102 protein-coding genes (2 of these 102 only partly in view) are annotated in these 115,343 nt (G+C 61.1%); 43 read left to right on the top strand and 59 right to left on the bottom strand.

Annotated elements, in window-relative coordinates; translation table 11 throughout:
• Window positions 1-115: the start of a dihydropteroate synthase gene (gene folP, locus ASG19_RS11310; RefSeq protein ID WP_082471952.1), read on the bottom strand. Its footprint begins 677 nt before the window's first position; 115 of the gene's 792 nt are visible here — the first part of the coding sequence; its start codon is at window positions 113-115; its stop codon lies beyond the left edge, outside the window.
• A 181-nt stretch (window positions 116-296) separates the two neighbouring features.
• Between folP and ASG19_RS11305 the strand changes: the two genes are divergently transcribed.
• The gene (locus tag ASG19_RS11305; protein ID WP_082471927.1) at window positions 297-911 is read left to right on the top strand and encodes a DUF922 domain-containing protein; all 615 of its coding nucleotides are present in this window, start codon (window positions 297-299) and stop codon (window positions 909-911) included.
• Window positions 912-1,359: 448 nt separating this feature from the next.
• Here the strand turns inward: ASG19_RS11305 and ASG19_RS11300 are convergent, their stop codons facing one another.
• Both ASG19_RS11300 and ASG19_RS11295 read right to left on the bottom strand, forming a co-directional pair.
• Entirely contained in the window at window positions 1,360-1,680 is a 321-nt protein-coding gene (locus tag ASG19_RS11300) for a 2Fe-2S iron-sulfur cluster-binding protein (protein ID WP_062456606.1), read from the bottom strand.
• Window positions 1,681-1,799: 119 nt separating this feature from the next.
• Window positions 1,800-2,168, bottom strand: coding sequence for an Hpt domain-containing protein (locus ASG19_RS11295; protein ID WP_062456603.1), 369 nt, complete (start codon window positions 2,166-2,168; stop codon window positions 1,800-1,802).
• Between the two features lie 466 nt (window positions 2,169-2,634).
• Here ASG19_RS11295 and ASG19_RS11290 point away from each other — a divergent pair, with 466 nt between their 5' ends.
• Window positions 2,635-9,990, top strand: a complete 7,356-nt coding sequence (locus ASG19_RS11290) for a hypothetical protein (RefSeq protein ID WP_062456600.1) — start codon at window positions 2,635-2,637, stop codon at window positions 9,988-9,990.
• Window positions 9,991-10,361: 371 nt separating this feature from the next.
• On the opposite strand, the gene ASG19_RS11285 is transcribed toward ASG19_RS11290, so the two are convergent.
• The 5 genes from ASG19_RS11285 to ASG19_RS11265 form a co-directional block, all read right to left on the bottom strand.
• Window positions 10,362-10,700 (bottom strand): hypothetical protein, encoded by a 339-nt coding sequence (locus ASG19_RS11285; RefSeq protein ID WP_062456597.1) that lies wholly within the window; start codon window positions 10,698-10,700, stop codon window positions 10,362-10,364.
• Window positions 10,701-11,066: 366 nt separating this feature from the next.
• Window positions 11,067-11,660, bottom strand: a complete 594-nt coding sequence (locus tag ASG19_RS11280; protein ID WP_113110840.1) for an ABC-type transport auxiliary lipoprotein family protein — start codon at window positions 11,658-11,660, stop codon at window positions 11,067-11,069.
• Between the two features lie 37 nt (window positions 11,661-11,697).
• The gene (locus ASG19_RS11275) at window positions 11,698-13,068 is read right to left on the bottom strand and encodes an MlaD family protein (protein WP_062456594.1); all 1,371 of its coding nucleotides are present in this window, start codon (window positions 13,066-13,068) and stop codon (window positions 11,698-11,700) included.
• An 8-nt stretch (window positions 13,069-13,076) separates the two neighbouring features.
• Window positions 13,077-13,922 (bottom strand): ABC transporter ATP-binding protein, encoded by an 846-nt coding sequence (locus ASG19_RS11270; RefSeq protein ID WP_244476144.1) that lies wholly within the window; start codon window positions 13,920-13,922, stop codon window positions 13,077-13,079.
• An 11-nt stretch (window positions 13,923-13,933) separates the two neighbouring features.
• Window positions 13,934-15,079 carry an ABC transporter permease gene (locus ASG19_RS11265; RefSeq protein ID WP_062456586.1) on the bottom strand — a complete coding sequence of 382 codons (1,146 nt, stop codon included), beginning with the start codon at window positions 15,077-15,079 and terminating at the stop codon, window positions 13,934-13,936.
• Between the two features lie 118 nt (window positions 15,080-15,197).
• Here ASG19_RS11265 and dgcA point away from each other — a divergent pair, with 118 nt between their 5' ends.
• Window positions 15,198-16,178, top strand: coding sequence for an N-acetyl-D-Glu racemase DgcA (gene dgcA, locus ASG19_RS11260; RefSeq protein ID WP_062456583.1), 981 nt, complete (start codon window positions 15,198-15,200; stop codon window positions 16,176-16,178).
• A gap of 24 nt (window positions 16,179-16,202) precedes the next feature.
• Here the strand turns inward: dgcA and ASG19_RS11255 are convergent, their stop codons facing one another.
• Window positions 16,203-17,018: a UDP-2,3-diacylglucosamine diphosphatase gene (locus tag ASG19_RS11255; RefSeq protein WP_062456580.1), complete on the bottom strand. Its 816-nt coding sequence runs from the start codon at window positions 17,016-17,018 to the stop codon at window positions 16,203-16,205.
• A 218-nt stretch (window positions 17,019-17,236) separates the two neighbouring features.
• On the opposite strand from ASG19_RS11255, the gene ASG19_RS11250 reads away from it, so the two are divergent.
• A complete protein-coding gene (locus ASG19_RS11250) occupies window positions 17,237-19,555 on the top strand; it encodes an NADP-dependent malic enzyme (protein ID WP_062456577.1) in 2,319 nt (772 codons plus the stop codon).
• Window positions 19,556-19,640: 85 nt separating this feature from the next.
• Window positions 19,641-20,330, top strand: coding sequence for a hypothetical protein (locus ASG19_RS11245; RefSeq protein ID WP_062456574.1), 690 nt, complete (start codon window positions 19,641-19,643; stop codon window positions 20,328-20,330).
• Here the strand turns inward: ASG19_RS11245 and bluB are convergent, their stop codons facing one another.
• Window positions 20,331-21,032 carry a 5,6-dimethylbenzimidazole synthase gene (gene bluB / locus ASG19_RS11240; protein WP_062456571.1) on the bottom strand — a complete coding sequence of 234 codons (702 nt, stop codon included), beginning with the start codon at window positions 21,030-21,032 and terminating at the stop codon, window positions 20,331-20,333. It abuts the gene before it with no gap.
• 81 nt (window positions 21,033-21,113) lie between these two features.
• Complete coding sequence (locus ASG19_RS11235) at window positions 21,114-21,944, bottom strand: TolB family protein (RefSeq protein ID WP_062456570.1); 831 nt, start codon at window positions 21,942-21,944, stop codon at window positions 21,114-21,116.
• Between the two features lie 187 nt (window positions 21,945-22,131).
• Between ASG19_RS11235 and ASG19_RS11230 the strand changes: the two genes are divergently transcribed.
• On the top strand, window positions 22,132-22,551 hold the full coding sequence (locus ASG19_RS11230; RefSeq protein WP_062456567.1) for a TadE/TadG family type IV pilus assembly protein: 420 nt from the start codon (window positions 22,132-22,134) through the stop codon (window positions 22,549-22,551).
• Window position 22,552: 1 nt separating this feature from the next.
• Window positions 22,553-24,289 carry a pilus assembly protein TadG-related protein gene (locus ASG19_RS11225; protein ID WP_062456563.1) on the top strand — a complete coding sequence of 579 codons (1,737 nt, stop codon included), beginning with the start codon at window positions 22,553-22,555 and terminating at the stop codon, window positions 24,287-24,289.
• Window positions 24,290-24,355: 66 nt separating this feature from the next.
• Here ASG19_RS11225 and ASG19_RS11220 read toward each other — a convergent pair whose 3' ends face one another.
• From ASG19_RS11220 to rpiA, 4 genes are all read right to left on the bottom strand, one after another.
• A complete protein-coding gene (locus tag ASG19_RS11220) occupies window positions 24,356-25,729 on the bottom strand; it encodes a 3-deoxy-7-phosphoheptulonate synthase class II (protein WP_062456559.1) in 1,374 nt (457 codons plus the stop codon).
• 187 nt (window positions 25,730-25,916) lie between these two features.
• Complete coding sequence (gene gor / locus ASG19_RS11215) at window positions 25,917-27,305, bottom strand: glutathione-disulfide reductase (RefSeq protein ID WP_062458019.1); 1,389 nt, start codon at window positions 27,303-27,305, stop codon at window positions 25,917-25,919.
• Between the two features lie 135 nt (window positions 27,306-27,440).
• Window positions 27,441-28,028, bottom strand: coding sequence for a DUF2059 domain-containing protein (locus ASG19_RS11210; protein WP_062456556.1), 588 nt, complete (start codon window positions 28,026-28,028; stop codon window positions 27,441-27,443).
• A 19-nt stretch (window positions 28,029-28,047) separates the two neighbouring features.
• Complete coding sequence (gene rpiA / locus ASG19_RS11205; RefSeq protein WP_062456553.1) at window positions 28,048-28,743, bottom strand: ribose-5-phosphate isomerase RpiA; 696 nt, start codon at window positions 28,741-28,743, stop codon at window positions 28,048-28,050.
• 187 nt (window positions 28,744-28,930) lie between these two features.
• Between rpiA and ASG19_RS11200 the strand changes: the two genes are divergently transcribed.
• Window positions 28,931-29,599 carry an HAD family hydrolase gene (locus ASG19_RS11200; protein WP_062456550.1) on the top strand — a complete coding sequence of 223 codons (669 nt, stop codon included), beginning with the start codon at window positions 28,931-28,933 and terminating at the stop codon, window positions 29,597-29,599.
• Window positions 29,600-29,666: 67 nt separating this feature from the next.
• Here the strand turns inward: ASG19_RS11200 and ASG19_RS11195 are convergent, their stop codons facing one another.
• Entirely contained in the window at window positions 29,667-31,670 is a 2,004-nt protein-coding gene (locus tag ASG19_RS11195; protein ID WP_244476143.1) for a L,D-transpeptidase family protein, read from the bottom strand.
• A 390-nt stretch (window positions 31,671-32,060) separates the two neighbouring features.
• Here ASG19_RS11195 and fumC point away from each other — a divergent pair, with 390 nt between their 5' ends.
• Both fumC and ASG19_RS11185 read left to right on the top strand, forming a co-directional pair.
• Complete coding sequence (gene fumC / locus ASG19_RS11190; protein ID WP_062456547.1) at window positions 32,061-33,452, top strand: class II fumarate hydratase; 1,392 nt, start codon at window positions 32,061-32,063, stop codon at window positions 33,450-33,452.
• Between the two features lie 264 nt (window positions 33,453-33,716).
• Window positions 33,717-34,787 carry a GGDEF domain-containing protein gene (locus tag ASG19_RS11185; protein WP_062456544.1) on the top strand — a complete coding sequence of 357 codons (1,071 nt, stop codon included), beginning with the start codon at window positions 33,717-33,719 and terminating at the stop codon, window positions 34,785-34,787.
• 10 nt (window positions 34,788-34,797) lie between these two features.
• Here ASG19_RS11185 and ASG19_RS11180 read toward each other — a convergent pair whose 3' ends face one another.
• Genes ASG19_RS11180 through ASG19_RS11170 form a run of 3 tightly spaced genes read right to left on the bottom strand, consistent with a single transcriptional unit; the run spans window position 34,798 to window position 37,644 of the window.
• The gene (locus ASG19_RS11180; protein ID WP_062456541.1) at window positions 34,798-35,406 is read right to left on the bottom strand and encodes a pyridoxamine 5'-phosphate oxidase family protein; all 609 of its coding nucleotides are present in this window, start codon (window positions 35,404-35,406) and stop codon (window positions 34,798-34,800) included.
• Complete coding sequence (locus tag ASG19_RS11175; protein WP_062456538.1) at window positions 35,403-37,226, bottom strand: monovalent cation:proton antiporter-2 (CPA2) family protein; 1,824 nt, start codon at window positions 37,224-37,226, stop codon at window positions 35,403-35,405. Before ASG19_RS11175 ends, ASG19_RS11180 begins: the two co-directional genes overlap by 4 nt.
• Window positions 37,227-37,257: 31 nt before the next feature.
• Window positions 37,258-37,644, bottom strand: coding sequence for a DUF971 domain-containing protein (locus tag ASG19_RS11170; protein WP_062456535.1), 387 nt, complete (start codon window positions 37,642-37,644; stop codon window positions 37,258-37,260).
• Between the two features lie 210 nt (window positions 37,645-37,854).
• On the opposite strand from ASG19_RS11170, the gene moaA reads away from it, so the two are divergent.
• The gene (gene moaA / locus ASG19_RS11165; RefSeq protein WP_092661124.1) at window positions 37,855-38,841 is read left to right on the top strand and encodes a GTP 3',8-cyclase MoaA; all 987 of its coding nucleotides are present in this window, start codon (window positions 37,855-37,857) and stop codon (window positions 38,839-38,841) included.
• A gap of 77 nt (window positions 38,842-38,918) precedes the next feature.
• On the opposite strand, the gene ASG19_RS11160 is transcribed toward moaA, so the two are convergent.
• A complete protein-coding gene (locus ASG19_RS11160) occupies window positions 38,919-41,480 on the bottom strand; it encodes a methyl-accepting chemotaxis protein (protein ID WP_062456529.1) in 2,562 nt (853 codons plus the stop codon).
• Between the two features lie 228 nt (window positions 41,481-41,708).
• Between ASG19_RS11160 and ASG19_RS11155 the strand changes: the two genes are divergently transcribed.
• Genes ASG19_RS11155 through mobB form a run of 3 tightly spaced genes read left to right on the top strand, consistent with a single transcriptional unit; the run spans window position 41,709 to window position 43,779 of the window.
• Window positions 41,709-42,641, top strand: coding sequence for a DMT family transporter (locus ASG19_RS11155; RefSeq protein WP_062456526.1), 933 nt, complete (start codon window positions 41,709-41,711; stop codon window positions 42,639-42,641).
• Window positions 42,638-43,264 carry a molybdenum cofactor guanylyltransferase MobA gene (gene mobA / locus ASG19_RS11150; protein ID WP_082476288.1) on the top strand — a complete coding sequence of 209 codons (627 nt, stop codon included), beginning with the start codon at window positions 42,638-42,640 and terminating at the stop codon, window positions 43,262-43,264. The genes ASG19_RS11155 and mobA overlap by 4 nt, the downstream gene beginning before the upstream one ends.
• On the top strand, window positions 43,261-43,779 hold the full coding sequence (mobB, locus tag ASG19_RS11145) for a molybdopterin-guanine dinucleotide biosynthesis protein B (protein WP_062456524.1): 519 nt from the start codon (window positions 43,261-43,263) through the stop codon (window positions 43,777-43,779). Before mobA ends, mobB begins: the two co-directional genes overlap by 4 nt.
• Before the next feature lie 49 nt (window positions 43,780-43,828).
• Here mobB and ASG19_RS11140 read toward each other — a convergent pair whose 3' ends face one another.
• On the bottom strand, window positions 43,829-46,153 hold the full coding sequence (locus ASG19_RS11140; RefSeq protein ID WP_062456522.1) for an OmpA family protein: 2,325 nt from the start codon (window positions 46,151-46,153) through the stop codon (window positions 43,829-43,831).
• Window positions 46,154-46,474: 321 nt separating this feature from the next.
• Here ASG19_RS11140 and ASG19_RS11135 point away from each other — a divergent pair, with 321 nt between their 5' ends.
• From ASG19_RS11135 to ASG19_RS11095, 9 genes are all read left to right on the top strand, one after another.
• Window positions 46,475-47,254 (top strand): ABC transporter substrate-binding protein, encoded by a 780-nt coding sequence (locus ASG19_RS11135; RefSeq protein WP_062456519.1) that lies wholly within the window; start codon window positions 46,475-46,477, stop codon window positions 47,252-47,254.
• A 122-nt stretch (window positions 47,255-47,376) separates the two neighbouring features.
• A complete protein-coding gene (locus ASG19_RS11130) occupies window positions 47,377-48,159 on the top strand; it encodes an ABC transporter permease (protein WP_062456516.1) in 783 nt (260 codons plus the stop codon).
• Window positions 48,156-48,986 carry an ABC transporter permease gene (locus tag ASG19_RS11125; protein WP_062456514.1) on the top strand — a complete coding sequence of 277 codons (831 nt, stop codon included), beginning with the start codon at window positions 48,156-48,158 and terminating at the stop codon, window positions 48,984-48,986. The genes ASG19_RS11130 and ASG19_RS11125 overlap by 4 nt, the downstream gene beginning before the upstream one ends.
• A 55-nt stretch (window positions 48,987-49,041) precedes the next feature.
• Window positions 49,042-49,857 (top strand): class I SAM-dependent methyltransferase, encoded by an 816-nt coding sequence (locus tag ASG19_RS11120; RefSeq protein WP_156466482.1) that lies wholly within the window; start codon window positions 49,042-49,044, stop codon window positions 49,855-49,857.
• Between the two features lie 173 nt (window positions 49,858-50,030).
• Entirely contained in the window at window positions 50,031-51,479 is a 1,449-nt protein-coding gene (locus ASG19_RS11115) for a hypothetical protein (RefSeq protein WP_156466481.1), read from the top strand.
• A 124-nt stretch (window positions 51,480-51,603) separates the two neighbouring features.
• On the top strand, window positions 51,604-52,167 hold the full coding sequence (locus tag ASG19_RS11110) for a DinB family protein (RefSeq protein WP_062456505.1): 564 nt from the start codon (window positions 51,604-51,606) through the stop codon (window positions 52,165-52,167).
• A gap of 3 nt (window positions 52,168-52,170) precedes the next feature.
• Complete coding sequence (locus ASG19_RS11105) at window positions 52,171-52,581, top strand: CopD family protein (RefSeq protein WP_062456502.1); 411 nt, start codon at window positions 52,171-52,173, stop codon at window positions 52,579-52,581.
• A gap of 176 nt (window positions 52,582-52,757) precedes the next feature.
• Entirely contained in the window at window positions 52,758-53,630 is an 873-nt protein-coding gene (locus tag ASG19_RS11100; protein ID WP_062456498.1) for an NAD(P)-dependent oxidoreductase, read from the top strand.
• Window positions 53,631-53,798: 168 nt separating this feature from the next.
• Window positions 53,799-54,986, top strand: a complete 1,188-nt coding sequence (locus ASG19_RS11095) for a GAF domain-containing sensor histidine kinase (protein ID WP_062456495.1) — start codon at window positions 53,799-53,801, stop codon at window positions 54,984-54,986.
• 40 nt (window positions 54,987-55,026) lie between these two features.
• On the opposite strand, the gene ASG19_RS11090 is transcribed toward ASG19_RS11095, so the two are convergent.
• From ASG19_RS11090 to ASG19_RS11075, 4 genes are all read right to left on the bottom strand, one after another.
• Window positions 55,027-56,082 carry an alpha/beta hydrolase gene (locus ASG19_RS11090; RefSeq protein WP_062456492.1) on the bottom strand — a complete coding sequence of 352 codons (1,056 nt, stop codon included), beginning with the start codon at window positions 56,080-56,082 and terminating at the stop codon, window positions 55,027-55,029.
• 116 nt (window positions 56,083-56,198) lie between these two features.
• Window positions 56,199-56,690 carry an Lrp/AsnC family transcriptional regulator gene (locus ASG19_RS11085; protein WP_062456489.1) on the bottom strand — a complete coding sequence of 164 codons (492 nt, stop codon included), beginning with the start codon at window positions 56,688-56,690 and terminating at the stop codon, window positions 56,199-56,201.
• A 50-nt stretch (window positions 56,691-56,740) separates the two neighbouring features.
• Window positions 56,741-57,394: a uracil-DNA glycosylase family protein gene (locus ASG19_RS11080; protein WP_244476142.1), complete on the bottom strand. Its 654-nt coding sequence runs from the start codon at window positions 57,392-57,394 to the stop codon at window positions 56,741-56,743.
• The gene (locus tag ASG19_RS11075; protein ID WP_082476287.1) at window positions 57,388-57,972 is read right to left on the bottom strand and encodes a thermonuclease family protein; all 585 of its coding nucleotides are present in this window, start codon (window positions 57,970-57,972) and stop codon (window positions 57,388-57,390) included. The genes ASG19_RS11080 and ASG19_RS11075 overlap by 7 nt, the downstream gene beginning before the upstream one ends.
• Before the next feature lie 136 nt (window positions 57,973-58,108).
• Here ASG19_RS11075 and ASG19_RS11070 point away from each other — a divergent pair, with 136 nt between their 5' ends.
• Both ASG19_RS11070 and ASG19_RS24620 read left to right on the top strand, forming a co-directional pair.
• The gene (locus tag ASG19_RS11070) at window positions 58,109-59,644 is read left to right on the top strand and encodes a HAMP domain-containing sensor histidine kinase (RefSeq protein ID WP_062456483.1); all 1,536 of its coding nucleotides are present in this window, start codon (window positions 58,109-58,111) and stop codon (window positions 59,642-59,644) included.
• 38 nt (window positions 59,645-59,682) lie between these two features.
• Window positions 59,683-61,203, top strand: coding sequence for an endo alpha-1,4 polygalactosaminidase (locus tag ASG19_RS24620; RefSeq protein ID WP_062456478.1), 1,521 nt, complete (start codon window positions 59,683-59,685; stop codon window positions 61,201-61,203).
• Between the two features lie 18 nt (window positions 61,204-61,221).
• On the opposite strand, the gene ASG19_RS11060 is transcribed toward ASG19_RS24620, so the two are convergent.
• Both ASG19_RS11060 and cobT read right to left on the bottom strand, forming a co-directional pair.
• Window positions 61,222-61,614 (bottom strand): diacylglycerol kinase, encoded by a 393-nt coding sequence (locus ASG19_RS11060; RefSeq protein WP_062456476.1) that lies wholly within the window; start codon window positions 61,612-61,614, stop codon window positions 61,222-61,224.
• A gap of 6 nt (window positions 61,615-61,620) precedes the next feature.
• Window positions 61,621-62,637, bottom strand: a complete 1,017-nt coding sequence (gene cobT, locus ASG19_RS11055; RefSeq protein WP_062456473.1) for a nicotinate-nucleotide--dimethylbenzimidazole phosphoribosyltransferase — start codon at window positions 62,635-62,637, stop codon at window positions 61,621-61,623.
• A gap of 209 nt (window positions 62,638-62,846) precedes the next feature.
• Between cobT and cobS the strand changes: the two genes are divergently transcribed.
• From cobS to ASG19_RS11040, 3 genes are read left to right on the top strand one after another with little or no spacing between them, the layout of a single operon-like run.
• Window positions 62,847-63,638, top strand: coding sequence for an adenosylcobinamide-GDP ribazoletransferase (gene cobS, locus ASG19_RS11050; protein WP_062456471.1), 792 nt, complete (start codon window positions 62,847-62,849; stop codon window positions 63,636-63,638).
• A gap of 18 nt (window positions 63,639-63,656) precedes the next feature.
• Window positions 63,657-63,893 (top strand): DUF1289 domain-containing protein, encoded by a 237-nt coding sequence (locus tag ASG19_RS11045; protein ID WP_062458007.1) that lies wholly within the window; start codon window positions 63,657-63,659, stop codon window positions 63,891-63,893.
• A complete protein-coding gene (locus ASG19_RS11040) occupies window positions 63,890-64,594 on the top strand; it encodes a TIGR02281 family clan AA aspartic protease (protein WP_062456468.1) in 705 nt (234 codons plus the stop codon). The genes ASG19_RS11045 and ASG19_RS11040 overlap by 4 nt, the downstream gene beginning before the upstream one ends.
• Before the next feature lie 18 nt (window positions 64,595-64,612).
• Here the strand turns inward: ASG19_RS11040 and ASG19_RS11035 are convergent, their stop codons facing one another.
• Window positions 64,613-65,623 carry an AraC family transcriptional regulator gene (locus tag ASG19_RS11035; protein ID WP_062456466.1) on the bottom strand — a complete coding sequence of 337 codons (1,011 nt, stop codon included), beginning with the start codon at window positions 65,621-65,623 and terminating at the stop codon, window positions 64,613-64,615.
• 82 nt (window positions 65,624-65,705) lie between these two features.
• Between ASG19_RS11035 and ASG19_RS11030 the strand changes: the two genes are divergently transcribed.
• The gene (locus tag ASG19_RS11030) at window positions 65,706-66,902 is read left to right on the top strand and encodes an MFS transporter (RefSeq protein ID WP_244474071.1); all 1,197 of its coding nucleotides are present in this window, start codon (window positions 65,706-65,708) and stop codon (window positions 66,900-66,902) included.
• Between the two features lie 108 nt (window positions 66,903-67,010).
• On the opposite strand, the gene ASG19_RS11025 is transcribed toward ASG19_RS11030, so the two are convergent.
• From ASG19_RS11025 to ASG19_RS11005, 5 genes are all read right to left on the bottom strand, one after another.
• Window positions 67,011-67,772, bottom strand: coding sequence for an ABC transporter permease (locus ASG19_RS11025; protein WP_062456458.1), 762 nt, complete (start codon window positions 67,770-67,772; stop codon window positions 67,011-67,013).
• Window positions 67,769-68,707, bottom strand: coding sequence for an ABC transporter ATP-binding protein (locus ASG19_RS11020; RefSeq protein WP_062456454.1), 939 nt, complete (start codon window positions 68,705-68,707; stop codon window positions 67,769-67,771). The genes ASG19_RS11025 and ASG19_RS11020 overlap by 4 nt, the downstream gene beginning before the upstream one ends.
• A 125-nt stretch (window positions 68,708-68,832) precedes the next feature.
• Entirely contained in the window at window positions 68,833-69,660 is an 828-nt protein-coding gene (locus ASG19_RS11015; RefSeq protein ID WP_062458004.1) for a sulfite exporter TauE/SafE family protein, read from the bottom strand.
• 348 nt (window positions 69,661-70,008) lie between these two features.
• A complete protein-coding gene (locus ASG19_RS11010; protein WP_062458001.1) occupies window positions 70,009-71,358 on the bottom strand; it encodes an extensin family protein in 1,350 nt (449 codons plus the stop codon).
• 255 nt (window positions 71,359-71,613) lie between these two features.
• Complete coding sequence (locus ASG19_RS11005) at window positions 71,614-73,443, bottom strand: methyl-accepting chemotaxis protein (RefSeq protein ID WP_062456451.1); 1,830 nt, start codon at window positions 73,441-73,443, stop codon at window positions 71,614-71,616.
• 231 nt (window positions 73,444-73,674) lie between these two features.
• Here ASG19_RS11005 and ASG19_RS11000 point away from each other — a divergent pair, with 231 nt between their 5' ends.
• Window positions 73,675-74,070 carry an acyl-CoA thioesterase gene (locus ASG19_RS11000; protein WP_062456448.1) on the top strand — a complete coding sequence of 132 codons (396 nt, stop codon included), beginning with the start codon at window positions 73,675-73,677 and terminating at the stop codon, window positions 74,068-74,070.
• A 65-nt stretch (window positions 74,071-74,135) separates the two neighbouring features.
• Here ASG19_RS11000 and ASG19_RS10995 read toward each other — a convergent pair whose 3' ends face one another.
• Both ASG19_RS10995 and ASG19_RS10990 read right to left on the bottom strand, forming a co-directional pair.
• Entirely contained in the window at window positions 74,136-75,308 is a 1,173-nt protein-coding gene (locus ASG19_RS10995; protein WP_062456445.1) for a DUF1501 domain-containing protein, read from the bottom strand.
• Window positions 75,309-75,310: 2 nt separating this feature from the next.
• Complete coding sequence (locus ASG19_RS10990) at window positions 75,311-76,789, bottom strand: DUF1800 domain-containing protein (RefSeq protein WP_062456441.1); 1,479 nt, start codon at window positions 76,787-76,789, stop codon at window positions 75,311-75,313.
• A 423-nt stretch (window positions 76,790-77,212) separates the two neighbouring features.
• Between ASG19_RS10990 and ASG19_RS10985 the strand changes: the two genes are divergently transcribed.
• Complete coding sequence (locus tag ASG19_RS10985) at window positions 77,213-78,115, top strand: HNH endonuclease (RefSeq protein ID WP_062456438.1); 903 nt, start codon at window positions 77,213-77,215, stop codon at window positions 78,113-78,115.
• Window positions 78,116-78,210: 95 nt separating this feature from the next.
• On the top strand, window positions 78,211-81,189 hold the full coding sequence (gene uvrB / locus ASG19_RS10980; protein ID WP_062456435.1) for an excinuclease ABC subunit UvrB: 2,979 nt from the start codon (window positions 78,211-78,213) through the stop codon (window positions 81,187-81,189).
• 437 nt (window positions 81,190-81,626) lie between these two features.
• Here the strand turns inward: uvrB and ASG19_RS10975 are convergent, their stop codons facing one another.
• On the bottom strand, window positions 81,627-83,108 hold the full coding sequence (locus ASG19_RS10975; RefSeq protein WP_156466480.1) for a hypothetical protein: 1,482 nt from the start codon (window positions 83,106-83,108) through the stop codon (window positions 81,627-81,629).
• Window positions 83,109-83,208: 100 nt separating this feature from the next.
• On the opposite strand from ASG19_RS10975, the gene ASG19_RS10970 reads away from it, so the two are divergent.
• The 3 genes from ASG19_RS10970 (at window position 83,209) to ASG19_RS10960 (ending at window position 85,032) form a co-directional block, all read left to right on the top strand.
• Window positions 83,209-83,667 (top strand): DUF3828 domain-containing protein, encoded by a 459-nt coding sequence (locus tag ASG19_RS10970; protein WP_062456431.1) that lies wholly within the window; start codon window positions 83,209-83,211, stop codon window positions 83,665-83,667.
• A gap of 142 nt (window positions 83,668-83,809) precedes the next feature.
• Window positions 83,810-84,007: a hypothetical protein gene (locus ASG19_RS10965; protein ID WP_062456430.1), complete on the top strand. Its 198-nt coding sequence runs from the start codon at window positions 83,810-83,812 to the stop codon at window positions 84,005-84,007.
• Between the two features lie 638 nt (window positions 84,008-84,645).
• Complete coding sequence (locus tag ASG19_RS10960; protein WP_062456429.1) at window positions 84,646-85,032, top strand: hypothetical protein; 387 nt, start codon at window positions 84,646-84,648, stop codon at window positions 85,030-85,032.
• Between the two features lie 60 nt (window positions 85,033-85,092).
• Here the strand turns inward: ASG19_RS10960 and mazG are convergent, their stop codons facing one another.
• Complete coding sequence (gene mazG, locus ASG19_RS10955; protein WP_062457998.1) at window positions 85,093-85,923, bottom strand: nucleoside triphosphate pyrophosphohydrolase; 831 nt, start codon at window positions 85,921-85,923, stop codon at window positions 85,093-85,095.
• Window positions 85,924-85,940: 17 nt separating this feature from the next.
• Window positions 85,941-86,522, bottom strand: coding sequence for a nucleoside deaminase (locus tag ASG19_RS10950; RefSeq protein WP_062456427.1), 582 nt, complete (start codon window positions 86,520-86,522; stop codon window positions 85,941-85,943).
• Window positions 86,523-86,746: 224 nt separating this feature from the next.
• On the opposite strand from ASG19_RS10950, the gene cysG reads away from it, so the two are divergent.
• The 5 genes from cysG to ASG19_RS10925 all read left to right on the top strand — a co-directional run bounded on the left by cysG (window position 86,747) and on the right by ASG19_RS10925 (window position 91,651).
• On the top strand, window positions 86,747-88,189 hold the full coding sequence (cysG, locus tag ASG19_RS10945) for a siroheme synthase CysG (RefSeq protein WP_062457995.1): 1,443 nt from the start codon (window positions 86,747-86,749) through the stop codon (window positions 88,187-88,189).
• On the top strand, window positions 88,189-88,503 hold the full coding sequence (locus ASG19_RS10940) for a DUF2849 domain-containing protein (protein WP_062456424.1): 315 nt from the start codon (window positions 88,189-88,191) through the stop codon (window positions 88,501-88,503). Before cysG ends, ASG19_RS10940 begins: the two co-directional genes overlap by 1 nt.
• Before the next feature lie 21 nt (window positions 88,504-88,524).
• Window positions 88,525-90,198, top strand: coding sequence for a nitrite/sulfite reductase (locus tag ASG19_RS10935; RefSeq protein ID WP_062456418.1), 1,674 nt, complete (start codon window positions 88,525-88,527; stop codon window positions 90,196-90,198).
• Entirely contained in the window at window positions 90,198-90,707 is a 510-nt protein-coding gene (locus tag ASG19_RS10930; protein WP_062456415.1) for a DUF934 domain-containing protein, read from the top strand. The genes ASG19_RS10935 and ASG19_RS10930 overlap by 1 nt, the downstream gene beginning before the upstream one ends.
• A 128-nt stretch (window positions 90,708-90,835) precedes the next feature.
• Window positions 90,836-91,651: a ferredoxin--NADP reductase gene (locus tag ASG19_RS10925; protein ID WP_062456411.1), complete on the top strand. Its 816-nt coding sequence runs from the start codon at window positions 90,836-90,838 to the stop codon at window positions 91,649-91,651.
• A gap of 93 nt (window positions 91,652-91,744) precedes the next feature.
• Here the strand turns inward: ASG19_RS10925 and ASG19_RS10920 are convergent, their stop codons facing one another.
• The 9 genes from ASG19_RS10920 to dusB form a co-directional block, all read right to left on the bottom strand.
• The gene (locus tag ASG19_RS10920) at window positions 91,745-93,016 is read right to left on the bottom strand and encodes an MFS transporter (RefSeq protein WP_062456408.1); all 1,272 of its coding nucleotides are present in this window, start codon (window positions 93,014-93,016) and stop codon (window positions 91,745-91,747) included.
• A gap of 273 nt (window positions 93,017-93,289) precedes the next feature.
• A complete protein-coding gene (gene hflX / locus ASG19_RS10915) occupies window positions 93,290-94,720 on the bottom strand; it encodes a GTPase HflX (protein WP_156466479.1) in 1,431 nt (476 codons plus the stop codon).
• 2 nt (window positions 94,721-94,722) lie between these two features.
• Window positions 94,723-94,965, bottom strand: a complete 243-nt coding sequence (gene hfq, locus ASG19_RS10910; RefSeq protein ID WP_007757453.1) for an RNA chaperone Hfq — start codon at window positions 94,963-94,965, stop codon at window positions 94,723-94,725.
• A 106-nt stretch (window positions 94,966-95,071) separates the two neighbouring features.
• Entirely contained in the window at window positions 95,072-95,935 is an 864-nt protein-coding gene (locus tag ASG19_RS10905; RefSeq protein WP_062456402.1) for a D-amino-acid transaminase, read from the bottom strand.
• A 6-nt stretch (window positions 95,936-95,941) separates the two neighbouring features.
• Window positions 95,942-97,306, bottom strand: coding sequence for a sigma-54 dependent transcriptional regulator (locus tag ASG19_RS10900; RefSeq protein WP_062456399.1), 1,365 nt, complete (start codon window positions 97,304-97,306; stop codon window positions 95,942-95,944).
• Complete coding sequence (locus ASG19_RS10895; RefSeq protein WP_062457992.1) at window positions 97,296-99,572, bottom strand: PAS domain-containing sensor histidine kinase; 2,277 nt, start codon at window positions 99,570-99,572, stop codon at window positions 97,296-97,298. Before ASG19_RS10895 ends, ASG19_RS10900 begins: the two co-directional genes overlap by 11 nt.
• Before the next feature lie 217 nt (window positions 99,573-99,789).
• The gene (gene ntrC, locus ASG19_RS10890; RefSeq protein ID WP_062456396.1) at window positions 99,790-101,241 is read right to left on the bottom strand and encodes a nitrogen regulation protein NR(I); all 1,452 of its coding nucleotides are present in this window, start codon (window positions 101,239-101,241) and stop codon (window positions 99,790-99,792) included.
• Complete coding sequence (locus tag ASG19_RS10885) at window positions 101,241-102,386, bottom strand: nitrogen regulation protein NR(II) (protein WP_062456393.1); 1,146 nt, start codon at window positions 102,384-102,386, stop codon at window positions 101,241-101,243. Before ASG19_RS10885 ends, ntrC begins: the two co-directional genes overlap by 1 nt.
• Entirely contained in the window at window positions 102,383-103,405 is a 1,023-nt protein-coding gene (gene dusB, locus ASG19_RS10880; RefSeq protein ID WP_200933897.1) for a tRNA dihydrouridine synthase DusB, read from the bottom strand. The genes ASG19_RS10885 and dusB overlap by 4 nt, the downstream gene beginning before the upstream one ends.
• 147 nt (window positions 103,406-103,552) lie before the next feature.
• Between dusB and ASG19_RS10875 the strand changes: the two genes are divergently transcribed.
• Together ASG19_RS10875 and ASG19_RS10870 are read left to right on the top strand one after the other, a co-directional pair.
• The gene (locus ASG19_RS10875; protein ID WP_062456386.1) at window positions 103,553-104,776 is read left to right on the top strand and encodes a bifunctional 2-C-methyl-D-erythritol 4-phosphate cytidylyltransferase/2-C-methyl-D-erythritol 2,4-cyclodiphosphate synthase; all 1,224 of its coding nucleotides are present in this window, start codon (window positions 103,553-103,555) and stop codon (window positions 104,774-104,776) included.
• Window positions 104,773-105,270 (top strand): CinA family protein, encoded by a 498-nt coding sequence (locus ASG19_RS10870; RefSeq protein WP_062456384.1) that lies wholly within the window; start codon window positions 104,773-104,775, stop codon window positions 105,268-105,270. Before ASG19_RS10875 ends, ASG19_RS10870 begins: the two co-directional genes overlap by 4 nt.
• A gap of 12 nt (window positions 105,271-105,282) precedes the next feature.
• On the opposite strand, the gene ASG19_RS10865 is transcribed toward ASG19_RS10870, so the two are convergent.
• Complete coding sequence (locus ASG19_RS10865; protein ID WP_062456381.1) at window positions 105,283-105,735, bottom strand: type II toxin-antitoxin system RatA family toxin; 453 nt, start codon at window positions 105,733-105,735, stop codon at window positions 105,283-105,285.
• Between the two features lie 305 nt (window positions 105,736-106,040).
• On the opposite strand from ASG19_RS10865, the gene ASG19_RS10860 reads away from it, so the two are divergent.
• The gene (locus tag ASG19_RS10860) at window positions 106,041-106,238 is read left to right on the top strand and encodes a hypothetical protein (RefSeq protein WP_062456378.1); all 198 of its coding nucleotides are present in this window, start codon (window positions 106,041-106,043) and stop codon (window positions 106,236-106,238) included.
• A gap of 27 nt (window positions 106,239-106,265) precedes the next feature.
• Here ASG19_RS10860 and lipA read toward each other — a convergent pair whose 3' ends face one another.
• The 11 genes from lipA to ilvC form a co-directional block, all read right to left on the bottom strand.
• Window positions 106,266-107,255, bottom strand: a complete 990-nt coding sequence (gene lipA, locus ASG19_RS10855; protein WP_062456375.1) for a lipoyl synthase — start codon at window positions 107,253-107,255, stop codon at window positions 106,266-106,268.
• 37 nt (window positions 107,256-107,292) lie between these two features.
• Window positions 107,293-107,538, bottom strand: coding sequence for a GlsB/YeaQ/YmgE family stress response membrane protein (locus ASG19_RS10850; protein WP_062456372.1), 246 nt, complete (start codon window positions 107,536-107,538; stop codon window positions 107,293-107,295).
• A 70-nt stretch (window positions 107,539-107,608) separates the two neighbouring features.
• A complete protein-coding gene (gene lpdA / locus ASG19_RS10845) occupies window positions 107,609-109,072 on the bottom strand; it encodes a dihydrolipoyl dehydrogenase (protein WP_062456369.1) in 1,464 nt (487 codons plus the stop codon).
• Between the two features lie 77 nt (window positions 109,073-109,149).
• Complete coding sequence (locus ASG19_RS10840; protein WP_062456366.1) at window positions 109,150-109,788, bottom strand: SGNH/GDSL hydrolase family protein; 639 nt, start codon at window positions 109,786-109,788, stop codon at window positions 109,150-109,152.
• 47 nt (window positions 109,789-109,835) lie between these two features.
• Complete coding sequence (locus ASG19_RS10835; protein WP_062456364.1) at window positions 109,836-110,078, bottom strand: hypothetical protein; 243 nt, start codon at window positions 110,076-110,078, stop codon at window positions 109,836-109,838.
• A gap of 123 nt (window positions 110,079-110,201) precedes the next feature.
• A complete protein-coding gene (locus ASG19_RS10830) occupies window positions 110,202-111,599 on the bottom strand; it encodes a pyruvate dehydrogenase complex dihydrolipoamide acetyltransferase (protein ID WP_062456361.1) in 1,398 nt (465 codons plus the stop codon).
• A 1-nt stretch (window position 111,600) separates the two neighbouring features.
• A complete protein-coding gene (locus tag ASG19_RS10825; RefSeq protein WP_162238146.1) occupies window positions 111,601-111,879 on the bottom strand; it encodes a hypothetical protein in 279 nt (92 codons plus the stop codon).
• Between the two features lie 25 nt (window positions 111,880-111,904).
• Window positions 111,905-113,359 (bottom strand): pyruvate dehydrogenase complex E1 component subunit beta, encoded by a 1,455-nt coding sequence (locus ASG19_RS10820; protein ID WP_062456355.1) that lies wholly within the window; start codon window positions 113,357-113,359, stop codon window positions 111,905-111,907.
• Window positions 113,360-113,378: 19 nt separating this feature from the next.
• A complete protein-coding gene (gene pdhA, locus ASG19_RS10815; protein ID WP_062456352.1) occupies window positions 113,379-114,437 on the bottom strand; it encodes a pyruvate dehydrogenase (acetyl-transferring) E1 component subunit alpha in 1,059 nt (352 codons plus the stop codon).
• Window positions 114,438-114,620: 183 nt separating this feature from the next.
• Window positions 114,621-114,938, bottom strand: coding sequence for a septum formation initiator family protein (locus ASG19_RS10810; protein WP_062456350.1), 318 nt, complete (start codon window positions 114,936-114,938; stop codon window positions 114,621-114,623).
• A 194-nt stretch (window positions 114,939-115,132) separates the two neighbouring features.
• Window positions 115,133-115,343, bottom strand: the 3' end of a protein-coding gene (ilvC, locus tag ASG19_RS10805; RefSeq protein ID WP_062456348.1) for a ketol-acid reductoisomerase. Its footprint extends 809 nt past the window's final position; 211 of the gene's 1,020 nt are visible here — the last part of the coding sequence; the start codon falls outside the window, past its right edge; the stop codon is at window positions 115,133-115,135.

Here is a 115,343-nt window from a genome sequence, read left to right as displayed (position 1 = left end):
CGAGGATGGCAGCACCTTCGGCGACGCAGCTCAGCGCATGCCGCACGGCGCCATCCGTTTGCGCATGCCGACCGCCGTCGGAAAACGAGTCTGGGGTCACGTTGACGATCGCCATGATATGGCCTTGCGCGCCGAGTTCCAGCACGCGTCCGCGCGCCAATTGCCAGTGCGTGTTGCGCCGCGATATCACCGGCCAATCATCTTCGGAGAGTTGACGCAAAATTCAGGGACCTCGTGTTGCGCTTGGTCTCGCTATGCCCCAAGCTCTTTTAAAGTTCAACGTTGCAGGCCACAGAATGTTTTCAATGCGCGCGGTTCGCCGTCTCATCGGTACCGTACTTCTTGCAGGCGTCTTCGCCTCTCCCGCATCGGCCGCACCGATCATCACCAAGACTTACTCGTATTTTCAGATCGGCGGCAAAACTGCCGAAGACCTCGACAAGGAGCTGGAAAAACGCGGTCCGCTGACCCGCACGACCGGCCACCGTCATCCCGGTGCAACCGAAATCAAATTCGGCGGGGAAGTGACCTATGTCGAGCGCGCCAATCGATGCACGGTCGGCGCCGCAAGGGTCACACTGCGTACCCATATCGTTCTGCCACGCTGGATCAATCGACGTCGTGCAGACGCGGATCTTGGCATGATATGGGACACGCTTTCGGCAGACATCAAGCGCCACGAAGAACGCCATGCCGAGATTGCCCGCACCCATGCCCGCATTCTCGAGAGACAGCTTCTGGACCTATCGACGCCCAGCAGTTGTGATAGCCTCGAAAAGAAGGTCGCCGATGCGACTCGCGATCTTCTGGAAGCACACGACCGGGAACAGATGCGGTTCGACCAGGTCGAGTCGAAGAACTTCGACGAGCGGATGACCCGTCTTCTGAAATACCGGATGAAGCGCGACTGATCGGGCAACGAAAGACGACATCGATCGGCACAGCCAATCAACCGACCCGTAGCCCGACCTTTCCCAAGACTTGCGCGGAGCTTTCGCACCACCCTGTCATTCATCGGTGACTTATAACAATATACTAATGTGTGTGTCTGGGCTAAAACCGTAGCAACAGAACGGCGCTGCCAACGACCCATATCAAGGGTCATCCAGCCGCCCGCGATCCCGGCCACGGTGCCCGGATCCACCCGTTCAGGCGCCGCAGATGTTCGCGGCCGCGATCAGGCACTTGGACCGAGAGAGGTCCCGCGTTGTTGCCTTGTACAAGCTTCACAGGTCTCCCCGGCGCAATTGCGGCCGCAGGCGTTTTCCTCCCTCGCCTTGCGGCTATGCGCCTGCCTTGCCTCGCTTGCGCTAACTGCGCAGCGAGGCATTTTTTTGGAAGAGGGTCGTCTGGTTTGGTTCAGGCCTGACGTTCTGGAACGTGCACGATCAGACCGTCGAGATCGGCCTTGATCTTGATCTGACAGGACAGCCGCGAGGTCGGCTTCACCTCAAAGGCGAAGTCGAGCATGTCTTCTTCCATCGCTGCCGGAGGACCGACCTTTTCGGTCCAGCCATCGTCGACATAGACATGACAGGTGGCACAGGCACAGGCGCCGCCGCATTCGGCCTCTATGCCTGGCACGGAATTGCGCACGGCGTTCTCCATCACTGTGGAGCCGTTGTCAGCTTCGATATCGAAGCGCGTACCGTCGAAGGCAACGAGGGTCAGTTTCGTCATAATCAGGAAATCCGCATTGAGTGGCAGTCTTGGCCGGTTGTCTTCCGATAAATCACCGGTCCAGTCAACACGAACGGACGACGCGCCGTTGTCTTGCGGCGCCCTCCAACTGTCACGGATCAGCGGCAGAGTTTCAGGATGAAGTTCTCGGCTTCCACGACACACGCGGCAAGCGCGGCCAAATGCGCGGCGTCGGCACCGTCTGCTTCCAGTTTCTCTGCCGCTTTGGAAACGCCGAACGCGCCGACCGCAGATGCAGCCCCCCTCAGGCGATGCGCCGTCATCGCAACCCCGGCAGCGTCTGCGCCCGTCATGTCCTGCAGCGCCCGGCGGGCGTTGCGGGCAAACATCATCAGCACTTCGTTTTCCAGTGTCTTGTCGCCCATCGTCTGGCGGGCAAGATGCACGAGATCGATCGGGCGCGACTGCGAAGGACATGCCCCGCGCGGGCTAGTGGGCGTTGAAAAAGCAGTATTCGCCGCTGACATGAAACTCTGTTCCTCTTTGGGGCTCAATCATGCGTCCCAGTGATGCGGGACAGCGGCTGCCTATCCCGTTAAATTCCGGCACAATCACGGCGCAAATTTCGGGACATGGTTAATTTCCATCAACCTCACGAAATGTCAGGGGTTTCGACATTTTTCGTGGTTTAAATTCTGTTAACAACAAATCTGCTTTCCGGGCCGATCCCGGCCGAGCAATTGTGTGAAAGACACGAATGTGTCACTACAGGACGGTTGAGATGGGTGTGTAAACCATCCTGCGTCTGGCGGCGGAACGGTGGTAAGCTTTCATTATCATCCGTTTGCAACAACGGCCGTTCGAATTGTGAGTAAAGTGGAATTGCGGCCAGCATGACGCACGGGCCGGGTTCCGGTCGGCGACCCGACTTCCAGCCTGCAGGCGGCAGAGCTGGAACGAAAGCGCCGGGTGAGTGTAACGAGGCGTAACCGCATGGCGAAGAAAACGAGCAGCGAGTCGGTCGATGAGACGGCTTTCCAGGCACTGGAAGAAGCGCTGAAGATCGACTTCAACGGCGAGCAGCCTCGCGCCCGACCAACTCAGACCGCTTCGGAGACCAGAGTGTCGGATACGCCAAGGCAGCGCTCCCCATCGTCCTCACAAAATCCGCAATCCGCTCCGCCTCGTCAGGCCGGTCCCGAAACGACAGCCCGACAGCCCGCTTTCGAGCCGGCCAATGATGCCGGTCGCCGCACCCCGAATGCGATTCTTCGTTCGCTCGAAGGCGGCTCGATCAAGAGCGCCGTCCGCAATGCCGCCATTATCTCGTTCTTCTGGGTTGTTGCGGGTATCGGTCTCGGCCAGCTGATCTACGGCAGCCAGCTGTGGGAATTCACCTCGGTCGCCGGCGTCCTCGCTGCACCGGGAATCGTCGCCCTCGTCGTCGGCATCCTGCTGCCGATCATGCTTTTCTTCGCCTTCGCGATCATGATGGCGAGAGCTGCTGATCTGCGCAATGCGGCCCGCTCGATGGCGGAAGTGGCCCTGCGTCTCTCCGAACCGGAAACCATTGCCTCCGAGCGCATCATGTCGGTCGGCCAGGCTGTCCGCCGCGAAGTGTCTGCGATGAACGAAGGCATCGAGCGCACCATTGCGCGTGCCTCCGAGCTGGAAACGCTGGTTCATTCCGAAGTCAACGCGCTGGAACGCAGCTATACAGACAACGAGCTGCGCGTCCGCGGCCTGGTTCACGAACTCGGCGCCGAGCGCGACGCGATCGTCAACCACGCAGAACGTATCCGCTCGTCGATCGTCGGCGTGCACGAGCAGCTGAAGGAAGACCTGTCGCTGTCGACAGAGGAGATCTCCGTTCGCCTTGCCACGTCAGGCGAGGCCTTTGCCTCGATGATCGACACCCGCGCCGCGTCTCTCATCGCAAAATCCGAGGCTGCCGGTGAAGCGCTCAGCTCCCTGATGGCCGCCCGTGCCGAAAACCTTGTCTCGAGCCTGGCATCGTCCGGTATCGCTCTGGCCACCGAGTTCGATATCCGCCTCGACACGCTCACATCGACCATGTCCGAACGCGGTCAGGAATTGCTCGGCCAGTTCGAAACCCGTGCGTCGACCATCGATGCCAACACCGAAAAGCTGAACGCCGCCCTCGCCGACCGTACCCGTCAGCTCAACGAGACGCTGCTCGCCCGCACCCGCGAAATCACCGAGGGCCTAAACGACAGCGAGAAGACGCTCGGCGGCACGCTGGACACGGCAATCGCCGCGCTCAACCGCTCGCTCGACCAGAAGAGCGCCACATTCCGCCAGAGCCTCCAGACCGCGTCCGACGACGCAATCATGGATCTCGACCTCCGCTCCGGCCTGTTCGAAGACCGTCTCCAGGCAACCGTTGGCCAGCTTTCGGCAACCTTCGACGACGGCCTGTCGCATTTTACCACGGCATTCGACCAGCGCGCCGGCACGCTTGATAGCAAGCTGATGGACAGCCTCGCCCGCATCAACGAAACCGTCGCAGGCGGTTCGGATGCGATCGAAGGCATCCTGTCGTCCAGCATCGACCGGATCGGCAATGCACTGACCGACCAGTCGCTGGCGCTCGCAACGACGCTTGGAACCGGCCAGGAAGTGCTGGACTCCATGCTCGAAAACCGCGCCCGCGAATTTTCCGATGCGCTTGCTGCTCGCAGCAACGAAATCAGCCACAGCTTCGGCGACGCCCACAACAAGGTCGACGCCGTCATGGTCGAACGCGGCACGGCACTCGCCGCCGCACTCTCCGATAGCCAGGCCCGTTTCGAGGGCGCCGTCGGTTCGCGCGCGGACGCCCTCATCGATGCGGTCACCGGCAGCCACGATCGTCTTGCAGAAGTCCTCGACAGCCGCACCTCGGCAATCAGCGAGCTGATGTCGGGAACACCCGAGCGCCTCTCTTCAATGTTCGACGACAAGACTGAAGTCCTGTCGAAGGCGCTGTCCGACAGCGAGATCCGGCTCGGCAGCGAACTGGAGCGCAAGGTGACGAGCCTCGACACGACGCTTGCCGCCAACCGCGACCGCCTCGCTGAGATCTTCGATGACCGATCGATGGACATCGCGACTTCGCTTGCCCTGCACGAAGATCGCCTCACAGGCGCACTCGAAGAAAAGACGGCAGCTCTGATCGGCGCCGTATCGGATGCAGACAGCCGTATCGAACACACGTTCGCCGCTCGCGCCGAAGCAATCCGCACGGCCTATACGGACGGCCAGCTCGGTCTCGATCTCTCGCTCGAAAGCCACGTCTCCGAGCTTTCCCGCATCATCGACAGCGGCAGCGAACGGCTCGATAAGTCTGTCGGCGGTGCAGCCGAACGGATCGAAGCCACGTTGGCCGAACGCACCGAAGCGATCCGCAGCGTCTATCAGGACGGCCAGATTGGTCTCGACATCACGCTTGCGACCCAGACCTCGGAACTGGCGCGCATTCTCGACGGCGGCAGCGAACGCCTCGAGAATTCCGTAGAAGGGGTTGCCGGCCGCATTGAAGCTGCCTTTGCCGATCGCACCGACGCGATCCGCAACGCCTATCAGGAAGGTCAGCTCGGTCTCGACATTACACTCGAAACGCATGCCTCGGAACTCACCCGCATCATCGAAGGCGGCAGCGAGAAGCTTGAGACATCCGTCGGCGGCGCAGCCCAGCGCATCGAGAGCGCCTTCGCCGATCGTACCGAAGCGATCCGCAACGCCTATCAGGAAGGTCAGCTCGGTCTCGACATCTCGCTCGAAACGCATGCCTCGGAACTCACCCGCATCATCGAAGGCGGCAGCGAGAAGCTTGAGACATCCGTCGGCGGCGCAGCCCAGCGTATCGAAACGGCGTTCGCAGATCGTACCGACGCAATCCGCACTGCCTATCAGGAAGGTCAGCTCGGCCTCGACATCACACTCGAAACGCACGCTTCGGAACTTACCCGCATCATCGAAGGCGGCAGCGAGAAGCTTGAGACATCCGTCGGCGGCGCAGCCCAGCGTATCGAAAGCGCCTTTGCCGATCGTACCGATGCGATCCGCACCGCCTATCAGGAAGGCCAGCTCGGCCTCGACATCACACTCGAAACGCACGCTTCGGAACTCACCCGCATCATCCAGGGCGGTAGCGAGAAGCTTGAGACGTCCGTCGGCGGTGCAGCCCAGCGCATCGAAAGCGCCTTTGCCGATCGTACCGATGCCATCCGCAGCGCCTATCAGGAAGGCCAGCTCGGCCTCGACATCACGCTCGAGACCCACGCCTCGGAACTGTCGCGCATCATCCAGTCCGGCAGCGCGCAGCTTGAGACATCCGTCGGCGGTGCAGCGGAACGCATCGAAAGCGCGTTTGCAGATCGCACGGATGCAATCCGCAGTGCCTACCAGGACGGCCAGCTCGGCCTCGACATCACGCTCGAAACCCAGGCTGCGGAACTGTCCCGCATCCTCGACGGTGGCAGCGCTCGTCTCGAAAACTCGGTCGGTGGCGCAGCCACACGTATTGAATCCGCCCTCACCGATGGCACCAGCCGCTTCGAAACCGGCATGGCCGATGGCCTGCAGCGGATGGACGAAACCTTCGACGCCACCCAGCAGCGGATTGCTGCAACGATCGGCCTCGGTCACCAGCAGCTCGCCGATACGCTTGCCACAGCCGGACAGGACATCGCGCAGACGCTCGGCGCCGCCAACTACGAGATTTCCTCGACGGTCGGTTCGGGCGCCCAGAACATCTCCCAGTCCGTCGGCGACGCAACGCGCAACATCGCCTCGACCTTGGATGGAGCAACCCGCACCATCAGCGACACGGTCGGCACCGCTGCCGTACAGATCTCAGGCGTCGTCGATACCGCAAGCCGCGACATATCCGAAAAGGTCACGACGGCACACGGTCAGATGGCCGAGACGCTCGACACCGCAAACCGCCAGCTCTCGTCTACACTCGATGGCGGCTACGAGCGCATTCGCTCGACACTCGACGATCGCGGCGGCCTGATTGCCAGCACGCTCACCAATGCGCAAAACCATCTGGCCGACCTGATGCTGGATCAGGCAACATCGATCGGCGCCACCATCGCAACCAGCGCCGGCATGCTGGAAATGTCCCTCGAAGCCCAGCAGGAATCGCTGCGCGCCACGATCGACGGCGCCGGTGAAAACCTGGAAACGCGTCTGCGCGAAAACGTCGGCGCGATTGCAGGCCAGCTCAACGAAGCCGCCCGCGAAATCACAGCCTCCGCAGAGGGATTCTCGAGCCGCGTCGAAGAAACTGTCGGCGGCGTTTCTACCGCCCTCGATGGCGCCGGCACCCGGATCGAGACGACCTTCGGTGGTCTGGAAGAACGCATCCGCTCGGAACTGGGCAATGCGACCAGCCTGGTCGACACGGCCGGCAACAGTATCGCCGATGCACTCGGCGCCCGCACCGCGGAACTGGAGCGCGTTACCAGCCTTGCGACCGATCGCGTTTCTACCGTGATGAGTGATCGCACGGCCGAACTGGAGCGCTTGTCGGGAGAAACTGCAGACCGCATCAATCAGGCGCTCGCATCCCGCACGCAGGAATTTGAGCGCATCGGATCCGAAACCTCGGATCGGATCGCCGAAACGCTGGATACACGCACCGCCCGCATCGAGGAACGCCTCGGTACCATGGACCGGGCGCTCACCGTCGGCCTAGACGCCGTGTCGCGCACCATCGAAGGCAAGGCTGTCGGCCTCGCCTCCAGCCTGCGCGACGCCGTCAGCGCCGCAGCGCAGGGCATGGATAGCGAAGCCAGCCGTTCGGCAGAGCTTCTTGCCCGCGCCGGCGCAGACTTCACGGAAGAACTCAGCACCCGCAACGATGAGTTTGCCCGCTCGATCGAACAGCGCTCCAACGATATCGTCGACCGCATTTCGGAAACCCAGAACCGGCTTGCCGGTCAGGCGGCAACCGTGGCGCAGGCCTTCTCGGAAGCCGGCAACGCGATCGTCCACAAGGTCGCAGAAGCAGACAGCCTGGTGAAGAAGCAGGTCAATGCGATTTCGGAAGCGCTTGGCGATGCCGAAAAGGCGCTCGATGCCCGCGGCACGTCTCTGCGCGACACCCTTGCCGAAACCGCAGGCGAACTCGACAGCGCTCTTTCGGCCGTCGACAAGGCACTCGCTGCCCGTGGCGAATCGATCCGCTCGTCACTCGACAGCCGTACCCGCGACCTGAACTCGATGCTCTCAAGCCGTTCGGCCGAACTCTCCAAGCTGATCGACGAAAAGGCACGGCCGCTGGTCGAGGAATATGCCGAGACCGGCCGGTCTGCCGCCGAGCGCATCAGCCAGGCTGCACAGGATAGCGCCGAGCGCCTTTCCACGGCCGCCCGCGATACGACCGACCGCATCCGCAACGAGAACGACGCACTGGTGGAGGCGATTTCCGCCCGCACCAACGAGACGCTCGCTGCCATCAGCCAGCGGACAGAGAATGCCACCGGTGCCATGCGCGCCGTCGAGCAGAGCCTGTCGGCTAACGTCAACAGCCTGATCGAGCGTCTTGCCGAAAGCAATTCCGGCATCGCGTCGCTCGTCGAGCAGGCCGCCCGCAATCTCGGCCAGGCAGCGGACCGTGTCAGCGAACAGTTGTCCGACGCCGATCAGAAGCTCGATGCGACCGCCAACCGCTTTGCCGAATCGGCCAACAGCGCGGCCGACCTCGTGCACGGTTCGAGCCGCCTGCTCGAAAACAACATCGATCGCCTGGTCAGCATTTCCGGCCAGACGCTCAGCCAGGTCGGCGGCATTGTCGGTCGCTTCGACGATCACTCCAAGGTTCTCGCTCAGGCATCCGAGCTGCTCGGCGCTGCCCAGTCGAACCTTGCAAGCACGCTCGACGAACGCCAGACCGCGCTCCGCACCCTCTCTGCCGGTCTCGTCAAGCGTTCGGAGGAAATCGAAGGCACGCTCAATGGTCTGACCTCGCTCGTCGATGGCGCCTTTACCCGCGCCGAAGATCGCACCTCGCAGATCGGCGCATCGCTGCGCGAAAGCCTGCACGCTTCCTTCGCCGATATCGGCCGCGGCCTGGGCGAAACCCAGCAGCGTGCCAACCTCACGGCCCAGGCTATGCGCGAGACGCTGAGCGAGGCTGGCAACGAGGCAAGCCGCGCCATCGAGACGACACTGTCGGATGCCGAAACACGCGCCCGTGATCTCTCCGAGCGCCTGCGCGGCAGCATCACCGGTTCGATGGGCGACATTGAGCGCCTGCTGGCCGACGCCGCAAACCGCACCGATGGCGCAGCCCAGCAGTTGCGCGATACGCTGCGGGTTTCGGTTGAAGAGGCGATCGGCCGCTTTACCGGCGCAACCGACGAGATCCGCCGCTCGGCCCAGGACATTCGCCAGGAACTCGATGCGACTCGCACCGAACTGAAGCGCGGCGCGTTCGATCTGCCCGAAGAAGCCAAGGAAAGCGCAGCCGCCATGCGCCGTGCCGTGGCTGAACAGATCAAGGCCCTGCAGGACATCTCGCAGCTAGTCGGCCGGTCCGCCCAGAGCCTCGACGTGTCCGAGCCGGTTGCAGTGTCACGCCCTGCTCCGGTCGCCCAGCCGGCTCCGCAGCCGGCGGCCCCGCGCCCTGCAGCCCCGACGGCACCGGCCGCCGCGACGAGCGCACCGTTTGGCTCGTCTGTCCTTCGTGACAGTCTGCCACTCGATCGTCCGACGCCGAGCATCGCACAGGGCGTCACCAAGCCGGTTGCCCAGGCGCCGTCACAGACGCCACCTGTAACGCAGGTTCTCGCACAGCCTCAGGCCCCGGTCTCCCGCGCGCCTGACGCAACGCAGCGTCCAGGTGAAGGCGGCTGGATCAGCGATCTCCTTCGCGGTGCATCGCGTGACGATACATCAGGCACAGTTGCCCGCCAGCCGCAGCAGCCTGCACGCCCGGCAGCAGCCGAACCGGCCCAGCCGGTTCGCACCAACGGCGACAACCGCAACCCGCGTCACATGGTGGAATCACTCAACTCTCTGTCGGTCGACATCGCCCGCGCGATCGATCACGACGCCTCGGTCGACCTCTGGCGCCGTTACCAGCGCGGCGAGCGCGACGTGTTCACACGCCGCCTCTACACGCTGAAGGGCCAGCAGACGTTCGACGACATCAAGCGCAAATACGAGCGCGAGCCGGAATTCCGCACCGCCGTCGATCGCTACATCGCCGATTTCGAAAAGCTCCTCGCCGACGTCGCCCGCACCGACCGCGACAAGACGGTCACCCAGAGCTACCTGACCTCGGATACGGGCAAGGTCTACACCATGCTCGCCCACGCGGCTGGTCGCTTCAGCTGAGCGAGCCACTCCGCAGGGAATGCCAAAAACAAGAAAAGCCGCCTTTCAGGGCGGCTTTTTCGTTGGCGGATAAACCCTGAAGAAGCTGTTGGCGAGAGGGGTACCCCGACGTCTCTCATCCCAGCCCTTGTGCCGAAATTCCAGCGGCACGAGGTCTGTCGGGTCACAGACCCCTTCACTTCATGGACACGTACGGACTGGATCCCGGCCACAAGGGCGAGGATTAGAGGAGTTTGGTGACAGGCTCAGTTTCCAAAGCGACCTGCGGAGTTTTTCGCCAGTACTTCACAGAACGCTCAGTCGCCCATCAAGCCGGCTTTCGATGGGCTGCACTGCATCGGAGCGAACCTGACGTCTGGTCCTATTCCTCTTCAGTTCCTCAACGGCCGCTCTTTTGCCGCGCCCCAGAAACTGAGCCGCGCATCGGGCGCGTGCCTGAGGAGAATGATCTCCATCCGTGCACGAAGGTCGCTGCGAAAGCGTGACGCGTTCCGGGCGCCCCAGACGCCGATATAGCACGCGCCGGAGACATCGTTGCGAAACACCACGGCGCCGCCAAAGGCAGAAGCCAGGCCGCCTTCGCCCACCACGCCGCCTGCGCCATAAACCGCCACGACACTTTCCAACGGTGCAACGCTGACCACGGTGTCACCGGAGGGAGAAAAACCGGACTGCGTGAAAAGATAGACGGGAATTGGAAGTTCGGCCATTCGCTTGGCTCTCATGAGAGGCAACCGAGATCGGAGCGCTGTTTCTAGCGCAGGTCAACTCCATAACGGCCAGGCTATTAGTTCGGATTGCAAAGCCAGCTGTCACAGACGCATGTCAGATCTCGTGAGGATCGCAGTGCTGGAACCAGTATCGTATCGCTCAGCTGGCAGAGCGGGTCCGGGAGCCGGGTGGGCATCCTAACGCGATGCTTGGGACCATCGCCAAGCTTCACCGCCAGCGCCCTTGGGTAGCGTTCGCTCGGGTAAGATTACGTACTGCAGGAAAGTGCTTCTCTGCCGCGAATTGTTCGGCAGAGAAGTCTCCGCCAGGCCGATATCGCGCGGGTCGTCCCCGCGCGAAAAGGATCACATGGCCTTGAGAGCCCAGTCGACAATATTCGCGCCGACCTGTGCAAATGCCTTGTCCAGCGCTTCGATGAAGCGGCGGTTCTCGGTTCCGGCGACCGGCACCGTTGCCTTGAAGACGGTCTGGGCACGAACGCTGCCGTTGCGGTCGTTCAAGAGCTTTGCCGAGATCTCCACCGTGGCAAGCCTGTTGCCCTCAGTCACCACCTCGAAGCTGCGGATATCGGTTACGACCTGATAGTCGATCGCCAGACCCTGCCCCGGCTTGCCGACGCCGCCAACCCGTCCTGAGTTTTCGAACGCTTCGACCAGCTTCGACTGGACCAGTGCCGGAAGCCTGTCGCCCCAGCGGGAATTGGCCAGATACTGAACCTCTGAGGGCGAAATACGCACAACGACCTGGTCGCTGTTGAGCATCTTGACCGCAGTCGGTTCAGGCACCAGGATCTGCCGGCTCTTTGCGGTTGCTCCACTCGCCATCGGCGTGATCGACAGGTCGAACGTGTCGTTGTTCGCCTTGCTGCCACAACCGGCCAGAAGTGCTGCCATCAAAGGGGCTGCGATGATGATCGGATGGCGCATGACGCGAAGCATCGCAGATCCTTGCATGAAACCCTGAACTCCCCGCATGTTAGCGCCGTGTCCTGCCATCGTACTCTTTCACCGTTTCGCCGCCGAAGATCAGGCGCTGGGGGTTCTGGTCAAAATTGCTGATTGCCTGATTGAGCGACTGCACGGTTCCGCGCGTGTCGTTGATCAGCGTTTGGATGTCTCTCAAGCCACCGGACGAAAAGCGCGACAGGTTGTCGGCAATCGGTCCAACGCGCGAATTGATATTGTCGGCGACGGTGCGGAAGGATTCGAGCGTCTTGCGCGCCTCGGCAAACAGACCCTGCGAGTCGTCGCTGGAAACCAGCCCGTCCACCTTGGCCAGAATGCCGTCGACGCGGTTCGATGCGTTGTTCAGCTTGGTCGACATGTCCGTGAAGTTGGAGATCGCGCCGTTGATGTCGTCGCGGCGGCGCGACACGTCGTCGATCACGTCGCGCGCCGAGCTGAGCGTCTGGCGTGCGTCTTCGGATGCCGATGAGATGTTGCGGATCGTAGCGCCGACCTGATTGACGTCGACGGCCGCCATGAGCGTATCGGCGCGTTTCAGGGCGCTCTGCGCATCGACGCCTGCCTGCTGGAAGCTCGCAGCCGCCTGGGTCACGTTCTGCACCAGAGGGCCGAAGTTGTCCGAGGCATTGGCAATGTTGCGAGTCACCCGTTCGGCGTTCGTGACAACCTGATTGACGCGCTCCGCATCGATTGCCCGTACCAGCTGGTCAGCTGCTTCGAGCGTCGAGTTCAAAGTGCCGGAGACGCGATCGACCGTCGCCGACAGCGTCGAGAGGCTGTTCAGGAATTTGTCGATGCTGTCCGAATTGTTGCTGAGCGCAGCCGTAAACGTCTCGACGTTGCGGATAGTCTGCGTCAGCGGACCGCGTGCGTCTCCGACAAATCCCTGGATGTCGCCAATTGCCTGGTCTGCCCGGTCGAGGATCTTGTCGGCCGTCGCAAGAAGGTTGGTCACGCTCGACTGGTCGGCGATCAGCACCGCAGGACGGCCACTCTCGATCGCCTTCTGCAGGATGTTTTCTTCACCCTTGGCACCACCCGACATTTCCACATAGGCAGCGCCCGTCAGGCCCTGAACTTCCAGAACGGCCTTGGTCGACTGGTAGACAGGTGCGTCGGCGCGCACTTCGGTGAACGCGATCGAGTAGCGCGGATCATCCGGGTCGATGCTGAGGCTGCGCACGGAGCCGACCGGGATGCCGTTGAAGCGCACCGCCGAACCAACGGAAAGACCGTTTGCGGAGCCCGGAATGCGAATCGCCAGCTCAGCCGTGGGGCCTCCCCGGCCGGACGAAGCCATCCAGTAGACGAACCCGAAAGCGGCAGCCATTACCAGCAAGGTAAAAAAGCCAACGAGGGCGTAATTTGCTTTAGTTTCCATAGGTTACATCACTTCTCAGATTCGCCGTCGGGCCTGGTCTCATCGGTCACGACGGAACGCGCGCGCTTGCCCTTGAAATAGGACTGAACCCACGGATCGTCGAAGGCGAACATATCCTCAAGCGTGCCTTCCACCAAGACCCGTTTCTGCCCAAGCACGGCAATGCGATCACAAACGGAAAACAGGCTGTCGAGGTCGTGGGTCACCATGTACACGGTGAGGCCAAGCGTATCGCGCAGCCTTGCAATCAAGGCATCGAAATCGGCAGCTCCGATCGGGTCGAGGCCAGATGTCGGCTCGTCGAGGAAAACAAGATCGGGGTCGAGCGCCAGAGCGCGTGCAAGTGCTGCGCGCTTGATCATGCCGCCGGACAGTTCGGACGGATACTTGTCGGCCGCATCGGGCGGCAGACCGACCATCTCGAGCTTCACATAGGCAAGTTCGTCCATCAGCGACTGCGGCAGATCGAGATACTCGCGCATTGGCAGCTGGATGTTTTCTTTCACCGTCAGCGCCGAAAACAGCGCACCGTGCTGGAACAGCACGCCGAGCCGCGTATCGAGCGCCACGCGCTGCTGTTCGTCGGCCGTGGCATAATCAACTCCGAGGATCTCGATCGTACCTGAGCGCTGCGGCAGCAATCTGAGAACCGTGCGCATCAGCACCGACTTACCGGTGCCCGACGCTCCGACGAAGCCGAGGATCTCGCCCCGGTAGATATCGAGGTTCAGATTGTCCAGCACGAGCTTCGAGCCGAAGCCGACCGTCAGATCCTTGACCGACAGCACGACCTTGCGCTCGTCGCTCTTCGTCTCCGCGGGCTTGGTATTGTCAAAGGTTTGAACGTCTTCCACGCCGGTCCCCATCAAAAATCGATCGCGGAATAGAAAATCGCAAACATCGCGTCGATCAGGATCACCGCGAAGATCGATTTCACCACCGACGAGGTGACGTGCTGGCCGAGCGATTCTGCGCTGCCGCCAACTTTCATTCCCTCGACAGCCGCCACGATGCCGATTGCCAGCGCCATGAACGGCGCCTTGATCATGCCTGAGGCCACCGACGAGAAGTCGACCGCCTCCTTGAGGCGCGACAGGAACGTATCGAATGTGATGCCGGAATAGACCAGCGTGATCACCGCAGCGCCGTAGAGGGCCGACAGGTTCGCGACGATGGTCAGGAGCGGCAGTGCGATCGTCAGAGCGACAAGGCGCGGGAACACGAGCACACCGACGGGATTAAGGCCGATGACGGTCAGCGCGTCGATCTCCTCGCGCATCTTCATGGAGCCGATTTCGGCGGTGATCGCGCTTCCCGAACGGCCGGCGATCATGATCGCCGTGATCAGAACGCCGATTTCGCGAAGCTGCAGAATGCCGACCAAGTCGACGACGAAGATTTCTGCCCCGAAATACCGGAGCTGGAAAGCGCCCTGCTGGGCAATGATCGCGCCGATCAGAAACGACATCAGCAGGATGATCGGAACCGCCCGAACGCCCATCCGGTCGATATGCGTCACGACGGATGCAGGAGAGACGCCGGATCCGCGGCCGAATTTCAGCTGTGCGCCACGGACCGCCGAACCGAGAATGTGCATGGCGGCGACGAAGTCACCGGCAAATTCCGTCATCGTCTTGCCGACCGGGCTGAACACGCGATCAAACAGCGACCGCTTGTCCTGATCGTTGGGCGGCGGTGCCGGGGTCTTTTCCGGCAGGGCGCCAACCAGTTCCTCGATCGTCCCTTCCGCCCCAACCAACTTCGCGTCGCGACCCTGCTCGGCTTTTGCCGACATAAGACGGCGAATCAGCCAGGCGCCGGATGTATCGATTCCGTCGATCCCCGAGACGTCGATCTCGAGGGATCCAGACCCGCTGCTCTTTTCAAGATCGCCAAACGCCTTGAGGACCGGCGAAATCGAATGATTGCGCCATTCTCCGGCCAGAATGTAGCGCTCGCCATCGCCGCCGGGCAGGTCTTCGGCTTTGATTTCGGCAGGTTGTGACGGCACAGGTTTCTTTCGGCTTAGGTTAAGCAGCACGCAGCTGCGATCTGCTGTTGATCGCAGCACTGAGAGCGGCAATATAGCGACCCTGAACGGATTTGCCACAACGCCCAGGTGGAAAACCATGACGCGTCACTTCGAAGCAACAATCGAGAAATTCCCGATCGCGGGGGTGTTTACGATTTCTCGCGGTTCCAAGACAGAAGCCGAGGTGGTGACCTGTGCGATCACCCGCGACGGCCTGACCGGCCGGGGCGAATGCGTTCCCTACAAACGCTACGGTGAAACAACCGAAGGCGTCCTCGACGAGATCAACTCCCTTGCTTCGATGATGCACGATGGCATGGATCGCCACACACTGCAGACGCGCCTGCGACCGGGAGCCGCCCGCAACGCGGTGGACTGCGCCTTGTGGGATCTGGAAGCCAAAAGCCTTGGCCGATCGGTGGCGTCGATGATTGAAGCTGCCGAAAAGCCGCTGATCACCGCCTTCACGCTGTCGCTTGGCGAGCCGGAGGCAATGGCAGAGGATGCGCGCAGGAATGCGGCCCGCCCTCTCCTCAAGGTCAAGCTCGGCACAGACGATGACGAAAGCCGAATGCGGGCGGTGAGGCAGGCAGCGCCCGATTCGCGTCTGATCGTCGATGCCAACGAAGGTTGGACGGAGGACAATCTGGCCCGACATCTGGATGTCGCAGACGCCCTCGGTATCTCGTTGATCGAGCAACCGCTGCCAGCCGGCAAGGATGCAATCCTTGCCACCATTCGCCGCAAGGTGATGATCTGCGCTGACGAAAGCGTGCACGCAACCGGCGATCTTGCAAGTTTGAGAAACCGCTACGACGCCGTCAACATCAAGCTCGACAAGACCGGCGGGCTGACCGAGGCGCTGATCATGAAGGAGGAAGCGCAGCGACTGGGCTTTGCCGTCATGATCGGCTGCATGGTCGGAACCTCGCTTGCCATGGCCCCCGCAGTTCTTCTGGCGCAGGATGCCGACTACGCCGATCTCGACGGTCCGCTACTCTTGGCGCAAGACCGCCCGGACGGGCTGCGATACGACGGATCGCTGGTCTATCCGCCCCGGACGAATCTCTGGGGATAATGAGTCCCTTGCACCGACAGGCCGTTACGCAGCCTGCATGCCCCTAATGGTCTCCGGTGAAGGCAGCGTCGTGATTTCCGCAGTCTTCGCGATCTTCTGCCAGGAGATCAGTTCCAGCGTCCCGTCGCGATGCTCGGCAATCGCCGTGCAGCTTTCGACCCAGTCGCCCGTGTTGACGTAGTGGATCCCGTCGATGTCTTCCATCACCGCATGATGGATATGGCCGCAGATGATGCCATCGACATTGTTGCGACGAGCCTCGTCGACGACAACCTTCTGGAACTCGCCGATGAAATTCACGGCGTGCTTCACCTGCAGCTTCGCCCAGGCGGAGAATGACCAGTATGGCAGGCCGATGCGGCGGCGCACCGCTGCAAGACCGACATTGATGGCGATTGCCGCATCATAGGCCCAGTCACCGAGATAGGCGAGCAGACGCGCATTGCGCACCACGACGTCGAACTCGTCACCGTGCAGCACCAGGTATTTCCGCCCGTCTGCCATCTCGTAGATCATCCGGTCTGCGACCTCGATACCGCCGAAATGCATGCCGGGGAAATCGCGCAGGAATTCGTCGTGGTTTCCCGGAATGTAGACGATCCGCGTGCCCTTGCGCGCCTTGCGCAAAAGCTTCTGAACCACGTCGTTACAGCCCTGCGGCCAGTTCCAGCTGCGCTTCAACCGCCAGCCGTCGACGATATCGCCGACCAGCACGATCGTTTCCGCCTCGTGGTAGCGCAGGAAATCGAGGAGAAAGTCCGTGCGGGCGGCTTTGGAGCCGAGATGCACGTCCGAAATGAACAGGGTTCTGAAATGCCTTGTCTCGATTGCATCGGCCACGGAAACGTCCCTTCGTTACCTACCTTGTCCTACCCTTCGAAAATCAGACTCGTGTTTCAGGATGATGACAGAGGCGCGATCGCCGCAGTCGGCGACCACCCGAAACCGGCGGCAAAATCCGACAGCATCGCAAATATTGTAGTTTCTCGGTGGATCGATTGATGTAAGGAGGGGACTCGCATGTCAGGACGGAAATCGATACGAGGAGCCATAAGAGCATGGATGGGCACGACAATCCGAAACCATCGCCGGTAACCGGAGATCTCGACGAACAGGCTCTCTTCTTCCACCGCTATCCCCGCCCCGGCAAACTGGAAATCCAGGCCACCAAGCCGCTCGGCAACCAGCGCGACCTGGCACTTGCCTATTCGCCGGGTGTGGCCGCCCCTTGCCTTGCGATCCGCGACAATCCGGAAATGGCCGCGGAATTCACCGCGCGTGCCAATCTGGTCGCCGTGGTCTCCAATGGCACTGCCGTGCTCGGCCTCGGCAATATCGGCCCGCTCGCTTCCAAGCCCGTGATGGAAGGCAAGGCCGTTCTCTTCAAGAAATTCGCCGGCATCGATGTGTTCGACATCGAAATCGACGCGCCGGGCATCGAAGCCATGGTCTCGACGATCTCGGCACTCGAGCCGACCTTCGGCGGCATCAACCTCGAAGACATCAAGTCTCCGGAATGTTTCGAAGTCGAGCGTCGTCTTCGCGAAAAGATGAACATCCCGGTCTTCCATGACGATCAGCACGGAACGGCGATCATCGTCGCCGCCGCGATCCTCAACGGCCTGGAATTGGCCGGCAAGACGATCGATAACGTCAAGATCGTCACGTCGGGCGCCGGTGCAGCGGCGCTTGCCTGCCTGCATCTTCTCGTGTCGCTTGGCGCGAAGAAGGAAAACATCTGGGTCCACGATATCGAAGGGCTGGTCTATGAGGGCCGCGTCGAGCTGATGGACGAGTGGAAGGCGATCTACGCCCAGAAGAGCGACAACCGAGTTCTGGCCGACAATATCGCCGGCGCAGACGTCTTCCTCGGCCTGTCGGCCGCGGGCGTGTTGAAGCCCGAACTTCTGGTGCAGATGGCCGAAAAGCCGCTGATCATGGCGCTCGCCAACCCGACGCCGGAAATCATGCCGGAACTCGCCCGCGCGGAGCGTCCCGACGCGATGATCTGCACCGGCCGCTCGGACTTCGCCAACCAGGTCAACAACGTCCTCTGCTTCCCCTACATTTTCCGTGGTGCACTCGATTGCGGCGCCCGCACGATCAACGAAGAAATGAAGATGGCGGCGGTCAAGGCGATCGCAGCACTTGCCCGCGAGGAAGTCTCTGACGTCGCCGCGAAAGCCTATTCCGGCGAAACGCCGATCTTCGGCCCCGACTACCTGATCCCGTCGCCATTTGATCCGCGGCTGATCCTGCGCATCGCGCCGGCCGTCGCAAGGGCTGCGGCCGAAAGCGGCGTCGCCGCTCGTCCGATCCAGGATTTTGAAGCCTATCTCGACCAGCTTAGCCGATTCGTCTGGCGCTCCGGCTTCGTGATGAAGCCGATCTTCACGGCGGCCAAGACTGCCGAAAGAAACCGCGTCATCTTCGCCGAAGGCGAGGACGAACGCGTTCTGAGGGCTGCACAGATCTTGCTCGAAGAGCAGATTGCAAGGCCCATCCTGATCGGCCGTCCCTCGGTCATCGAAGCGCGTCTCCAGCGTTTCGGCATCCGCATCCGCCCAAATGTCGATTTCGCCGTCGTCAACCCGGAAGACGATCCGCGTTACCGCGGCTATGTCGACGACTATTTCGCGCTTGTCGGTCGCCAAGGCGTCAACCCGGAAGCGGCACGAACCATCGTGCGCACCAGCAACACGGTCATCGGCGCGCTATCGGTCCAGCGCGGCGAGGCCGATGCACTGATCTGCGGCATCGAAGGCCGCTACGACCGGCATCTGCGCGACGTCAACCAGATCATCGGAAAACGCGAAGGCACGAAGACGCTCGCCGGCCTCAGCCTCCTGATTTCGCAGCGTGGTGCGATCTTCTTCACCGACACGTTCGTCAACTACAATCCGACCGCCGAAGAGATTGCCGAGATCACCATTCTCTCGGCCCAGGAAGTGCGCCGCTTCGGCATCAAGCCGAAGGCGGCCCTCATCTGCCACTCCAATTTCGGCTCGCGCAATTCCGAAAGCGCCGCGAAGATGCGCGACGCACTCGCCATCATTCGCGAACGGGCGCCGGATCTGGAAGTCGACGGTGAAATGCAGGGTGGCTCGGCGCTTTCCGAGGAACTGCGCAAGCGCGCCATGCCGAGCACCACATTGTCCGGTGAAGCCAATCTGCTGGTCTTCCCGAACCTCGATGCGGCCAGCATCTCGCTTGGCCTGGTGCGCACCATGATGGACGCGCTGCATGTCGGCCCGATCCTGCTTGGCACGGCAAAACCCGCCCATGTTCTCGGCCAGTCCGTCACATCCCGCGGCGTCGTCAATATGGCGGCTCTGGCCGTCGTCGAAGCCTCGCAGCCAGAGTCGCTGTTCGGCTAGGTCTCACAGAAGCCGGGGCGGTTTAGGATATCTTCATCCGCCCCGGCCTATGTTTGATGGGTTTTAACGAATTGCCGGAAAAGCGATGCGATTTCGCGGCCTGATCTTCATTCCGCTCGTCTTCGTCCCCGCCTCCGTCCTGGCGCGGGATGCGCAGCTTTGCGCGGATCTGTACCGCAAGCTTCACAGCACACCCGTTGTGATCGGCAATACCGCTGAGATGCGCCGATATGCGCAGGACCTCAGCCAGGCAAACTCCGACATCCGCAAACTTCGCGTCGACATGCGGCGCGCCGGATGCGGTGGCGGCAGCATTGTTTCCTTTGGCGCGGCCAAGGCCGACCAGTGCGAACCTCTCCTCAAGCAGCTGCAAGCCCTGGAGGAAAACCGCGAAGTGCTTGTTGACGAGCGCAACAAAGCCCGCAACCTGTCCGTCACCGGGGAAGAGCGCGGCGCAACCATCGTTGCCATCCGCCAGAATGCCTGCATTCCGTCCGATTTCCAGGATGTCGCGAAGGAGGAGGAAAAGGAACGGATCCGGGTAAAGGGGATCGCGCTACCGAAGGATGAGGAGGCCTATTCCGGCAGCATCACCGACCTGCGGACCCGCAAGCCTGCCACCGTCCAGAAGGTTGCGATCGATCCCACGCCGCCGGTACCGGAGCGGAATTACGAAACCTCCGCAAAGGTCCGCACGGTGGGTCCGATTTTTCTCCCTGAAGCCAGTATTGATCTGCGCCACCCCCGCGAAAATGGTCCGCAGCAACAGCAGTAGTCAGTCTCCCTGCCAGCGCTCGGAAAACACCAGGTCTTCCAGTGCAAGGCGCTGGCGCCAGCCGCGCACGGCCAGTTCCGGCTCGCTGTAGAGCTTGTCCACATGGCCGAGACAGAGCCAGGCGACGATCGCCACGCGCTCTGGGATACCCAGCAGCCTGCGCACGTCCTCATCGCGGAAAATGCTGACCCAGCCGACACCGACGCCTTCGGCGCGCGCGGCAAGCCACAGGTTCTGCACGGCGCAGACGGTGGAGTAGACATCCATGCGCGGATTGTGGGTGCGACCGAGCACGACCGGTCCCGCCCTGTCCGGATCACAGGTAACGCAGATCGATAGCGGCGCCTTGCGAATGCCTTCAAGCTTGAGGCTGCGATAAAGATCGCGCTCGCCGCCGGAAAACATCTCGGCCGCCTCGTCATTGGCCTTGGAAAAGGCCTCCCAGGCCGCCTGCCGCATCGCCTGGTCACGGACGAGGATGAAGTTCCACGGCTGCATGAACCCGACTGACGGTGCGGCATGCGCGGCCGCCAGAAGACGGGTGACAAGCTCGTCGCTCAAGGGGTCGGCAAGGAACTGATCGCGAACGTCGCGTCGCGTTTCGATCACCCGGTAGATCGCTGCCCGCTCCGTCGCGGAAAAGGCGCCGGCCGGAGCAAGGCCTGCTTGCGTATCGTCGGACGGGTCTGGAATTGGCGGCATCGTCTATCCCCAACAATGCTTGCGACGGCTGAAGCAAAACTGCCGAGGCTATGCCCGACCATACCAGATATCGCAAGCCCATCACGAAACAGGAAAATACCTGACATAGGCGAATTCGTCACCGTCCGGTGACCAGTTTGGCGAATTCATCGTGCCCTGCCCGCCGAACAGTTCGAACAGCGTTTCGACATTGCTGCCATCCATATCCATCAGCCGAACCCGGACATCGAGATCGCGCGGATGATCGAACACGTCGCCGTCATAGGATACGAAAACGATCTTGTCTCCCTTCGGTGACGGATGCGGAAACCAGTCGCCATAGGGGCTGTCGGTGATGCGCTCCGCCGAGCCGCCCAAAGCCGGCACGCGCCAGATCTGCATGGTGCCCGTACGGCTCGAATTGAAATAGATCCAGTTCCCGTCCGGGGAGTAGTCAGGCCCGTCGTTGCGGCCTTCGCCATGGGTGAGCCGCATCTCCTCGCCGCCTTCGACCGCAATCGTATAGATATCGAAAACGTCGTCGCGGATGCCGCAATAGGCGAAGCGCTGTCCATCCGGAGACCAGCCGTGCCAGTAGGAAGGAAGCTTCGGTGTCACCAACTTTGGCTTGCCCCCGGTCGCGGCAAGCACATAGATCGCGGACTTGCCGAATTCGACCTTATCGGAAATCGCAATCATCGTGCCGTCGGGCGAGATGCCATGGTCGTTGTTGCAGGCAACCGCGAACTCGGTGTCAACGATGATCGGAGGCGTGTCGCCGGCCACGGGCAGCCGATAGATCAGCCCGTCGCTGTTGAGCATGAGGAAACGTCCGTCCGGCGCCCAGTTCGGCGCTTCGAAAAGCGCGCTCGTCTGCCAGACAATCCGGCTCTGTCGCGTCCGGATATTATAGATTTCGACCGAACTGCGCATTGCATCCTCTCCCGGCGATTTGCTGCCAGCGTGAGGTTACGACGCCTGAACACAAGGTGGCAAGTCACGCGAGATAAGCCTTCGGAACTCTAAAAACACATCATTAAAAACTGACGGACGCGATTCATGGATTCTTTATAACCGCATAACATTATATTCGAATATACTCATACAATGGGAGTTGGTGATGAGAATCCGGTCCTTGCTGCGATGCCGTTCGGGCAGTTCCGCCGTCGAATTCGCGATCATCGCGCCGGTCCTGCTTCTGATGCTCTTCAGCCTGATCGGCTATGGCGTCTACCTCGCTGCGGCTCACGCCGTGCAGCAGATTGCCGCGGATGCGGCACGCACGGCTGTTGCCGGCCTCGATGCCAGCGAACGCCAGAAGCTGGTGCAGGAGTATCTCACCAAGTCGACGATGGACTATGCGCTTCTCGACAAGAAGAACTTCACGACGAAGGTGCAAAGCGACCCGAGCAACCCCAACCAGTTCACCGTTTCGATCGAATACGACGCAAGTACCCTGCCGATCTTCAGTCTCTACAGCTACGCCATGCCGGACAAGCACATAAGGCGCTATTCGACCATGCGGATCGGAGGCATTTGAGATGCTTTTCCGCCTGAAGCGTCGTCAGACTATCGCCGGTGACCGGGCCGGCAACATTGCCATTACTGCAGCACTTGCCATGCCGCTTGCCATCGGAGCGCTGGCACTCGGCGTCGACTATGGCAGCCTGACGCTGCAGCAGCGGCAGTTGCAGGCAAGCGCCGACCTCGCCGCGATTGCAGCAGCGGCCAACATTTCGACTGCGGAAAAATCCGCTTTCGACTTTTTCGCGATGAACGGTCAAAGCATTGGCGTCGTCAGCGCCGGCGGCCTGCTGACAACCAAGGGGGTTGTCCCATTCAACCCCAAGACGGCGCTCGAAGCCTATGGCAGCTACGCCGAGATCACCAGGGGCCGCTATGTACCCGATCCCGCGCAGCCTGCCGCGAACCGTTTTGTCGCCGGCGCAACACCGCCCGATGCGGTCCGCTTGACGCTCCGCAGCAAGAGCAACCTGATGTTCGGGGCAAGTCTCACCACCCCGCCGGCGCTTGCCGCATCCGGCACAGCAGCAACGGATAAGCTTGCGTCCTTCTCGATCGGAAGTCGTTTGGCAAGCGTCAACGAGGGTGTCCTCAATGCCCTGCTTGGCCAGATGCTCGGAACGACGATTTCCCTGAAGGCGATGGATTATCGGGCCCTCGCCGATGCCCAGGTCAATGCCTTGAAGACGATCGACCAGCTTGCTCTTGATCTTGGTCTACAGTCAGGGACTTACGCGGATGTTCTCACAACCGACATCAACTATGGCAAGTTCGTCGGAGCCCTCGGCAAGACGACCGGACTTACCCCCTCGGTCTCGACGGTCCTCTCCAATCTCGAAAAGACGCTCAACAAGACGAAGGTCATGGTCAAGCTCGAGGATACGCTGAAGCTGGGACCCGTATCTCAAAAGCTGATCGGCCAATCGAGTGGACTATCTGTCAACACCAGCGTCTTCGATCTGCTGTCGGCGGCCGCAACCGCTGCCAGCGGCGGCAAGCAGCTCTCTGTCGACCTTGGGACATCCATTCCCGGTGTCGCATCGTCCAAGGTGACCGTTGCGATCGGGGAGCCGCCGGTCGGGTCGTCCTACCTTGCAGTTGGAGCGCCGGGCACGATCGTCCGCACCGCTCAGACACGCGTGGCGGTCGAGGTCGTGGTTGATGGCCTCCAGGCGATCCTCGGGCTCAAGGTCCGCGTCCCCCTCTACCTGGAAGTTGCCTATGCCGAAGGACGGCTTGCCGGGATCACCTGTACGGGCGCGGCCAACAGCGCCTCCGTCGATGTCGACGCCGTCCCGGGCATCGCGTCGATCGCATTGGGCGACGTCGATACGACTGCATTCACGAACTTCGGCAAAGATCCGCGTGTCACGCGAGCCGACATCATCTCGACCCTTCTTCTCAAGGTCTCCGCCATGGCGGACACCACCTCGACCAATCTCAAGACAGAGCGATTGACGTTCTCGCCGGCGGATATCAGCGCGAACAGGGTAAAGTCGACGTCGGTCAAGAACGTGCTTGAGTCGCTGACGACGAGCCTGCTTTCCAAGCTCGTTGTGCGGGTAGACCTTCTCGGCCTTGGGCTTGGACTGCCGCAACCCATTATCGCTGCCATCGGTGCCACGCTCGGTGCGGCCATGAGCCCGGTCGACACCGTCCTCTACAACGTCCTGCTGACCCTGGGCGTGCGCGTTGGTGAAGCGGATGTCCAGGTCGGTGGCGCGTCCTGCCGCAACCCCGTTCTCGTCCAGTAGGCGGCCCTTGCAACGCAAAAGGCCGGCGTTGTCACGCCGGCCTTTTGCGTTGCGTCGAACCGGGGTTCAGCCGTTGACGACCATTCGCTTCTCGTCGCGACCGCTTTTCATACGCTCGGCCAGGAGGAACGCCAGTTCCAGCGCCTGGTCGGCATTGAGGCGTGGATCGCAGTGCGTGTGGTAGCGGTCTTGCAGATCGCCGGCCGTCACCGCCCGGGCGCCGCCGGTGCATTCGGTCACATCCTTGCCGGTCATCTCGATATGGATGCCGCCCGGATGGGTGCCTTCCGACCGGTGGATCTGGAAGAAGCTTTCCACTTCCGACAGGATCCGCTCGAAAGGACGGGTCTTGTAGTTGTTGAGCGTGATCGTGTTGCCATGCATCGGATCGCAGGACCAGACGACCTTGCGACCTTCGCGCTCGACGGCACGGATCAGCTTCGGCAGGCCATCGGCAACCTTGTCGTGGCCGAAGCGCGCAATCAGCGTCAACCGGCCCGGCTCGTTGGCGGGGTTCAGAGCGTCGATCAGCTGGATCAGATTGTCCGGCTGCAGCGACGGACCGCATTTCAGACCGATCGGGTTCTTGATGCCGCGGAAGTATTCCACATGCGCGTGGTCGAGCTGGCGTGTGCGGTCGCCGATCCACAGCATGTGGCCCGACGTTGCGTACCAGTCGCCGGATGTCGAATCGACGCGCGTGAAAGCTTCCTCATAGCCGAGAAGCAGGGCTTCATGGCTGGTGAAGAAATCTGTTTCGCGCAGGCTCGGCTGATTGTCGGCCGTGATGCCGATCGCCCGCATGAACTCCATCGTTTCGCTGATCCGGCCGGCCAGCATGCGGTAACGCTCGCCCTGCGGACTGTCCTTCACGAAGCCCAGCATCCACTTGTGGACGTTTTCGAGGTTGGCATAGCCACCCATCGCGAAGGCACGCAGGAGGTTCAGCGTTGCCGCCGACTGGCGATAGGCATCCAGCTGGCGCTCCGGGTTCGGAATGCGCGAGGCCTCGGTGAAATCGATGCCGTTGATGATATCGCCGCGGTAGGACGGCAGTTCGATATCGCCCTGCTTCTCGATATTGGACGAGCGCGGCTTGGCGAACTGGCCGGCGATCCGGCCGACCTTCACGACAGGAAGCTGCGCACCGTAGGTCAGCACGACGGCCATCTGCAGGAACGAGCGGAAGAAGTCGCGGATGTTGTCGGCGCCATGCTCGGCAAAGCTTTCGGCGCAGTCGCCGCCCTGCAGAAGGAAGGCATCACCTTCCGCCACCTTGGCAAGCTGGGATTTCAGGCGGCGAGCCTCACCCGCAAACACGAGCGGCGGGAATGTGGAAAGCTGTGCCTCGGTTGCTTCCAATGCAGCCATGTTCGGATAGTCCGGAACCTGCTGGATGGGCTTGTTCCGCCACGTGCTCGGGGTCCAGTTCTGCGCCATGATACTCACCTGTTTCCACCCCGGCTCCCCCGCCGGGCAAAGCTTCAAATTTTGCGGGGCTTATAGACCGAACGGCCTCGTTTGCATAGCGGGTAGATAAGCGCCCGGCCGGGCTTCCTCCAGTGCAACAAACGACGTCGAACCATCTCACATTGCTAAATTATATTCGTCCCGGTCAAAACAGATCTCAGACCCGCTCGCCATTCCTGATGCGGTAGCTCGGAGTGTACATGGTCACCAGTTCCTCCGAAGCCGTCGGATGCACCGCCATCGTGCGGTCGAAATCGTCCTTCGTCACGCCGGCCTTGAGGCAGATGCCGATCAGCTGCGCCATTTCTCCGGCTTCGTGGCCGAGGATGTGGGATCCGATCACCTTGCGGCTCTCGGCATCGACGATCAGCTTCATGATCGTCTTTTCCTGCCGGCCGGAGAGCGTTGCCTTCATCGGCCGGAATTCCGCGCGGTAGACTTCGAGCTCGGCATAGCGCTTGGCCGCTTCCTCTTCCGAAAGACCGACCGTGCCGATTTCCGGCTGCGAGAACACCGCCGTCGCAATCAGCTCGTGATCCGGCTTGGTCGGGTTGTTCCTGAACGCGGTCTCGATAAAGCACATTGCCTCATGGATCGCGACCGGCGTCAGCTGTACCCGGTTGGTGACATCGCCGAGCGCATAGATGTTTTCGATATTGGTGCGCGAATACTCGTCGACGACGATGGCACCGAGATCATCCACCTCGACACCGGCAGCCTCAAGCCCCAATCCATCGGTGTTCGGATCACGACCGAGCGCCAGCATCACCGAATCAACGGCAAGCGTTTCGCCGCCCATGGTCGACGCGATGAGATGACCGGCCGGAGATTTCGTCACTTCGGCGATCACGTCCGTCAGGATGACCCGCATCCCCTTGTCTTCCATCGCCTTGCGGAGTCCGTGGCGCATGTCCTGGTCGAACCGCGACAGGATCTCCTGACCGCGATAGATGAGCGTCACCTCGACGCCGAGGCCATGAAAGATGTTGGCGAATTCCACCGCGATATAACCGCCGCCGGCGATCAGGATCGATTTCGGCAGTTCCGGCAGATCGAAAGCCTCGTTGGACGAGATGCAGAGCTCGTAGCCGGGAAGGGCCACATGCGGGTTGGGTGTGCCGCCCGTGGCAATCACGATCTTGTCCGCCGTCACGGTTCTTCCGGATTTCACGAGGCGCACCGTATGCGCATCGACAAGCTCGGCCCGGTCTTCGATCGCCTCGGCGCCGCTATTGGAGAGATTGCGCTTGTAGATCGCCTCGAGCCTCGCGATCTCGGCATCCTTGGCCGCGATCAGCTTCTTCCAGTCGAAGCTGGTTTCGCCGACCGTCCAGCCGAAGCCGACAGCATCTTCGAAATGCTCCGAGAACTGCGACGCGTAGACAAGCAGCTTCTTCGGCACGCAGCCGCGGATGACGCAGGTACCGCCGAAGCGATATTCCTCGGCCACGGCGACCCTCTTGCCGAGCGATGCGGCCACGCGCCCTGCCCTGACGCCACCGGAGCCTGCACCGATCACGAACAGGTCATAGTCATAGGCGGTCATGGCAGGCTCCTGAAGAAAGAACATGGGTGGGATGCTTGGGGCATAGATAGGTGCCAGCCACATATAATGCTGCAGCCGCCATAAACAAAAGCCCGGATTTCTCCGGGCTTTTCAGAAGTCTTGTGGATCAGTCGATCAGGGCTTGGCAGCAGGCGTCGGAGCCGGCTTGGCGCCAGCCGCCGCAGGTGCCGGCGTATCGACGACAGGTGCCTTGATCGGGTTGGCATCGATAACGCCGCGCAGCTTGGCGGTCGCCTGGGTGTTCAGGTCGCGCGAAATGCCGTTGGCCCAGATTTCAGCCGCACGTCCGAGTTCGCGGGCAACCAGCGGCTGGTTGTTCAAAAGCTTCTTGCCGGCTTCGGTCGTGAAGAAGGTCGAGATCGTCTTCAGCTCATCGACGGAAAAGCTTTTGGCGTAGATCGTCGCGGCTTCCTTTTCGAGATCCGCGCGACGCGGAGCAAGCGCCAGCGCCTCTTGGTCGACGATGGCGTTGATCTGTTCCTGGAAGTTCGGCGAAGACTGGATAAACTGACCCTTCAACGCTTCGGCCATGTTGGGCAGAATGTTGTCGAACCGATCGGTGACGTTGAGCGAAGCGATAGCATCGCGCGCAGCCGCCATATGGGCCTCAGGAATTTCCTGGGCCTGAGCAGAAACGGAAACGGCGCCGGACATCACAATTGCGAGGGCGGCAGCACGGCCAAGAACCGCGAATTTGATCATGGGTTGATTGCTCCTAAGGTTATTTCGCCTTCAACGTCCGCGCACCAGCCTCGCCGGCGATGATCGCAAAGGACGCGATGTGAATGAACAGCCCGTGCTCGACGACGCCGGGAATGAGATGAAGTTGAGCTGACAAGGCCTCTGCATCAGGAATGCGGCCAAAAGATGCGTCAAGAATATAGTGCCCGCCGTCGGTGCGGAACACATCTTCGCCACCGCGGCGCAGCTTCAGTTCGCCGGAAAGGCCGAGCCTGGAGGCCGCCTTTTCGATGGCAATGCGTGTCGAGGCCATCCCGAACGGATTGATCTCGATCGGCAGCGGAAACGCGCCGAGGGTTTCCACGACCTTGCTTTCGTCGGCAATCACGATCACCTGAGCAGACGCCGCCGCAACGATCTTTTCACGCAGCAAAGCACCGCCGCCGCCCTTGATCAGGGTCAGGTTCCCGTCCACCTCGTCGGTGCCGTCGATCGTCAGATCGAGCTCCGGCAGTTCGTCGAGCGATTTGAGGGGAACGCCGAGTTCGACGCAAAGGCGGGCGGTCCGCTCCGAGGTCGGCACGCCGAGAACCTTCAGGCCGCCATGCACCTTTTCGGCCAGGAGACGAACGAACTCTTCGGCAGTCGAGCCTGTGCCGATGCCAAGACGCATTCCGTCTTCGACATATCCCAGCGCAGCCTCAGCCGCCTTGACCTTCATTTCTCGGGCGTCCATCCGCCAAAAGCTCCAGAATGTTCCTGCGGTCGCTGTTTACACGGCTCTTTTGACAAACGAAAGAGCCTAACGTCTTGCACACAGGCTTGCTGAGGTTTTGCAGCGTCGCCGGATCCGTGTTAGTCGCTGCCTTGCTTTTTTCTGTGTTGATATTCCAGCCGGCATTCATCGAAACCAAGAGGCACCCGTGAAAACTCCCCTCGTCATCTTCGATCTGGATGGTACCCTCGTTGATACCGCGCCCGATCTCATCGATAGCCTCAATCACACGATTGCCGCGGCCGATCTGCAGCCTGTCGCCTATGAGGACATCACCCATCTCGTCGGCCAGGGCGTGCGGATGATGATCGCCCGCGCCTTCCACCTGCGCAACACGCCGCTCGACGACGAACTGGCGGCGCGGCTTTTCGATTGCTTCATGGCGCATTACAAGGCGAATATGCCGGGCAAGAGCAAGGTCTATCCCGGTGTCATCGACTGTCTTGATCGCCTCGCATGTGCAGGCGTCCGGCTTGCCGTCTGCACCAACAAGCTGGAAGAACTGGCGCTGCCGCTGATGCAGGGCCTTGGCCTTGCCTCGCGTTTCGACGTCATCACCGGCGGAGACACGTTTGCGGTCCGCAAACCCGATGCGGGGCATATTCTCGGCACGATCGAGAAGGCTGGCGCCGACCCGGCATGCAGCATCATGATCGGCGACAGCATCAACGACATCCTCGCCGCGCAAAATGCAAGGATTGGTTCGATCGCCGTCAGCTTCGGCTATTCCGACGTCCCGGTCGTGGACCTCAACGCCGACATCGTCATTGATCACTTCGACGATCTGACCGTCCAGGTCATCCGGCAGATGATCTGAGGTCAACCCGAACGAAAACGGCGGCTCGAAGGCCGCCGTTTCCAATTGGACGTCAAGATTTTCAGCTTTAAGCCGAACGTGCCTTCGTGGTTGCCTCGAATGCCTTTCTCACTGCCGCGTCGCGATCGTAGACGTCGTCGAAATACTCGACCTTTCCGTCCTTGTTCGGCCATGCGGTAAAGTAGGAAACGTAGACCGGGATCTTTGCGGTCACCTTGGCCGCAACGTTTTCACCACCGGCGATCCGAGCATCGACCTCCTGCTCCGAAATGCCGAGGACGGCCGCAGCCATCTTGCGCGGCTCTGCAAGTCTCACGCAGCCATGGCTGAGCGCACGCATGTCACGCTGGAAGAAGCTCTTCGAAGGCGTGTCATGCATGTAGATCGCATGGGCGTTCGGAAACAGGATCTTCAGGTCGCCGAGAGCATTGTCGCTCGACGGAGGCTGACGAACCGAGACGTTCTGGGTCGAAGTGTACCAGTTGACGCTGCGCGACGGCACAGCCTTGCCATTGACCGCGACTTCATAGCCGAGACGATCGAGATAGGACGGGTCCGCGCGAAGCTTCGGCAGCATCTCGTTGACGATGATCGACTGCGGCACGCCCCAGTATGGGTTGAACTCGACAGTCTCGATCTCGTCCTGGAAGAAGAACGTCTGATGCGCCTTCGATCCCACAACTGTGCGCATCGAGAACTGCTCGACGCCGTTCTCGTTGTAGTAAACGCGGAATGCAGGCTGGTTGATGAACACGTAGCGCTGACCGAGATCGCTCGGCAGCCAGCGCGCCTGTTCCATGGCGACCACAAGCTTTTCGATCTTGTCCTGCGACGTATGGCCGACCATCTTGCGAACGGTCGCCGCACCGATGACGCCATCGGCCTTCAGGCCTGCTTCGCTCTGGAAACTTTTGACCAGATCGACCAGCTCGGGCGTGTATTCCGGCGTCTGCTGGTAGCTCGCAAGCGTCGCTTCGTGTTTGGTCTTCAGCGCATCGGACCCCGAATGCTGGATCGCCGCCACAACAGCTGACAGATCAGGGCTGCTGTTGCCCGGCTTCAGGAGCAGATTGTCCGGGAGCTTCACGGCGGTCGCTTCACTCGCAGCTTCAGCACGCAGCCTGACAAGCTCGGCTTTCAAAGCCGTGAAATGCCGATCCTGCGGAGCAAGGCCTGCAAGATAGGCGCCGGGTTCCTGACCTGTCGCCAGGAAAGCCATGACGCCATTCAGATCGACGGTCTTCAGCTTGAAGTCGTGGAATCCGGAGATCTTGTTCGGATCGATACGCCCGCGCGTCATATCCTGCGCAAACAGCAATGCCTTGGCAGACAGAGCAAGCTCGAACTGCATCAGATCGCGGTCGTGACCCTCGGCCGGACCGGCGGCAGGTGATGCTACGGCAGGCGTTTCAGCCGTGGTGGTAGCTGTGTCCGGCGTGGCAGCGACGGGTGTGGCGGTTGCCGCTTCCGGCGCCGCGGCGGAGGGGGTTGCGGGGTCGACACTGGCCTCGGCTTCAGCCGACGCAACCGGCGCTTCGGCCGGCGCGACGCTGGCGGTCGTCAGGTTCGGAACCTTCAACGCGTAGTCGGCGGGATCCAGACCGAAGTCGGCGGCCTTTTCCAGCACGCTGATCAGCGCCCGCGCATGGTCGTTGGCATCGCCGCCGGAGACCCAGAGCGGAGCTGCGTTCTTGCTGTAATAGGCTTCGAGTGCGGACGCGATCGCAGACGGGGCCGAAACCTTTGCCTGCGCGATCAGGCGGGTCGCATCGGTCGCTGAAGCCGCGGCAAAGCCTGCGGTCTGCACAGCCCGGCTGGCATCGGCTTTATACGTATAGTAGCGGGGTCCGGACACCTTCGGCAGCGGCTCGGGATCGGCCAGCGCCTTTTCGGTAGGAGCAACAGTCGTCACACCCGGAACGCCGTTGTCGGCGGCGCGGCTCTTGCCAGGGCCGCCTTTCAGGAAATCCATCAGAGTCAGGGCGTTGGCGGGGCCGGCCAGGACGGCAAAGGCCGAAATTCCGGAAACCAAAGCCAGAGCGAGCGAAGTCTTTTTGGTATCTTGCGGCAATTTTGTCCCCGTCATTTCCACCCGCTTGCAAATCTGCGGGATCAATTCATGCAGCCCGCCATCTATCCGATCGCGTGGCCTGTGGAAAGAAACGCCCGAGCACACACAAAGCCGGATCTGAGCGGCAAAGCATACGCGAACGCCGGCGAAGATTAAGAAATTATTCGTTAAATTTTCACCAATGGGTAACCTAGTTTATTTGGCCGACCATTGTTCCATCGGGCACAATTCCACGCGGCGTGACCGAAATGGCACGCGGACACGGTCACAAATCGACCCCGGCTGCGCTTGAAGTCACCCGGTAATGGTATAGTAATGCCGGCGCCGGTTTCGTGCCCGGCACGCGATAGTTCGCCCGCGTTCGCGGGCATGGGAGACAGAGGCGACACGATGACCACAACGCGCACCGAAACCGATACTTTTGGCCCGATCGACGTGGCCGCAGACCGCTACTGGGGCGCTCAGGCGCAACGTTCGCTTGGAAACTTCAAGATCGGCTGGGAAAAGCAGCCGCTGGCCGTGGTCCGTGCGCTCGGCATCGTCAAGCAGGCCGCAGCCGTTGCGAATATGGAACTTGCGGGTCTCGACCGGACCGTCGGCAAGGCGATCGTCGATGCCGCTCAGGAAGTGATCGACGGCAAACTCAACGATCATTTTCCGCTGGTGGTCTGGCAGACTGGTTCCGGCACCCAGTCGAACATGAACGCCAACGAAGTGATCTCCAACCGGGCGATCGAAGTCCTCGGTGGCGTCATGGGCTCCAAGAAGCCTGTGCACCCGAACGACCACGTCAACATGAGCCAGTCGTCGAACGATACGTATCCGACGGCCATGCACATTGCCTGCGTCGAAACCATCGTCCGCCATCTCCTGCCGGCGCTCAGGCATCTGCATGAGGCTCTGGAAGCCAAGGTGAAGGCGTTTGCCCACATCATCAAGATCGGCCGTACCCACACGCAGGACGCGACGCCGTTGACGCTCGGCCAGGAATTTTCCGGCTATGCGGCGCAGGTCGCGTCCGCGATTGCCAATATCGAGCTGACGCTCCCGGCACTCTCCAAGCTTGCTCAGGGCGGCACTGCCGTCGGCACAGGCCTCAACGCCCCGGTCGGCTTTGCCGAAAAGGTCGCCGACGAAATCTCGAAGATCACCGGCCTGCCCTTCGTGACGGCACCGAACAAGTTCGAAGCACTTGCCTCGCACGACTCGATGGTGTTTTCGCACGGCGCGATCAATGCGGCAGCAGCCGCCCTGTTCAAGATCGCCAACGACATCCGCTTCCTCGGCTCCGGTCCGCGTGCCGGCCTTGGCGAACTGTCGCTGCCGGAAAACGAGCCGGGCTCGTCGATCATGCCGGGCAAGGTCAACCCCACGCAGTCGGAAGCGCTCACACAGGTCTGCGCCCACATCTTCGGCAACCATGCTGCCCTCACCTTCGCCGGCAGCCAGGGGCATTTCGAGCTGAACGTCTACAATCCGATGATGGCCTACAACTTCCTTCAGTCGGTTCAGCTGCTCGGTGATGCTGCCGTTTCCTTTACCGACAACTGTGTCGTCGGCATCGAAGCGCGTGAAGACAATATCCGCAAGGGCGTCGAAAACTCCCTGATGCTGGTCACCGCGCTGAATTCCAGGCTCGGCTACGACACCTGCGCCAAGATCGCCAAGACCGCGCACAAGAATGGCACCACCCTGCGTGAGGAAGCCGTTGGCGGTGGCTATCTGACGAACGAGGAGTTCGATCAGTATGTCCGTCCGGAAAACATGATCGGGCCCAAGTAAATCGGTCCCAATAGCGATGACGGGGTCGGTCAACCGATAGGCCCCGTCGTCAAGATTACATCCGGAATGAGCTAGACCGAACCATATGTTTGGCTTGTATCGCAAGCTCAGCCAAGATTTGCACTTTCACGCAATATAACATAGAATCATAATTAAAATAACGCGTACAAAATTGCGCAAATACAAACTGCTCTTAATTGTTTTCCAATATTCGTCACATATAAATTTATCCACACAGTGGATGAGGTCTAGTGGGGGTCGTCGATGACGACGGGTGTGGCGCCGAAGGCGCAATCCAGTGATTTGATCAGTCAAGTCATATACGCAATTCGGGCGATGGGGGTCGCTTCGATACCGCGTAATTATCAGCTATTCTATGAAGCTTACATCGGCTCCAACCCCGAGCTGGCACAGGATCTTGCGGCGCTGGGCTCACGCGCGACGCAAGAGGAACTCGACGACCTTTCTGCCCGGCACCTGGGAACGGGGCAGGTCGATGTCATCGAGAAGGCGCATGACCGCATCTTGACGGAGCTGGACTCTGTCTTGAAGCTGTTGCGTCAGGAACAGGCGTCGCTCGAAAGCTACAGCCGTCTTCTTGGCGAGACCGCCGTCCGTATCAATGCCAAAAGCAGCTTTTCGAGCGAGCTGATCCGCAACGCCGTCAGCCTTCTCAACGATGCGACCGGTGACAAGATCGCGCAGGGCGAAAAGACCGCCGGTGACATGGAGCAGCGCTCGCAGGAGATGGATCAGGTCCGCCGCGAACTCGACGAGTACAAGCGGATCGCCAATACCGATTCCCTGACGCGGCTTTCCAACCGACGGGCCTTCGACGAGCGCCTGGCAACGATCTTCGACCATGCGCCAAGCCTGCCCGTGACCGCGCTGGTCCTCGCCGACATCGACAACTTCAAGAAGATCAACGACAGCTACGGCCATCCGGTCGGCGACAAGATCCTGTCGACCGTCGCCTCGGTCATCCGTTCGAACGTCCGCAAGGAAGTCTTCGTCGCACGCACAGGCGGCGAGGAGTTTGCGATCATCGTTCAGGGCAACACACCCGACGAGGTCATGATCATCTGCGAGCGGGTGCGTCGTGCTCTCGAAACGCGCGCCTTCCGCAATTCCCGCTCGGGCATCAACTATGGGCCAGTCACCATCTCGCTCGGATACTCGATGGCCTCGCAGGCAGCCGATCCAGGCGATCTCTACGCCCGCGCAGACACGGCGCTCTATCATGCCAAGAACTCCGGACGAAACCGGACCGTGTTCTACGAAGACAGCATGACCAAGGATTACGTCAGCAAGAGCTGGCTGATCTACAAGAAGTGATCGCCTGCTCTCACCACATCGTCTTGGCGGCACGGTCCGCCCAGTCGCGGTCATAGGTCTCCTTGTCGAAGTCGGCCTTTGCCGCCTTCAGCAAGGTGCCGGGCGTCGGAAGGGTCCTCGGGTCCACAAAACGCGCAGGGTTCCACAGTTCCGACCGCATCAGCGCCCGCGCGCATTGGAAATAGACCTCGTCGATAGCAATCACCGTCACGCTGCGCGGGTGCTTGCCGTCCATCTCGAAGCTTTGGAGCAGTCCGGGCTCCACCGACACCACCGCGCGACCATTGATCCGCATCGTCATCGTCGAGCCCGGCACGAGAAACATCAGCGCGACCCGCGGATCTCGAACGATGTTGATCAGCGAATCGATGCGGTTATTGCCACGCCAGTCCGGAAGCGCCAGCGTCCGCTCGTCCTCGATCCGCACCACCCCGCCGAGATCGCCGCGCGGCGAGCAGTCGATCCCTTCCGGCCCGACGGTTGCCAGCGCCACGAACGGTGACGCCTCGATCATCTGCCGATATTCAGCCGTCAGGAAGCGGGTCACCTTGGCAAGCGATGCCTCGCTGCTGTCGCCATAGATCGCCTTCAGTTCGTCGACCGTTGTGATGATTGTCATCTTGCTGCCCCTTGCGCCGCGTCCTGTGCGGCCGCCCGTCGTTCCCGTTCGCGCGCCGTTTTGGCGGCGATGATGTCTGCCGGTTGCGCATTGCCCTTGATCAGCGACCGGCCGGCATAGATGCCGCCGACTTGTTCCAGCGCAAACCGTTCGCGATCGATCTCACGGAACTCCTCGACCATCTGAAGCGCGGTCTCGTCGGCCTCACCCAGAGCGCGCAGTACCTCGCCTCCGAAGCTCAGCGCCGAATCGTAGGTTTCGCGGATCTGGTAATCGACGCCGGCCTTCAGAAGATCGATTGCATGGCCTCGGTCATAGGCGCGGGCGAGAACCGGAACGAGCGGGAACTCTTCCTTGACGATCTCGGCGATCTTCAGCGCCGCTTCCTTGTCGTCCACACAGATCAGGATCGCCCTTGCCGTCGCCGCACCGGCTGCATGCAGGATCTCGGGTCGGACACCGTCGCCGTAATAGACCTTGAAGCCGAAATCACCGATGTCGCGGATAAACTCCGCATTGCTGTCGATGATCGACAGCGTATAGCCTCGCGCCAGAACCGGCTGGCTGACGATCTGTCCAAAACGCCCGAAGCCGATCAACAGCACCGTATTTTCGATATTCTCTGGCTCGGCCAGACCGCTCGTATCCACTTCCGGCTTCGGCGCGGTGCGCACGTAGATCGCAACGACCAGCGGCGTCACTGCCATCGAGATAACGATCGTCGCCGTCAGCACGGCATTCGTATCGGAATCCAAGATGCCGACGGAGGCCGCCGCCGCGTAGAGCACGAACGCGAATTCGCCGCCCTGTGCCATCAGGATCGCACGTCCGAGACCTTCGGCGTGGGACGTGCCGAGCAGCCTTGCGACCCCGTAGATCACCAGCCCCTTGACGATCATGTAGGCGATCACGGCCAGAAGCACATGCTGCCAGTTGGCGGCAATCACCGACAGATCGACCGCCATGCCGACGCCGAGAAAGAACAGACCCAGCAGGATGCCGCGAAACGGTTCGATATCGGCCTCGAGCTGATGCCGGAAGGATGATTCGGACAGGAGAACGCCCGCAAGAAACGCGCCCATCGCCATCGACAATCCCGCAAACTGCATCAGCAGCGCCGATCCGAGCACGACGAGAAGAGCCGCAGCGGTCATCACCTCCCGGGCGCCGGAGTTGGCAAGCAGCCGGAAGAACGGGTTAAGCAGGTATCGCCCGGCAAGAACGAGTGCGGCAAGCGCTGCAAACCCGATGCCGACCGATTGCAGCCGCTCGGTCAAGGATACGGCCTCGCCCTGCGCCGCCAGGAGGGCGACGATAGCCAGCAGCGGCACGATGGCGAGATCCTCAAACAGCAGGATCGCAACGATATGCTGGCCCTTCGGCGTGTGCAGATGGTTGCGCTCCTGAAGCATCTGCATGACGATTGCCGTCGAGGTCAGGACGAAGCCGGTGCCGGCGACGAAGGCGACAGGCGCCGGATAACCGAAGCCGATCCCGACAGCCATCAGCAAAACAATACAGGCGCACACCTGCAGTGCGCCAAGCCCGAAAATATCCTTTCGCATGCTCCAAAGCCGCGATGGCTGCATTTCCAGTCCGATGACGAACAGGAACATGACGACGCCGAGTTCGGCAATGTGCAGGATCGCCTGCGGATCCGAGACAAGTTTCAGTCCAAAAGGCCCGATCGCCAAACCGGCGGCGAGATAGCCGAGCACGGATCCGAGACCGATCTTCTTGAAGAGGGGTGCCGCAATAACCGCTGCCCCGAGAAGCGCGACGACCTGAACCAGATCGCCCGCATTTGATTCCGCTGCCACCCCGACAATCCCCTTTGTTTTCGCAATCGCTTTAGCGCGGCTGCGTGACACTATCGCGGCTCAGTCCCTTGGCCGCCAGATCATTTTCGTAACCCTGGAAAAGCGCGTCGCCCTCGGTCCCGAGCTCGCGTAGATAGCGCCAGGTAAAGATACCGCTGTCATGGCCGTCGTCGAACGCGATGCGGACCGCATAATTGCCGGTCGCGACCACGTTGCGTATGCCCACAAGGCGCTTTCCCGGTACCGTCACCTTCTGGTCCGGGCTGTGGCCCTGAACTTCTGCGGAAGGCGAGAGCACGCGCATCATCTCGGCGGACAGGGCGTAAGACGCGCCGTCTTCAAAGCGCACGGTCAGTGTTCTCTTGTCCGGCGAAACCCGCAATTCTGTCGGCCAGCTGTCGTTGGGTACGTCGGTCATGTTTCTCTTCCAATTTGAATGTCTCACGATTATGGACTTCGCTCATGCCTCGCAAGCCCGTTCGCCGGGAACGGTCCATCATCACGTTAAGGAGTACAAACCTTGACGTTGCCCCGGATCGGACCCAAGTTCTGGCGTCAGGAGTATTTACCCGTGAATTCATTCGTCATACCGCCACTGACTGCCGGCCCTGCCGCGACCAACGCACCGATGATCGACAAGTTTGGTCGCGCGGTCACCTATCTGCGTGTCTCGGTCACGGATCGCTGCGACTTTCGCTGTACCTATTGCATGGCGGAAAACATGACGTTCCTGCCGAAAAAGGACCTGCTGACGCTGGAAGAGCTCGACAGACTCTGTTCGGCCTTCGTCGCAAAGGGCGTCCGAAAGCTTCGGCTAACCGGCGGCGAACCTTTGGTGCGCAAGAACATCATGTATCTGGTCCGCTCGATCGGTCGCCACATCGAAGAGGGCAATCTCGACGAGCTGACGCTGACGACGAACGGCTCGCAGCTCGCCCGCCATGCACAGGAACTCTACGATTGTGGCGTGCGCCGCATCAACGTCTCGCTCGATACGCTCGATCCCGACAAGTTCAAGGCCATCACGCGCTGGGGTGACTTCTCCAAGGTCATGGAAGGCATCGATGCGGCGCAGAGGGCGGGCTTGAAGATCAAGCTGAACGCGGTCGCGCTCAAGGATTTCAACGAATTCGAGATCGCCGACATGCTGCGCTTTGCGCATGGCCGCGGAATGGACCTGACGGTCATCGAGACCATGCCGATGGGCGAGATCGAGGAAGACCGCACGGACCGCTATCTGCCGCTGTCGAAGCTGCGCGCCGATCTCGAACAGCAGTTCACGTTCACCGACATCCCCTACAAGACCGGTGGCCCTGCCCGCTATGTCGAGGTCGCCGAAACCGGTGGCCGCGTCGGCTTCATCACGCCGATGACGCATAACTTCTGCGAAGGCTGCAACCGCGTCCGCCTGACCTGCACCGGCACGCTCTACATGTGCCTCGGCCAGAACGACGCTGCCGATCTTCGGGCAGCGCTGCGCGCATCGGACGATCCGGCCGTTCTCTCGGCGGCGATCGACGAGGCGATCTCGCGCAAGCCAAAAGGCCACGACTTCATCATCGACCGCAACAACCGCCCGGCGGTGTCGCGACACATGAGCGTCACCGGCGGGTGATGTAAACGAAGCAAAGTCAGATGTGAAAAGAGCCGGCTTGAGCCGGCTCTTTGCATTTTGGGACTGCAGCGATCGCCTCAGGCGACGTCGCGTCGCTGCTGATCGCGCCGGTCATAACTGCCCATGCCGAACTGGGCATGCGGTTCGCGGGTCTTGAACCGCTCGATCTTTTCGGAGAGAACGCCGACCCGTTGGCGCAGGCCGTGGATCTCGGCATTGTTTTCTTCCACCATCGCGGCGTTCCGCTGGGTGATGTGTTCCACTTCCTGAACCGCGCGGGTGACTTGGCTGATCCCCGTCGACTGTTCCTCGGCAGCATCGGAGATCTGCGTCACCAGTTTGCGCACGTCGGTCACATGGGCGATGATCTGCGAGAGCGCGCCACCTGTCTCTTCAACCAGGTGCACGCCATTGGTCACCTGGGCGGAACTTGCCGAGATCAGCCCCTTGATTTCCCGGGCAGCACCTGCGCAGCGTTGCGCCAGTTCGCGGACTTCCTGCGCGACCACGGCAAAACCGCGACCCGCCTCACCTGCGCGTGCGGCTTCGACACCGGCATTGAGCGCAAGCAGGTTGGTCTGGAAGGCGATCTCATCGATGACGCCGATGATGGTTGCAATCTTCTCCGACGACCGGCTGATCTCGCCCATGGCGCCGACAGCGCGTGCCACGACCTCGCCCGAACGCACCGCAAAAGCTTCAGTCTCGTTGACGGACGTCGAGGTTTCGCGAGCGCTTTGCGCTGTTGCGCGGACGATGTCGCCGAGATGGCGGAGCGCACGTGAGCTCTGCTCGAGTGCTGCCGCCTGCTGCTCGGTGCGCCGGGCAAGGTCGTCGGCGGATGCCGCAAGATTGCCGGTGCCGCCTTCGATCTCGTCGGCCGTGGAACGGACGTCGGCAAGCGTGCCGCGCAACTCTTCGACAGCGCGGTTGTATGTGCGGGCCATCTCGATGAAATCCTCGGGCAGGTTTTCATCCATGGTCTGCTCCAGGTCGCCTTCGGCAAGCTGGCCGAGAACGCTCGAGAGAGCGGTCAGCGCCTGACGCTGTTCGGCGGCAATCCGGGCGCGTTCGCTTGTGCGGCGGTCCGATTCGGCGCTCGAAAGCTCCCGTGCCGACGTCGCCTCTTTTTCCAGCCGGATATTTTCCAGCGCCGAATCGCGGAACACGCTGACCGAACGCACCATGTCGCCGATCTCGTCGCCCCGCTCGCGGCCTTCGATCTTCACATCGAGATCGCCATCGGCCAGACGCTTCATGATCTCGGTGACGCGGCGCAAAGGTCCGCGCAGCGTCTCAACCAGCATGAGGCCGCCGGCGATGGCAAGCAGCGTGCCCGCCACCATGGCGATCACGGATACGGTGGCCGAACGCTCGCTGTCCGCCTTGCCGACCTCCTGCGCCTGCGCCACGAAGTTCTTGAGGCCGGCCATGCCTGCCGTCAGCGTTTCTGTCGCCTTCGTGCGTGCCGCAGTCCATTCACCCGCGTTGACAATCGTCGTCGCCGTGCTCTTGTCCAGCGCGCTCAGCAGTGTCGCAAGGGTCGGTCCAAAGTCGCGGGTGGCGGCATTGCGTGAATTGAGTTCGGAGACTTTTGCGCTTGTTGCCCTCAGCGCCACGATGTCGGCAATGATATGCGAACGTGCTTCATCGGTCGGCACCGTCATGAAACGCTCGGCATGCAGCTGCATCGCGTTCGAAATCTGGAGCGACTGGTCGATCTGGTCGAGAACGCTCTTCAGCACTTCCACCTCGCCTTCGAGATCGACGAAACGCTCGGCTGCGTCACCGGATTTCTTCGTCACTTCGGCGGCAAGTTCCCCCTGCGGTCTCATGAAGGCACTTGTCGCAATGCGCAAAGCCTGGGCCTTGTCGGCAACCGGCTTGTCGCTGGCGATGACGGCCAGAAGTTGATCGGCCGACTGCTCGATCGGCGCCATGGCCGCCTTGCCGTTGGACGACAGCATCGGAGCGACGATCGCGAATTCCTTTTTGAGCGTGTGGCCGTAAAGCTCCGCGCCCTTGACGGTGGCTTCGTCGGTTTCGGAGGCCCGCACGGCATTGCGCAAATTTTCCAGCCGACGCGCGACGGATCGATACGCGTAGGCTTCAAACAGCTGCCGCTTGGCGAATTTCTCTTTGCCGTCAAACTGTTTCTGGATGATCTCGACCTGCTTGTCGACGCCGTTGGAAGCATCGCGCACGCCTTTGAGGATCTGATTGATCTCCTCGACATTGCGCTTGCGCGTCTGTTCGATCGCCCACAGCCCATCCGTGTCGGCCGAGAGCTTAGCCGCAAGCTCGCGGACAACGGCTATCCGGTTACGGTCACCCTCGGTCTGCAACAGCCCTTGCAACCGGCCGACGCCGTCTGCCTGACGCGCGATACTGGACCGCAGGGTCGCGACGGTCTGATCCGACGGAGCCTCGGTGAATGCCTGAAGCGATGACTGGAGATCTTCGAAATCGCCGATATTTTCGATCGTGGCACGCGTCACGGTCATATGACCGTTCAGCGTTTCGGCCGTATAGAAGCCAGCCATTCCCACGCCTGCAATCAGAAGCACCAGTGGCACGACGAAGAGAAGAACCTTGGTGACAATTTTGCGTCTTTGAAGCAGACGATCGACGAATGACATGGAACCCCCGGGTTGTTGAGTAGCCCCCGGCTCCGCTGTTCATTCGCGGGTTATCCAGCAAGCGCCCCCACGTCATGCGGGTAACATTGCTGCACACAATCTGCAAATTCGGTTGAACAAGCGTTAACTCAAGGACGTCCGAGTTGCGATTTCGCAAGAACGGGGACATGTGGCTGCTGGCGGACCGTTTGAAGCTGCGTTAAGACGGCGCGGTCCCGAGGAGACATCATGAGTCTGTCCGAAAACGCACGCGGCGCCCTGGTTATGGCGTTCGCCATGGCGGCATTTACCTTCAACGACGCTTTGGTCAAATCCGTTACGTCAGAGCTCAGCATTGCACAGATCATTGCCGTGCGCGGGGTCATGACCACAACCCTCGTCTATTTCATCGCGCGCCACCTTCGCGCGTCGATTTCGCTGAAAACGCTGAGCCATCCCCTCGTCCTTTTGCGAGGATTTTGCGAACTCGGCGCCACCCTTGCGTATTTCACCGCGCTCGCCCGGCTCGAATTTGCCACCGCTGCCTCCATCATGCAGTCGCTGCCACTGGTCGTCACGCTCGGCGCAGCACTCATTTTTCGTGAACCGGTTGGCTGGCGGCGCTGGAGCGCGATCGGGGTCGGGCTCGTTGGCGTCCTTCTCATTCTGCGCCCCGGCGCGGAAGGCTTTTCGGCGGACGCGATCTATCCGCTCATCGCTTTATGCTTCACCGCCTGCCGCGACCTGACGACCCGGCGGATCAGCGCCGAAATCCCGACCATCAGCATCACCTTCTTCACGAGTTTCGCCAACACGCTTCTCGGCATTATCCTGATCATGCCGATGGGTGGCTGGCAACCGGTAAGCGCCGGCACCTTCTCCATTCTCGTCCTGACATCGCTCCTGGTTTTTGCGGGTTATCAGACCGTGATCATGGCGATGCGCACGGGAGAGGTCTCGTTTGTGACGCCGTTCCGCTACACGAGCCTGATCTGGGCTCTGGCGATCGGGATCCTGTTCTTCGGCGAGGAGCCGAGCGGCAGCATGCTTGCGGGAGCGGCAATCGTTATCGGCTCCGGTCTCTACACGTTCGCGCGCGAGAAAAAGAGGAAGCAGCAGGTCGCGACCGCCGCCGACGTCGCCCCGCCCGGCTCCACGCAGACGAGAGAAACGGGCCGATGATAACTGCCTCAAACGATCTCCCGGCTCTCATTCTCGCCGGCGGCCGATCCAGCCGGATGGGGCAAAACAAGGCTGATCTGCCGCTCGCCGGAAAGACGATCCTCGGCCATGTCGTCGATCGGCTCGCGCCTCAGGTGATATCGATCGTTCTGAATGCGCCCGAAGCCTCAGAGGATCTCTCCGGGCTACGTCTCGTTCCCGACTTGAGACCGGGCCAGGCCGGCCCGCTCGAAGGCGTCCTGGCCGGTCTTTTCGACCTGCAGGCGCAGGACACCGATGCGTCCCATCTGGTGACGGTCCCCTGCGACAGTCCGTTCCTGCCGCTGGATCTGGTGGCACGTCTCAAAGCCGACGCTGGCCCTGAAACCATTGCCGTCGCTACGTCGGATGGTCGCACGCATCCCGTTTTCGCGCTCTGGCCGAAGTCGATCGCCGACGATCTCGAACACTGGCTTGTCGATCCCGACAACCGTCGCCTCAGGGCATTTCTGGATCGCCATTCGACGGTCTATGTGGATTTCCCAATTCTCGACATCGGCGGCGAAATGCTCGATCCTTTTCTCAATATCAACACTCCGGAGGATCTGGCCTTGGCCAAGCGCTTCACCGAGGCTCTGAGATGACAGTGCCGCCCCGTGTCTTTGGAATTGCAGGCTGGAAGAACTCCGGCAAGACTGGTCTTGCCGTGCGACTGGTGACGGAGTTCACCCGCCGCGGCTACAAGATCTCGACGATCAAGCACGCCCACCACGATTTCGACATCGACAAGGTCGGCGCCGACTCGTTCCGGCACCGTCAGGCCGGCGCGCATGAAGTGACGATCGTCTCCGGCACCCGGTTTGCCATCATGCACGAGCTGCGCGGCGATCCGGAACCCAGTCTGCAGGACGTTCTCGATCGTATCGCGCCCTGCGATCTGGTGCTGATAGAGGGCTACAAGCGCGAGCCAGTGCCCAAGATTGAGGCCCGCAGGCTCGAATCGAAAAGCCGCGAGCCACTGGCTCCGACCGATCCGCATATTGTTGCCATCGCTGCAGATCATGCGGTGGAGGGTACGTCCCTGCCCGTCTTCGATCTCGACGACACGGTCGCCATCGCGGATTTCATCGCGGACGTCGTTTCTCTCCCGCAGAAATGAAAACGCCCGGATAAACCGGGCGCTCTCTGATCAACTCTGGTGAACCGTACTATTTCGACGCAACCGGCTTTACCAGCGCCGTGATGCGGCGGATGGTGACGCGGCGGTTTTCCTGGTTCGGTCCGTCGGTGCGAACCTTCAGGTAGCGTTCGCCGTAGCCCTGGGTCGCCAGGTTTTCCGGCGGGATGCCGTAAGCGTCGGTCAGAACGCGGGCAACGCTTTCCGCACGCTCGTCGGACAGGACGAGGTTGGCGTCATCCGCGCCGACGGCGTCGGTATGGCCTTCGATCAGGAAGGTTTCAGCCGGGTCCTTCTTCAGCACCTGGTTGATCGCATCCGCAACCTTGCGCAGCGAGCTTGCCTGGTTCATCGGAATTTCGGCACTGCCTGTTGCAAAGGTGACCGTATCCAAGTCGATACGACGAACCTTGTCGCGGATACGGGCCGAGTAGCGAACCTCATCCAGCGAATAGACGCGCTCGACCTGTTCGACCGGCGGCTGTTCGAGGAACTCGTAGTAGTTCCGGTCAGGCTCCGACGACGTGTCGATGATGTAGTCGTCGAGCGGAACGTCGAGACGCATCGGCGGCAGGTCGTCACCCGGATCGCGCCAGGTGTAATCCGCACCGCGGTTCTGTTCCGACAGTTCCGGCGCATAGTAGAGCACGTATTCCTCGCCGCCGCGCACGATACGCGACCGCTGGACGATCTCGCCGTAACGGTTGCGCACGGTGACGATCCGGGTGCCGTCGTCGCGCTCGATCACTTCACGTACACGACCATCGCGCAGACGCTCGTATTCCGGCTGGCGACCGTCTTCTTCGTAGAAGCGGCGGCTGTCGTCGTGGCGCACGACCGACTGGTTGTCGATCGAGATGATCACGCGGCCACGATCCCTGCCGCGATCGTTACGACCGACATCCTGGCCGTCCTGACCCCGATAATCCCAGCCACGCGGGCGATCGAACTGTGGACGACGGTCGAGCCGTTCGCCGCGCTCTTCGGACAGTTCGCGGAAATTGCGCCTCTGGTCGGCTGTCTCCCGGGTGTTGGACTGGGAATCAGCGTCGGAACGTGGTGGTGCACGATCGGCCTGCTGGGCATCGCGGTCGCGGTCGCGGCGCGGACGCTCACCATCGCGGTCCGGACGACGCGGACGTGCATCTTCCTTGGCGCTGTCGAGCACCGCTGCACCGTTTTCGACCGGCAGGGTCGGCTGTTCGCCGCGCTGCGCAGACTTCGGATCCTTCGCCAGTTCCTTGGCGCGCTCCACCTTGTCAGGCGTATCGGCAACCTGCGGCGGCCGCGGACGGCCGTTTGCGGGCTGATCGGTCTCCGGCTGATTGCGATCGGCCTGGTTGCGATCGGGACGATCACGGCCGGGCTCGTTCGGATTGGCCTGATCGGCATCACCAGGACGACGGTTGTTCTGGTCGCGATCGGCTGGGTTACGGTCAGCCTGATTACGGTCTGGGCGAGCCGCGTCTGGCTGCGTTGCGGTATCCGGACGGGTCTGGTCGCGCTGGTTGCGATCCTTGGCGTCGCGCGGTGGCGTAGCCCCGTTCTCAGCGTCGGTGTCGCGAGCATTGCGTTCCGCAGCCTTCGGATCAACCTTGGGGTCGGCCTTCGGATCTACCTTGTTACGATCGCCCTGCGCGCGCGGACGCTCAGGCGACTGTTCATCGCCTGCCTTTTCGCGCTGCGGACGAGCCTGATCCGGATCGGCCTGGTCTGGCTTTGCACGATCAGCCTGTGCCTTTTCAGGCTTGGCCGGCTTTGCATCGTCCGGCTTTGCCCTGTCGGCAGCATCGGCCTTGGACGGATCGGCGCGGTCACGGGATGGCTTCGGGCGCTCGCCTTCGGCATTGGAACGGTCCGCTGCAGGCGGACGCTCCTTGGCATCGCTTCCCTGCGCTTCACGGCGCGGGCGTTCGCCTGCTGCAGGAGCATCCTGCTGACGCTCGGCATCGCGGCGCGCTGGCTTCTTCTGCTCGGGCTCGCCCTGTTCAGCCTGCGCGCGGCGTGCTGGACGCTCGCTTGCGCCGCCGTTGTCTTCAGCCTGCTGGCGACGCTGCGGGCGCTCGCTGGCACCGCCACCGTCTTCCGCGGCCTGGCGACGCTGCGGCCGCTCTGGCTTGTCTTCGCCCTGGCCTGCTTCGCTCTTTTCGCGGCGCGGACGCTGCGGCTTTTCGCCACCACCATCTTCAGGCGCGATGACTTCCTGCTGAACCTGGATGAAACCTGGTACCGAGGCCGGAGCCTGGTTGACTTCGATGGCGGCCTTCAGCGGCATGGCACCAACCGGCTGCAGCATCAGCGGCAGCGACAGCACCGGCGCAGCCACGCTGGCAAACAGTCTGAATTTTTTAGACATGCAATCTTCCTCTTCTCAAGCGTCTCTTCCCTTGGCGCATCCCGTATTATGCATCGTTCGAAAGAATGACCTCGGGCTGACGCGCCGGCTGAACGGGTATTCAACCGATATGGTTCCGCAAAGACTGTTCCCAACCACATGAATGACAACTGAATGCCGCGTTCACCTCCCGCGAGGTGTCATCAGGCAGGAAAATGCCGTTGCAATTTCCCGTTGGCCGGTATCTATAAAACGTCAGACGGGGCGAGCTGGCCTTAAGCCCCGCAACCCGGATGGCGTATGAATTCAACGCCGCCGGTCTTGCCAACAGAGAGGATCATTATGACTATGTCCCGCCTTTTCGCAGCTGCATCCATCGCGGCTGTATCGCTTTTTGCCGGATCCGCGCTTGCCCAGGAAAAGCTCACGATCGGCACCGAGGGCGCTTACCCGCCCTTCAACGTTCTCGAATCCAACGGCAATCTGACCGGTTTCGACATCGACATCGCCAAGGCGCTGTGTGACGAGATGAAGGTCACCTGCACCTTCGTCACCAACGACTGGGATGGCATCATCCCGGCGCTGCAGTCGAAGAAGTTCGACGCTATCATCGCCTCCATGTCGATCACGCCGGAGCGCATGCAGCAGGTTGCGTTCTCGAAGAAATATTACAACACGCCGCCGGCAGTCGCCGTGCCGAAGGATTCGCCGCTGAAGGATGCGACCGCGGCCTCGCTCAAGGGCAAGACGCTCGGCGCCCAGGGTTCGACCACCCACTCGAACTACACCGAAAAGCATTTTCCTGATTCCGAACTGAAGCTCTACCCGACGTCTGACGAGTACAAGCTCGACCTCACCAACGGCCGCATCGACGGCGTTGTGGACGACATCGTCGTCCTGTCGGAATGGGTGAAGTCCGAAGCCGGCAACTGCTGCAAGATCCTTGCACCGCTCCCGGTGGATGCTGAAATTAATGGCGAAGGCGCCGGCATTGCCGTGCGCAAGGACGAAACGGCACTGGCCGACAAGTTCACCGCCGCGATCGCCGCGATCCGCGCCAACGGCAAATACGCCGAAATCAACAAGAAGTATTTCGACTTCGACGTGTACGGCGACAAGTAATCGTCTATACGCCGGAATATGAACGGCGGAAGGCTTGCCCTTCCGCCGTTTTCCTTTTTAATGACACCTATGACTGAAGCGGCGCCTTAAAAGCCGCATGGGGAACGAACCGGAATGACCCTATGAGCGGATGGCTCTCCGCCCTCTTCGATACGCTCGACCCGTTTTGCGGCCCGGCCGGCATCTTTACCTGGCTCGGCCAAGGTTCCCTGATTGCCTGCGGCGACGCCGGATGGGGCGACGAGATCGCCTTTGGCGTCAAGGTGACGATCACGCTGGCCTTGGCGACCCTGCCGGTCGGCCTCGTCATCGGCTTTCTGATCGCGCTCGCAGCACAGTCTGAGGAACGGCTGCTGCGGCTGGCCGCCGGCATCTACACGACGATCTTCCGTGGCCTTCCTGAATTGCTGACGCTGTTCATCGTCTATTACGGCGCCCAGATCCTTCTCCAGACAGTGCTGTCGACCTTCGGCTATGACGGCCGCGTCGAGATCAACGCCTTCGTGGCTGGGATGGTAGCTCTCGCTGTCGTGTTCTCCTCCTACTCGTCGGAAGTGCTTCTCTCTGCCTTTCGCGCCATCCCGCGCGGCCAGTATGAGGCCGGCGATGCGCTTGGCCTTCGGCGCTGGCGCACGATGTTCCTGATCGTCCTGCCGCAGCTCATCCGCATCGCGCTGCCGGGCCTCACCAATCTCTGGCTGATCTTGCTGAAGGATACGTCCTATGTCTCGGTCATCGGCCTTGCCGATATCATCCGCCAGACAGGCATTGCCGCGCGCGTCAGCCGTGAGGCGTTCTTCTTCTATACCATCGCCTGCCTTCTCTATCTTGTGCTTGCGATGATCTCCTCGTTCGGACTGGGCTTCATCGAACGCTGGGCCAAACGCTCGGGAGTATCGCGATGAGCTTTGTGAAAGAGCTGATAGCGCCACGCCCTGCGCCCGCCGTCGTCGCGAGGCCGCTGACCGCTGCCAAGGTTGCGGGCATCGTCGTTCTTGTACTCTGGGGCCTGCTCGCAGCAGCGTTGGTGATGATGGTCATCAACGGCTGGGATACGGCCAAGTTTGAGCGCTATGGGCCGCGCTACCTCAACGGCCTGTGGACGACCATCTCGATTGTCGGCATCTCCATCGTTCTCGGCGCGCTGCTTTCGCTGCCGATCGCGTTCGCCCGCATGTCGAAGAACCGCGTGCTCAACACGATCGCCTACGCCTACGTCTATCTGTTCCGCTCGACGCCGCTGCTCGCACAGCTCTTCCTCATCTATTACGGTCTCGGCAGCTTCCGGGCTGAACTGGAATCCGTCGGTCTATGGTGGTTCTTCCGCGAAGCCTGGTATTGCGGGCTGTTTTCGCTGACGATCAACACGGCCGCCTACCAGGCGGAAATCCTGCGCGGTGCCATCGAAAGCGTGCCGCGCGGCCAGCACGAGGGTGCCGCAGCTCTCGGCATTTCCAAGCGCATCACGCTGCGCAAGGTCATCCTGCCGCAGGCACTGATCGTCGCACTTCGCCCTTACGGCAACGAAGTGATCCTGATGATCAAGGGCTCCGCTGTGGTCGCCATCGTCACCGTTTTTGATCTGATGGGCGAGACGCGCTATGCCTTCTCGCGCACCTTCGACTACCAGACCTATCTCTGGGCGGCGATCTTCTACCTGACGATGGTCGAAGCGCTGAGGCACCTCTGGGCATTCATGGAAGCCCGCCTGACCCGTCACCTGAAACGCTAGTCCAGATTGCCAAACGGCGCTCCGCCCCTTAAAGCGCTTCGCAACGAAAAGGATGATGGCGATGACGAAGATCGACGAGGAAGCTTTGGCCGAGGCCTACAACCGCGCATTGGCGCTGGAAAAGGCCGGCGACATCGACGCGGCGGTAAAAGCCTACGAAGACGTGCTGGCAATCGACCCCGAGGATCACGGCGGCGCAGCAGTCCGCATCGCCTCGATGGGACGCGGCGAAACGCCGCCGAGAGCGCCGGACGCCTATGTCGAAACCCTGTTCGACCAGCATGCCGAAAGCTTCGAGGACATCCTTGTCGAACAGCTCGGCTACGCCGTGCCCGTCATCCTGCGCCAGCGTCTGCAGGAACTGAACCTTGGCCCGTTCAAGCGCATGCTCGATCTCGGCTGCGGCACCGGTCTCACAGGCGGGACCCTGCGCGACATGGTGGACGACATCACCGGCATCGATCTTTCCGAAAACATGGTCGAGATCGCCCATGAGAAGGATCTCTACGAAACGCTCTACGTTGCGGAAGTCGAGGACTTCCTTGACGACAACGACGACGAGCCTTTCGACCTCGTCACCGCAACCGATGTCCTGCCCTATCTCGGCGCGCTTGAGCCCCTGTTCTTCGGCGCTGCCGAAAACATGGTGCCAGGCGGCCTGTTCGCCTTCTCGTCCGAAACGCTCCCCGCATCCGACACCACCCCCTACCGGGTCGGCCCCCACCAGCGCTTTGTCCACTCGGAATCCTACATCCGCTCGCGGCTTGAAGAGACCGGCTTTACGGTCGTGGAAATGACCGAAATCAATGTGCGGATGCAGGACGGCAACCCGAGCCCGGGACATCTGGTGATTGCGAAGTTGATGGGCTGAGCCCCTAAACTGGACGGTTCGTCGAGTCATATTGACATTCCGTATAAGTTGCGCAAATCTTACCCAATCAACCGATAATAGCATTCGGATTGATTGGGGGGATTGCTATGGATGCCACGTCTTGGACTGGGCTGCTGGATAGCCCCTTCTCAAAATTTTCGTTTTTGAGCGGCTTGTTTTCGAGCATTGACTGGATAGCTCTCGTCATCGCCCTGCTTGGCCCGCTCCTCATCTTCGCAGCTCGAAACGAAGTGCGCTTGCGCCGGCTGCGACAGATCCAGGATTTCTACGTCAACTTCAGCAGTGAAAAAGGCAGTGCCTCAAACACCGTAGCTTCGCGGCTCGGGACCAATCCATCCTTCGAATTCGTCCGCTCGAAATACACGGCCGATCTGGTTTTTCCGGAGAAGGACAAATTCGATGCACTCCCGGAAGCGGACAAGCTGCGGCAGTTTATCAGTCTCGCGGCAAAGGGCCGCGTGACATTCGCGTATCGTCTGTTCCTGTCGTCGCTGGGGTTTGTCCTTCTCAGTTATATCGGCTTCCACATCTTCATTTCCGCGATCTGCTGCGGGCTGCAGATCTCCGTTCAGTGCCCTGTGCCCGGTCTCGTCGGCGGTGACACCTCCTCGAAGCTTATCGTGATAGGGTCGCTCGCCTTTATCGGCGCCTACATTTCCTCGGCACGGACCCTTCTAGCCCGCCTCGCTGTGTTCGATCTTTCGTCGACCACATTTCTGAGGATCACCATCGAAAGCCTGGCATCGGTTCTCTTTGCGGCGATATTGTTCGCAGCCTTCCCGGACCCACTCGGCGGCATCGGACGTGTTCTGACTGGCGGGGCAACCTCAGGTGCCGAAACCACGGGCCAATCCTTGCCGCTCACATGGATAGCACTCGCGCCGATGCTCGGGCTGCTCCCGCAGAGCTCGACCAAGTTCCTCTTCGTCAAGCTCCAGCAGATCTTCACCTGGGTCAAGGTGAGCGACGACCGCTTCGTGTCCATCACCCCGATCGTGTCGCTCGATGTGATCAACGGCATCGATTACGAAATCCGCTTCCGGCTTGAAGACTGCGGCATCTACGACATCCAGAACCTTGCCACCTACAATCCCATCCTCCTTCACGTCGAAACGCCGTTCGGGATCTATCAGTGCATCGACTGGGTCGCCCAGGCGCAGCTCTGTCATATCGTCGGCCTCGAGCGGTTCCTGGCTTTGCGGGAGTTAAACATCCGGACGATCTTCGACCTCGAACGCGCAATCGACAGCGTCGATTCTCCGGAAGAATTCGACGACATCTACATGAGCATCCTCATGTCGCCGACCAGCAACCTGCGCAGGCTTGCTGACATCGCGAAAATGAACTTCATGATCATGGACGGTACGAATGCCCGCCCGGTCTCGGTGGACGAATACGCCAAGTGGGCCCGGGAGCGGGTCAGCAGCGAGCCGAAACTGATCACGAAAGCCGCCGAACATCTGATGACATGGATTTCGGACGATCTGCACGTCCGCCGCCTGCGTCGGTTGTGGAACGACATTGCTGACAGCCTCGAGCCAGGATCCTCCTACTTCCGTGATTCCAAGCGCAATCCCCAGAACAAAAAGCAGGAAACGTAAGATCCAGCATCGGATACTGTCTAGGCATTGAGCTCCCCCCGTTCATCATCGGAGCAGCCACATCAACTTCCATCTTCTCATCTCCGTGCCGAACGGCTAAACCAACTTCGAAATGGAGGTGGCGATGGGGCCGCAGCGCTATATTCTCACCCAGGCCTATAACAATGCCTGGGCCAATCACCGGCTGCTCAAAGCCTGTGCCCTGCTGTCGGCCGCGGATCTTGACGCGCCGCGGCAAAGCTTCTTCCCGTCGATCATCCACACGCTCAACCACATCCTCACGGTGGACTGGCTTTACGTCGGTGCGCTCGAAGGGCACTGTCCCGGCGCTTCGGCCTTCGAGCCGCAGATACCCTTCCCCGCTTTCGCCGATCTCGACCGGGAACAGCGCGCCGTCGATCGTCGCCTGATCGATCACTGTCGTGGCATGAGCGAGGCCGATCTTGCCGGTGAAGTCCGCATCCCGCGCAAAAGCCATGTCCAGGTGGAGCGAGCCGATCGAATTCTGCTGCACCTCTTCCAGCACCAGATCCATCATCGCGGCCAGGTGCATGCGATGCTGTCTTCCACCCCTGTTTCCCCACCGCAGCTCGACGAGTTCTTTCCGTCGGACCCGCAGGAACAGGCATTGCGCGCAAAAGACTTCGCCGAACTCGGCTTTACCGAATCCATGATCTGGAGTGACTGACCCATGCTGTATTTCGTTCTCAAAACCCTGCACCTCATCTCCGACTTCCTGCTGATCGGCGGCATGCTGGTGAACGCCTTCGTCATCTCCATGGTGCCCCCGACGATCCGGGTCGGCGTCATCCAGTCGCTGCGCAAATACGACCGCACCGTCACGACCGCAGCCCTTGCCGGCGCCTGGATCTTCGGCCTCTGGCTGGCGATCGGTTACGTCGGCTTTTCGGGTGGCTGGCTTCACGCCAAGTTCGTGCTGGTGATCCTGCTTTCCGCGCTGCACGGCATGCAGGGGGCGGCCATGCGCAAGATGGCGGCCGATCCGAAACGCGATCCGAACGCCTTCGTGCGTCTCGGCATGCCAATCATCATGATCTGTCTCGTGCTGATCGTGGCGCTCGCCGTGATCAAGCCGTTCTGATCAGAAGAAAGACCCTGCTCTGCACGACGGTATCACCGAACCAATTTCCAACGCGCCGCAGCCGGCGGGTGGAGCGTCGTGACAGGTCAGCTAGTTAGGCTGGCGAGCGCTTTGCCCTTCCCGTCGGCCTTGCTTTGTTCTAATCCTCGCATCACAGCAATTCAGGGAGTTCCGGCATGGCGAAAGTGGCATTCATCGGTCTTGGCGTTATGGGTTTCCCCATGGCAGGCCACCTGAAGGAAAAGAGCGGCCACGACGTCACGGTCTATAACCGCACCGCGTCCAAAGCTGCCGAGTGGGCAAAGAAGTTCGGCGGAGCCACCGGTGCAACGCCAGCCGAAGCGGCAAAAGATGCCGATTTCGTCTTCATCTGCGTCGGCAACGACGACGATCTGCGCCAGGTGACCACAGGTGAGAACGGCGTTCTCTCTGGCATGAAATCCGGTGCGATCCTGATCGACAACACGACGGCCAGCGCCGAAGTCGCCCGTGAACTGGAGACAGCCGCCGGCGAAAAAGGCATCGGCTTTATCGATGCACCGGTTTCCGGCGGCCAGGCGGGCGCCGAAGGCGGCGTGCTGACTGTCATGTGCGGCGGCGATCAGAAAACCTTCGACACGGCAAAGCCTGTGATCGAGGCCTATGCCCGCATGGTCGGCCTGATGGGTCCGGTCGGCAGCGGCCAGCTGACCAAGATGATGAACCAGATCTGCATTGCCGGCGTCGTCCAGGGCCTGGCGGAAGCCGTGCATTTCGGCAAGCAGGCAGGCCTCGACATCGAGACCGTCGTCGGCGTCATCTCCAAGGGCGCGGCCGGATCCTGGCAGATGGAAAACCGCCACAAGACGATGGACCAGGGCAAATACGACTTCGGCTTTGCCGTCGACTGGATGCGCAAAGATCTCGATATCGTCCTCACCGAAGCCCGTCGCAACGGCGCAAACCTGCCAATGACCGCACTGGTCGACCAGTTCTATGCTGAAGTGCAGGCGATGGGCGGCAAGCGTTGGGACACGTCTTCGCTGCTGGCAAGGCTGGAGCGGAAGTAATTCATCGATACGACAGCAGTCGTGGCGACGGCCCGTTGACATTGGCCGTTGCTCTATCCTTAGCTACAGCAGACTGGTGCAAACCCGGACGCGCGGCTACATCCTTGCGACGCCCCACGGGTAGAGGGTATTTTGGAGGACCAAGGTCAGCCGGATTGGTGAATATTGATGGCGCATGACTTTCAGGACGACATAGACGCAGTCCAGCGTATCGGTGCCGTACCAACGATCCTTGATGTTGTCTGTCGCGCGACCGGGATGGGATATGCGGCAGTGGTTCGCGTCACGGAGGATCGGTGGGTTGCCTGCCAGGTTCTCGACAACATCCATTTCGGCCTCCCGGCCGGAGGCGAACTGCCGGTCGAAACGACGCTCTGCCACGAAGTCCGGCAATCGCGCGACGTTATCGTCATCGACAACGTCGCCGAAGACCCTGTTTACTTCCAGCATCAAACCCCGAAGCTCTACGGATTGAAGAGCTACATTTCCATGCCTATCATCCTGCCGGATGGCCGTTATTTCGGAACCCTGTGCGCCATAGATCCCAAGCCGGCAGCGCTCAACAATCCGCTGGTGGTTGGAACATTCAAGCTGTTTGCCGAACTGATTGCCTACCATCTGGAAGCCGACGAGAAGCTCGATCGGGCCAATGCAAGTCTGCTCGATGCGGAAGCGACGGCTCGGTTGCGGGAACAGTTCATCGCAGTCCTCGGCCACGATCTTCGAAATCCCCTTGCGTCGCTCGACGGCGGCATCAACATCCTGCAGCGCGAAGCGCAAAGCGAGCGGTCTACCAGGGTGCTCAACATGATGCGCGGCAGTATCCTGCGCATGTCCGGCCTGATCGATAACGTCATGGATTTCGCCCGCGGAAGGCTTGGTGGCGGTCTGGGTCTACGCAGGGAAGCAGATCGTCCGCTTGGCCCCACACTGATGCAGGTCGTCTCGGAAATCTGCTCTGCCCATCCAGAGCGGCAGATTGACGTCGAGATAGAGCTGCCGGGCCTGTTCGATGTCGACCATGACCGCCTTGCGCAGATGTTCTCCAACCTTCTGGGCAACGCGATCACCCACGGCTCTACAGAACATCCGATCCGCATTCTGGGAACGGTCGAAGGGGACGAACTGAAATTGGAAATCGCCAATGCCGGAACCGCGATTACCGGCAAGGCGATCGAAAAACTGTTCCAGCCCTTCAGCCGCAGCGATGCGGGCACCCATGATCAGGGTCTAGGCCTTGGCCTCTACATCGCGTCGCAGATCGCCAAGGCGCATGGCGGCCATATCGATGTCACCTCTGATGATACCCAGACGGTGTTCACCTTCCGCATGCCGGCAATCGTGCCGGAAAGCTGATCAGGAACCGCGTTCACTGAAGCGAACGCGGTTCCCAGTATCAGGAGCGATCATTCAGCCCGTCGAGCAGCGCCTTGTGGAACCGGTCCGGATCCTGGATCTGCGGGGAATGGCCGAGATCGTCGAACTCCACCAGCTTCGCCCCGGGGATCGATTCCGCCGCCTGCTTGCCGAGCTTGGTATAATCGCCGAGCGATGCGGCGATCGCCTTGCTGGCGCGGTTAGCGCCCGGAGCCGTCTTGTCCGTCGTGCCGATGATGAGCAGGGTCGGCGTTTTCACCTGCCCGAACTCGTGGACAACAGGCTGGGTAAAGACCATGTCGGAGGTCAGCGCCTGGTTCCAGGCCACCTGATCTCCTCCCTCGCCCGCAGACATGCCGGCGCTCATCTCCACCCACTTGTCATAGTCCGGCTTCCACTGGCCGGAATAATAGAACTTCTGCTGGTAGGCCTTGATGCTCTCGAAGCTGGTCTTCTGCTCACCTTCGAAGGCCGTCGAGATCGACTGGTAGGGCACGCCCTTCGCCTTCCAGTCTTCGAGACCGATCGGGTTCACCAGAACCAGCTGCTCGGTAAAGTCCGGATACATCAGCGCAAACCGCGTCGCCAGCATGCCGCCCATCGAATGACCAACCACCGTCGCCTTGTCGATACCGCGCGCGTCGAGCAACGCTTTGGTGTTTTGCGCCAGTTGCTGGAAGCTGAATTGATACGCGGCCGGCTTGCTCGACTTGCAGAAACCGATCTGGTCGGGTGCGATCACCCTGTAACCGGCGCCGGTCAGCCGACCGATCGTCGCCTCCCAGGTTGCCGCACAGAAATTCTTGCCGTGCAGAAGCACCACGGTGCGCCCGTTCGGCGTCTCAGGGGCGATATCCATGAAAACCATTTCCAGCGGCTGGCTGTCGCCTGCGGCCGCGGCATCCGGCCTCTGCCCCGCCACGCTGAAGACTTCGGTCTTGAACGGATACTCGAAGCCTTCCAGCCTCGGACCATAGGTCGGGTGCTCCGAGGACACGCCTTGCGCCGCACCGAGGCCCGGCAGGGCTAAGGCGGCAGCAACGACAACGATAGAACGTAGGAATGGCGTGGGCATCAGGTCTCCTTGAGGCTCGCGCCCGGCACATGACATGCACCGGGTCACACGCTCAAGGTAGGTCCGGCCTCATTAAGGGCAATCGAAAACAACAGCCCTGTGAAGCGCCTTGACCATCAGTCGCTGTCGCCGGACTTCTGGTTGTCGAGCAACATGTAGTCGAGCGGCAGTTCGGTCGTGTACTTGATCTGCTCCATGGCGAACACGGAGGACACGTCCCGGATTTCGATCTTGGCGATGAGGCGCTTGTAGAACGCGTCATAGGCAGCAATGTCGGGGACGACCACGCGCAGCAGATAATCGACGTCACCGCTCATGCGGTAGAATTCAACCACTTCGGGAAAATCCACCACCACTTCGGAAAACCGCTTCAGCCATTCGATCGAGTGGCTTGCGGTGCGGATGGAGACAAACACCGTGACCTTTGTATTGACCTTGACCGGATCGAGCAGCGCCACGCGGCGGCGGATCACGCCGTCCTCTTCCATCTTCTGGATGCGCCGCCAGCACGGAGTCGTCGACAGTCCGACCTTCTTTGCGAGATCTGCAACGGCGAGCGTGGAGTCTTCTTGCAGTATGCGCAGAATCTTGCGGTCCAGGCGGTCCATCAAACGTCCTTTCGAAATGATTTTCCGTTATATACCCGAATATCGCACAGTTAAGCGAAATTTGTTCCCCGCACCAGGCTATCCACATGATGCCGAAGCACTGGAATAACCTCTGCCTCGAACCACGGATTCTTGCGCAGCCAACCGGTATTGCGCCAGCTCGGATGAGGAAGAGGAAGAATGCGCGGTCCCTCGTTGGCAAAGAAATACTGCCGCCAGTTCATGACCGTTTCTGTCATGCTCGGCTTGCGCTGCGATCCGAGATGCCATGCACTCGCATACTGCCCGATCACGAGGATCGTGTCGATCTGCGGCATTGCCGCCATCACTTGGGCGCGCCAGGCCGGCGCACATTCCTTACGCGGCGGCAGGTCGCTGCCCTTCGCGTCATAGCCCGGAAAACAGAAACCCATCGGCACGATCGCAAGGCGCCGCGCATCGTAGAACTCCTCGCGCGTCACGTCCATCCAGTCCCGCAGGCGGTTGCCCGAGGCATCGTTGAACGGCAGACCGCTCTCGTGAACCCTCAAGCCCGGCGCCTGCCCGGCGATCAGCAACCGGGCGGTGGCAGACAGCACGGCAACCGGCCGCGGCTCGTGCGGCAGGCGGTCCGCTTCACCTTTCAGTGGATGATCGCGACAGATGCGACACTGCGCGATCGAGGCCGCGAGGGACGCGATGCCAGCCGGATCGCCATTCACCACGAAACCGCAGCCTTCAGCCGGTCGAACATCTCGCCTACGCGATCGACAAGCGCCGTTGTACCCGCGTCGTCATCCATCGCCCCCTTCGCCGCCCGGTACGCTTTCGGCCTCTCGAACGGTCCGGCCCAGATCCCCTCGCCTGCACCCTTCGCGGCCGCCTCCTCGCGTCCGTAACCACCGGATGCCACAGCCATTCCCTGGCGCACCATCTCGCCGTTAATGTCGAGGTCGCCGCGGCGGCAGGAGACCAGAACGCGCCGGTAGCGATCGCGCGCGTCGCCGCGGCACTCGGTCATGGAACTGGCCGCAAGCTTCGACAAGGCTTCGCGAGCCGCATCGCCGCAGGCCCACTCTGCGCCCTTGCCATCGCCACAGGTCTGGCCAGCCTCCGGCGCATCGATATCGACAAGCCGAAGCCGCTCAGCACCGGCGGCCAGCGTGTCGCCATCGATCGCAAAAAACGGACCGTTGATCGCGTTTCCCTGCCCGATATCGAACTTGGCGATGATCAGCGAGCCCAGAAAGATGAACGCCGCCAGGAACACGGCGTCGCGGCCTATTTTAACGATACGGGTCACATTTGAGCCTTACAACAAAACGGAAGCTTCACGGAAATGGCAAACAAATCCTTTCCCGGCAGCATCTTCTTAAGGTTTGCGGATTAGCCTCTCAAGTACCCCGGGGATATCAGTTTACAGGCCCAGTACACAGCCTATGAGTAGCGGCGTCAGCACATCAACCGACAAGAATATCGTCGATCGCACGCGCAGCCACCGCAACAAGGCTGTCTCGAAGGCTGTCCGTGCGACCCGTGATCGGCTGCAGTCGTCGTCCAATGGCAATTTTGCGTTTGATCGCGATATGCTCTCCATCCATATCGGCTCCGGTTTGCAGGCGGCACTGATGACGCCGCTCGTCGTTGCTGTCGTCACCGCCATCGGCTTCTATCTCAATCCGGATATCCACATCTTCGCCTGGGCGCTGCTGATGCTGTGCCTGCACGCGATCAACGTGCTTCTGGCACGCCGTGCGAGCAAGGTGGAGATAACGGCTGCCGACACCAGGAAATGGCGTAGACGCCTTCTGACGGGACATATCCTGCTCGGCTGCGGCTGGGGCGCCTTCGCGCTTCAGGGCTGCTCCACCTGCGCTGGCGACAGCTTCTATTTCTACAAGGGTGCGGTGCTTCTGTTTGCGGTGTCCTACACCGCCATGAGCACGTTCATGCTGCGCCAGAGCGTTCTCTACGGCTTCGTGCCGATGATTGCGGCGCTTCTCGGCATCGCCATCCTGTCGGGTCAGGTCCTCGATATCGGCCTTACCGCCATGTGCGCGACGGCTGTCGTGTTTTTCCATTACGTCGCCGAGCGCCTCTACCGCTCCAACCTGACGCTGATGTCCTATCAGTCGGAAAAGGACGATCTGATCGCCGAGCTCGAAGTGGCAAAGTCCATGTCTGACGAGGCTCGCCGCCGTGCAGAAGAAGCCAATCTGGCAAAATCCCGCTTTCTTGCCTCGATGTCGCACGAGCTTCGCACCCCGCTCAACGCTATCCTCGGCTTCTCGGAGGTGATGAGTTCCGAGGTCCTGGGCCCGCTCGCCAACCCGACCTACCGGGAATACTCCGGCGACATCCACCGCTCCGGCCAGCACCTCCTGAACCTCATCAACGAGATCCTCGACCTGTCGCGCATCGAAGCGGGCCGCTACGATCTGACGGAGGATTCGCTGTCGCTTCTGGAAGTGGCGGAAGATTGCATCGGCATGGTCCAGCTGCGGGCCCGGGCGAAAAGCATCACCATCCGTGACCAGTTCGAAAAGCACATGCCGCAGGTCTGGGCCGACGAGAAGTCGATGCGTCAGGTCATGCTCAATCTTCTCTCCAACGCCGTCAAGTTCACGCCCCAGGGTGGCGAAATCACCGTCAAGGTGGGCTGGACCGCCGGCGGCGGCCAGTATGTGGCGATCAAGGATAACGGACCGGGCATTCCGGAAGAGGAAATCCCGATCGTACTCTCCGCCTTCGGTCAAGGATCGATTGCCATCAAGAACGCCGAACAGGGAACGGGCCTCGGCCTGCCGATCGTCCAGGCGATCCTTGCCAAGCACGACGGCCAGTTCATCCTGCGCTCGAAGCTGCGTGAAGGCACCGAAGCCATCGCCATCCTGCCCTCGACCCGCATCCTCCAGAGCGTCCCCGCCATCGCCGACGCCCCCCCCATCGAGCGCCGCCGCAAAAGCTTCGCTTAACATTACTCCGCGACTTCAGTCGCGAGCCAGGTCACCAATTGGTCAGTTTCACAACGTCGTCCGGCAAAGTCACAGTCGACAACTGGGGCTATGAGCTGCAGGGCACGAACGGCAATCCGCTCGATGCCGGTCTGCTGGCGTCCGCGACGCATGATTTTCTTGTCATCGATTCAACACGCGACGGCAGCAATGCGGAGCGGTTTACCGCCGACGAGATCACCCGGATGAAGGACGGCATGGGCGGTCGCTCGGTGGTCGCGTCCTATATCTCGATCGGCGAGGCCGCGGAGTTTCGCGACTACTGGAAGACGACATGGACATCGGGCGGCGAAGCCCGCGACAAGCTGACGTCGAATGCCCCCGACTGGCTCGGTCCCGTCAACGCCGACTGGCCGGAATCGCGCAAGGTTCGCTATTGGGACAAGGACTGGCAGGACCTGATCTTCAACGACAAGAAGACCGGTGACTTCGATGCCATCGTCAAGGCAGGCTTCGACGCCGCCTATCTCGACATCGTCGATGCCTATTATTTCTGGGGCGCCGAGGCCTCGGCCAAGGACAGGCAGCCGGGCGATCCGGCCAACACCAAGCAGGCTGCACAGCGCATGGTGGATTTCATCGTCGCGCTGACGGACCATGCCCGCAAAACCAATCCCGACTTTTTCGTCATTCCGCAAAATGGCGCCTTCATCATGGAGGACCTCGGCTCCGACAGCGCCCGCAAGAAGGCCTATCTCGGCGCAATCGGCGGCATCGCAGTCGAGGACGTCTATTATGGCGGCGATGCGGACGAGAACAACAAGCTCAATCCGGACCGCGAGACGATCGATGTCCTCAAAAAGGATTTCCTCGCGAACGGCAAGCCGGTCTTCGCCGTCGATTATATCAACGGCACAACGCGGATCGACGAATTCAACAAGCTTGCTCTGAAAGACGGGTTCATCCCATACGCCGCACCAGATCGCGATCTCGACCGCCTGGCCGCCCCCCATGACGGCGACCCGGTCTTCATCCGCCCGACCGACAAGAACGATAGCCTGCGCGGCTCGCAGCTTGCCGATACGATCGACGGTCTTGCCGGCAACGACCGGATCGATGGACGCAACGGCAATGATCGGCTCGATGGCGGCAAAGGCAACGACACCCTGATCGGCGGATCCGGCAACGACAAGCTTTCCGGTGGGGCCGGCAACGACAAGCTCTACGGCGGTGCCGGCAAGGACGTCCTGTCCGGAAGCAGCGGCGCGGATATCTTCGTGTTCGATACGAAGTTCGGCGCGTCCAATATCGGCACGATCAGCGCTTTCAGTGCGAAGGACGACACCATCTGGCTGGACGACGATATCTTCGCCAAGGCCGGCAAGGTCGGAGATCTCCTGTCCAGCGCATTCCACGTCGGCACCAAGGCGCATGATGCCAGCGACCGGATCATCTACGAAAAGCTGACCGGCAAGCTGTTCTACGACGCCGACGGCACCGGCAAGACCCAGCCCGTGCAATTTGCCCAACTCGACAAGAACCTCGGCCTCACCGCCGCCGATTTCGACATCATCGGCTGAGGCAACGGGCCTTTCGGATCAGATCCAGATCTGCTTCACCACCACATAGAGCGCAAACAGGCCGTTGGCGCAGAGAAGGCAGAACACGGCGAAGGATCCGAGATCCTTCGCGTGCCGCCCGACAACCGAAATCTCCGGCGACACCCGGTCGACAAGTTCCTCGATTGCCGTGTTGAGCGCTTCCACGCAAAACAGCACGAGCATCAGGATGATGAAGATGAAATAGTCGCCAAAGCCGGCGCCGGCGACCGCGAAGATAACGATCCCGATCAGGAAGGCGTAGACCTCCTGGCGGAACGCCGCCTCGCGCCAAAGCCTCGCAAGGCCCTGCATCGAATACCGGAACGAGGCGATGATCCTGCGAAAGGTCGCCGCCTTCTCGATATTGCTGTCCAGCGGCGTCTTTTCCATCCAGCATCAGTCCTTGTTGCTGACGCCGGCCTGCTCGAAAGTCGCCATGCCGGTGTGACACGCCGCCGCCGCCTTGACGATCCCGGCCGCGAGTGCTGCACCGGTACCCTCGCCCAGCCGCATGCCGAGCGCCAGAAGCGGCGTCTTGCCGAGCTTCTCGATGGCCTTCAGATGCCCCGGCTCACCAGAGACATGGCCGATCAGGCAGTGGTCGATCGCCGACGGATTGGCCGCCTTCAAGATAGCGGCCGCAGCCGTCACCACATAACCATCGAGCAGAACGGGGATCTTCTCCATCCGCGCCGCGAGGATAGCGCCGGCGATCGCTGCAAGCTCGCGCCCGCCGAGGCGACGCAGCACTTCCAGCGGGTCCGACAGATGCTCCTTGTGGAACTCGACCGCCTGCTTCACCACCGCCACTTTGCGGGCGAGAAGCTCGCCATGCGAACCGGTCCCGGGTCCAACCCAGTCTTCCGCTTCGCCGCCGTAGAGCGCCAGATTGATCGCGGCCGCAACCGTGGTGTTGCCGATCCCCATTTCGCCGATGCACAGAAGATCCGTGCCGCCGGCAATCGCCTCCATGCCGAACGCCATCGTCGCTGCACAGTCGCGCTCGGAAAGTGCCGCTTCGGTGGCGATGTCGCCGGTCGGATAATCCAGTGCCAGATCGAATATCTTCAGACCAAGATCATGCGTGACGCAGATCTGGTTGATCGCCGCACCGCCGGCCGCAAAGTTCTCGACCATCTGCTGCGTCACCGACGAGGGAAACGGCGTAATCCCGTGTCTGGTGACACCGTGATTGCCGGCAAAGATCGCCACCAGCGGCCGCGTGACGCTCGGCGCCCGCCCAGACCAGGCCGCCAGCCAATAGGCGATCTCTTCAAGACGTCCGAGCGAGCCCGCCGGCTTGGTCAGTTGCGCGTCGCGTTCGCGGGCCGCCACCAATGCCCTTGCATCGGGACCGGGGAGGTTCTGCATCAGGGTGCGGAAATCGTCGAACGGCAGGCCGGTCATGCTCATGGAAAACTCTCTTCGGTCTTTTCGGGCGGTATCGTCTTCTGACGCTGGATCGGGTAGGGATTGATCATTCAGCAAATCATATTTTATGCGCCCTCACATAATCGGCTATCAGCGACGCGACAAGGTCAGGTCGAACGGGACAAGGTCAAAAAGGCTGCTGCCGAAAAACCCATTCTCAAAACAGGCCTCACAAAGCCAGGAGAGACAAACTGCTATACGCAAACCACTTCGTTGCAGATCTCGCCCGCTCGGTAGGGTTCCTCAGCCGCCTGCCCGTGCCGGATCGCTTCTTTGCCGGCTATGACGGCACGGTGTCACGTGCCGTGCGCGCATTTCCGGTCGCCGGATTGCTGATCGCGTTTCTCCCCGCTCTACTTCTGCTGGCCCTCTGCAGCATCCAGTCGACCCTTGGAGATACGCTCCTGCCGGTCCTGATCGCACTTGCCTTGATCACCCTCTTGACCGGCGCGCTACACGAAGATGGCCTTGCCGATGCCGCCGACGGTCTTGGCGGCGGACGCGATGCAGATCATGCGCTCCTCATCATGAAGGACAGCCGCATCGGCTCCTACGGCGTCGTCGCGCTGATCCTCTCCTTCGGCCTGCGCGCCGCAGCACTGGCCGGCATTGCGCGGCTTTCCCCCGAAGCGGCGGCTCTTGCCCTTCTCTCCAGCGCCGCCGTCAGCCGCGCACTGCTGGTTGCCCACTGGCGTGCCCTGCCCCCTGCAAGAAACAACGGGGTCGCAGCCGGTGCCGGAATGCCCGACGACGCCGCCCGCAATCTCGCGCTCATGATCGGCGCTGCCGCCGGCCTTGTCTTGCTCATACCCGGTTTCGGCCTGCTGCATGCGCTGATCGCGCTTGCCCTGTCTGCCGCCGCCGCCTGGGGCTTCACCCGCTACGTCGCGAAAAAACTGGGCGGGCATACCGGTGATACGATCGGCGCCACACAACAACTCTGCGAGATCGCCCTGTTATCGGCCCTTGCTCTCGGCCTTTGAACCCACGATATGGACGCGATGATTTCGCCTTGCACACTGATATGTTCGATCGACCTGAAAACAGGCTTTTGCGTCGGCTGCGGCCGCACTGGCAACGAGATAGCCGGATGGACCGGTTTCACCGATGACGAGCGCATTCAGCTGATGGACCTGCTGCCGACACGGCTCGATACCGTCGACCCCGTCAAGCTCCTGGAAGTCAGTCGCAAGAGAACCGCAGACGCCAAGATCAGGAAGGAAACAACAACCGCATGAACGGCTTTACCGTTGTCCTCCTCATCCTCGGTGCCGGTCTGGCGCTGCTTGTCTACAACCACGACAGCGGCCGCACATTCGGCATGGCCAACGAGGATTTCGGCAGCCTCGTCTATCTGATCCCGATCGCCGCACTTTTATCCGCCGGCGTCCTGCAGGGCCGCCGCGGCAACCTCGGAACCGTTGCCCGCCAGCTTGCCATCTGGCTGGTCATCATCATGGCGCTGGTTGCGGGCTATCTCTACCGAAACGACTTCAGCAGCTTTGGCGCCCGCATGACGGCAGGCCTGCTGCCCGGCACCGCGGTCGTCACCACATCCAGCGACGGCAGCAGCGAAGTAGTCATCCACAAGACGCTCGGCGACCATTTCAAAGCCAATGTCGGCGTCGACGGCAAGGTCCTGCCGATGCTGGTCGATACCGGTGCAAGCAGCATCGTATTGACCTACGAAGATGCACGCCGCATCGGCCTTGATCCTTCGGCGCTGAGCTACTCGGTAACTGTCATGACCGCCAACGGCCGCGCCCAGGCAGCGCCGGTGCGTTTGAGCGAAGTCTCGATCGGCCCGATCGTCCGGCGCGATGTCCGCGCCATGGTGGCGGAAGAAGGCAGGCTCGACGAAAGCCTTCTCGGCATGACCTTCCTCTCCACACTCAGCTCGATGCAGATGCAGTCCGATGAGCTGAGGCTAAAGGATTAGCGGCTTCCGCTGCCAAACCTACTCGGCAGCGACCAAGGACACCGCAGCAAGGGGCGCCAGCGCTCGGACCGGATCGGCCTTGTTGCGATAATGGCTCGGCGGATCGCCGATCACACGTTTGAAGGCGCGGCTGAACGAGGCCTCGGCGTCATAGCCCAGCCGCTCGGCAACCATCGCCACGCGCATCCCGTCCTTCAGCCACAGCCGGGCCTGGTGCATCCGCACCCTCGCCACATACCGCGCAGGCGTTTCGCCGACGACGCGTGCGAACCGTTCCGCAAAGCCCGAGCGGGAGATGCCCATCAGCCGCGCCAGCTCCACATTGTTCCAGTCGCGTTCCGGCTGAAGATGGATGGCCGCAAGCACGCGGCCGACATCGGGGCTCCGAACGGCTGCGATCCAGCCGCGCGTCTCGCCGCAGCCGTGTTCAACCCAGGTGCGGATCATCGTTGCCATCAGCACGTCAGCCAATCGCGCCAGAATGCCACCGGCACCGACTCGGTCCATATCCACTTCGCGCGTCATCGCCTCGAGGAGATGCGGAATGGCCGGGTCATCCTTGGCAAGATCGCTGGTCAGCATCGTCTCCGGCATCATCTGCAAAAGCGGATGCAGCCGGTCGACGTTGAAGCGAAGGGAGCCGCTGAACACCAGCGTACCGCCGCTCTCGGAAGTATTGCGGCACTTCAGATCGTAGATGCCGGTGCAGACTTCCTTGCGGCCGTAGTGTTCGAACGGCAGGGTGGGTGCATCGGCAGCGCTCGCCAGAACATGCGCCTCGCCCCGCGGGATCAGCACCGCATCGCCGGTTTTCAACTCCTGCCAGTTGCCAGTTTCGGTCTTGATGATCGCCCGGCCGCATTTGATGAAATGAAACCGCGCGGCATCCTGCGCCGGAAACGCCGTTCCCCACGGCTCGGCCAGACGGCAGCGACCGTAGTCGACCCCATCAAGGCGAAGCCCCCGCAACATTTCGGTCAGCGGATCGGACGTAAGGTCAGATGTCAGTTTGGACGAATGATCAAGCATATCGGATTATCTAGCATGGAACATCCGGCGAGTGAAGCCTATCCAGGGCGCATCATTCAGTCAGGAGTCTACACCAATGGATATGAGCGTCCAACGAGCCACGTCGCCGCAGGCCGACGACACACCCGCGCGCTGGGGAGCTGTCATATCGTTGACGCTTGGCGTCTTCGGCCTTGTCACCGCGGAATTCCTGCCCGTCAGCCTGCTGACGCCGCTGTCGGCGGATCTCGGCGTCGGCACCGGCGTTGCGGGCCAGTCGATCACGACGACCGCCGTCATTGCAGCCATCGCCGGGCCCGGCGTCATCATCGGCACCCGCAATATCGACCGGCGCTGGACGGTTCTCGCCCTGACCACGCTTCTGATCCTGTCGAGCCTGCTGGCGGCAGTCGCCAACCACATCGTCATGCTGCTGGCCGCCCGTGTCCTGCTCGGCATCGGCCTTGGCGGGTTCTGGGCCATGTCGGCAGCACTTGCCATGCGCCTCGTGCCGCCGGCCCGCATGCCGCGCGCCATGGCCATCATCATGGCCGGCGTCTCGCTCGCCACCGTCTGCGCCGCTCCGCTCGGCGCCTGGCTGGGTTCAACGCTCGGCTGGCGCTCAGCCTTTTACCTGTCCGCAGCCGTTGGCGTGGTCGCACTGGCCGTTCAGGCCTTCACCCTGCCCGCCCTGCCGCCGACCGGCCATGCAGGTCTTGGAACGCTCGCCGCCCTGATGCGCCGTCCGGCCATCCGCACCGCACTCTTCACCATCCTTCTCTTCGTTGCAGGCCATTTCGCCGGCTTCACCTATATCCGGCCGTTCCTGGAACGCGTGCCGAAGCTTGACGTCGAAACGATCTCGCTGATCCTGCTCGGCTACGGCATCGCAGGCTTCGTCGGCAACATCCTCGGCGGCATTGTCTCGGAACGCAGTGCACGTCTGTCGGTGACGATCTTCGGAAGCCTTGTCGCCGTATCGGCCCTGATACTGGCGATCGGCGGCGCATCGCTTGTCGTCTCAGCTGTCGCAATCGCCCTCTGGGGCCTCGCCTTCGGTGCATTCCCGGTCAGCATCCAGAGTTTCGTCGTGCGTCACGCCCCTGACGAAGCCGAAAGCGCCGGTGCGCTCGTGATCCCCGCCTTCCAGATCGCGATCTCCAGCGGTGCCGTCCTCGGCGGCATCCTGATCGAAACACAGGGACCGATCGCGGTGATCTCCTTCCTCGGTCTCGCCGCCCTCGCCGGCACCTCGGTCATGGCCGCCCGCGGCGAACGTCGGCGACTGTCACTGGGCTAGACAGGCCCGAACCAACGCGCAAAAGAAACGCCCGCAACAGCAATGTTGCGGGCGTTTCTGTGAGGGTCTCTTGAGTGGAGGCTGCCAGGTGCGGACCGGCTGAGCCGGTTAGTTCCGCAACCGATACCCGGTCTTGAACATCCAGCCCAACACCGACAGGCAGATCACCAGAAACAGCGCGATCATGCCGACCGAAATCATCGGATTGACGTCGGCGATTTCGTAGAAGCTCCAGCGGAAACCGCTGACCAGATACAGGACCGGATTGAGGTGGCTGACCGCCTGCCAGAAGGGCGGCAGCATGTCGATCGAGTAGAAGCTGCCGCCGAGAAACGTCAGAGGCGGCACGACCAGCATCGGCACGACGTTCAACTGCTCGAAATTCTTCGCCCAGATGCCGATGATGAAGCCGAACAGGCTGAAAGTGATCGCCGTCAGCACCAGGAAGAGGATCATCATGAATGGATGGGCGATACGGATCTCCACGAAGAAGGACGCGGTCGCGAGAATAATCAGGCCGATGATCAGCCCTTTGCTCGCCGCTGCCCCCACATAGCCGAGGAGAACCTCCGTCATCGCCACCGGCGCCGACAGGATCTCGTAGATCGTGCCTGTGAACTTCGGGAAGTAGATGCCGATCGAGCCGTTCGAAACGCATTGCGTCAGCAATGTCAGCATGATCAGGCCCGGCGTGATGAACGATCCGTAGGACACGCCTTCGATGGTCTGGATACGCGAGCCGATCGCCGTGCCGAACACGATGAAATAGAGCGACGTGGTGATGACCGGCGACAGCACGCTTTGCAGCAGCGTGCGGCGCATGCGGGCCATCTCAAAATAGTAGATCGATTTGACGGCTTCGAAATTCATGCCCGTTCTCCCGCTTTTTCAGCCACCAGCGCCACAAAAATATCCTCCAGCGAGCTTTGCCGCGTGGAAAGATCGCGGAAATGGATGTTCTCCCGCGCAAGCGTCGCCAGAAGCGAGGCGATACTGTCCTGCGCTTCCTCGCCCTGATAGTCGTGGATCAGCGTCGTGCGATCGTCGGACAGCGTCAGATTGTAGGATTCCAGGCTTTCCGGCAGCGCGGAAAGCGGTGCTGCAAGCTCCAGCCGCAGCTGCTTGCGGCCGAGCTTCGTCATCAGCTTTGCCTTTTCCTCCAACAGAAGAAGGCTGCCGCCATCGATGACGCCGACCCGGTCCGCGATCTCCTCCGCCTCCTCGATATAGTGGGTGGTAAGAATGATCGTGACGCCGCTTTCGCGCAGCTTTTCCACCACCAGCCACATGTCGCGGCGCAGGTTGACGTCGACGCCGGCGGTCGGCTCATCGAGGAACAGCACTTTCGGCTCATGCGACAGCGCCTTGGCAATCAGCACGCGCCGCTTCATGCCGCCGGAAAGCTCGCGCAGCATGCTGTCCTTTTTCGTCCAGAGCGAGAGGTCCTTCAGGATCCTCTCGATCAGCGCGGGGTCCGGCTTGCACCCGTAGACGCCGCGCGAAAAGCAGACGGTGTTCCACACGGTTTCGAACTGGTCCGTGGTGAGTTCCTGCGGCACCAGTCCAATCAGCGAACGGGTCTTGCGGAAGTCCTTCACGACGTCGTAGCCGCCGACTTTGACAGTTCCGGAACTCGGGTTGACGATCCCGCAGATGATCGAGATCAGCGTCGTCTTGCCGGCGCCGTTGGGGCCGAGAAGCGCTAGGATTTCGCCCTCCTCGATATCGAGATCGACGCCCTTCAGCGCCTGAAAACCATTACCGTAGGTCTTGGTCAGCTGGCGGATGGAAACGATAGAAGTCATTGTTACTCGCTGGGAGACTTGAATGGGGAAAGTATTTTCTGGATTGCCACGAATATAGGTTCAACGCGTCGTGCAACCATCCCCCGGTGGTCGAATATTGCGTTCGGATTTCGCGACCAATGGTGTCAGGCAAACACGCTTAAGAAGAACTGGATCGAAATTCCCACCAGAAACAGCGCGAAACCGAATTCCAGCTGCCGCTTCGAAAGCGCGTGCGCCAGCCTTGCGCCGTAAGGTGCCATCAGCAGCGTCACCGGGATCAGCAGAGCCACCGCCATCCAGTTGATGTAGCCGGTGGAAAACGGCGGCAGACCGGGCTCACCCCATCCGCCCCAGACGTAGCCGATCAGGCCCGGCAGCGAAATCAGCACGCCGACGCCGGATGATGTCGCGACGGCCTGATGGATGGAGCGGCCATAGAGGGTCATGAAGGTGTTGTTCATGACACCGCCGCCGATGCCCATAAGCCCAGAGAGAATGCCGATCCCCGTGCCAACAAGGAATTTGACCGGGTTCTTGGGCAGATCGTCGCCCAGCTGCCAGCTTGCCCGGTTGAAGATCATCCGAAGCGCCAGAAGCAGCGAGATGACGGCAAAGATGATCCTGAGCTCGGTGCTGGACGACCATGCCGCGACGACGGCGGCAATCATCGTGCCGAGCGGCACAGCAATGATCCAACCCTTCAGGAGATCGATGTCGACAGCACCGGCGTTTTTCTTTCGATGCGCCATGAAGGAGCGGATCGACGTCGGCACGATGATCGCAAGCGAGGTGCCGAGCGCCAGATGCATGCGCACCGCATCGGAAATTCCCAACAGGCCGAACACGTGAAAGAAGATCGGCACCAGGATCGCACCGCCACCGATCCCGAACAGACCGGCAAGAAGTCCCGCCAGCACGCCGGCGGCCAGAAGTGCTGCGATGAAAGGCAAAAGGTCTGCCAGCGGCGGCATGAGAGGCTGCATCGTTCGTCTCCGAAGGCAGCGCTCAAAAACTGGATTCTGCATGCCGCTGTCATTTTCCCGTGACGTTCTGACAGCATGATTGCGCAGAGGCAAGCAATGGACGCCCGGTTCCAGGTTTCTGGAGTGCCGCAACACCAAGCCGGTCGGCCGTTATCACCAGATCCTTTTCAGCATTTTCTTTCGCTTGCCGCATCACCCCGCCTCAGCCAAAGGCGGGTCTCCTACCGGGAGACAGGCTTCCCCCCGCGAGCCCTCTCCATTTCGCCGGCCTCCGGGTGAAAACCCCGAGCCGGCTTTTTTTTGCGGGCTTCGGCGTCAGCAACCGTAGCGTGGACGTCAGCTACAGTAGCGCCGACCGCCCTTGCGCGGGCGCAGGTCGAAGTGGAAGTGGTTCCAGTGCTCGGCATTGCTGCCGGGTCCAAGCACCGTGTTGAAATACTTGCAGCTGTCGGTCCGCACGGATTTGAGCAGCGCACCCTCGCGGAAGGAAAACAGCCCCTTCTTGCGCACGTTGATATCGTGACCGTTCTTGAGGACGATGGCGCCGATATCGATTGCGTTGCCCTTGGCATGTTCCGACATCGGGTTGTAGCGCTGCCGTGAATTGTTCATGCGACGGCAGGAATAGCCACCCATCGGCTGGATCTTCTGGATACCCGAAAGGTATCGCAGGCGCGCCGATGGCGCGAGTTCGCTCTTCACCCACTTGGCGAAGGCGAGCGTCACCTGACAGTTCAGCGTCACCGCCGGCTTGACATCGATGCCGCCGGAAAGACCGGAAAGCTTCACGGGGTAGTCGACGCCGCAGCTCGGACCGTTGGAGATGCGTGGCTGATCCCGGAACTCGACGCCCATCCGGCGCAGTTCCGCCCGGCAGCTCACTTCCGATTGCGGCATGACGTTGCGCAGAAACGGCTTGTCCGGCTCGCTCATCGGACCCGACTGGATCGTTGGATTGTTCGGACGCAGCATCGCCACCTGCTGGCTGCGAATCGGCGCACGGCTCGGCGGCGTCACGGGCGAACGGTCGCCCCAGACCTGGCTACCGCCGGCCAATCCGTCATTCATCATTTCATCGCGCGCGCCCGCGCCGAAACGCTTCGGCGGCACAATGACACGATCATCTTCGACGTTGGAAATCGGCTGGCGTCTCGCACTCAGTGCACGCGGATTGTCGGTGCCGATACCGTCGACCACCGGCTGGTCGCCGACGCCTTCGGCAATATCGCTGTCCTGCTCTTCCGCAAGGCCCGTCACACCGCTCTCGTCCGGATCGAAGCCGAGCTCGCTATCCATGTTGACGCCCTCTTCGGACGCGGCCGTCGGCATGCTGCCCTGCCCGAGCGGCGAGGAGGATACGGGCGGCGCCAGCGAGGCTGACTGCATCGGTTGAGGCGCGCGCAGATAATGTCCCCCGCCATTCGAACCCGTGTTCGAGGCAACCGGGGCATTCATCATGCCGACCGAAGCGGCTGGCGAAGGACCAGCCTGGTAACCTGAATTCGTCTGGTAGGGCGACTGGGCGATCGTGTCGGGCGGCAGCGGCGCTGTCGGCTGGATCGCGCCGACGCGCGTTCCCTTGTCGATCGTGGCAGGCGGAACGAGATCACCGGCAGAACAGGCGGCAAGCATGGTCGAGACCATCAGCAGCGCTACGGCTTTGCGCAGAAAGGTCTTCGGGGCCATCCGTCGGGCCTGCTTCTTCAGAAGCGCATACGCCATACCAGTTGCCACCCTCTGGTGCCGAAACAACACAAGCGTAAATTCTAGGAAGATTCAGTAAACGAAGCCTTGCCCAATCGAGGCGGTTTCAAGGTCATTTCATGCGGGCAGCGCGATTGCCGCAAAGCTCACCCGCACGATTGTGCTGACGATGGCATGTCCGCTGCTCATGAAAACACCCGCCCGCAAGCTGCGGACGGGCGTGTCCACGCCAGGCATTCAGGCCGCGCGCACCCGGTTCGGCTGACGATTGTCCCTGTCGGCCCCGCCATTCAGCCGGAAGGTCGAAAGCAGGTGCTGGAGATGATGGCTCTGGTCGGCCAGCGTCTGGCTGGCAGCGGTCGTCTCCTCCACCATGGCAGCGTTCTGCTGGGTCATCTGGTCCATGTGGTTGACCGACGCGTTGATCTCCCGCAGCCCGCCCGACTGTTCGTGCGCGGTCGTCGCGATCGTATCCACATGGGCGTTGACCTTTTCGACCAGCACCGCAATCTCCACCAGCGCATCACCGGTGGAGCGCACCAGCGCCACGCCGGTCTCGACTTCGTGCACCGAGGTGCTGATCAGCGTCTTGATCTCCTTGGCGGCGTTGGCCGAGCGCTGCGCCAGTTCGCGCACTTCCTGCGCAACGACTGCAAAGCCGCGACCCGCCTCACCTGCCCGTGCCGCCTCGACGCCGGCATTGAGCGCCAGAAGATTGGTCTGGAAGGCGATCTCGTCGATGACCCCGATGATCTGGCTGATGCGGCTGGACGACGCCTCGATACGGCCCATCGCATCCACCGCGCTGCGGACGATCTCTCCGGAACGGCCGGCACTTGCCTTGGTCTCGGCGACCATGACGCGTGCCTCGCGAGCCCGCTCTGCCGCAGTTCCGACTGTCGCGGTGATCTCGTCGAGTGCGGCGGCCGTCTCTTCCAGTGCCGCAGCCTGCTGCTCGGTCCGCTTGGCAAGGTTGCCGGTAGCGCCGGAAATGTCGGAAGCGCTGTCGCGCACCACATGGCCGGTTTCCGAAATTGCAGCGATGGCATTGTGAAGCGCTTCGACCGCCGCATTAAAATCGCGCCGCAGCTTCGCATAATCAGCGCCAATATCACCGAGCGAAACGGAGAGGTTGCCGGCGGCAAGTGCCTCCAGCGCCCATCCCAGCTCGCCGATCGCCCGCGCCTGTCTCTCGGCCGCAGCACCGCTGCTGCGCTCGCTTTCAAACCGTTCCGTCGCCATGGCACGCTGCTGATCGGCCTCGCGTGCCCGAAGTGCCGCACTTTCTTCGACGCTGTTACGCAGCACTTCGACGGCACGTGCCATCTCGCCCACCTCGTTCGGATAAGCCGTGCACGGAACCGCCATGTCGGTCTCGCCGGCCGCAATCGCGGTCAGCACGCCCTTTACCTGACGGATCGGTCGGGTCACGCTTCTGACCACAAACCAGGCGCCGGCAAGCAGCAGCACCGCACCACCCGCAAACATGGCGGCAAACTTCATCGCGTCCTGGCGGAACATCGCCTGAAGGTCGTCCGTATAAACACCGGTACCGACGATCCAGCCCCAGGGCGAAAAGCCGATGACATGCGAGTATTTCTCGACCGGTTCGGCGGCACCGGGCTTTGGCCAGTAATAGTCGACAAAGCCCTGACCGCCTGCCTTCACCACATTGGTGAATTCCACAAACAGGAATTTCCCGTTGGGGTCCTTGTTCTGGGTCAGGTCCGATCCGTTCAGTTCCGGCTTGATCGGATGCATCACCATGGTCGGGTGCATGTCGTTGATCCAGAAATACCCCGATCCGCCGCCATAGCGCATGGCGCTGATGATGGCCTTGGCGGCTGCCTGCGCCTCGTCACGGCTCATCGTGCCAGCAGCTTCGAGACCCTGGTACTTCTTCAGGATGGCAACAGCGTTGTCGTTCATCTGGGCAAGACCCGCCTTGCGCTCCTGCTCCGACGAACGATAGCTTTGAAACAGGCTGAACACCATCGCGCCACCGAGAATGACGAGCGACAGGACGACAAGGCTGTAGAGACGCCAAGAAATAGCGATACGCTGCATAGTTTCCCCCTCCAGTAAAACTGCGCGGAGCTTAGGTGAAGAGGGTTAGCAGGTCGTAAAGCATGTAAGCGGCGGAAACACTTACTCGGATTGGGTGCGCACGCACCAAAGCGGCATGTATCCAAGCCATGTTGCTGGAGCATTGCTCCAATCCAAAACAAGGGTGGGCCGGACCCGTCTTTCGCTCTAGTCTGGTCTCAACAGATACCAGACTCAGCAAGGACGTGACGAATGACCGAACAGCCGCAACCTGCCTCTCCGACCGGCGAACTGACACTGCGCACACTTGCGATGCCGGCCGACGCCAATCCAGCCGGGGATATCTTCGGCGGTTGGGTGATGGCCCAGATGGACCTTGCCAGCGGCATCCGCGCCACCGAGCGGGCCCATGGCCGCACGGTGACCGCAGCCGTAAAAGAGATGGCATTCCAGCTCCCCGTCAAGATCGGTGACACGTTGAACGTTTACACCGAGATCACCCGCGTCGGCACGAGTTCGATCACCCTGAATGTCGAAGCCTGGGCCCAGCGCGCCCGCTACCGGATGCTGGAAAAGGTAACGGCCGGGACCTTCGTCATGGTGGCGCTGGGAGACGACGGCAAGCCAAGACCCGTCCCGGCAGAATAACGGTCGGCTCGGACTGGCCCTAGTCTATCCCTTTAGCTAGCCGGTCTATCGCTGTAGATAGCCAGTTACCCCTGAAGATAGATGGAGGACCTGTCGAAGGACAGCCCGGGAAAGACGCGCGACGTCAGCTTGTCCGGCGCAATGCCGAACTGCTTGTGCAGCATGGCCGCGGCGATCTCGCGCACATCACCGGTCGGCATCAGATCCTGGCCATCCAGAAGCCTGTCCTCGGCAAGACCGGGCCAGGTCCCCATCACCTTCCCACCCGACACCGCACCGCCGGCGAGAACGGCAACGCCGCCGGTGCCGTGATCGGTTCCGCCGGTGCCGTTCTCGCGCACGGAACGTCCGAATTCCGTGACGGCCAGCACCACCGTGCGGGCCCAGGCGTCAGCACCCAATGCGTCCTTGAGCGCGACGATGGCAGCGGCAAGCTCGCCAGCCACCGATCCGAACTGGCTAGCCTGCTCCACATGCGTATCCCAGCCGTTGATCGAAAAGCTGGCAATCCGGTAGTCTTCCCGCAGCATGCCACCGGCAAGCCGCGCCATGTCGACGACGCTGCGGTTCCGCTTCTGGCGGTACCCGCCAGCCGAAAACCCCGTCCGCTTGACCTCCTCCATCGCCGCGGCAAACGGCGCGTCGGCTGCGTAGAGCCGATCGAGAAAGCCGATCTCGTCCTGCGCCATCTCCACGTCGCCCGTTCCCGCACGGTTGTCGGCCTTGTTCGGCCCGCTCAGGATCAGTTCCATCGACGTATGGATGTCGAGCGCCTTGCGGCCGTCGGTGCGCGGAATGACCGCCAGCGTCCGGTTGAGCCAGCCACTCTTCTGCGATGCGTCGGTACCACCGTTTTCCAGCATTGTCTGGCCGTCGAAATGACGGCGCCCGTCGCGGTAGGGCGTCGCGACCGCGTGCACGAAGGACAGCGCATTCTCCTGCCAGAGCGGCATCAATGCCGACGCCGCCGGGTTGAGACCGAAAAATCCGTCGAGATCAACAAGTCCGGTCCCGGGCGTCAGACCGAGCGTCGGTCGCAATCCGGCGAAAGCCGCATCGCCATAGGGCTGCACCAGATCCAGGCCGTCCATCCCTCCGCGCAATATGATCGTCACGAACCGGCTTTCGCCAGGAGCAGCCGCAACGCTGAACGGTGTCAGCACGGGTGCGGCAGCGGCGCAGCAGGCGCCGGCCAGAAAGCCGCGGCGGGAGAGCGAAGAGCCTGGCTTGATCGTCATCGCTATCTCCTGTTGAACTCGGGCGACGCCAGAACCATCGCGATGGCGTGGTTGGTGTTGGGTGCCTGAGCAATCACGTCCCTGGTATTCTGGCCCGCCGCGTCCCCGAGCGCCGCATCGAGAAACGTGCCGGGATCGCGCCTCTGGCCGAAACGGCCGGCCATCAGCCGCGCCCAGGCGATCCGCTCGCTCAGCTGGCCCGGCGACAGCCAGACACTCGCCAGGTCGGCATAGCCGGCCGGGCTCGGTGGCTGCCAGATCGGCTGGTCCATCCGCTGGAGCGCGGCAAGCGTCAGGTCGTTGGCGCGCGCGGCACGCTGCTTGGCATCCGCGCGGGCAGCCGTGCTGCTGGCCATCTTCAGCGCCTTTCGCATCGGTCCGTCGTCTTCCTGATCATCGTCGTCCATCTCGTCCAGCAACCGGGAGAGGTCCTTGTCGGAAATGTCGACGGCCCGGAATCCGGACACGACGAATTCGAACGGACGCTTGATCTTCTGTCCAGGATCGCTCCAGGCACGGGGATGATCCAGCATGGCACGATAGACGGCCTTCAGATCGCCCTCGGTTTCAGCCCAGGCTGCCGTCATCGCGGCAACCACATCCGCCGGGGGTTCGTCGGCAACGAAGTGGATCACCAGTTTTCGGCAGACATGTTCCGCCGTCATCGGGTTCATAGCCAGATCCTCGAGCATCCGCAGATGGTCCTGGCTCCCCGCCTCGTCGTCCTCATAAACCTCTCCGAGCAAGCTAATCGAGCCGCCTTCGGAAATGCGTGGCCGGTAGACGACTTCGAGAGCGCGGCGATCGACCGACAGTCCCGTCAGGATCAGCGCGGCGGCCCGGACATCCTCCTGGGTATATCCGCTCCCCGCGCCCAGCGTGTGCAGTTCCAGCAGTTCGCGGCCAAGGCTTTCGTTCACGGCACGCCCGCCCGGCCGCCCCGCGGGGGCGTCCATGCCGGCACCATCACTCTGGTCGAGATAGATCAGCATCGCGGGATGCAGCATGGCGGCTTTCAGCAGGTTCGCGAACGACCCGGCCAGATTGGGACGGATCGCCTCTGCCTCGTACAAAGGCACGACCATCCGCATCGGCAGCGACTTGAGCGCGCTGGTGGAAAAATGGTCCGTCCAGAACGATGCCAGCCGTTCGTGAAACCCGAAGGGCGACAGAATCGCCTGCGCCAGCCGCGCCATCGCATCCTGCCGATAGATCTGCAGCGCTTCCTTCTGGGTTTCCTTGCGAATGCTTTCGTTCGGCTTGCCGTCCTTGGCCGCCTTCGCCTCGGCCGCCCGCAGCGACATCACCCGAGAGGCCGTCTCGCGGCGGCCACCCGCTCCCTCGCGGGGAAAACGCGGCTTCCTTTTTGCGGCCTGGTCGAGCTGGGCCAGCAGAGCCTCGGCATCGCGCGGCGGCTCCTCGCCGGGACGCAATCCGTACCCGTAGCGAATCGCTGCCAATGTCGGTCTCGAAATCGCCATCCGGCCACTCCTGTTTCAGTCCCCCAGAGTCGGAGACGAATGTCTCCGAAACGAAAGACAATTACGGCCATTTCGCGACCCGTACGATTTGCCGCCAGCCAACCGCGGTCTGGGACCGAAGAACCTCGGAAGTGGCCCCTCTAAACGATTGTCATATGCCTCGGCAAGAATGCCATCAGCTGCGATATCGCGAACGACGGCTCGCCTGTCCAGCCACGGTCGATACAACATTCTGTCATCCGGTTACTTTACGGCGTGGGACTTCGAACACGACGGGGCGACCCGCAGGCCGGATCCACAACGTTCTCCCGCTCAACACCGGAATGGGCTTAACCTTTGCGACGCCCTTTAGCGGTTGCGGTTAATCCCGCGCCGGACTACCGTCGCGCGAAAGACGTGAACTGCGCATGCCGGGGAAGCTGAATGGTCAATGCAGTCTTCTACCATAAGGAGGACACCACCTATAAGGACGTGAGAGGTAAGCTTTACCATTTTCCTGGCACCTATCTTTCCCGCGTGGTCCAGACGATCGGCAGTATGATCGTTTACTACGGCCCGCTGACCGGTGTGTCCGGCCGTCACTACTCCGGCATCGCCCGCGTCCGCGCCGTCGAGCAGGATCCGGACCTCCCTAATCACCACTTCGCGCATCTCGACGAATACATCGATTTTGATAGACCGGTCGACTACCGAGAAAATGGTGGCTTCGAGCGTCAGCTGGTAAGACCTGACCTCTCCGTCAATGGCGGCCGAAGCGTGCAGGCTGTACGACTGATCGACGCCCACGAATTCTCTGCGATCGTGGAAGCAGGGCTTTCCGAACCGGACGAATGGCCAGCTCGCATCGATAGCATTGACGATGCCATGCCCGCACGGACCATGGACGAGCCGCCACAAGACGCGTACATCGCCGCCCCCGAGCCCCGCGCGATCATCAGTCAGGTCATCAACCGCCCGTTTCGCGACCTGAAGTTCCGGCAGCATGTCCGCAAGGTCTATGATCGTCGCTGCGCCTTTACCGGCCTGCGCCTTATAAACGGCGGCGGACGGCCCGAGGTCGAGGCGGCGCATATCATTCCAGTCGAACGGGGCGGCAACGATTCGGTGCAAAACGGCATCGCACTGTCCGGCACGGTGCACTGGATGTTTGATCGCGGCCTGTTGTCGCTTGCCGACGACTTCAACATATTATGCTCACGCCACCTCAATGCCGACGTCTCGCATCTGCTCGTACCCGACCTGATGGCGCGTGTGCCGGCCGAAAGGCACCTGCGTCCGCATCCCCATTACATTGCCTGGCACCGCGATAACATCTTCAAGCAGTGATGCCGGGTTCACCCACCCACCCCGTTGCCCTTTTGTACTCATTTTCCCACCATCCCCCTCTTCACTTTCCGCCATCCCGCCTCCATATTCGCGGCATGGCCAGATCTCCGAAAAAATCCCCCTCCTCCAAGCCCAGCGGTTTCGAGGAATCCCCGCAATCGTCGTTTGAAGGCGCGCCGCTGGAGGGGAATGTTTCGGACTGGGTGAGGCAGCTGGAAGCCGAGGCGGAAATGTCCGGCGTCGAGACCCAGCGCGAGATCGCCTCCAAGGCCGGCAAGCATCGCAAGAAGATCGAGATCGCCGCCCGCGAAGAGGCCATCAAGGCCGCCGCGAAAGACACGCCGAAAACCGCCAAGCACACGACCTCGTCGAAATCGTCCCGCGGCACGTCGATGGGCGGCTCGTCCGATCCCAAAACCCGCGCCGCCGCCGGCCTCAATCCGGTCGCCGGCATGGACGTGTCTCTGGAAGAGGCCGAACACCTCGCCACCGGCGCCGTCACCGCCACGGTAGAGGCCCTGTCGGCGCTGATCGAAAGCGGCAACCCGCTGTTCAAGGACGGCAAGATGTGGACGCCGCACCGTCCTCACCGTCCGGAAAAGTCCGAAGGCGGCGTCACCATCCGCATGGCCTCGGACTATCAGCCTGCCGGCGACCAGCCGACTGCCATCAAGGACCTCGTCGAAGGCATCAACAACAACGAACGGTCGCAGGTCCTGCTCGGCGTCACCGGCTCCGGCAAGACGTTCACGATGGCCAAGGTCATCGAGGCCACGCAGCGCCCGGCCGTCATCCTGGCGCCCAACAAGACGCTGGCGGCGCAGCTCTATTCCGAATTCAAGAACTTCTTCCCCGACAACGCGGTGGAATATTTCGTCTCCTACTACGATTATTACCAGCCGGAAGCCTATGTGCCGCGCTCCGATACGTTCATCGAGAAGGAATCCTCGATCAACGAACAGATCGACCGCATGCGCCACTCCGCCACCCGCTCGCTGCTGGAACGCGATGACTGCATCATCGTCGCCTCGGTCTCCTGCATCTACGGTATCGGCTCCGTCGAAACCTACACCGCCATGACCTTCCAGATGGCCGTGGGCGACAAGCTCGACCAGCGCCAGCTTCTGGCCGATCTCGTGGCCCAGCAATACAAGCGCCAGGACATCAACTTCATCCGCGGATCGTTCCGCGTGCGCGGCGATACGATCGAGATCTTCCCGGCCCACCTTGAAGATGCCGCCTGGCGCATCTCGATGTTCGGCGACGAGATCGATAGCATCACCGAATTTGACCCGCTCACCGGCCACAAGACCGGCGACCTGAAGTCGGTCAAGATCTACGCCAACTCCCACTATGTGACGCCGCGCCCCACCCTCAACGGCGCCATCAAGTCGATCAAGGAAGAGCTGAAGCTCCGCCTCAACGAGCTCGAAAAGGGCGGCCGCTTGCTGGAAGCGCAGCGTCTGGAACAGCGCACCCGCTACGACATCGAAATGCTCGAGGCGACCGGCTCCTGCGCCGGCATCGAGAACTATTCGCGCTATCTCACCGGCCGCACCCCCGGCGAGCCGCCACCGACGCTGTTCGAATATATACCCGACAACGCGCTGCTGTTTATCGATGAGAGCCACGTCTCCGTCAGCCAGATCGGCGGCATGTACCGGGGCGACTTCCGCCGGAAAGCGACCCTGGCCGAATACGGTTTCCGCCTGCCGTCATGCATGGACAACCGGCCGCTGCGCTTCGAGGAATGGGATGCGATGCGCCCCCTCACCGTCGCCGTGTCGGCAACGCCGGGCAACTGGGAAATGGAACAGGCCGGCGGCGTCTTTGCCGAACAGGTCATCCGGCCGACCGGCCTGATCGATCCGCCGGTCGAAGTCCGCTCCGCCCGCAGCCAGGTCGACGACGTGCTCGGCGAGATCCGCGAGACCGCCGAAAAGGGCTACCGCACCCTGGTCACCGTGCTCACCAAGCGCATGGCCGAAGACCTCACCGAATACCTGCACGAACAGGGCGTGCGCGTCCGCTACATGCACTCGGATATCGACACGCTGGAACGCATCGAGATCATCCGCGATCTGCGCCTCGGCGCCTTCGATGTGCTGATCGGCATCAACCTCCTGCGCGAAGGTCTCGACATTCCCGAATGCGGCTTCGTCGCCATTCTCGATGCCGACAAGGAAGGCTTCCTGCGCTCGGAAACCTCACTCGTCCAGACCATCGGCCGCGCCGCCCGTAACGTCGATGGCAAGGTCATCCTCTACGCCGACAAGATCACCGGCTCGATGCAGCGCGCCATGGACGAAACCGCCCGCCGCCGCGAAAAGCAGGTCGCCTACAACACCGAACACGGCATCACGCCTGAGTCGGTCAAAGCCCGCATCTCCGACATTCTCGACAGCGTCTACGAACGCGACCACGTCCGCGCCGATATATCAGGCGCCTCCGGCAAGGGTTTCGCAGACGGCGGCCACCTCGTGGGCAACAACCTGCAGAGCCATCTCAACGCCATGGAGAAATCCATGCGCGACGCCGCAGCCGACCTCGACTTCGAAAAGGCCGCCCGCCTGCGCGACGAGATCAAACGCCTCAAGGCATCAGAACTCGCCACCATGGACGACCCGATCGCCCGCGAGGAATCCAAGGCCCAGGAAGGCGTGCGCCGCAGCGCCGAAGCCACCCGCACCTCGCTGGGCGGCGGCAAAGGCAAAGCCGCCAAGACCGGAGACGAGGCGTCTCCCTCCTACTTCGCCAAACCCTCGCTCGACGACATGGGCCCGGGCACCGACACGGCCACACCGCTCTTCCGCCGCAACTCCCTCGACGAGATGACCGTCGGCCGCACCGAAAAACCCGCCCCCGGCACCCTGCCGGAACGCCCACCGGAATCGATCAGCACCAAGAAACGCTTCTCGCCGCTGCTGGAAGGCCAGCCGGAACGCGGCGAAGGCAAGGACGACCCGCGCCCCATCGTGCGCGGAAAGGTCGGCGCCGGGAGTTACGAGGATGCTGGCGATGCCAAGCAGCAAAAGCGGCGGACCAAGGGCAAGACGGGACGACCGGGGCGGTAGGCACCGACATGACGGCTCCGAACAGGCAGCGGTCACTCGCCCTCGGGAACACCGGAAAACACCTCCCCCTTGAGGGGGAGGTCGCCGCAACGCGGCGGGACCCGCCAGAACCTCAAACCATCACCCCACCCCGGCCCTCCGGTCCGACCCTCCCCCTCAAGGGGTGGGTAAGGCAGGTCGGCGCCGGGAGCTACGAGCATGCTGGCGATGCCAAGCAGCAGAGGCGGCGGACCAAGGGAGGCGCCTTAGCCCGACAGTCACATCGCAGAATGGATGGAGTCGGGTACCAACGGTTGTCCACCGCGTTACCCGACGCATCTCGTCCGCCACTGAATTAGCTGGGCGAGCCGCCCACCGAGGACTGGCCCAGTTGCGTAGCTTAAACTGCGTGGCGTCTCCAAATCATGGAAAGAACCACCAACTTCATAACTGGCCGTCTAATTCACGCTGCGTAATGATACTTTCTTAGCCACTGAATCTGATTTGCTCGCCTGCCGTTTTTCACCTAACACCGCGAATGCCAGTCCACCTAGACTTCCGACAATTCCTCCTTTGCGAATTGATGAAGGCACATAGTCTACACCGAAGGTCGTCTTGAAAGCCTTGAGAAACTCGTCAGAGTCCCTAACATGATAGAAGACAGGCCATTCCTGAAACTCCAACGCAGATATTTCGCCATTCTTTCCCGTTTTTTTCATCAGGGCGGCAACTTCCGTTGCATTTCCACGCACAGCGGCCACGCAACACTGGAAATTTATCGCCGATGCGGACCAGTCAACGCTGTCTAGAATGGCTACCGCTTCTTTTTCTTCGTTTAAGAGCTTACAGGCGTTTGCATGGTTCACAATAAACATACGACTAAAAATATCGACCCTAGGCCCGCGAAGATCTCGAGCAAAAGCAAGAAGATACTTTGCGAGACGGTACTCTCCACTAATAATTAGCTCAAAGCATAAATTTGATAGCAACGAGTCGGCAATTTCAGACTCTTCGGGCGCCAATTTCCGCCAACACACCTGGATAAGCTTCGCGCCAAATTCTATAATTATATCTAATGATTCTTGGAAATAAACTGAATCGACCGAGAGATAGTCTCCCTTTTTAACATTTAGATTTGCAGTTATATTTTTAGATACTCTCGACAAGTAAATATCGTTCACTATGCCGTTATTATGGGCAAATAAATTTCTCCTCTCAAATATCTCTAGAAATACGTTAATATTTTCGTGTTTGGATTTTATATCGGTTATACCTACCTTCTTTTCGAACCACTCAATCTGCTTCTCCGGACCCTCTCTAAAAATATCTTCTATCTCTTTTTCTATGAACTTATTTTTGATGTCCTCAATAGAGCTTGCACTAATTACATCAATCAATGGAATTGATTTCTCTTTCGTAATAATAATCTTGGGATTCATCTCGATTATTATTTTAGTTAGAAGAGCCATTTGGTGCTCATAGCTACTAACTAGACCCATCAGAAGCATCTGAGGTATTTCTTTGCCGACAATTTTAGAAGATTTCAGAATTTCGCGTATTTTAAGGAGCTCTTGTTTCTTCTGAGCAGAGATACGGAAAATCTTCTGATTAGGCTTTTCGCCGACTATCGAACCGTTTTTTTTCAGGAAATCAATGAGTGCTTCGCGCCCGATATTGTCCGAGATGAACGAACCGAGGCTGGCAAATAGCCTCAAAAATTCGATGTAACCTTTCATAGTGTCGGCAAAATTGACAAACCGGGTTGCCATGAGGGACTTTTCGCCCGTTTTTATGTTTTCGATCTCCTTCTCGATTTTTTCAACCAAGACGCCGTTGTCGAAGTCGAAATCAGAGAAATCGTTCTTATCAGAATACGAAAAGCCGTAGCCTTTTTCCGTATCGTCATAGAAACAGACGAATAAATCTGCTGCTTTTGCCATGCAATTGCGCCCCGAATCGTTCACCAGTAGGTTTAGTTTAAAGCACGTATAACGTGTTATTTGCAACTTTGGCATCGGTGCCTCCGAAACAATTGCACCCTTGTGGTCCTCAGGACTCTACACGCTCCTCCTCTTCTCAACCCTCCCCACCTTCGCGGCGGAGACCTACAAAACCCCGGAAGCGATGATCAAGGCGCTCTATGCCTATGATCTCGACAAGACGCCGGCGGATGCGCCCTCGCCTTACCAGCCGTTCTTCTCGCGCGGGCTGGCCAAGCTGTTTGTCGCCGATCGCGCCCGGACGTCCGATGACGAGATCGGCACGATCGATTTCGATCCGGTAATCTCAGGGCAGGATGGCGAGGCGACGAATGTGCGGCTCGGGCCGCTCAAGGGAAGCGGCGACCGCGTCGAACTCGATGTGTTCTTCCGCAATTTTGGGCCGGTCACGCTGCATTACACGCTAGTGCGCGAAAACGGCGGCTGGAAGGTGGATGACATCGAAAACCGCAATGGCGATGTCAAATGGGGCCTGCGCGATCTGCTCGGCGGCCACTAGATCCGTCCGGGATCGCGGCGCCACCCTTGGCCGCCAACCAAAGCGCCCGCACATCCCCATACACCATCACCACCCGCATTCACCCTCCATCAACCCCTTCCATGCGATACCTTCTTCACAGCGAAGATGGAGCACAGCCACGATGATTGGCTTCAAGAACACCCACAATCAGCCCGTTTACGTCAATCAGGCTCAGGTCCTTTACGTCACCACCTATGAGGAAGACGTCTCGGTGATTGCGCTGGCGGTCACGGGTGCCGGTGGCAAACCGGTGACGATCCATGTTCGCGGCAGCGTCGATCTCGTACAGTCGAAACTGGCCGGCACCGCGCCGCGCTGAGCGGCAGCTTTACGCGCCGAGGGCGCAACGCCCGCATTTCCGGTCCTTAGATGCGACTCGATAACAGCGCTTTTGTTTGCGCTGCGGCGGCTTTTGACGCACCGACCCACTAAATTTCAATAACTTAACGCATGTTACATCCTCACGGATTTTTTCCGTGCCTATAATGCTGCGTTCCGTCGCGGATACACCGGGAGGCGTCCCGGCGAGGCGGAACCGGCGCGGGTCATGGGGAAAGGACGCAAAACCCCATGCTCCGGGTCCGCGGAAAATGGTCTCCCTCCGGCGACACGGGGGAAACAGGCGGGTCACGGAGCGACCGCCGGTTTCCGATGCCCGAAAGAGCGCGCCGGATGTGCCTGTGCGGCACACAAGGTGGCCCGCCGGGTGGTTTCGCCGGATTCCTGATCCGTCGGAAGCACCGGGAAGCTGGCGGCGAACAACCGCCCGGCCGGGTCATTGCAGAGAGACCGGAGTCGCGGGCAAAAACCGCCGAACGGGGTGCCGAAAGGTGTCACCACTACTTTCTATATCGAGGCAGCTTCCGGCGCCCCGTCCGAATTTTCCATCCCTCGATCGCCAAGGCACACGTCTGCCCTGCGCAGGCGGATCATCCGAAACCGGACAGGAGAAGCACCATGTCTGTCGAAATCACGGAAATCGAGACCCATCTGGCATGCTGCACGGCAGAGATCCTGGCCTTTCCGCAGGCCTGCCTCCGGCGCGAATGCCGTCGCGCCAACCGATGCTTGCATGTCGATGTAGACACCGGCGCCCCTGCCTGTCTGATCAATTTCGGCCCCGAGTACCCCGAAAGCTTTACCCTGATCTACCTCATCGCGCTTGCCGCCCGCGCCGATCTCGGCCGGCAGGGCATGATGTTCGCATCGCCCTCCGCCATCGAGCGTGAATTGCAGGATGCCTGTGTCGAGGTCGCCCGAAACGCGCTACAGGAAGAGGATGCCAAGCGATGGATGGCGGCCTACCGGGCCCGCGAAAACCTGCCCCCGCCATCCCGGCCGTAATGCAGACCGCGGATAGAACAAGCCCCGCCGGGCCGAGACAGGCGGCGCGAAGCGAGCGGGTTACAGCGCCCGCTCAATCGCCTTCGCCTCCTGCCAAAGCCCCTCCATCCGCTCCAGCGTCGCGGCCTCCAGCATTTCGCCTGATTTCTGAAGTTCCGTCTCGATATGGCTGAAACGTCTGCGGAATTTCGCATTCGTCCCGCGCAGCGCCGTCTCCGGATCGGCGTCCACATGGCGGCCGATGTTGACGAGGGCGAAGATGAGATCGCCGAGTTCGTCGGAGACTTTTTCGGGCTGTCCGGCCGCCAGGGCCTCGCGCAGTTCGGCCACTTCCTCCTCGATCTTGTCGAGGATCGGGCCGGGTTCCGACCAGTCGAACCCGACGCGGGCGGCCTGCTGTTGCAGCTTCACGGCCTCGCTCAGGGCCGGCTGGGCCCGGTGCACGCCGCCGAGAAAGCCGGATTTGGAAGGCTCCGTCGTGCCGCGCAGCGCCCGCCGCTCGGCCCGCTCGCGCTTCTCCTCGGCCTTGATCGCATCCCACTGCAGCTTCACGGCACCCGGCGTATCCGCATCGGAGCGCGCAAACACATGCGGATGCCGGCGGATCATTTTGGTGGTGACGGCCTCGACCACATCGCCGAAGGCGAACGCACCGGCCTCCTCCGCCATCTGCGCATGAAACACGACCTGCAAAAGCAGGTCGCCCAGTTCCTCGCGCAGATCGTCCATGTCATGCCGCTCGACCGCATCGGCCACCTCGTAGGCCTCCTCGATCGTATAGGGAATGATCGTCTCGAAACTCTGTTCGAGATCCCACGGGCAACCGGTCACCGGCGTGCGCAGCGCCGCCATGATCTCGATCAGGCGGGAAATATCCTTCGAAGCATGCATGCCGAAATCCTTGGCCTTCAATTGAGCGGTATCGTGTTGTCAGCCTTGCCGGCCTGATAGCTCTGGGACAGCAGCTGGTAGCGCTGCCGGATCCGCTCCGCCCGCGCCTTCAGGTCCTGCCGGATGGCGTCGTCCTCTTCGGCCTCGACAAGGTCGCTGATGAAGTAGGAGTTCCAGAAGGCGTTGGCGCGCCGGTAGCCGCCGGGCTCCAGCCCGAACACCTCCTTCAGGATCTTCAGGTCGTGCGGAATGGCAAACGCATCGCGGCTGTCCTCGTGGCTGAAGAACGAGTAGAAATTGTCGAACCCTGCCCAGGTAATCGCCGACATGCACATCGTGCACGGTTCGTGAGTCGAGAGGAAAATCAGATCCTTGGCGGAAAGTCCGGAATCAATCTCGTAGAAGCGCTTCAGCGTGTGCACCTCGCCATGCCAGAGCGGATTTTCCAGCTCGTTATTGGTTTCGGCAATTACCAGCGACAGATCCGACTTGCGCAGGATCGCCGCCCCGAACACCTTGTTGCCGGTGGCAACGCCCGTTTGCGTCAGCGGCAGGATATCGTGCTCGATGACATCGAGAAGGCGGGAAGCAATGGTCATGGTGCACTCATCTCCAGGTCTGCCGCAGAGCGAAATTGTACGGGTGTAGGGTTATGGTCGTGCAGGGCTGCACACAATGAACGGAAGGTTGGCGGTGGCTTTTGCTCAAGAAGCGAGCGTACGGGAAACAGAAATACCGGGCGCCCCGGCCTTTTGCACATCCATTTCTTCAATTATGCCACCGCATTGTGGATATTCAGGTTCATATGATGCAGGATAATCGCATGTCTCAGAGCCTTCAACGCCTGTCGGTCTTCCCGGCGTTTTTTCGCGTGCGCGGAAAAAACGTTGCCGTGTTCGGCAACGGCGACGAGGCCTATGCCAAGGCGCGGCTGATCGCCAATACGGACGCGCTGATCATCGCCTATGCGGATGATCCGCAGGCCGATTATGCCGCATGGCTAGCCCAGCACGGAATGGAACCGATCCGCGAAACCTTTGCCGCCGCTCAGGTCGTAGGCGCCACGCTCGTGTTTGCCGCCACCGGCGATCAGGCGCTCGACCAGACCATTGTCATTGCTGCCCGCTCTCATGGGATTCCGTCCAACGCCGTGGACCAGCCGGATCATTGCGATTTCTTCACGCCGGCGCTAGTCAACCGCGCCCCGCTCGCCATCGCCATCGGCACCGAGGGTGCAGGTCCTGTTCTCGCCCAGATGATCCGTGCCCGCATCGATCAGATGCTGTCGCCATCGCTCGGCAGACTGGCCTCGCTTGCGACCGATTACCGCGATGCCGTCGAACGCGCAGTCCCGCGCGGCGTCTCCCGTCGCATCTTCTGGCGCCGGTTCTTCTCCGGCGATGTTGCCGATGCCGTCGACGCCAACGATCATACCGCGGCCCGCCGTGCCGCAGACGCTCTTCTCTCCCTCACCGGCAAGGCCGAAGGCAAGATCTGGCTGGTGGGTGCCGGTCCTGGCGCCGAGGATCTCCTGACACTGCGGGCCCAGCGCGTGCTGATGGAAGCGGACGCGATCGTCTACGATGCGCTGGTTCCTCAGGCGATCGTCGATATGGGCCGCCGCGATGCGGAACGCCTTTCGGTCGGAAAGCGCAAGAACTGCCATTCCAAGAGCCAGGACGAGATCAATCGCCTGCTGGTCGATCTCGGTCGCCAGGGCAAGCGCGTCGTGCGCCTGAAAAGCGGCGATCCGCTGGTCTATGGCCGCGCCGGCGAAGAGATGGCAGCCTTGCGCGAAGCCGGCATCGCCTACGAGATCATCCCCGGCATCACCTCGGCCTTTGCCGCGGCGGCCGATTTCGAACTGCCGCTGACGCTCCGCGGTGTCGCCTCGTCGCTGATCTTCACCACCGGCCATGACCTTGCCGGCAAAGCTCTGCCGGATTGGGCAAGCCTTGCGATCTCCGGCGCCACCATCGCCGTCTATATGGGCCGCACGGTTGCAGCATCGGTCGCCGAACGGCTGATGCAGGCGGGCGTCTCTCCGCTCACCACCATCGCGGTGATCGAGAATGCCAGCCGCACCGACCGCAAGCTGTTCCACGGGGTCCTCCAGGAACTCCCGGCGCTCGAGGCCCGCGACGACCTCGATGGCCCGGTCATGGTGATTATCGGCGAAGCCGTCGCAGGTGCGAATTTTGAGAAGTCCGAACCGCTTTCCGCCTTTGCAAGGACGGTTGAGCGGGCAAGCATTGGAGTGGAATAATGGCCGACAAGGTTCTGACTGCCAACCGCCTGTCCGATGGCATCGCCGTCTGGCTCGATGCCGCCGGTCGCTGGACGGAAAACCTGCAGGAAGCGCTCGTCGCACGCCATGCGGAAGCCGTCTCCTCGCTGGAGGCAATCGGCAAGCGTGACTTCGCCGAAAACAAGGTCGTCGACGTCAATGTCATCGATGTCGAAGAAACCGAAGGCAAGTTGTGGCCCACGCGCCTTCGCGAACGCATTCGTGCACAGGGCCCCACAATGGATTATGCAGTCGGCTACAGCCACGCCGATCCGGCATTCATCGCAGTCTGATACCGAGAGTTCAGGAACACCATGTATCGTTACGACGAATTCGACCACGCATTTGTTGAAAGCCGCGTGGAGCAGTTCCGCGATCAGGTGGAGCGCCGCCTGTCCGGCGCGCTTGCCGAGGATGCGTTCAAGCCGCTGCGCCTGATGAACGGCGTCTATCTCCAGCTGCATGCCTACATGCTGCGCGTCGCGATCCCCTATGGCACGCTGAATGCAAAGCAGATGCGGATGCTTGCCCATATCGCCCGCAAGTATGATCGCGGTTACGGCCATTTCACCACCAGGCAGAACATCCAGTACAACTGGCCGAAACTGTCGGATACGCCGGATATCCTCGCCGAACTCGCAACCGTCGAAATGCACGCGCTGCAGACATCGGGCAATTGCATTCGCAACGTCACCGCGGATCATTTCGCAGGCGCTGCAGCCGACGAAGTCGCCGATCCGCGACCTTACGCGGAAATCCTGCGCCAGTGGTCGTCGGTCCATCCCGAATTCTCGTTCCTGCCCCGCAAGTTCAAGATCGCCGTGACCGGCGCTGAGCGCGACCGTGCCGCGATCCAGGTGCATGATATCGGCCTGCACCTGAAGAAGAACGACAAGGGCGAGATCGGCTTTGCCGTCTATGTCGGCGGCGGACAGGGCCGCACGCCGCTGATCGCCAAGAAGATCCGCGACTTCCTGCCGGAAGAGGATCTCCTCTCCTACACGACCGCGATCATGCGCGTGTACAATCTAAACGGTCGCCGCGACAACAAGTACAAGGCCCGCATCAAGATCCTCGTGCACGAAACCGGCGTCGAGGAACTGACCCGTCAGGTGGAAGAAGAATTCCAGCACCTGCAGGGCACCGAGCTGAAACTGCCGGAACAGGATATCGAGGCGATCACCGCCTATTTCGCACCGCCCGCGTTGGCGAACCGCGCCGAGGGCTGGAAGGAACTCGCCAGCTGGAAGCGGCAGGACGAGAACTTTGCCCGCTGGGTGGATCAGAACGTTCAGCCGCACAAGCATCCGGACTACGGCATGGTCACCATCTCGCTGAAGCCCATCGGCGGCATTCCGGGCGATGCGTCCGACGTGCAGATGGATGCGATGGCCGATCTGGCCGAAGAATTCGGCCATGACGAAATCCGCATCAGCCACGAGCAGAACGTCATCCTGCCGCATGTGGCGCTGGCCGATCTCGAGCCGCTTTATCGCGCCCTCGCCGCACACAATCTGGCAACGGCAAATTCCAACCTGATCACGGACATGATCGTCTGTCCCGGCTTGGATTACTGTGCGCTGGCGAACGCCCGTTCGATCCCGGTCGCGCAGGAAATCTCCACGCGCTTCGGCTCCCCGGAGCGGCAGGCGGAAATCGGTGAGCTGAAGATCAAGATCTCCGGCTGCATCAACGCCTGCGGCCACCACCATGTGGGCCATATCGGCCTTCTGGGCGTCGAGAAGAAGGGCACCGAGCTCTACCAGATCACGCTTGGCGGTTCGGCCGACGAGAACACCTCGATCGGCGAAATCATCGGTCGCGGCTTCGAGCCGTCGAAGGTGACGGACGCGATCGAAACCATCGTCAACACCTATCTCGGGCTTCGGCATGGCCAGGAAGAAACTTTCCTCGCCGCCTATCGCCGGGTTGGACCGCAGCCCTTCAAGGATGCGCTCTACGGTGACGCGAAGGCGGAGGCGGCGTGATGGCGAAGATCTGGAGAGAAACCGGCTTCGTCGCCAACGACCAATGGGTGATCGAGACGGAAGAGGTAAAGGCCGAGGGCGAGCAGAAGCCGCTTCTAGCCCTTGCCGAATTCATCGAGAAGGCGGAAGCCAGCAACGATGTCGGTCTCGGTGTGCTGATCAAGCCCGCCGACGACGTCCGGAAGCTTGAGCCCTATCTCTACCGCATCGAACTGGTGGCGGTGGAATTTCCGGCCTTCAGCGATGGCCGCGCCTTCAGCCATGCCTCGCTGCTGCGCGATCGTCTGGCCTACAAGAACGAGTTGCGCGCCGTGGGCGATGTGCTGATCGATCAGGTCCCGCTGATGCTGCGGTGTGGCATCGACAGCTTCGCGGTCACCAACGCAACGGCGCTGCAGCGTCTGGAGGAAGGCCGCCTGCCCGGCATTGACGTCCACTACCAGCCAACGGCCCGTCCTGCGGAGCCAGGCGAAGGCTATAGCTGGCGCCGCCGCTCTGTGCCGGCTTGAAAAGCTGACCTCAGAAGACATATTTTCTAAGCGATCGGCCAGAAAGCGCGGCCGATTGCTTCATAAGCGCGGCTCGATAGTGTATTTCGCTGCTGCGAAACCAATCTGACCGAGTAACGGACGAGACTATGAACGCACCTGCCAAGACCGAAGAGTTTGCCGTGAAGATCCCGGATGGAGTCTACGCCGAAACCGTGCTTTCGGTGGAGCATTTCACGGATCATCTGTTCCGCTTCCGCATGACACGTCCGGCAGGCTTCCGCTTCCGGTCAGGCGAGTTTGCCATGATCGGCCTGATGGTCGGCGACAAGCCGATCTACCGCGCCTATTCGATTGCCAGCCCCTCCTGGGACGAAGAGATCGAAATCTTCTCGATCAAGGTTCCGGATGGCCCGCTGACATCGCATCTACAGGCGATCAAGCCGGGCGATACGGTTCTGATGCGCAAGAAGCCGACAGGAACGCTGGTGCTCGACGCGCTGACGCCCGGCAAGCGTCTCTACATGTTCTCGACCGGCACGGGCATCGCGCCGTTCGCAAGCCTGATCCGCGATCCGGAAACCTACGAGAAGTTCGACGAGGTGATCCTCACCCATACCTGCCGCGAAGTGGCGGAGCTGAAATACGGGTTCGACCTGATGGAAGAGATCCGCAATCACGAGTTTCTCTCCGAAGTCGTCGGCACCAAGCTGAAACACTATCCGACCGTCACCCGCGACGCGGCATTCCCCTATCAGGGCCGCATCACGGACCTGATCGACAATGGCAAGCTGTTCACCGATCTTGGCGTGCCGCCGCTCGATCCCGTTGTCGACCGAGGCATGATCTGCGGCTCGGCTGCGATGCTGAAAGACACCAAGGAACGTCTGGAGAATGCAGGCCTGACCGAAGGTGCCAACAACAAGCCGAGCGAGTTCGTCATCGAACGCGCATTTGTTGGGTAAGCTTCTGAGATATCGGTTTAAAAGACCGATCTAATGATCTGATTATAAATGCCGCGATCCCCGAATACATCCGGGGATCGCGGCATCTCTGTTTCAGCCGATCGACTTTTGCGAAGGCGCGATTTCCTTGTGGTAGATCGCGAAGACGGCCACGGCGATCAGCGCGACGCCGCCCCCGACGAGATGAGAGACCGCATAGCCTCCCTGGCTGACCACATAGCCGGCAACGACGTTGCTGAGCGATGCGCCAAGGCCCTGGACCGTCATCAAGCTCGCAAAGCCGACATTGAAACGGCCTGTACCCTTCAGGATGCGTTCCACCGCAACCGGTGTGACGATGCCAAGCAGCCCGGCACCGACGCCGTCGAGGATCTGGACGGGCCATACCACCCAGAAACCGTCAAAGCTGCCGGCGATCAACCCGCGGATCGGCAGCGCTGCAAGCCCGATCGCAAGCGTCGCGGCAAGGCCAAGCCTTCGGATCAGCAACGGCGTCACGACCGCGACAGCCACCATCGAAAGCTGGGCGATGCCTGTGATGATCGCCGTGGTCCGGAATGGTGTTCCGAGTTCGATGGCGAACTGCTGGGCGATCAACCGGCTCATCGGCGCGTTGCCGAAATGGAAGATCATCAGGATCAGTGCGAGCAGAATAAGTCCCCGGCTTTTCAGAAGCACACTGAAACCGGATGGCGCCTCCGCCGCGCTAGCGTCTGCTCCGCTGCCGTCGTCCGCCGCAAGGCCGCGGGCGACCTTGTGATCGATGCGATCAGGATCGATCATTGCGACTGCCGCAAGAGCACCGAACGCCGTCGCGATCATCAGCCAGATCATGCCACCCTGGCCGAACAGCGAGATGATGACGTAGACGGCAAACAGCGAGGCGAAATTGCCTGTGTGGTTCCAGAACTCGTTGCGAGCGATCTGTTGCGAAAACAGCTTCTCGCCGACGAGACCCAGCGTCAGGCCGGCCAGTGCCGGACCGATCACGGCGCCGACGACGGCGGTCCCGATCTGACCGATCCAGACAATTGCCGGATTGGGGGAAAGAAGCGTCACCAGCGCTGCAGCGGTGACCACCACGACCGGAATGGCAACGAGCGCCCGTTTCCACGACGTTCCATCGACCAGCGCCCCACAAAGCGGCGTTGCGGCAAGCCCGATCAAACCACCGACCGTGGCGATCAGGCCGAGTGACATCGATGACCAGCCTTGCGTCGCAAGGAAAGCATCAAGAAACGGCCCGAGCCCATCACGCGCATCGGCTAGAAAGAAATTGAGGAGGCAGAGCGCCGCCAGAGATCGGTCGGAGAAGATGCGCGGTGGATTGCCACCCGCAGATTTGTGAAGAACGGATGATGTCATCAGGAGCGAACCTTAGCTGGAGAGCGCAGCCTAAATGCATCCGCCAAGCTTTGGTTGCTTCCGCCGCCCGTGAATTACCCGTAAACCCTATTTAATACTCAAATATTGTCAGTGTGTTAGCTTCGCGCCACGAAGATGAATACGTATCACAATGGAGCGTTACTGGACTGGCGTTTTCCGACATAGGTTCACAAAGCGAAATACGATCCGTATGGAGGGAAATACGCTCCCGCGAACCTTCGCAGCAGCTACAGGGAATAAAGAAGGAGCGTCTTACCGCTCCCACTCTTCCTTGTCCGACTTTGCGCCGTTCCCGAGCCTGCGCTCCAGTTCAGAAGCCTGCCGATCCGTGAGTTTGACGACCAGCGTCACCGAGCCGTCCTCATTGTCCTCACGCTCGCTCACCACGGCATTGCCGTAGACCCAGGAGACGAGTGCCAGCTTATCGGCCGGGATCACGATCTCGGCCTCGGTCAGCACGCCGGACAGCCGGTTCGAGACTTCATCGAGCAGTGCCTCGACGCCTTCGCCCGTGATCGCCGAGACGGCCATGATGTTGGCGCGACCCTGCGCACGCTCAAACAGCGCGTCGTGGCTTTCCGGGTCGAGCCGGTCGATCTTGTTCCAGACCTCGATGATGCGCTTTTCGCTCTCCTTTTCGTCGATTCCGAGATCGGCAAGGATGCGCAGCACGTCGGCCGACTGGGCGGCGTTGTCAGGATCGGACATGTCGCGCACATGCAGCACGAGATCGGCTTCCAGCACCTCTTCCAGCGTCGCGCGGAAGGCGGCCACAAGGTGGGTCGGAAGATCGGAGATGAAACCCACCGTATCGGACATGATGACGGTGCGGCCATGCGGCAGCTTCATCCGGCGCAGCGTCGGGTCGAGCGTCGCAAACAGCATGTCCTCGGCCAGAACGCCAGCGCCGGTAATGCGGTTAAACAGCGTCGACTTGCCGGCATTGGTATAGCCGACCAGCGCCACGATCGGATGCGGCACCTTGCGGCGTTTGGCGCGGTGCAGCTGGCGGGTCCGGACGACCTGTTCAAGCTCCCGCTCGAGCTTGATGATCTTGTCCTGCAACTGCCGTCTGTCGGCCTCGATCTGGGTTTCACCGGGACCGCCCATGAAGCCCGCACCACCGCGCTGGCGTTCAAGGTGGGTCCAGGACCGAACGAGGCGGCCCTTCTGGTAATTCAGGTGAGCGAGATCGACCTGCAGCGTGCCTTCCTTGGTGGACGCACGGCGGCCGAAGATTTCCAGAATGAGGCCGGTGCGGTCAATGACCTTGGCGCCCCATTCCTTCTCGAGATTGCGTTGCTGGACAGGCGTCAGCGGATGATCGACGATGACAAGCCCGGCATCCTTCTCGTCGAGAAGCGCCTTGATCTCTTCGATCTTGCCGGTGCCCATCAGCGTTGCCGGACGCGGCTGACCGACGGTCACGATCATGCCTTCGGCGATCTCGAGATCGATCGCGCGCGCAAGGCCGGTCGCTTCTTCAAGTCGGGCTTCGTTGGAGCGCTGCGGTGCGGCAGGTCTTGAGGGCACGGGCGTGGCTGTCGCATCGCCCTGCCCGCTGCGTGTCCGGCTCTGTTTCAGTACCGGCACGATGACGACAGCGCGCATGTCGTCCCGGTGCTTTTCAGCTTCCGGGACTATTGATTCGTTCGAGGTATCACGATTGGAGATTCTATCGATCCTTAAGCAGCGTTTTCTTCGGTCTCGAACATCTGCATCGGCTGGCCCGGCATGATGGTGGAGATAGCGTGCTTATACACGAGCTGCGAGTGTCCGTCACGGCGTAGAAGCACACAGAAATTGTCGAACGAGGTCACGACGCCCGTGAGCTTCACCCCGTTGATCAAAAATATCGTCAGGGAAATCTTCTGTTTGCGGACTGTGTTGAGAAACAAATCCTGCAGGTTCTGAGAACGTTCCGCCATAGCGTCGCTTCTTTCTTTCTTGCCGGTCATTGCCGGAAGCTGATCAAAATTTCTAGAGTTGAGCGGGAAACGCCCTCGTGTTTCCCTTCCCCTGACAGTGTGGTTATCAAATCGCCGTCTTCTCCGCAATCGCGAAAAAAGCGTCCCTTATATCGCTTGAGACGGTGCCTGGATGGCCGTTGGCGACGGGCTTACCATCGACCTCGACGACCGGTACACAAATTCCGGTTGCAGACGTCATGAAGGCCTCGCGGGCGGACAGCATTTCGTCCACGGAGAACTCCCGCTCGACAAAAACCAGGCCGAGCTTTGCCGCAACGTCGATTGCTGTGGTGCGGGTAATGCCCTTCAGGATCCCGTGCTCGGCCGGCCGCGTGACGAGCTCGCCATCCGGCGTGACGATCCAGGCATTGGCGGACGCACCTTCCAGCACCATGCCGTCGCGCGTCACGAAGATCGCGTCATGGGCGCCCGCATCGCGGGCCTGCTGCTTGGCAAGAACGTTGGGCAACAGACCCACAGTCTTGATGTCGACCCGGTCCCAGCGGTTTTCGAGAAGGGTGATCACCTTGATGCCGGTCGCGTACTTCTTGGCAAGCAGCGACGGATCGGTGCTCTTGGCGGTGATCGTGATGGTCGGAGCCGTGCCCTCCGGCGGGAAGAAATGGTCCCGCTTTGCCGCCCCGCGGGTCACCTGCATGTAGAAGATGCCGTTGCGAACCCGGTTGCGGCGCAGCACCTCACGAATGACGAGGGTGAGTGCCGCGCGGCTCATCGGCTGATCTATGCGCAGCTCGCTCAGCGACCGGTCGAGCCGGTTCAGATGCCGCGTCAGGTCAACGATCAGCCCGTCCCGGACCTCGCAGACTTCATAGACACCATCGGCGAACTGGAAACCGCGATCCTCGATATGAACCGCAGCCTCGGAGTGCCTGACATACTGACCGTTGACGTAAGCGATACGCATGATGATCCCCTACACGCCCAGCGACTTCAGCTTGCGATGCAGCGCCGAGCGCTCCATGCCGACGAATTCCGCGGTGCGCGAAATGTTGCCGCCGAAGCGGTTGATCTGCGCGACGAGATAGTCGCGCTCAAACATTTCGCGCGCCTCGCGCAGCGGCAGTGTCATGATGTGGACATCGCCCTTCGATGAGACTTTCGGCAGCATGTCGCCAAGATCGGGCGGCAGCATATCCGCTGATATCGCTGTGTCCGGACCGTCGGTGCGGGCAAGGATCATCAGCCGTTCGATATTGTTGCGCAGCTGACGGATATTGCCCGGCCAGTCATGCGCCTGCAGCACCGCCATGGCATCGTCACCGATCTTGCGAGCGCGGATGCCCGCCTGCTCGGAAATCTGGCGCATGAACATGTCGACGAGAAACGGAATATCCTCCCGCCGTTCGGCAAGCGCCGGCACCTTGACCGGCACGACCGCGAGGCGGTGGTAAAGATCCTCGCGAAACGCCCCTTCGGCAATCAGGCTCTCGAGATTGAGAGCGGTCGACGAGATGATGCGCACATCCACCTTGACCCGCTTGGAGCCGCCGACGCGCTCGAACTGCTGATCAACAAGCACGCGCAGGATCTTGTTCTGCGTCTCGCGCGGCATTTCACCGATCTCGTCGAGATAGAGAATGCCGCGATGCGCCTCTTCCAACGCACCGATCTTGCGCGGCTGGCCGGGGCCGCCCTCGGTCCCGAACAGCGCGATCTCCATGCGGTCAGGCGTGATCGTTGCGGCATTCAGTGCAACGAACGGTCCTGTCACCCGCGAGGACTTCTTGTGGATCATCCGTGCCACCAGCTCCTTGCCGGAACCGGAAGGGCCAAGGATCATGATGCGGCTGTTGGTGGGCGATACCTTCTCGATCGTCTGGCGAAGTTGCGACACGGCAACCGACGTGCCGACGAGCTCGGCGGCGTCACCCGTGCGGCGCTTCAGCTCGGTCACTTCGCGCTTCAGCTTGGAGTTTTCGAGCGCCCGCTCGGCAATCAGGATCAGCCGATCGGCCTTGAACGGCTTTTCGATAAAGTCGAAGGCACCGCGCTTGATGGCCGATACCGCCGTCTCGACATTGCCGTGACCGGAAATCATGACGACAGGGAGGTCCGGGTGACGGGACTTAATCTCCTCGAGGAGCGCGAGCCCATCGAGACGTGATCCCTGCATCCAGATATCGAGAAAAACGAGCCGTGGCACACGGTCGGATATCGTCGCAAGCGCGCTGTCCGCATCGTGGGCCGTTCGCGTTTCATGGCCTTCGTCGGACAGGATCCCCGAAACGATGTCACGAATGTCGGCCTCGTCATCGACGACAAGAATATCAGATGCCATATGCCAGTTCCTTATCGTTATTATCTGTGTTGGGCTTTGCCACCCGCTCGACATGCGGCAGCAGCACCCGGATCATGGCGCCCTTGCCATGATCGAAATCGTTGGGGGCATCGTGCAGCTCCAGCTGTCCGCCATGCTCCTCGATGATCTTCTTGACGATCGCGAGGCCAAGGCCCGTGCCCTTCTCGCGCATCGTCATGTAAGGCTCCAGAATGCGGTGCCGGTTTTCGGTCGGCAGTCCGTTGCCGTTGTCGATGATATCGACGACGAACGTGTCCCGGCCTTTTTCGAGAGCAGCACGAACCATGATCTTGCGGCCGTCGCGCTCTTGATCGCTCGGCACCGCCTCGATCGCCTCGACAGCATTCTTGACGAGATTTCCGAAAGCCTGGCCCAGCATGCGGGCATCGAAAAGACCTTTCAGCGGTTGATCTCCGAGCTCGCGAATGAAGTCCACATGTGTCTCACCCATTTCGCGCAGGAAGATGGCATCGCGCAGGATATCGCGTAAGTCCGCATCTTCCTTGGCCGGCTTCGGCATGCGGGCAAACGATGAGAATTCATCGACCATGCGGCCGATATCGCCCACCTGGCGCACGATCGTATCGGTGCACTGGTCGAACACGGCCCGGTCGCTGGGGTCGATCTGCTTGCCGTAGCGGCGCTTCAGGCGCTCGGCGGAAAGCTGGATCGGGGTGAGCGGGTTCTTGATCTCATGCGCGATACGCCGCGCCACATCCGCCCAGGCGGTGGAACGCTGCGCGATCACGAGGTCGGTAATGTCATCAAGGGTGATCACATAGGCGTCCTGCGGCGAACGCTGCTCTTCACGGGTGACCTGCACGGACAGCGTCCGCTCGGTACCGTTGCGCATCAGATTGACCTGCTTGCGGAAATCGCCGCGCGAACGGGCGGTCGCCTCGGTCAGAACGTGGTCGATCTCAGGCGCCACGTCATCCAGCGTCTTGCCCATCAGCTCTTCGGCAGGCGCACCGAGGAAGTCTTCGGCCGTCGGATTGACGATGGTGATGCGGCGGTCGGCCTCGACGCCGATGACGGCAGCGGTGACGCCCGACAGCACCGCCTCGATAAACCGGCGGCGATCGTCGACCTCGTCCTTGGCCTCGAGGATTTCATCGCGCTGGCTGCGGATCTCGGAAATCATCTTGTTGAAGGTCCGCGACAAGCTGCCGACGTCGCCGTCGACAGTGCGAACCGGGACAACGACGTTAAGATTGCCGGTGGCGACGCTGTCTGCCGCACTGATCAGAAGCCGGATCGGACGCACGATACGGTCGGCGACAGCAATCGCGGCCCAGATGGCGGCGAGAAGCACGATCAGCGCAAAGCCGAGATAGAGCACGGCGAAGGCGACCTGCAGCGACATGCGGCCGGCTTCCATCGCCTTGTATTCGGCCGTGTTCTCCTCCATCAGCCGCATCGCGTTCATGACGCGCGGATCGACGGCCCGGATCGTGTAGAGAAAGGCGCCCGGGATCGTATCGATCTTGATGACGGCACCGACGAGGTTGGTGATGCCCGGTGGGATCAGCGTCGGCTGGCCGGATGCAGCACTTTTGAGCGCGTCCTGGGGAATGGCCGGAAGCGGCTTCTCCGTCTTGATATCAGCCTGTGCGACCGCCTGGCCATCCTCCTGCACCAGGAAGGCGCCGAGCAGACCACGGCCCCGCGCCTGACGGGTCAGAAGATCGATGAAACCGGTCCGGTCGAGATAATACATCGCGCGGTTCCGCTCGAGATCGTTCGACATCGAGACGGTCTGGCCCTGAAGGTAACTTGCGTTCTCCATCATATAGGCTCGTGCAACGTCCTGCGACGACTGCACGATCGACTGCGTGCGAAGCGAAAACCAGCGATCGAGACCGACGCTCAGCGTCAGGCTGGCGAAAATCGCAACCAGCACGGCGGGCGTGATCGCCACGAACGAGAACAGCACGACGATGCGCACATGCAGACGGGCCGCCGCACGCCCACGACGTCTGGCCTTTACCAGTCGTCCGACCTCTCTGCCGATCAGGTAGACAAGGCCGAGAATGAACAGCGAGTTGATCGCGGCGGACGCGATCACGACATTGGTCGTCGGCGCGACCGGCGTCACGCCCAGCAGCACGAACAGCGTCAGTGTGGCGCAGATCAGTGCACCACCGGCAAGAAGCAGGCCAGGCAGCGCGAACGATGCACGCCGATCGTGGACCACAGCTGCCGGCTCCGTTTCGGCCGACTGCGTTGCAGCGCCATCCGTCATCGTCAAAACCCCGGCTTCGTGGCGTGGGCGGTGCGGATATCTCATCCGGACGCAGACGCCAGTCATTCATTTGCAACGAAAACTCGCGCCGCTCGGGCCAAGCCTGGAGGCTCAGTCCGAAGCGTAAATCTGCGTGATGTTTAAGCAACGCTTTGTGGCGAAAATGCAACGATGAAGCAGAAGTGTCAAGCGATTGTGGCGAACGGAAATGACAGGCCTACGCGCCGCGCGAGCTGCGATAGACCGAAACGCCCAGTTCCCGGATCTTCTTGCGCAGCGTATTGCGGTTGAGGCCGAGAAGATCTGCTGCCTTGATCTGGTTGCCACGGGTGGCAGTCAGCGCGGCAAGGATCAGCGGATACTCCATTTCCGTCAAAACCCGGTCGTAAAGACCTGGCGGCGGTAGGTTTTCGCCGAAACCGGCAAAGTATGACCGCATGTTCTCTTCGACCGCCTGGGCAATGGTGAGAGACCCTGAACGGGCCGTCATCTTGTCGATCGGGCTATCTGGCACGTCGGAGCGCAGCTCCGTCTCGATGATCTCGCGGGTGATCACATCCTGTGGATAAAGCGCCATCAGGCGGCGCACGAGGTTTTCCAGCTCGCGGACGTTGCCCGGCCAGGCATAGGCCTTCATCGCATCCAGCGCTTCAGTTTCGAAACGCTTGCCGTCGAGACCCTCCTTCTCCGCCATCTGCATGAAATGACGGACGAGGTCGGGAATATCTTCGGCGCGATCCCTGAGCGGTGGAAGGCGCAATGGAACGACGTTGAGGCGATAATAAAGGTCTTCGCGGAACAGACCCTGGTTGATGAGTTGCTTCAGGTCCTTGTTGGTCGCGGCAACGATGCGCACGTCGGTGCGGATCGGCGTGCGACCACCAACGGTCGTATATTCGCCCTGCTGCAGAACGCGAAGAAGCCGCGTCTGGGCATCCATCGGCATGTCGCCGATTTCGTCGAGAAACAGCGTGCCGCCCTCAGCCTGTTCGAACCGGCCGGTCGAGCGGTTCTGGGCGCCGGTGAAGGCTCCCTTTTCGTGGCCGAACAGTTCCGACTCGATCAGATCGCGCGGAATTGCCGCCATGTTGATGGCGACGAACGGACCGTTGCGGCGCTTGCCGTAGTCGTGCAGCGCGCGGGCGACCAGCTCCTTGCCGGTGCCCGACTCGCCGGTAATCATCAACGTCAGGTCGGTCTGCATCAGACGCGCCAGAACCCGGTAGATTTCCTGCATCGCCGTCGAACGACCGACCAGCGGCATGCCGTCCTGCGTATCGTCGTCGAGGCGAGCCGGCTTGCGCTTCGGCTCGGCCAGCGCCCGGCCGATGATGGCGATCAGCTCGGTGAGGTCGAACGGCTTCGGCAGATAGTCGTAAGCGCCCTTCTCCGAGGCCTTGATGGCGGTCATGAACGTGTTCTGGGCGCTCATGACCAGTACCGGAAGATCCGGCCTCGCCTTCTTGATGCGCGGCAGGAGGTCGAACGCATTCTCGTCCGGCATGATCACGTCGGTGACGACAAGATCGCCCTCGCCGGCGGAAATCCAGCGCCACAGCGTTGCGGCATTCGATGTGATGCGGACGTCATAACCGGCGCGGGTCAGCGCCTGGTTGAGAACCGTGCGGATGGCTGCGTCGTCGTCTGCGACAAGGATCGTGGCAGTCATTAATCGCTTCCTGTGAAGTTCAAGGCGCGGCCATCGCCGCCTTCTTCCTTGTGCATGGGCATAAGAACGCGGAATATCGTCCGGCGCGGCTGGCTGTCGCATTCGATGATGCCGCCATGGGCACCGATGATTTTGGCAACCAGCGCCAGACCAAGGCCGGAACCGTTCGTCTTGGTGGTGATGAAGGGGTCAAACAGGTGCGGCAGGATATCGGCAGGCACGCCCGGACCGTTGTCGATGACGCAAAATTCCAGTGGTAGCGAGATCTTCTCCCGCGTGCCGGCAACCGAAAGGCGGATGCCCGGACGGTAGGCAGTCGTCAGCATGATCTCCGCATCCGGCTGATCACCCACCGCTTCGGCGGCATTCTTGATGAGGTTCAAAAATACCTGCACCAGCTGATCGCGGTTGGCATAGACCGGCGGCAGCGAGGGATCGTACATTTCCGCGATTTTGATGTCGCGCGCGAACCCGGCCTTGGCGATAGCCTTCACATGATCGAGCACGGAATGGATGTTGAGCGGCATCCGGTCGATCGGACGCTCGTCGGAAAACACTTCCATGCGGTCAACCAGCGAGACGATCCGGTCGGTCTCGTCGCAGATCAGCCGGGTCAGCGAGCGGTCTTCGTCCGGCACGACCGACTCGAGCAGCTGGGCTGCTCCGCGGATGCCGGAGAGCGGGTTCTTGATCTCGTGCGCCAGCATTGACGCAAGGCCGGTGACGGAGCGCGCTGCGGCCCGGTGTGTCAGCTGGCGGTCGATCTTGTCGGCCATCGAGCGTTCCTGGAACACCACCACCACCGAACCCGGTTCGCTGACGACAGGCGCGACATAGAGGTCGACCAGCTTTTCCTGGCCGAGGCGCGGCGACGACAGGTCGACCCGGTACTCGTTGACAGGCGCCCTGCGCTCGCGAACCTGATCGATCAGCGCAAGAAGCGGGCTTCCGAACGGAATGAAACTTGAGATCGTGTTCTTGGCCAGATGCGAGGCGCTGGAGCCGAAGAAAGACTCGGCTTCCCAGTTGGCAAATGCGACCCTGCCATCGGCATCGACAAGAATGACCGGGTTCTGAACGGAATTGAGAACCGCCATGGCCAGCGCTTGTCCCTGCGCGGCATCGGGTGCGGGAGACTTGGTCATGCTGCCTTCCTTGCCGACTCATCGAACGCACCGTCGAGCAGTGCCGACGACATTCTTTTCGAAACGTCGGTCGCGTCCTTCGAGATCATGATTGCGCCCTTCTGATCTGCCGGCAGGTTCGGCGCGAACCGGTCGAGATACCAGCCGAGATGTTTCCTTGCGTGCCGAAGCCCGGCCTCGCGGCCATAAAGCTCCAGCATCGCTTCGTAATGTTCAACGACGATGACAGCCATCTCCTGGCGGCCAGGTGCAGAAGCGCCGGCAAGCCATCCGATATGCCATGGACGACCTTGAGCACCGCGTCCGACCATGACCGCATCGGCGCCTGAACGCCGGATGATCTCGGCCGCATCTTCCGGCGTCTCGACATCGCCGTTGGCGATGAGCGGGATCTTGATCTCATCGCGAACGGCACGAATGGCATCCCAGTCCGCCCTGCCCTCGTAGAACTGCATGCGGGTGCGGCCATGGATGGTGATCATCCGGGCGCCCGCCTGTTCGGCACGGCGCGAAATTTCCGGTGCGTTGATGGTATTCTCGTCCCAGCCGAGCCGCATCTTGACGGTGACAGGCACGTTGACCGCCTTGACGGTCGCCTCGATCATCGACAGCGCGTGATCGGGATCACGCATCAGCGCAGAACCCGAATAGCCCCCTGTGACCTTTTTGGCCGGACAGCCCATGTTGATATCGATGATATCGGCACCATTGGCTTCGGCGATCTTTGCCGCCTCCGCCATCCAGTGCGCTTCGCGACCGGCGAGCTGCACCATATGCGGCGTAATCCCTGTCCCCTGCAGCCGCGACCAGGATTCCTCCCGGTTCATCACCAGCTCGCGGCTCGCAACCATCTCGGTCACGACCAAACCTGCTCCGTGGCGCCAGGCAAGGGTGCGGAACGGCAGATCGGTCACGCCGGACATCGGCGCCAGGACGACCCGATTACGGATGGCGACTGGCCCGATATGAAAAGATGAGGATAGATCAGGGAGCGACAAATGATGATCTTTCGGGCAGATAATTCTTCTGCACTATTTTTATTCAGGAGTCATGCGTTTGCCAAGGGCAATTCACGAGCTGCGTTATTTTTAAGCGACGTGCTGGAATAAAGGCTTTTGGTCCTATAGTTCTGCGGCTGTCAACCTCCCACCAATTTCCGAGGGCTCATGGACGGCGAGATCTTCAAGATAGCCATCGTCATCGTGGCCGCTGGCCGCGGAGAGCGTGCGGGTGCGCCGGGAGACGGACCAAAACAATATCGCCGTATCGGTGGCTTGCCAGTCATTCATCATACGCTGCAGAAATTTCTGACTTGGCCAAAGAGCGGCCCGATCGTCGTGGTCATCCACCCGGAAGACGAGGCGCTCTACGCCGCCTCGACGGACGGACTTGGCGGAGCCGAGAACATCATTGTCACCTTCGGCGGCGATACAAGGCAGCGCTCCGTCTACGAGGGCCTGCGGGCGATTGCGGCAACGGAGGCGACCCACGTGATGATCCATGACGCGGCCCGCCCTTTCGTCGACCACGCACTGCTGGATCGCATTGCAGAGGGCTTTGCCGCGGGCAATGACGGAATCTTGCCGGCGATGGCGGTGACCGATACGCTGAAGCGTGGCGGATCGGACGGGCTGGTGCACGAAACGGTTTCGCGGGCGGGGCTCTATGCGGCCCAGACACCGCAGAGCTTCCGTCTCTCGGAAATCCGCACCGCGCATGAAAAGGCCGCAGCCCTTCGCCACGACGATTTCACCGACGATGCCTCGATCGCCGAATGGGCGGGCCTTGCCGTGACGATTGTGGAAGGCTCCGTCGACAATATCAAACTGACGCTGAAGCGGGATATCGATATGGCTGACGAAAAACTCACGCAGGGCAACCCTGCCCCACACTATCTGCCGGATGTTCGCACCGGCAATGGCTACGACGTCCACCAGCTCGTGTCCGGCGACGGCGTGACGCTGTGCGGGATCTTCATTCCGCACGATCAGAAGCTGAGCGGCCATTCGGATGCCGACGTGGCGCTGCATGCCCTCACCGACGCGCTGCTCGCCACCTGCGGCGCCGGCGACATCGGCGACCACTTTCCGCCGTCCGACATGCAGTGGAAGGGCGCGGCCTCGAGGATCTTTCTTGAGCACGCTGCGAAGATCGTGCGCGAACACGGCGGCACCATCATGAATGCCGATGTCTCGCTAATCGCGGAAGCCCCCAAAGTCGGACCGCATCGTCAGGACATGCGCGAAAAGCTCGCCGAAATTCTCGGCATCTCGCTCGACCGCTGCTCGGTGAAGGCGACGACCAACGAGAAGATCGGCTTTGTCGGCCGTGGCGAGGGGATCGCAGCGATTGCCACAGCCACCGTGGTGTTCGGATCGGTGCGGGCATGAGCCTCTTTCCTGATGATATCGAGGCACAGGCCCGGCGCATCATCGAGACGTTTTCGGCGCGCAAGCTGATGGTCTCGACGGCGGAGTCCTGCACCGGCGGCCTGATCGCCGGAGCGCTGACCGAGATCGCCGGGTCGTCGGCGGTCGTTGATCGCGGCTTTGTCACTTATACCAATGACGCGAAGACAGACATGCTGGGAGTGCCCTCGTCGGTGCTTGCAACACACGGCGCCGTCTCAAGGGAAACTGCCCTGCTGATGGCAACTGGCGCCCTGTTCCGCTCCCGCGCCGGTCTCGCGGTTGCCGTAACAGGCATAGCAGGCCCCGCCGGCGGCTCGGCCGAAAAGCCGGTCGGGCTGGTCCATCTCGCAGCGCGCGGCCGGAACGGGAAGATCCTGCACCGGGAGATGCGCTATGGCGACATCGGCCGAACCGAGATCCGGATTGCGACCGTCAGGACGGCGCTGGAGATGCTGCTCGAGGCGGCGGCCTGAACCTGACCCCAATCAGGCGTAGATCTTGTCCGCGCGCGCTTCGAACGCTTCAGCAAACATGCGGAAAGCGCGGTCGAACATCGAACCCATCAGCGCGCCGAGAATCATGCTCTTGAATTCATAGTCGATGAAGAAGGCAACGGTGCAACCGTCGGAACCGTCCGTCGCCGGCTCGAACCGCCAGCGGTTATCGAGATACTTGAACGGACCTTCGATATATTTGACATCGATCGCCTGCTCCGCCGGATGCAGCAGGACCTGGGTCGTAAAAGTCTCACGGATCGCCTTGTAGCCAACGGTCATGTCGGCAAGCAGCAACTCCTTGCCGTCGCGTTCCTTGCGGGAACGGATCGACAGCGCTTCACAAAGCGGCAGGAATTCCGGATATTTCTCGATGTCGGCGACCAGCGCGTACATCTTCTCGGGACTATGCTTGACGGGGCGGCGTATTTCGAACTTGGGCATGTCGTGGAGTTAATCGCGCACAGGCAGAAGATCAAGAAGCTGACGCCTCTGTCGGTGCGATTTCAACATCAGGCGCGCCCAAATCCTGCGCTCTCGCTGTCGTCCAAAAAAATGGCCCCGCCCTCTGGCGGGTTGTTGCTTCAAGGCATATCTGGGACGTCGCCGCTCGGCTCGATAACGGGAGGCCCAAAGATTAAATAATTTTAATGTCTCAGCAATGAAGTTGTAATGATCCGCGGGATCAATCCTGCGTATAACGCTTCACGGGAGATGACTGGCCTTTACCTGTCGGAAAGACGCATTCCATGGATGACTTCACACAAATGATCAAGCTGCTCGAATCCGCCAAGCAACTGGCCGATATGAACCAGCTCCCCATGCTCGCCTATTTTGTGGAAATGGCGAAAGCCGAGACACGCGGACACCGCACAACGCTGCGCGAGCGCCGCCGCGGGCAGGACAAGAATCAGGATAAGATCGAGAAGGTTCAAGCGGCCGAGTGATCGGCCGCCAGACCGCAGAAGTGCGGATTACACCGCTGCTGCGAGCAGCTTGCGGGCGCGATTGGCGCGCAGACGGGCGAAATCATCGCCTGCGTGATGCGACGACCGCGTCAGCGGGCTGGACGCCACCATCAGGAAGCCCTTCGTATAGGCCACAGTCTCGTAGGACTTGAACTCCTCCGGCGTCACGAAACTCATCACCGCGTGATGCTTGCGGGTCGGCTGCAGATACTGGCCGATCGTCAGGAAGTCGACGTCGGCGGTCCGCAGGTCGTCCATCAGCTGCAGCACTTCGTTGCGCTCTTCGCCGAGGCCGACCATGATGCCCGACTTGGTAAACATCGTCGGATCCAGTTCCTTCACCCGCTGCAGCAGACGAACCGAGTGGAAATAGCGGGCACCGGGGCGAACCGTCAGATAATTGCCCGGCACCGTCTCCATATTGTGGTTGAAGACGTCAGGCTTTGCCGCAACGACGCGCTCGAGAGCGCCCGGCTTCTTGAGGAAGTCCGGCGTCAGGATCTCGATCGTCGTCAACGGTGACGCTGCACGGATCGCCCAGATCACCTTCTCGAAATGCTCGGCACCGCCATCGGCCAGATCGTCACGATCGACCGAGGTGATGACGACGTGGCTGAGGCCCATCTCCTTGACGGCCTTTGCGACATTCTCGGGCTCTGACAGGTCGAGCGCGTTCGGCTTTCCGGTCGAGACGTTGCAGAACGCGCAGGCGCGCGTGCAGATCTCGCCCATGATCATGAACGTGGCGTGCTTCTTGTCCCAGCACTCGCCGATGTTGGGGCAACCCGCTTCTTCACAAACAGTGACGAGCTTGTGCTCCTTCACGATCGAGCGGGTTTCCTGATAGCCCTTGGAAACCGGCGCCTTGACACGGATCCATTCGGGCTTGCGCAGCACCTCGGTATCTGGCCGATGCGCCTTTTCCGGATGGCGGACACGCTTCTCATCGCCCGCGGCCGGGGTGATGAGGTTTATCCTGTCGAGAATGGTGACCATAAATTACTGTCCTCAACCGCCTTGAATGCGGGTACCGTCAACGCCTGACGAGTTTTGCGACAAATAGCAAAATGCACGAGCCGACGAAACCCTGCACGAGGTAACCCAGCCAACCGCTGGCAACATGGATGTTGGCCGCATTGAAGATCGCGTTGGCAATCACAGCGCCGACGATGCCGATCACGATATTCATGAAGATGCCGAAGCGCATATCCATCAGTTTGCCGGCAAGCCAGCCTGCCAGGCCTCCGATGATGATTGCTGCAAACCAGCCCACGCCCATGTCTTACTCCGTTCAAACCTCTTCAGCAGATATGGGCGGCGAGCCGCCCATATGCAATCGGCGCTGAGACCTAAGCGTTCAGGACGCGGCCATAGGCATCGAGAACGCTTTCCTTCATCGATTCCGAAATCGTCGGATGCGGGAAGATGGTGTGCATCAGGTCTTCCTCTGTCGTCTCGAGGTTCATGGCGACGACGAAGCCCTGGATCAGTTCTGTCACTTCCGCCCCAACCATATGCGCACCGATCAGCTCGCCGGTCTTCTTGTCGAAGATCGTCTTGACCATGCCCTGGTCCTCGCCAAGCGCAACGGCCTTGCCATTGGCTGCAAACGAGAAGCGGCCGACGCGGATCTCGCGGCCCTGCTCCTTGGCCTTGGCTTCGGTCAGACCAACCGACGCGACCTGCGGATTGCAATAGGTGCAGCCCGGGATCTTGCTCTTGTCCATGGCGTGCACGTTAGGCAGGCCGGCGATCTTCTCGATGCAGACGACGGCCTCATGCTCGGCCTTGTGCGCAAGCAGCGGACCACCGGCGACATCGCCGATCGCGTAGATACCCTCGACATTGGTCTTGCCGTAACCGTCGATGACGATAAAGCCGCGGTCGGTCTTCACGCCGACAGCCTCAAGCCCGATATTCTCGATATTGGCCTGCACGCCGACAGCCGAGATCATGCGGTCGGCAGTGATCTTCTCCGACGTGCCGTCCTTCTTCTCGATCGTGGCAGTGATCGAGTTTGCACCCTTCTCGACCTTCGAAACCTTGGCTTCGAGATGGATCTTGATGCCCTGCTTGTCGAACTGCTTCTTGGCGAAGGCCGAAATTTCTGCATCCTCGACCGGCATGACCTGGCTCATGATTTCGACCACGGTCACGTCGACGCCCATGGTGCGATAGAACGACGCAAACTCGATGCCGATCGCGCCAGACCCCATGACGAGCAGCGACTTCGGCAACTCTTCCGGCTTCATCGCTTCGAAGTAGGTCCAGATCAGCTTGCCATCGGGCTCGATACCCGGCAGCGCACGCGGACGGGCGCCGGTGGCGACGATGACGTGCTTGGCGGTGTAGGTGCCCTCGCCCAGTGTGTTCTTGGGAACAGGACCCTGAGGCTGCACGATCTCCTTGGTGATCTTGCCGACGACGATTTCGGCCATTTGCGAACCGGATGCCGGCTTGGTGACCTTGGCTTCGCCCCAGATGATATCGATCTTGTTCTTCTTGAACAGGAAGCCGACGCCGCTGTTCATGCGGTTGGCAATGCCGCGCGAACGCGCAACGACCGCCTTAACGTCAGGCTTGATCGTGCCTTCCAGCGTCAGGCCGTAATCCTTGGCATGCTGCGCGGTATGCAGCACGTCGGCTGTCCGAAGCAGCGCCTTGGTCGGGATGCAGCCCCAGTTGGAGCAGATGCCGGCCAGATGCTCGCGCTCGACGACGGCAACCTTCATGCCCAGCTGGGATGCACGGATCGCGGCGATATAACCGCCCGGACCGGCGCCGATAACGATGAGATCGTAGGACTGAGCCATTGTTTCCTGCCTTTGTCTTTTTAAGTCTGTGTCTGCGGCGACCATCCATACGCGGCCTGCCGATGTGAATTCTTGGGTCAGATACCGAGCATCATCCGGACGATCGGCTCAAGGCCGCGGCCGATGGCGCGGGTGTCTTCAGCGGTCAGATGCACACCGTCGAGCGGGCTGGTCTTTGAGACCGAACCTGCATCGAAAAAGCCGCACCCGAGCTCGTCGGCAAGATCGCGGTACAGCGAGGCCAGCATCGACGACTGCTCGATCCCGCCCTGGAACATCGCCGAAAAGATCGGGTCCCCGGTCTCGCAAAGCGGTGGCGGCGAAACGATCAGTACGTCCGGTGCATCATAGTCGAACGACCATTCGTGGTGACGGATCAGTGCGACCAGCCGCTGGATCCCGGCCCGCGCAGCATGCGCCGTGCCGGCGATGACAGGCTTCATGTCGTTGGTGCCAAGCATGATGATGACGAGATCAAGCGGCATATGGGTATGCAGGACCGTCGGGAAATTCCTCACCCCGTTGCGATCGCAATCGGCGAGATGGTCGTCGTAGCCGGTCGTGCGCCCGTTCAGGCCCTCGGCAATGACCGTGACCTCGTCTCCGAGTGCGGCGGCAAGCACGCTCGTCCAGCGATCCTCGAACGCGTGACGACCGGGACCAACGGGGTCATACCCCCATGTGAGACTGTCGCCGAAGCAGAGAACGGTTTTCATAGTGTCCATACGCCCAGTCATTCCCTGCCGACCTGTCCCTGTCGAGGTCAGGTCCCCTTCATCAGCGTCTCGACCTTGCTTTCAAGCTCGGATATCCGCTCCTCGAAATCACCGGTCATGAACTTCGAGAGCATTGTATCGGCGGTCAGCGCATTGCGAATACTCTTCTGGCCGATCTCAAGCTTGTGCAATTGCTGTTTCACGGCACCGAGTTCACCGCGTATCTCATGCATTTCACCGCGTATTTCACGCAGCATCGGCATGATCATGTCCACCGGTTCGTTCGCCATCGACGTGCTCCTGAGCGGACCGTATTCCGCTCCATCAAATATGGTGGAGCAGCTTACAAATGTCACGCATCAAGCGCATTCACCGATGGGAACGGCCGCGACTTAGGCCGCGGCCGAGATTTCTTAAACCAGCATGCCCATCGGGCTTTCGATGTAGCGCTTGAAGGCCGAGGCAAGCTCTGCGCCGAGCGCGCCGTCGATGACGCGGTGGTCGAAGGCGAACGTTGCCGTCATCACCGTGCCGACTTCGAGTTTGCCGCCACGAACGATCGGCTTTTCGACACCGGCGCCAATGGAGACGATCGAGGCCTGCGGCAGGTTGATGATCGACGTGAAGTTGGAGACACCGAACATGCCGAGGTTTGACACCGACGTGGTGCCGCCCTGGTATTCTTCCGGCTTCAGCTTCTTGTCGCGGGCCCGCTTGGCGAGATCCTTGACCTCGTTGGAGATGACCGAAAGCGTCTTCGTCTCGGCCTTGCGGACGATCGGAGTGATCAGACCGTCCGGGATCGAGACGGCAACGCCGACATCCGCATGCTTGTGCAGGACGCGGGCAGAAGACGTCCAGGAGGCGTTCGCCATCGGAACATCCCGAAGCGCCAGCGCCATCGCCTTGATGATGAAGTCGTTGACGGAAAGCTTGAAGGCCGGAACCTCACCCTTTTCCGTCTTCTTCACCGGCGCGGACGCATTGATCTCGGCGCGCAGCTTGAGCATGGCATCGAGTTCGCAGTCCATCGAAACGAAATACGATGGAACCGTCTGGGTCGACTCGGTCAGGCGCGAGGCGATCGTCTTGCGCATGCCGTCATGCGGCAGAAGCTCGTAGGAGCCTTCCGCAAACAGCTTCATGATGTTGTCGTCCGACGGACCCTTTGCCATTGGCGCGGCTGGAGCCTGAGCGGCACCGGCGGTTGCCGGCGTCGTCGCGGACGGAGCGGCCTTTGCACCGCCGGAAGCGGCGGCCTTCTCGATATCGGCCTTGACGACACGGCCATGCGGACCGGTGCCGGTAACACCGGTGAGATCGAGACCGGCTTCCTTGGCCATCCGACGGGCAAGCGGTGAGGAGAACACACGCTTGCCGTCTTCTGCCTTCGGAGCAGGCGTCGACGGTGCCGGAGCGGCATCCGTCAGCGGCTTGTCGGAACTGGCTTCGGACTTCGGCGCTTCGGACGCCTTCTCCGCAGGAGCTGCTTCAGCCTTCGGAGCATCTGCCTTCGGGGCTTCAGCCTTCGGAGCCTCGCCGCCGGAAGCGGCAGCCGAAACATCTTCGCCGTCGACCGCAAGGATGGCGATCAGGGCGTTGACCTTGACGCCTTCGGTGCCGGCCGGAACCACCAGCTTGGCGACAACGCCTTCGTCGACGGCTTCGACTTCCATCGTCGCCTTGTCGGTCTCGATTTCGGCGATCACGTCGCCGGACTTGACCGTATCGCCTTCCTTGACCAGCCACTTGGCGAGGTTGCCCTCCTCCATGGTCGGCGACAGGGCAGGCATGGTGATGTTGATAGGCATGTTAATCCTCCGCCCACATAAGTTCAAACTGGGCAAGTTCGTCAGGATGTTCCGTCAGCCGGGTGACGTCCTCAGGCGTCACTTCGATGTAACCGGCAACGTCTTCAAGCCAGCCGTCTACGGCACCAATCACGCCAATCTCTTCGCGCGGGACACCGACGATCACCTCGGTGTCTTCGGTCTTGACCAAGGCCCAGAACACAATTCTTTCAAAGACCGGGTTGTTCTTGGTGCCGATCACTCGGAACCAAGAACCGGAAACCGGCAGAATCTGCTTCACAGAAGATTTCGGCATAACCGGATCCTTACTTGTAGCAGACGGTCTTAACCGCCTGAACGACTTCACCGACATTCGGCAGCGCCAGCTTTTCAAGGTTGGCGGCGTAAGGCATGGGCACGTCCTTGCCGGCGATCGTCAGGATCGGCGCATCGAGATAGTCGAAGGCCTGCTGCATCACGCGGGTGGCAATTTCGGTGCCAACCGACGACTGCGGATAGCCTTCCTCGACGGTGACCAGACGACCCGTCTTCTTCACCGATTCGATCACGGTCGGCAGGTCCATCGGACGGATGGTGCGAAGATCGATCAGTTCGACATCGATGCCGTCCTTCTCGAGTTCGGCAACCGCCTTCGTGGCATAGGCCATGCCGATACCGAAGGACACGACAGTGACGTCCTTGCCCGTCTTGTGGATACGCGCCTTGCCGATCGGCAGAACGAAATCGTCCAGCTTCGGCACTTCGAACTGCTGTCCGTAGAGGATCTCGTTTTCCAGGAAGATGACCGGGTTCGGATCGCGGATCGCAGCCTTCAAAAGACCCTTCGCATCGGCAGCCGTATAGGGCATGACGACCTTGAGGCCCGGGATCTGGCTGTACCAAGCGGCATAGTCCTGGCTGTGCTGTGCGCCAACGCGGGCAGCGGCGCCGTTCGGACCACGGAACACGATCGGCGCACCCATCTGGCCGCCGGACATGTAGAGCGTCTTGGCAGCCGAGTTGATGATGTGGTCGATCGCCTGCATGGCGAAGTTGAACGTCATGAACTCGACGATCGGCTTCAGGCCGGCCATTGCAGCACCGACGCCGACGCCGGCAAAGCCGTGTTCGGTGATCGGCGTATCGACGACGCGACGCGCGCCGAATTCCTGCAGCAGGCCTTGCGTGATCTTGTAGGCGCCTTGGTATTCGGCGACTTCCTCACCCATCACGAACACATCGCCATCGCGACGCATTTCTTCGGCCATGGCATCGCGAAGCGCTTCGCGAACCGTGGTCATCACCATTTCGGTGCCAGCTGGAATGTCCGGATCGGCAGCAATGTCGATCTTCGGCTGGGCCGGCACCTTGGCGTCAGCAGGTGTCTCGTCCTTGGCTTCGCGAGCCTTGCCGCCGGCAGCATCGGAGGTCGCCGCCGGAGTATCGGCATCGGCCTTCGGAGCGTCTGCCTTCGGAGCGTCTGCCTGGGGCGCACTTTCCTGTGCAGGCTTGTCAGCCTTCATGTCGTCGGCGGTTTCGCCTTCGGCAAGCAGGATTGCGATCTTGGTGTTGACCTTGACGTTCTCGGTGCCGGCCTCGATCAGCAGCTTGCCGATCACGCCTTCATCCACAGCTTCCACTTCCATGGTCGCCTTGTCGGTCTCGATTTCGGCGATCACGTCGCCGGAGGTGACCTTGTCACCCTCTTTTTTCAGCCACTTGCTGAGCGTGCCTTCTTCCATCGTGGGAGAAAGCGCGGGCATCAGGATATCGATTGGCATTGAGGTTCCCTCCCCGCGATCAGAGCAGAATGTCGGTGTAGAGCTCGGATACATCCGGCTCCGGATCGTTCTGGGCAAAATCTGCAGAATCCGAGACCACGTCACGGATATCCTTGTCGATCGCCTTCAGTTCGTCCTCGGTCGCCCAGCCACCGTCGAGGATGCGCAGACGCACCTGTTCGATCGGATCCTGCTCGGAGCGCATCTTCTGCACTTCTTCCTTGGAGCGATACTTCGCCGGGTCGGACATCGAGTGACCACGGTAGCGGTAGGTCAGCATTTCGAGAATGATCGGACCCTTGCCGGAACGGCAGTGAGCGAGCGCCTCGTCGCCGGCGGCCTTGACGGCGCGCACATCCATGCCATCCACCTGGATGCCGGGAATGCCGAAGCCGGAGCCACGCAGCGAATAGTTCGACTGCGCCGTCGCGCGGGCGGTCGATGTGCCCATCGCATAACGGTTGTTCTCGACGATGTAGACGATCGGGAGCTTCCAGAGAGCAGCCATGTTGAAGCTCTCGTAGACCTGACCCTGGTTGGCAGCGCCATCGCCGAAATAGGCGACCGATACGCTGTCATTGCCGCGATAGGCATTGGCGAAGGCAAGACCGGTGCCGAGAGACACCTGCGCGCCGACGATGCCGTGGCCGCCGTAGAACTGCTTTTCCTTGGAGAACATGTGCATCGAGCCGCCCTTCCCCTTGGAATAGCCGCCGCGACGCCCCGTCAGTTCCGCCATCACGCCACGGGCACTCATGCCGGTTGCCAGCATATGGCCGTGGTCACGATAGGCGGTGATGACCTGATCGCCCTCTTTCTGCGCCATCTGCATGCCGACGACGACAGCTTCCTGGCCGATATAGAGGTGACAGAAACCACCGATGAAGCCCATGCCGTAAAGCTGGCCGGCCTTTTCCTCGAAGCGGCGGATGAGCAGCATTTCGCGATACGCGTGCAGCTCGTCATCCTTGCCGAAGTCCGACATATTCTTGCCGGTAAAATCCTTTGAAACGTTCTGGGTTGCAGACTTTGCCGCCGTTTTGCGGCCGGACGTAGACGCGGTTTTAGCTTGCGCCATCGATCCCTCCCTGTGTGCTGCTCTTTATAAAGGGGACATCATGTCAAAATGACGCACCCTGGTTTCGGAGCGTAACATAGGGAAGAAAGCACGGACCAGCAATGCCATAATTGCATGGCTCACATCCAAATTAAATCACTGATATCGTTGCTGAATTGTGAAATTAACCAGCTTGTGGTTAATTTAGAAGTAGTTGTTGAAGATGACGATCTCGTCGCGCTTGGAGACGTTGAGCTGGTAGCGGGCGATCTCGTCGAGCATATCCTTCTCGAGAGACCCGTCGCTCATCAACTGGACCTGACGCTCAAGCGCCTTGCGACCGTCGGTCAGCTTTGTCAGTTCGGCAACCCGCTCGATCCGCCGCTTCTCGAATTTCTCCGTCGCGATCAGCCCGAGTTCGCCATGCACGGAATGATATCCGAAATAGGAAACGAATGCGATCGTGATGGCAGGCAGGACGAAACGACCGAATTTTCTTTTCTTGTGATGCTTGGTCCACATGCTCACCAGACGCCTACCCATTACGCTAAACTGGATCAGGATCGATCCGAGCTGCGAGAGAGAATCGCAGAACTTGCTTAAGCAATGGTTGACCGGGGAACCTCGACCGGCGACTTCACCCGCTCGACGTCACCCAGAAATGCGAAAGGCCGGAGCTTTCGGCTCCGGCCTCCGTTTCAATCTGCAAAAATCGCTTAGTTGACGGCCTTGTCGACCAGCTTGTTCTTGCCGATCCAAGGCATCATGGCGCGAAGCTTGGTGCCGACTTCCTCGATCTGGTGCTTGTCGTTCATGCGGCGAATGCCCTTGAAGCGAGCGCCACCGGCGCGGTATTCCTGCATCCAGTCGGAGGTGAACTTGCCGGTCTGGATATCGGTCAGAACCCGCTTCATCTCGGCCTTTGTC

Origin of the sequence: Rhizobium sp. Leaf306, assembly GCF_001423425.1 — a bacterium.
In the GTDB taxonomy this organism is placed as follows: Bacteria; Pseudomonadota; Alphaproteobacteria; order Rhizobiales; family Rhizobiaceae; genus Neorhizobium; species Neorhizobium soli.
Note: the sequence above shows the minus strand (reverse complement) of the source record. Positions and strands in the feature narration are given on the sequence as shown.

What these genes read in the sequence shown, in the direction of transcription:
- ASG19_RS11305 (WP_082471927.1), top strand. Translation starts at nt 297, where the DNA reads ATGTTTTCAATGCGCGCGGTTCGCCGTCTCATCGGTACCGTACTTCTT.
- ASG19_RS11300 (WP_062456606.1), bottom strand. Translation starts at nt 1,680, where the DNA reads ATGACGAAACTGACCCTCGTTGCCTTCGACGGTACGCGCTTCGATATC.
- ASG19_RS11295 (WP_062456603.1), bottom strand. Translation starts at nt 2,168, where the DNA reads ATGTCAGCGGCGAATACTGCTTTTTCAACGCCCACTAGCCCGCGCGGG.
- ASG19_RS11290 (WP_062456600.1), top strand. Translation starts at nt 2,635, where the DNA reads ATGGCGAAGAAAACGAGCAGCGAGTCGGTCGATGAGACGGCTTTCCAG.
- ASG19_RS11285 (WP_062456597.1), bottom strand. Translation starts at nt 10,700, where the DNA reads ATGGCCGAACTTCCAATTCCCGTCTATCTTTTCACGCAGTCCGGTTTT.
- ASG19_RS11280 (WP_113110840.1), bottom strand. Translation starts at nt 11,660, where the DNA reads ATGCTTCGCGTCATGCGCCATCCGATCATCATCGCAGCCCCTTTGATG.
- ASG19_RS11275 (WP_062456594.1), bottom strand. Translation starts at nt 13,068, where the DNA reads ATGGAAACTAAAGCAAATTACGCCCTCGTTGGCTTTTTTACCTTGCTG.
- dgcA (WP_062456583.1), top strand. Translation starts at nt 15,198, where the DNA reads ATGACGCGTCACTTCGAAGCAACAATCGAGAAATTCCCGATCGCGGGG.
- ASG19_RS11250 (WP_062456577.1), top strand. Translation starts at nt 17,237, where the DNA reads ATGGATGGGCACGACAATCCGAAACCATCGCCGGTAACCGGAGATCTC.
- ASG19_RS11245 (WP_062456574.1), top strand. Translation starts at nt 19,641, where the DNA reads ATGCGATTTCGCGGCCTGATCTTCATTCCGCTCGTCTTCGTCCCCGCC.
- bluB (WP_062456571.1), bottom strand. Translation starts at nt 21,032, where the DNA reads ATGCCGCCAATTCCAGACCCGTCCGACGATACGCAAGCAGGCCTTGCT.
- ASG19_RS11235 (WP_062456570.1), bottom strand. Translation starts at nt 21,944, where the DNA reads ATGCGCAGTTCGGTCGAAATCTATAATATCCGGACGCGACAGAGCCGG.
- ASG19_RS11230 (WP_062456567.1), top strand. Translation starts at nt 22,132, where the DNA reads ATGAGAATCCGGTCCTTGCTGCGATGCCGTTCGGGCAGTTCCGCCGTC.
- ASG19_RS11225 (WP_062456563.1), top strand. Translation starts at nt 22,553, where the DNA reads ATGCTTTTCCGCCTGAAGCGTCGTCAGACTATCGCCGGTGACCGGGCC.
- ASG19_RS11220 (WP_062456559.1), bottom strand. Translation starts at nt 25,729, where the DNA reads ATGGCGCAGAACTGGACCCCGAGCACGTGGCGGAACAAGCCCATCCAG.
- gor (WP_062458019.1), bottom strand. Translation starts at nt 27,305, where the DNA reads ATGACCGCCTATGACTATGACCTGTTCGTGATCGGTGCAGGCTCCGGT.
- ASG19_RS11210 (WP_062456556.1), bottom strand. Translation starts at nt 28,028, where the DNA reads ATGATCAAATTCGCGGTTCTTGGCCGTGCTGCCGCCCTCGCAATTGTG.
- rpiA (WP_062456553.1), bottom strand. Translation starts at nt 28,743, where the DNA reads ATGGACGCCCGAGAAATGAAGGTCAAGGCGGCTGAGGCTGCGCTGGGA.
- fumC (WP_062456547.1), top strand. Translation starts at nt 32,061, where the DNA reads ATGACCACAACGCGCACCGAAACCGATACTTTTGGCCCGATCGACGTG.
- ASG19_RS11185 (WP_062456544.1), top strand. Translation starts at nt 33,717, where the DNA reads ATGACGACGGGTGTGGCGCCGAAGGCGCAATCCAGTGATTTGATCAGT.
- ASG19_RS11180 (WP_062456541.1), bottom strand. Translation starts at nt 35,406, where the DNA reads ATGACAATCATCACAACGGTCGACGAACTGAAGGCGATCTATGGCGAC.
- ASG19_RS11170 (WP_062456535.1), bottom strand. Translation starts at nt 37,644, where the DNA reads ATGACCGACGTACCCAACGACAGCTGGCCGACAGAATTGCGGGTTTCG.
- moaA (WP_092661124.1), top strand. Translation starts at nt 37,855, where the DNA reads ATGATCGACAAGTTTGGTCGCGCGGTCACCTATCTGCGTGTCTCGGTC.
- ASG19_RS11160 (WP_062456529.1), bottom strand. Translation starts at nt 41,480, where the DNA reads ATGTCATTCGTCGATCGTCTGCTTCAAAGACGCAAAATTGTCACCAAG.
- ASG19_RS11155 (WP_062456526.1), top strand. Translation starts at nt 41,709, where the DNA reads ATGAGTCTGTCCGAAAACGCACGCGGCGCCCTGGTTATGGCGTTCGCC.
- mobA (WP_082476288.1), top strand. Translation starts at nt 42,638, where the DNA reads ATGATAACTGCCTCAAACGATCTCCCGGCTCTCATTCTCGCCGGCGGC.
- mobB (WP_062456524.1), top strand. Translation starts at nt 43,261, where the DNA reads ATGACAGTGCCGCCCCGTGTCTTTGGAATTGCAGGCTGGAAGAACTCC.
- ASG19_RS11140 (WP_062456522.1), bottom strand. Translation starts at nt 46,153, where the DNA reads ATGTCTAAAAAATTCAGACTGTTTGCCAGCGTGGCTGCGCCGGTGCTG.
- ASG19_RS11135 (WP_062456519.1), top strand. Translation starts at nt 46,475, where the DNA reads ATGACTATGTCCCGCCTTTTCGCAGCTGCATCCATCGCGGCTGTATCG.
- ASG19_RS11130 (WP_062456516.1), top strand. Translation starts at nt 47,377, where the DNA reads ATGAGCGGATGGCTCTCCGCCCTCTTCGATACGCTCGACCCGTTTTGC.
- ASG19_RS11125 (WP_062456514.1), top strand. Translation starts at nt 48,156, where the DNA reads ATGAGCTTTGTGAAAGAGCTGATAGCGCCACGCCCTGCGCCCGCCGTC.
- ASG19_RS11120 (WP_156466482.1), top strand. Translation starts at nt 49,042, where the DNA reads ATGGCGATGACGAAGATCGACGAGGAAGCTTTGGCCGAGGCCTACAAC.
- ASG19_RS11110 (WP_062456505.1), top strand. Translation starts at nt 51,604, where the DNA reads ATGGGGCCGCAGCGCTATATTCTCACCCAGGCCTATAACAATGCCTGG.
- ASG19_RS11105 (WP_062456502.1), top strand. Translation starts at nt 52,171, where the DNA reads ATGCTGTATTTCGTTCTCAAAACCCTGCACCTCATCTCCGACTTCCTG.
- ASG19_RS11100 (WP_062456498.1), top strand. Translation starts at nt 52,758, where the DNA reads ATGGCGAAAGTGGCATTCATCGGTCTTGGCGTTATGGGTTTCCCCATG.
- ASG19_RS11095 (WP_062456495.1), top strand. Translation starts at nt 53,799, where the DNA reads ATGGCGCATGACTTTCAGGACGACATAGACGCAGTCCAGCGTATCGGT.
- ASG19_RS11090 (WP_062456492.1), bottom strand. Translation starts at nt 56,082, where the DNA reads ATGCCCACGCCATTCCTACGTTCTATCGTTGTCGTTGCTGCCGCCTTA.
- ASG19_RS11085 (WP_062456489.1), bottom strand. Translation starts at nt 56,690, where the DNA reads ATGGACCGCCTGGACCGCAAGATTCTGCGCATACTGCAAGAAGACTCC.
- ASG19_RS11070 (WP_062456483.1), top strand. Translation starts at nt 58,109, where the DNA reads ATGAGTAGCGGCGTCAGCACATCAACCGACAAGAATATCGTCGATCGC.
- ASG19_RS11060 (WP_062456476.1), bottom strand. Translation starts at nt 61,614, where the DNA reads ATGGAAAAGACGCCGCTGGACAGCAATATCGAGAAGGCGGCGACCTTT.
- cobT (WP_062456473.1), bottom strand. Translation starts at nt 62,637, where the DNA reads ATGAGCATGACCGGCCTGCCGTTCGACGATTTCCGCACCCTGATGCAG.
- ASG19_RS11045 (WP_062458007.1), top strand. Translation starts at nt 63,657, where the DNA reads ATGATTTCGCCTTGCACACTGATATGTTCGATCGACCTGAAAACAGGC.
- ASG19_RS11040 (WP_062456468.1), top strand. Translation starts at nt 63,890, where the DNA reads ATGAACGGCTTTACCGTTGTCCTCCTCATCCTCGGTGCCGGTCTGGCG.
- ASG19_RS11035 (WP_062456466.1), bottom strand. Translation starts at nt 65,623, where the DNA reads ATGCTTGATCATTCGTCCAAACTGACATCTGACCTTACGTCCGATCCG.
- ASG19_RS11030 (WP_244474071.1), top strand. Translation starts at nt 65,706, where the DNA reads ATGAGCGTCCAACGAGCCACGTCGCCGCAGGCCGACGACACACCCGCG.
- ASG19_RS11025 (WP_062456458.1), bottom strand. Translation starts at nt 67,772, where the DNA reads ATGAATTTCGAAGCCGTCAAATCGATCTACTATTTTGAGATGGCCCGC.
- ASG19_RS11020 (WP_062456454.1), bottom strand. Translation starts at nt 68,707, where the DNA reads ATGACTTCTATCGTTTCCATCCGCCAGCTGACCAAGACCTACGGTAAT.
- ASG19_RS11015 (WP_062458004.1), bottom strand. Translation starts at nt 69,660, where the DNA reads ATGCCGCCGCTGGCAGACCTTTTGCCTTTCATCGCAGCACTTCTGGCC.
- ASG19_RS11010 (WP_062458001.1), bottom strand. Translation starts at nt 71,358, where the DNA reads ATGGCCCCGAAGACCTTTCTGCGCAAAGCCGTAGCGCTGCTGATGGTC.
- ASG19_RS11005 (WP_062456451.1), bottom strand. Translation starts at nt 73,443, where the DNA reads ATGCAGCGTATCGCTATTTCTTGGCGTCTCTACAGCCTTGTCGTCCTG.
- ASG19_RS11000 (WP_062456448.1), top strand. Translation starts at nt 73,675, where the DNA reads ATGACCGAACAGCCGCAACCTGCCTCTCCGACCGGCGAACTGACACTG.
- ASG19_RS10995 (WP_062456445.1), bottom strand. Translation starts at nt 75,308, where the DNA reads ATGACGATCAAGCCAGGCTCTTCGCTCTCCCGCCGCGGCTTTCTGGCC.
- ASG19_RS10990 (WP_062456441.1), bottom strand. Translation starts at nt 76,789, where the DNA reads ATGGCGATTTCGAGACCGACATTGGCAGCGATTCGCTACGGGTACGGA.
- ASG19_RS10985 (WP_062456438.1), top strand. Translation starts at nt 77,213, where the DNA reads ATGGTCAATGCAGTCTTCTACCATAAGGAGGACACCACCTATAAGGAC.
- uvrB (WP_062456435.1), top strand. Translation starts at nt 78,211, where the DNA reads ATGGCCAGATCTCCGAAAAAATCCCCCTCCTCCAAGCCCAGCGGTTTC.
- ASG19_RS10975 (WP_156466480.1), bottom strand. Translation starts at nt 83,108, where the DNA reads ATGGCAAAAGCAGCAGATTTATTCGTCTGTTTCTATGACGATACGGAA.
- ASG19_RS10965 (WP_062456430.1), top strand. Translation starts at nt 83,810, where the DNA reads ATGATTGGCTTCAAGAACACCCACAATCAGCCCGTTTACGTCAATCAG.
- ASG19_RS10960 (WP_062456429.1), top strand. Translation starts at nt 84,646, where the DNA reads ATGTCTGTCGAAATCACGGAAATCGAGACCCATCTGGCATGCTGCACG.
- mazG (WP_062457998.1), bottom strand. Translation starts at nt 85,923, where the DNA reads ATGCATGCTTCGAAGGATATTTCCCGCCTGATCGAGATCATGGCGGCG.
- ASG19_RS10950 (WP_062456427.1), bottom strand. Translation starts at nt 86,522, where the DNA reads ATGACCATTGCTTCCCGCCTTCTCGATGTCATCGAGCACGATATCCTG.
- cysG (WP_062457995.1), top strand. Translation starts at nt 86,747, where the DNA reads ATGTCTCAGAGCCTTCAACGCCTGTCGGTCTTCCCGGCGTTTTTTCGC.
- ASG19_RS10940 (WP_062456424.1), top strand. Translation starts at nt 88,189, where the DNA reads ATGGCCGACAAGGTTCTGACTGCCAACCGCCTGTCCGATGGCATCGCC.
- ASG19_RS10935 (WP_062456418.1), top strand. Translation starts at nt 88,525, where the DNA reads ATGTATCGTTACGACGAATTCGACCACGCATTTGTTGAAAGCCGCGTG.
- ASG19_RS10930 (WP_062456415.1), top strand. Translation starts at nt 90,198, where the DNA reads ATGGCGAAGATCTGGAGAGAAACCGGCTTCGTCGCCAACGACCAATGG.
- ASG19_RS10925 (WP_062456411.1), top strand. Translation starts at nt 90,836, where the DNA reads ATGAACGCACCTGCCAAGACCGAAGAGTTTGCCGTGAAGATCCCGGAT.
- ASG19_RS10920 (WP_062456408.1), bottom strand. Translation starts at nt 93,016, where the DNA reads ATGACATCATCCGTTCTTCACAAATCTGCGGGTGGCAATCCACCGCGC.
- hfq (WP_007757453.1), bottom strand. Translation starts at nt 94,965, where the DNA reads ATGGCGGAACGTTCTCAGAACCTGCAGGATTTGTTTCTCAACACAGTC.
- ASG19_RS10900 (WP_062456399.1), bottom strand. Translation starts at nt 97,306, where the DNA reads ATGGCATCTGATATTCTTGTCGTCGATGACGAGGCCGACATTCGTGAC.
- ASG19_RS10895 (WP_062457992.1), bottom strand. Translation starts at nt 99,572, where the DNA reads ATGACGGATGGCGCTGCAACGCAGTCGGCCGAAACGGAGCCGGCAGCT.
- ntrC (WP_062456396.1), bottom strand. Translation starts at nt 101,241, where the DNA reads ATGACTGCCACGATCCTTGTCGCAGACGACGACGCAGCCATCCGCACG.
- ASG19_RS10885 (WP_062456393.1), bottom strand. Translation starts at nt 102,386, where the DNA reads ATGACCAAGTCTCCCGCACCCGATGCCGCGCAGGGACAAGCGCTGGCC.
- ASG19_RS10875 (WP_062456386.1), top strand. Translation starts at nt 103,553, where the DNA reads ATGGACGGCGAGATCTTCAAGATAGCCATCGTCATCGTGGCCGCTGGC.
- ASG19_RS10870 (WP_062456384.1), top strand. Translation starts at nt 104,773, where the DNA reads ATGAGCCTCTTTCCTGATGATATCGAGGCACAGGCCCGGCGCATCATC.
- ASG19_RS10865 (WP_062456381.1), bottom strand. Translation starts at nt 105,735, where the DNA reads ATGCCCAAGTTCGAAATACGCCGCCCCGTCAAGCATAGTCCCGAGAAG.
- ASG19_RS10860 (WP_062456378.1), top strand. Translation starts at nt 106,041, where the DNA reads ATGGATGACTTCACACAAATGATCAAGCTGCTCGAATCCGCCAAGCAA.
- lipA (WP_062456375.1), bottom strand. Translation starts at nt 107,255, where the DNA reads ATGGTCACCATTCTCGACAGGATAAACCTCATCACCCCGGCCGCGGGC.
- ASG19_RS10850 (WP_062456372.1), bottom strand. Translation starts at nt 107,538, where the DNA reads ATGGGCGTGGGCTGGTTTGCAGCAATCATCATCGGAGGCCTGGCAGGC.
- lpdA (WP_062456369.1), bottom strand. Translation starts at nt 109,072, where the DNA reads ATGGCTCAGTCCTACGATCTCATCGTTATCGGCGCCGGTCCGGGCGGT.
- ASG19_RS10840 (WP_062456366.1), bottom strand. Translation starts at nt 109,788, where the DNA reads ATGAAAACCGTTCTCTGCTTCGGCGACAGTCTCACATGGGGGTATGAC.
- ASG19_RS10835 (WP_062456364.1), bottom strand. Translation starts at nt 110,078, where the DNA reads ATGGCGAACGAACCGGTGGACATGATCATGCCGATGCTGCGTGAAATA.
- ASG19_RS10830 (WP_062456361.1), bottom strand. Translation starts at nt 111,599, where the DNA reads ATGCCTATCAACATCACCATGCCTGCCCTGTCGCCGACCATGGAGGAG.
- ASG19_RS10820 (WP_062456355.1), bottom strand. Translation starts at nt 113,359, where the DNA reads ATGCCAATCGATATCCTGATGCCCGCGCTTTCTCCCACGATGGAAGAA.
- pdhA (WP_062456352.1), bottom strand. Translation starts at nt 114,437, where the DNA reads ATGGCGCAAGCTAAAACCGCGTCTACGTCCGGCCGCAAAACGGCGGCA.
- ASG19_RS10810 (WP_062456350.1), bottom strand. Translation starts at nt 114,938, where the DNA reads ATGTGGACCAAGCATCACAAGAAAAGAAAATTCGGTCGTTTCGTCCTG.